Origin of the sequence: Cohnella sp. GCM10020058, from assembly GCF_042683485.1 — a bacterium.
Lineage (GTDB): Bacteria > Bacillota > Bacilli > Paenibacillales > Paenibacillaceae > Cohnella.
In genome coordinates this window covers 229524-344866 of sequence record NZ_JBHUJV010000008.1, presented here as the reverse complement: position 1 = coordinate 344866, position 115343 = coordinate 229524, and the positions used below count along the sequence as shown (strand labels likewise).

Sequence of the window (115343 nt, the reverse complement as noted above, 5' to 3'; positions counted from 1 at the left end):
GTACATAGAGCGACGTGTTGACGACGAACTCGGCGTCGGACGTCGTGCCCTGACCGACGTTGGTATAGAAGTTGTTGAAGTAGAAATCGCCGGCTGCAAGCTTGTTGATGTTAGGCGTAATCTCTTGACCGTCGATCGTAAGGCCGATCAGGAAGTTCTGGAACGATTCCATTTGAACGACGATCAGGTTCTTGCCCTTGGCCGCAGCCCAAAGTGCAGGATTCGAAGGCTGTTCTCCGCCCTTGAGCGCGTCGATCGACGGTTGATTGATCTCCTTCATGTCGATAACTTCTTCATGCACCGTGCTGTCCGCGAAAATCGTATAAACCTCGTAGTTGAGAATGCCCATGCCCTCTGCCTTTTTATTCTCGTTCATGCTGGCGTGGTTCGGCCAGATGTTGAAGATACAGAGCGCGGCCGATACGATGAACGTCGCAAGCAGCGCAGTGCGGTTCACCTTGCGCATGCCGATGTTCGTGAACCGGGCGATATACTTGGGCCGGACCATATAGAAAGCGAAAATGATGATGTCGATAAAGATCAGCAGGTAGTACGGATCCAGCAGCGAGTAGGTGCTCTCCCCGACCTTGGTCACCTTGTCGGCCTGCTCGAGCGCATGGTACGTGACGATAACGCCGTAGTATTTGTAATACATAAGAACGGCGAAGTAGAGCAAGGTAATCGACAGGTTGGCGATCATGTAATAGAGGACCTTGCGCTTGGACGCGAACCACTCGATCAGACAGAAAACGATCAAAATGAACGGAATCTCGGTCAGCACCGTCGCCCAGGACGGGCCGTCGTCGAAAATGACGAACCAAGCCAAAGCGCCCTTTAAGAGCAATATCATTGAAAACCATAGGATCGGCTTGGATTTAATTGCATTCCATAGTCGCATCTTCAGCACTCTCCCTCTTGCAGCATAGCCGTATTTTCAGACAGTATCCATGCGCGCACCTAGTGTATTTTTGTAATCGGTCTGTAAACAACGTTTCTAATTATGCCTCGAATGCGGCGGCATGTCAAAAGACATAAGCCGCGAAAAAAGCTTAAAATCCGGCTTCTTGAGCGTTCTTCCCGGCCAAATCGAGCCGAAATGCCCCCATTGAATGGGAATAAATTGAAAAGGTCCGAAATAAATAGGTCCTTCCCCTTACTTCTACTTAACATTACCCGTTCTTGCGCTTCCCTACCTTAAACGAAATAAGGATGGACATGGTTCCGTCCCCCTTCCTTAAATGTAGCTAAAATTGCATTTAAAGACGGGCATCGCACGCGAAAAGGCTTCACGGAAGGTTTCCCTCCCATGAAGCCCCGATCTTCGCAGACAACCTGTTTCTACTATAATAATAGAAGCTTTATTTGCTCACGATATCTTTGACGGCCTTGTCGAACTTGTCGAACAGCTGATCCTTGTTAATGGAGCCGCCTTGATACTCCTGCATCGCCGCGCCCCAGCCCTGGATGACGCCGTCCGGGTACCGGCCCCAGTTCCAGCCGCCGGCTTCCTTCGCCTGCTCGGATACGGCCGCGCCGAGCTGTCCGATATCCTCCTGCGTCGCGGGGATCGTGACGAGCGCGGGGATGAACTTGAACTCCTTGGTGATGTAGCTCTTGCCCGTCTCGGAGGTGACCATCCACGCCAGGAATTTCTTCGCTTCTTCGGCGTTTTTGGACTTGCTGTTGACGATCCAGAAATTCGCGGGGCCGGTATAAATGTGCGCCTTGCCGCTGTCGTCGATCGGGATCGGCAGCATGCCCAGGTTCAGCTTGGCGACCTTGTCGATATCGCCCTGGATCCAGTTGCCTTGCTGGATCATTGCGGCTTTGCCGCTGGCGAACGTGGCGACTTGGGTGGCGTAGTCGGTCGTCAGCTTATCCTTCTGGGAGTACTTGAAGACGAGGTCGACGTAGTTGATCCACTTCTCGAACACGGCGTTGCCTTTAAAGGAAGCGGTGCCCTTCTTGTTGTCGTCGATGAACTGGATCGGGTCCGGCTGCTCGGAGAGACCGACGTTAATCGTGTGATGGCCGATCGACCACCATTCGTTCGTCGTGGAGAACGGCGTGATGCCGGCATCCTGCAGCTTCTTGGCCACTGCCTCGAGCGCCGTCAGCGTCTTCGGCAGCTCGGTGATGCCTGCCTTGGCGAACAGGTCCTTGTTGTAGACGATGCCATATCCCTCGATATTCATCGGCATGCCCAGCAGCTTGCCGTCGACACGGGCCGGCGCCGCAGCGGAGTTGACGACGTCGCTTGCCCAGGATTCGCCCGACAGGTCCGTCGCGCGGTCGTAGTAGGGCTCAAGCGCCGCATAGCCTTCGGAGTTGAAAATCTCGGGCTCGGAGCCAGACGCGATCTCCGCCTTGAGCAGCGCATTGTAATCTTCGCCGCCGCCGTGCGTTTCCACGTCGACCTTGACGCCCGTCTCCTTCTCGTACTGCTCGGCCATTTTGTTCAGCGCGTCCGCGATCTCGACCTTGAACTGGAACACCTTGATTGTGACGTCCTTCTTGGGCGCGTCCGAGGATGCAGCGGCGGACGAGGCCGGTGCGGAAGACGCGTTGCTAGGCGCAGCGCTTGAAGAGGCCGGCGAAGCGTTGTTGTTGTTATTGCCGCAGCCTGCGGCGACCGTCAGGAGCGAGGCGATTAAAATGCCTGCGGAGATGCGTTTCATGTAATGACCTCCCATGTATTCAATGATCTGGCTACAGGTCGAGTATAGTGGAGAAAACGTTTGCACAAAACCGACGATGTTGATGTCAAAAGTGTAACATATTGACCCTGGGCCCTAACCTAGCCCTTGACCGAGCCTGAGGTGATCCCTTCGACGATGTGCTTCTGCAGCAGCAGGAAGAGCACGACGATCGGCGTGACGCTCATGGCGAGACCGGCGAGCGCCAGATCCCACTGCTTGGTATATTGTCCAAAAAACCGCGTGACTGCGAGCGGAATCGTCGTCAGGTCTTTGTTCGAGCCGATGATGAGCACCGGCAGCAGGTAGTCGTTCCAGATCCAGAGCGTATTCAAGATGACGACCGTGACGGCGATCGGCTTGAGCAGCGGAAAGACGATCCGCCAGAATACGCCGTACGGCGAGCAGCCGTCCATGACCGCGGCCTCCTCGATCTCGAGCGGCACGCCCTTGATGAAGCCATGGAACAAAAACACCGACAGCGCGAGTCCGAAGCCGAGGTAGCATACAACGATGCCGAGCAAGTCGCCGCGCAGCTCCAGGATGCTCGTCACACGCACGAGCTGCAGCATGACCGACTGGAACGGGATAATCATCGACGAGATGAACGCAAGGAACAGCAGGTTGTTGAAGCGCGTCGGCCTGCGGACAAGCCGGTAGGCGGTCATCGAGCTGATCGTCACGATGCCGGCGACGCTGATCGCCGTGATGACGACGGAATTGCGAAGCGCGGTAGGAAAGCGGATCATGTCCCATACCCGCGAGTAGTTCGTGAACTTGTAGACCTCCGGCAGCGATGCCGCGTCGACGAGAATCTCGCCGAGCGTCTTGAGCGAATTCACGAGAACGAAGTAAAAAGGAGCGAGAAACAGCAGCGCCAGCAAGATCGCCAAGACCTCGATGCCGGCGAGCCTGTAGCGCAGCGAGCGGTCGCGGTTCATCAGGCTTCCACCTCCTTGCGCTTGGTGAGCCATACCTGCGTCACCGCGATGAGCGAGACAGCCAGGAAGAACAGCATCGCCTTCGCCGTGCCGAGGCCGTAGCGGTTGTTGACCAGCGCTTCCGCATAGATGTTGTAGGCAAGCGACTGCGTCGAGGTGCCGGGACCGCCCTTGGTGAGCGACAGGTTTAGGTCGAACATCTTGAAGGCATTGGAGATGGTGAGGAACAAGCATACCGTGACGGCCGACATGATGAGCGGAAGCGTAACCTTGCGGATGCTCTGCCAGTAGCCCGCGCCGTCGATGGTCGCCGCCTCGAGCATATCCTTGGGCACGCCGGTCAGCGCCGCGATGTAGATGACCATCATGTAGCCCGCCGATTGCCAGACGAATACGATGACGAGCCCCCAGAACCCGGTGCCCGCCGTCCCGAGCCAGGGCTGCTCGAAGAAGGACCAGCCGGTCATTTCCCCGATCGTCTTGAAGCCCTTGGTGAAAATGAACTGCCAGATGTAGCCGAGCAGGATGCCGCCGATTACGTTCGGTACGAAAAAGACCGTCCGCAGCAAGTTGCGGGTCTTCAGCGCCCGCGTCAGCATCAGCGCAAGCATAAACGCCAGCAGGTTCGACGCCAGCACCGTGACCGCCGTGAAGCGAAGCGTGAAGCCGAAGGCCGCCCAGAATTTGTCGTCGCGCATGAAGATGCGATTCAGATTGTCCATGCCCGTCCAATGCGCCTTGTTCAGGTCGAGCCCGTTCCACTCGGTGAACGAGTAATAGAAGCCGAGCAGAAACGGCACGAGCACGATGATCGAGAACGCGATCAGGCCCGGTCCCACAAATACGAGCTGCTGCAGCCACTCTCCGGATTTACCGCCGCGTTTGGTCATGAGGCACACTCCCTTTCCGTTATGTAAAATATAAAGCGATATTGCGGCATGGACCACCGATAGATATGATGGGTTTGGTGTAATATATTGACCTCGGGGGAACCGTCTTGAAAAAAAGCATCCGCACGAAGCTGATGGCGCTGCTCCTCGCGGCCACCATCGTTCCGATGGCACTGTCCATGGTCATCTCGGATTTTTATATCAAAAACCAGGTGACAAGCAAGGCGATCGCGGAAAACCGCAGCTTGCTCGAGGTCGGTAAAGACAACATCCTGAACTATATGAACACGCTCAACCGGAACTCGTTAAGCGTTTACAACTCGATCAACGCGCCGACCTCCCTCTATGCCATCATCGAGCGCTTCACGGCGCCCGGCGCGGATGCGGAGGCTGCGGATCTCCTCTATCGCACGACGATCTACCAGCACCTGCTGAACATGTACCAGTCGAACAAGGAGATCCATCAGATCCACCTGCAAATCGGACGCGGCGAGGACAGCTGGTCTTATCTGCTGGCCCGCGGCCTGTTCCGGAGCGGACGGGAAGCGGACGGCGGCTGGCCCGCCGGGCGGGCGGATGACCCGGTACCGTTCATGGAGCCGGCTCACAAGAGCGCGAGCTACGCGCTCGATTCCCGGCGATCCGTGTCCGCTCAGGACGTGATCACGCTCCGGCGGCCGATCATCCGCACGCCGAGCGACAAGGTCATCGGCTATTTGTCGATCGACGTGCTGCTGAGCGAGCTGAGCGATATCTGCGGACGGCTCGCGCTGTCGAAGGAGGAGCAGCTGTACGTGCTCGACCGGGGCGGCCATGTCGTATGCGGGGCGGAGCCCGGAAACGGCAGCCTGCTCCAAGACGAAGGCTGGGCGCGCAGGCTGCTGTCGGAAGCTGGCGGCAGCGGCGACTTCAAGTGGTCGGATTCCGCCTTTGCGGGTTACGTCGTCTACGATACGCTGCAGACGCAATTCATGGACTGGATCGTGGTGAAGCAGCTGCCCTACTCGTACTTGTACCAGAACGCCCAGGGCATCCGCCTGATCAATTCACTGATTATCGCGCTGTCCCTCATCGTGGCCGTCATCGCGACCTTGATTGTGTCCGTCCAATTCACCAGCTCGATCAAGAAGCTGATCGCGCGTATGAATCTGGTGCAGGCGGGCAAATGGAGCGCGGGCGCCGAGGCGGGCTTCGCCCACCGCAGCGACGAGTTCGGCGTGCTGGAACGGCGCTTCGGCACGATGGTGTCGACGATCGAGGAGCTGATCAATCGGGAGTACAAGCTCGCGCTCGCGAACAAGACGAACCAGCTGAAGGCGATGCAGGCCCAGATCAATCCTCATTTTCTGAACAATGCGCTGCAGTCCATCGGGACCCTCGCGCTGCAGTCGAACGCGCCCAAAGTTTATGGGCTCGTCGCCGCCATGGCCCGGATGATGCGCTACAGCATGAACACCGAGGAGACCGTCGTGTCCCTGTCCGCCGAGCTCGCTCACGCCAAGGCCTACCTGGAGCTGCAGAAGCAGCGGTTCGGCGAGGATCTGGACGTGTACTACGAGATCGATCCCGAGACGATGGATATTGCCGTGCCGAAGATGCTGCTCCAGCCGCTCGTCGAAAATTACTTCAAGCACGGCTATGAACCCGCCGCGGTTGGCGGATCGGGAGACGCCAGGGCAGGCGGCGAAACGGGCGACGGCGGCGCGGCAACCCGAACAGGAGGAGCCGGAAAAAGCGGAGGAACTGGAGGAACCGGCGGTAACGGGGGCATGAGCGCCGATGGCGCCAAGCTGTTTATTCGCGCTTGGCTGGAGGGAGAGCGCGAGTGGCTGCGCGTCGAGACCGCGGACAACGGCAGAGGCATGGAAGCGGGACCGCTCGAAGGTTTAAGGGCCCGCTTGAACCGCGACAGCGCGGAGGACGGCACGGGCGGGCAGATCGGTCTGGCCAACGTCCATATGCGTCTTCGCTTGTATTTCGGCGAAGAGGCGGGGATGACGGTGGACGCAGCGCCCGGTGGTGGATTCAAGGCTACGCTCCGGATTCCGCTGCTGCGGACGCCGATCGCGGAAGAGCTGCCGGCCGAAACGAAAGAGCTCCGGACAGACGAGGAGGAACCAAGATGAAAGTTGTCATCGTAGACGACGAACGCCACGTACGGGAAGCCGTCCGGCTGCTTGTCGATTGGGAAGCGCTCGGCGTTTCCGAGATACACGAAGCCGCCAACGGCGAGGAAGCGGCGTCGCTCATCGAGTGCGTGCGTCCGGGCATTGTCGTCACCGACATGATGATGCCGGTGCAGGGCGGGCTCGACCTGCTGGCCTGGCTTCAGGCACAGCGACCCGAGATTCAGAAGATCGTCATCAGCGGCCACGACGACTTCCACCTCGTGCGCGGCACGATGCAGCACGGCGGGCAAGATTATCTGCTTAAGCCGATCGATCCCGAGCAATTGACCGGCGCGCTCGAACGCGCGACCGCCCGTTGGCATGCCCAGGATCGCTCCCGCAAGGACGAGTTGGCGCGCAGCATGGAGATCAACCAGATGCGTCCGGTCATGCGTGACCGCATCTTCTCCGACTTGCTCGGCGGCGGCGATTCCAACGGACATGCGCAGCTCGCGCTACAGGGCGAGACGGTGTTCCGTCAGGCCTCAGCCTGCCTCGTCGCCGTTCTCGACCTGGACTCGGCTTCCTCCGAGGTTGTGGAGCGGTACGCCCGCAACCGGGATCTGCTGTACTTCACGCTGACCAACATCGCGGACGAAGTGCTGCGGCGCGGAGATTGCGGCATCGCCTGCCGGAATCTCCGGTCGGAGAACGAGATTCTCCTTTTCTTCTGGATCGAACCCGGCGCGTCATCCCGCCTCGACACGGCGGTAAAGACGCTGCTGTCCGAGATCAACGAATGCTGCTTTCTCACGCTCAAGTGCCGTTTCGACTTCGGTATCGGCACGGAGCAGCCATTCCCCAAGGGAGCGGCGAATTCGTACCAGACGGCCAAGGCCGCCCTGCGGGATCGCGATCTGCTGGCGGAGCGGGCCTATTATTACCGCAGCGAAGCGGCTGCAGCCCGCGGCTCCGCTGCGACGCCCCGTTTCGAAGAATACGAGGAGAGTCTGCGTCTCGCCGTTCTGAGCGGATCGGACAAGCAAATCCGGGATGCCGTCGGCCGCTGCATCGCCGAGATGCGCCGCATGCCCCGGATCAGCAGCGAGCAGTTCGAGCGTTGGCGGGCGGCCTTCACCGAGATGCTGCAGCGATGGCGCGAAGCGGATGCCGGGCAAGCAGACAGCCGGCCGGGAGAGCGCTCACTCGCCGAGGGCACGGAAAAGCTCCCGCTTCCGACCGGCGCACTGCCGTTGGACTCGCGCGGCCGGCTCGATCTGGACGGCCTGGAGGCCGCCTTTCGCGAATTCCTGACCGCTTGGTCGCACGGCCGATCGACCGCGAGCCAACAGACGCAGAGCGCGATTCCCGCCGTCGTCCGCTATATCGAGCAGCATTACAACAAGGAGCTCACCCTTCAGGATATCGCCAGCCAGTTCTACTTAAGCCGGGAGTACATCTCCCGCAGGTTCAAACAGGAGACCGGGGAAAATCTCATCGACTTCCTCTGCCGCATCCGCATCGACAAAGCCAAGCTGCTGCTGGAGAGCCCAAGCTTCAAGATCTCCCAAGTCGCCGAGATGGTCGGCTATCAGGACGAAAAATACTTCAGCAAGGTGTTCAAAAAACTCACGGGGCTGTCGCCGAATCAGTATCGTAAAAATAATGCCTAACTCGCAGCAAGCGATCGGGGCGCAAGCACAGGCTTGTTCCCCGCCGCCCGGCACGACAATCACCTGCGCTCACCGCATCTCGTCCCTCGCCGACTATTGATCTACGTGCACACTTTGCCGCTCTATCGCGCCGTGCACTCCCGACTGTTGATCTAAGTGCACACTTTTCCGCCCGATCCCCCGCTCCTCGCCGACTGTTGATCTACGTGCACACTTTGCCGTCCAATCCCCGCGCTCCATGCCGACTGTTGATCTACGTGCATACTTTTCCACCCAATCCCCCCGCTCCCCGCCGACTGTCGATCTACGTGCATACTTTGCCGTCCTCGCCCCTTCGCGAATCCGCCTCCATCCTCCGCTGCCAACCCTCAGTGTGCCGCATTTGAACGATATCCCCTTGAGTCAGGGACGCATGAAAAGAGAGCCCCACCATCGTATTGCTCCACATTCCTGAGGGAAGGGGATATCGTTCAAACCGGAAAAAAGCCCTATGCGCATCGGGACGTCTCCCGGCACGCATAGGGCTTGCATTCAAAATCTCACTTACAGGCCGAGCAGTCTGAAGAGCGCTTGCGCGCTCTCGGCGCGGGTCAGGCCCGACTTCGCGGCGAAGACGTGGCCATCGCGGCCGGACAGCAGGCCCAGTCCGGCTGCGCGGCCGATCGCCTCGCTGGCCCAGGCGCTGAAGCCGGATGCGTCCGCGAACGGTTCCGCGGCTGCAGCGGACACCCGATCCGCGCCGGCATCGTCTGCATAGTCATAGGCTCGCATGAGCATGACGGCCATCTCCTCTCGCGTAATGCCTTCGTTCGGCGCGAACGCGCTCGCGCTCCGGCCGCTCACGATGCCGGCTTCGGCTGCCGCCGATACGGCGTCTTCATACCAGGCGCCCGATGCGACATCGGCGAACGGCGCCTTCTGCTGCGGCGCGGCGAGTCCGAGCGCACGGCTCAGCATCGCGGCAAACTCGGCGCGCGTGACGCCTCTCGCCGGTTCGTAGCGCGATGCGTCCGTGCCGTTCACGATCTGCTTCGCCGCGAGCGACCTGACGGCCGTCCAAGCCCAGTGCCCCGTCGGGACGTCCGCGAATGCCGCGTCGATCTGCAGCAACGCGTACTTGCTGAAATGCGTGACGTATGCCGTCAGCACGTCGTCGTCGGACCACGTCCCGCGTACGTATTCCAGCTTGCCGTCGTCATCGACATAATACAAGCCCGCTACGGCGCGGTCCGCATTCGCGTCTGCACGGATCGATAGCTTCACCGGTGGCGAGAGCTCGTGCACGACACGGCTCTTCCCGTCCTCTCCGATGACGGAGAGGGCAAAATTATATACCTCGCCGACGATTCGAACATGACGTCCCTCCCGCTCCGCCTTCGCGATCAGCGCGTCGGCTTGCGAAGCGCCCAGCGGCGCGATGTCGAGCGCCAGCTGCGCCGCCTTGTCGCCTGAGCCGGCCGCTTGCGACAGCAATCCGGCCGGTACTGACAACGACAGACCTTCCTTTACAAGCGTCAGAACGCCCGACTTCAGCAGCTCGCCGGCGCTGGCCGGGAGCAGAATGCGCGTCGCGCCTGCCGGAATCTCGAGCTTCACAACGCCTCCGGCATCCGGCACAAGCTTGTCGGCCGCGATCCGCAGCTCCGCAGGCGCGGAAGTCGGCGCCGGCGTTGGCGTCGGCCCATTGTTCACGGGTGTCGGCTCAGGAGACGGAGATGTTGAAGGCTCGGGCGATGGCGATTCCGTGCCGCCCCCTGTACGCGTAATCTCGAGCTTGATGGTCTTCGTCGCCTGCGAGGCTCTGCCCTTGTCCGTATAGAACGGCAGGTTCAGCGTCTCGGCCGTCGGCTCGATGTGGAGCGTGAAGACGTTCTTGCCCTGTGCGAGCGGGATATCGTTCACCAGGACATTGCCGTAAGCGTCCATCGCGCCCTCCGAAATCGGCTTGCCGTTGATTGTAAACGCCACGCCGTAAGGCACGGCCGCGCGCAGCGCGAAGCTGGCGTCCGTCGTCGAGTAGGCGATGTCTTCGCCGTAGGACTTGCGCGGCTGATAGATCGCTACCGGCATATCGACCCAACGCAGCACGTAGTCGTCGACGATCATTTTGTTGCCGCCCTGATTCGCGATCTTGAGCTGCATGTTGGTATCGGTCGAGCTGTATGCCCAGTTGCCCGGATCGGTCGTATCGTTCTGCAGCCGGCTGTGGCTCGTGAACGCCTCCTTGTTCCAATCGCCGCGGGCATACTTGTACTGGATTGCTTTGCCTGCCATCATCTTGAAGGAATACTCCACGACCTCCCGCGTCGTAGCGCCGCTCGGCACGAGCAGCTTGGTCGACGATACGTTCCAGCCGTTGAAATCGCCGGCGATCGTGATGTCGTCCGTCGTCGGAGTATAGTCCGGCAGATGCAGCCGCAGCGTCACATCGATCATGACGAGCCTTGGCGTCACGGTCTGCGGCGCCGAGTATGCACGATTGTAAGCTTGGTCGTAGGCAGCGACCCTGTAGGTGTAGGTCATATCGTTGTTAACGGTGAAGTCGGTATACGTGCGCGCTTCCTTCGCCACCGTCGCGATCTTGCGGTACACGGCGTCGGTCACGGACTGGCGATAAATCTCGAAGCCCGCAACCGATCCGTCGTCCGACGTCCAAGCCAGACTCGCGCGCCCGGACTCCTGGAGCAGCCCGCCCAGCGCCGGCGCGTCCGGCGCCTCCAGATCGTCGTCCGACTGGAGGACATTCACTTCATTCTCGCCGGAGAGCGTCCAGGTCTCTTCGTTATCCGACGAAAAAGCCGCGTAATAGCGATATAGGCCCGCCGCGGTCGGCTCGAAAGATGCACGGTATACCTTGGCTGCCCCCGCATCCTCCTTGTACTTTAACGGCACGCCGATGGCGTCCGCCGAGCCTCCGTTTTCCGGATAATAAAACAGCTTGCCCGGCAGATTCGGCGCCGCCTTGCCCGTATAGGCTCCATTGTCCGTAAGCCCCGGTACCGTCACCTCGACTGTGATGCCTTCGATTTTTTTGCCGACGCCCGCATAGACGACGCCCGCCACCGAGGACGGCACAGATACCGATTGGATCGGATAAAAAGGCGTCGCGGATACCATGGTGCCGATCAGGCTCTCCGACTGGCCGGCATAGGCGGTAACTGCGTAATAATACTTAGTCGCGTTTACGATACCGGTCCTGTCCGCAAAAGCAAGCGTGCCTGCCTCAACCTCACCGACCCGCGTCAGCGCACCGCCCTCGATGAGCGCGCGATATACGCGATATCCTGCCGCGCCCGGAACCGCCTGCCAGCTGAGATCAACCTTGCCGTTGCCGGCGGCGGCGGTCACGCCCTGAACCTCGGCGACCGTGCCCAGATCGCCTGTCGATACCATCATGACGCCGGACTGCGCCGGCAGCGTCAGTCTGAGCTTGCCGCTTTGCACCGTCGCTTCGATCGCGCCGCCCAGCTCATCCTTCAGCTTAAGTCCGTCCGGCAGGAAGCCGGTGACGTCCGCTTCGAACTCGCGTGCCGTGTCGGCGCGGTTGATCGCCGTCAAGCCGCCCTTGGAAGCCGTCTTGCGCGCATAAGCGATGACGTCGCCGTCCGCGTAGGCCGTCTTCAGGTCGCCCGTGCTGAATACGTCGTTGGCGTGGCGAACGGCTGCCGCTTGCTGATACGTGCCGAACAAATCCGAATAGCGGCCTGTGCCCGTGTACGTGCCCTCGCTTTCTTTCACGCGCTCCCACGGGAACGTCCGTCTCGAATCCGGGTCCTTGGTGCCGGTCAAGCCCACTTCGTCGCCATAATAGATCGTCGGCGCGCCGGGATAGCCCAGCTGGAACAGCGCGACGAGCGCCTGCTGCTTCAGCGCCTTGTCGGACGCCTCCGGCGCGATGATCAGATGCTCTTCCTCGTAGGAAGGGAAGTCGAGCTTCGTGATCGAGCGGGTCGTATCGTGGGAATCCATCAGGTTCAGCATGACCTGCCAGGCTTCCTTCGGGTAGTCCTCGCGGATCGACTCGAGCGTCTCGTTAAACGCCTTGGCGTCCCCGCCGATCATGAACGTCTGGAGCGCGCCGCGGAAGCGATAGTTCATAACCGAGTCGAACTGGTCGCCCAACAGATACGGCGTCGCGACGTTCCATTCCTCGCCGAGGATGATCGGCTCGTCGATCGTATCGCCGCTCGCGTCCTTCAAGCCGGCCGTGGATTTGACCGCCTCCCTGAACTTCTTCCACGTGCCTGCGGACACGTCCGGCGCCACGTCGAGCCGCCAACCGCTCGTCCCCATCCACACCCAGCGCTGGGAAACGACGTTTTGCATAGCCGCCTCCGCGTCCGCCTCGTTCTTGCCCGCGAGGTCATGGCCGATAACCTCATCGCGATAGGCGATATTGTTCCATTCGTGCGCCTCCTGCGGTCCGCCGATTGCATCTGCATCGCCCGCTTGCGGCGTCACGGCGTCCATAGCCGGCAGCGAATCGTAGCCCCACCATGCGTCGTACTTGTAGTGGGTGTTCGTGCCGTCTCGATCCGGAACCTTTTCGTTCTCGATCGTAAACCAGGTCGTGTACGCGAAGTCTTCCGGGTACTTGTAGTTCTTGCCCGTCTTCGGATTCTTTTGGCTCGTATAATACGCCTGCGCTTCGCTCTTCGCCTGATCCAGCGTCTTGCCCGGCGCGGCGTTCGCAATGTCGTATACTCTGGCCCAGTACTCGTACGCGCCGATCTCCGGATACTTCTCGTAGCGGTCGAAATAGACGGAGTCGTCGCCCACGTGATTAAACACGCCGTCGCCGATGATCCGGATGCCCTGCGCCTTCGCCGCCTTGGCAAAGTCGATGAAGACCTTGTCCGAGGCGACGCGCGTCGCTTCGTAGTTCAGGCCGGACGTCGGGTCGCCCGGCGTATTGTATACCGGCTCGCCGAACATCGGATCGAGATGCTTGTAGTCCGTCGCATCGTACTTGTGGTTGGAAGCTGCCCACGCGATCGGATTAAAGTAGATCGTGTTGACGCCGATTGACTTGAGATAACCGAGCTTTTGCTGCACGCCTTGCAGGTCTCCGCCGTAAAACTCGTTCGTCCAGACGCCGTCCGTCTTCGCGCCCGGATAATAAGGCTGATTCTCCGGCTTGACGCGGTCCGGATTTTCCGGCACGTCGCGCCAGTCGCCAGCGACCTGTCCCGGGGCGGGCTCATTGGCGACGCCACCGTCAAAGTACTGCAGCTTGTACGGCTCGATAGCGTTCGTATCGTCCGATTCGGACCGGTTGCCGCGATAGCCGTCCACAACCTTCGCGCGGTTGTTGGTCTCGTCCCCGTCGAAGAACCGGTCCGGGAAAATTTGATAGACGACCGCTTCCTTCATCCAGTCCGGCGTATGATAGTCCGCGCTGTACACGGTCAGGTCGAACGGCACTGCGCCTTCGTCCGACACGACGCCGCTGCCGCCGCGCGCGATGTTCCCGTTTTTGTCGTCTCCCAATTCGACCTTCGCCGCCCCGTCGATCAGGATGAACTTGTAGCCCCATACGCCGATCGGCGTGAACGTGCGGGCCGGAATCACGGCCTCGAAGTAGTCGCTGCCGGATACCGAGGTCGTTTTGCGCATGTCAAAAGTTCTGGCCATTCCTTCGCCGTCCGTCAGCTCCACCCGCGCGAGCTGTACATCGTCCTTGGAGGCTGCGACGCGAAGCGTCAGATCCTCCGTTCCCTCCTTGATGGCGCCGAACGGCTTCTTGAATGTCAGAGAACGGCTGTCGAACCGGATGCCCGATTTGTCGACCTTGCCGTCGAAGCCGCCGCTTTGGAGCACGCTTTTCGCGCCGAGCTGCCTGTTCTGGCCCTTGTAGTCGATGGTGAAAATCGTATAGGCTTCGTCCGGAATATCCAGCGCCAGATTGCCTCCGCCATCTCCGTAGCTCTCGTCCCAGCTCGGCCCGAACGCGACCTTCGCCTCGTACCGTCCTTGCGGGATGGTTGCCTGGTACTTGTACACGCTGCCGTCGAAATTATAATCGACGAAGCGCAGCGCCGATGTCGACGGCGACCAATCTGCCGTTTCGCCGAGCGCGGTCTGCAGACTGCCGACGAGCCGCGGCCATTTGTCGTCTCCGAGCGAAGCCGCATACTGCGGCAGCCCCGAGACGCCGGGTGCCGTAACGCGCGCCTGGCCGATCTCTTCATTGACGTAGAAGTTCACCTTCGTCTCCTCGCCAAGCGTCAACGAAAAGTTGTTGCCTCCGTTGCTGAAGCCGTCCCAGGTTCCATTCTGGGTCAGCTTGAATTCGTGCGTCCCTGCAGGCAGCACCGTCGAAAAAGCATAAAATCCGCCGACAAGGTGCTTCATTTTGCCTGCGGAGGTCGCAGGCTTCTCGTTCCAGTCGGTGAACGAGCCCGCTACGACCCATTGGCTCTCTCCCCCCGGCTGATCCGCAAATGCGTCCGCCGTAATGGCAGCGCTTGCAAGGTTGCCTGCGCCGATCCCTGAGAACAGCTGTAACGCCAACAATGCTGCGATAATGAGTGCGACCTGCCTGCGAATGCGGTTCCATGCCTTTGACATGATCTTAACGATCCCTCCTGTGCCAAGTTTTGAATTTGTCCGCAGACCCAACGCAAGACAAAGGCGAAGATCCTCCGTTTATGCGATGTATGCCGCCATTGTTGCGCAAACGTTTGCATGACTTATCATGGAAATAGCATATCATCAGGCGGAAAAGACTGTCAACGCCAAATGTAAGCGCTATACGAAGGATGCCGGAATTCATCTTTACGTGCAACAAGTTGCACAATGACCCTTTCTCATTCCCGCCGCCCTTCCCGGCCATAAATAAAGAGGCTGCCACAAAGGACAGCCTCTCCCTTTAACGGTCGTATCAAGTTTTGCGCCTAGAACGTTCTCGCCTATCCCTTTACGCTGCCAAGCTTGATCCAGCCGACATCGTCTGGAATTCGAACTTGACGACGATCGTCTGCAGGTAGCTTTGCAGCGGAAGTTCTGGCACGCAGCTTCTCCCCCGACATCGACAGCGGATAGGCGAGCAGAATGACGAGCAACACGATGAGGTGATCCTCCAGTGGAACCAGATGCAGAGCGGCACGGAACGCCGTCGCCGTCGTGACGATCCCCATCACCGCGACGAGCGGTATGCTTGCCTCCATGACCTGCGCCACCGGCAGACCGGCCGCATCCGCCGTCAACTTCGGCGCCCCCTGAATAATATAGTCTCCGGACAGCGCGATGCCGTGTCCAAACAAGTTCATCGCCATCGCGGCCCCGAGCGCCGGGAGCCCCAACCGTACGGCAACCGGCAGCAGCACCGCGCCGATCAGCGCAACGCCGGGCGATAGCCGGAAAAACCACGACGTGACCATCATGATGATCCCCATCGCGGGCGTCCGGATGAACCGCGTGAGCGGTGCGACCATCATTTCGTTGATCCCCGTCCGAATCAGGATACGGCTCTTCGAGACGATGACGGCACCATCATCGTATCGCGGCGCATGACAAGCATCGCCATAAGACGCCGCTTATGCGCATTTTAACGGTATCCCCTTCGAGCAGGTCAGGGATGCTGATGCGCTTATTTCCGAGCGTGAGGCTCGGGTGCAAACCGCGCTTTCCATCGTTTTAACGGTATCCCCTTCAATCAGGCGGGCCACAGGCACGAAGCAGCCTCGATGGGATCGCAGGAACTTTGATCCGGGATGCTCCTCGTTAACAGAACCTGAGCGAAGGGATATCATTCAAATGAGCCCACGACTACTCGTCAGCGGACCTGAGCGACGGGGATATCGTTCAAACGTCGTCAAGACACCTCCACCATCCAACCTGAGCAAAGGGGATATCGTTCAAATACGGCAAAAAGCCCTTGCGTGGGGCAAGATTCTCCACGAAAAGGCCCAGCCTTGACCTGAATACGGCAGTTCAACGCCGGATTCGGCGCCGTAAATCCAGCCACAGCAGCCAAAACATCCAAGCGAGCAACAACGCGTTGCCCGCGGCAACCCATAAATGAGAAGCGGTGAGCACGTTGCTCGGTTCTCGCGAAAAACCGAAAGCACCCGAGCCATCGCCTCGGGGTTGCCCGCCCCGGCCAGGGATACCGCCGGCGCCGAATCCCGCACCGCCGCCTCCGAATCCACCCCGGCCGCCGCCAAACCTGCCTCCCACACCGCCTTGACCAAACCCGCCGCCTCCGTGCCGCATGACGACAAGTAAATTGATCAACGTCGTGATCGTGAGCCCGACCGCTCCTGCAGCCCATCGGCGGTCGTGCAGCACGACCAGCAGCATGAAGACCAATGCCGGTATGCCGTAGCGTTCATGGATCTCGGTCGGCAGCATGAAAAAAGCAAAATTAACCGCTGCCCCCGCACGAAGCAGAACCGCCTCCACCTCGTGCCGACGTCGTATCGCCGCAAGCGCCGGCACGGTGTATGCACACAAGAGTAAGACCGCCGCTGCAAACAACGCCAGGCCTGCTGCGCGGTAAGTGATCCCGCCGACAAAAGCGGTCGTATCCTGGACATCGGGTCCGACGCCAATTATACCTGACCAAATATTCATGGCATTAACGGTTACCCCCGTAAAGGACCCGACCGCATCCCCGTATGCTTGCGTCATCATCGTACCTAGCGCCCCATGCGCACTAAAGTATATGAGCGCGACCAGCAGCGGCAGGCAGCAGCCGACGAGCCACATCGCCGCCGCGCGAAACTTTTTCCAACGAATCGCAGCAACCAGCAGATACATGCCCAGAACAGGCAGCACCGTCACGGCCTGGAATTTGGTTAACAAAGCCAAGGCAAAGCAAAGACCGCTAACCCCTGGCCGACTGGCTACGAGTATCACAGCTGCCGCCATCAGCATCGCATGGAGCATGTCCGCTTGTCCCCATACGGCGCCGTCGGCGATTAATGCCGGATTCAGCGCAATGAGCGCCAATACGCCCAACCCCAGGTAAACGTCCGCTCGTTTGCGCACCCATATGGCGACGAAAACCATCGATGCCGAATCGATGGCAACGAGCACCATTTTAAACGACAACGTTCCCGGCTCCGGTGCTTGACCGAACCATTCAATCAGTCGCGTATAACCACCCAACAGGAAGAGGAACAAAGGCGGGTAATTGATATTCCCGTTCCCGAGATACGCCCCTGCCAGTCCGTCGCGGACGACAGCCTCCCCCCATTGCACGAACAGCCGCTGATCCGAGAGGAAGCCGCCGTATCGATCCGCCAGCACGATGCGCAGGACAATGCCTGCCAGCACAAGACCCGCCGCATACCAGCCGATGCGGCCCCGCCTTGCCTCAACGCTTTTCACGACCATAAACCCTCACGTCCCCGCAGTCCGTTTGGCGTCCATCATGCCATATTTTCCTGAAGAACGCGTGAACGGTTTCTGTATGTTCGCTGAATCAAGAGCGGATAACCCTGGATTTGCGCCCTCTGCAGCATTATGATGGATAGAGCGGGTCCAAGAAAGGGGTACACCTATGTCAATCAACCGCAGGCTGATTTCGGACGCAGATTTCCAAGAGGCGATGGAGCGTCAGCTTCGCATGCGCGTGTTCAAGGACGACCATATCGCGGACAGCGGCGGCGTCATTCTTCGCTTCGACGACAACACAGTGGTCATTCAATCCAGTGTCAGCGAACTGGCCTATCACAATAGGCGAGACTGCGAATTTTTCGAATTGAAGCGGAGAAGCTGAGCTCATCCAACCATATTCGCCTCCTATCGCGCATATCCATTGGGAACAGCGCAAGGAGGCGACTCAAATGAAAAAAGCTTATTTGGCATTGCTCGGTCTGTTCGTTTGCATGATCTGTCTGATTCCGCTGGGTACCGCATCCGCAGCATCCGCCAGCCAGATCAAGCTGGATGCAAAGTACAGCGGCTACGAAAACTTCATCGTCATCGACAAGTCGCTCAATAAGCTGGCTTACTTCAAGGAAGGCAAGCTCGTTAAAACCTTCCCGGTAGCTACCGGGGCCAAGCCTTCGTACACGCCCGAGGGCCTTTTCGTCATTCAGGAGAAAATTAAAAACCGCCCTTATTACAAAGAAAAAATCAAGGGCGGCGATCCTAAGAACCCGTTGGGCGATCGCTGGTTTGGCCTCAAGGTAACGCTAAAGAACGGAAATGTCTCCTACGCATACGGCATTCACGGCACGAACAATGAAAAGTCGATCGGCAAATACGTATCGTCCGGCTGTATCCGAATGCACAACAAAGACGTCCGCTGGCTGTACGAAGAGGTTCCGAGTAAAACGCTGGTACTTATCCAAAAGTAATCTGACGCTCCGCCAGAACAAGAATGTATGTTCCCGACAAGGGATTGACTTCCTCCTTCGTTTCCGTGTATATTGAACGAACAGAATATCTATCATCCGACAGGGGAAGCACCCGTGAGTCAAGGCTATAGCCTTGCTTACCAGTGCTTTTTTGCTGTCCAATCAACCTTTTTGGGGAGGAAATTCGTTATGCGATGGGGATGTAAGTTGGCGTTGGCGGCGGTACTGGCTTGGTTCGCTATGTTGCCCGGCGTATCGGAGGCAGCTTCGTTCACGTTCTCAACGGCTGCCAAGACCGCTTACGACAAGATGAATGCAGCGGCAGAGCCGGAGCTGCGCACCAAGATTGTGTCTCAATACGATGCGCTTAGATCCCTGGAGGCCAAGGGCGATCAGACGGACGAAGCGTCCGCCGCCCTGCACGAACGCAACGAACAGCAGTTGAAGACGGCCAAGCAACGAATCAAAGACATCGACGTGGCAGAGATCGCCAAATTGGACGGTCAGGTCAAGGCTGCGCAGGCTAAGTACAAACCGTTATTCGACGGCTACACCGCACTCAACAAACGGATCGAAGCGGCACGAAAACTGAAAAACAAAGATTTGAACGCAGCGCTCAAGCTTCAAGCCGATATCATGAAGGTTACGGTTCAACTCGCACGCGACGATATCCGGGCCAAGCAAGACAAGCTCAAGCTCGCTAAAAGCGCAGCAGCCGTAAAGTCCAAGCGAGCCAAGGAGCCTCTGGCATCTATCGATGGACTAAAGACGCGGATTCAAGCGGAGAAAAAAGCGGCATCGGCAGCGAAGCAGGCAGGTAAGAACTTATGGAGCAGCTTTAATGCGTCTGCGAAAAAGAATGCGCCTCGAGATGCGCTAAGCGATCTCTCGGGCCTGCTTAAGCTGGCCGGCCAGATCAACGCAGCCAAGCAGAATCAGTACGCATTGGAGCAGAAGATCGCGGATGCGATCGCACGTGCATCGTTGCTGGCTGCAGCCTGAACGTCCGAACGAATGAGCCAGGAAAACCTAATGCAATTCATAGACGCACAAAAGCCCGGCCATTGGCCGGGCTTTGCTATTTAAGGGCGTTGCCGCCGCTTAAAATTCTAGATTACAGCTTTACAACGTTTTCAGCTTGCGGACCGCGGTTGCCTTGAACAACGTTGAATTCAACGCGTTGGCCTTCGTCAAGCGTCTTGAAGCCTTCGCCGACGATTGCGGAGAAGTGAACGAATACGTCGTTGCCGCCTTCAACTTCGATGAAACCGAAGCCTTTTTCTGCGTTGAACCACTTAACTGTTCCTTGTTGAGCCATTTGGTATTACCTCCAAAAAATGTTTTTTCTACATGACCTTTATTTTGCGTAGAAAATAAAATTCACATATTGTACAAGGTTATTAAATCTTCTAAAATAATAACCCTCTACAATATGTGAACTCAGGTCAAGATTTAGATTAGATTCATCTTATCATATCTTGTCCAGGAACGCAAATGCAGAAATGGTCTGTGCAAGGCAGAACAAGAAAACGCTCTTCCTTGCCGGCTACACTACCCACGGCAGGGTAAAGCGTCGCTCGATTACATGTTAACCAAAACAGGAAGCTTCTAAACAGGGTTGCAGAACTTTTCTCAAAAAGAACTTGCAGCCTGTTCAAACAAAGATGCCGCTCCCCAAAATGAGAAACGGCATCGGGCGTGAAGCACAAGCGCCCACCGTAATTTCAGCCGGCTGCTTTAGCTGCGACTCGACATGGACAGACTGGTGTTCACGAGGGCGGGAAGCATGCGCTCGGTCTTTTCCATTGGAGATCCGCAGAGCGTGCAGGCCGGTTCGTCCGAAAACGCAAAGTTTTCGCGAATCCATCCGTTGCAGCTGTCGCTCGCACAGGACCATACGGTAGTCGGCTCAAGAGGTACCTCTTCAACCGGTTTTTTGCGGGAGTTGTACATGGAGCGCTCCTCTCCAAGGCTAAGCCTTGTTCCTTGTATTGGGCGTAACACAAGCAGCCTCGAACCGTCAAAACTAAAAAATCATATACGCGACAAGGCCTCGCTTACTGCCATGAAACCTTGACGATATATGATTCTCCACGTACATGCATTATATCCATCATAGCCCATAAAAGACCGAATGGCAAACAAAAAGGACTTTTCGGGGTCTTTCGCTTCCTGCGAAGCGTGCCTCAAGCCTTGACGAACCCTTCTTCCCTCAAGTAGTCTGCGGCTTCGTCGTAGGAGTCGAAGGCGCCGTCCAAATTAAGGCCGGCGTAGACGTACCACATCGTATCTTCCTCATCGTACTTCAATTCCAGCGTCTGCCGCTTTTCGTTGCGCCAGATCTCTTCAAGCGCCGGCTCGGATTGTCCGCCAGCTTCTCCTCTCAGGGAATCGATCGATGCCGCGACAATCGTCCGCAGCTGCTCCGCCGAGAAATCGGCGATGTTCGCAAAGCCTTTTTCATCCGTCTCGTATCCTTCAAGTCTCCCCGCATAAACGTAGCCGTTGCCGCTGCGGTGAAGGTGATAAATGACGTTTTTCTTGTCGTAGGCGCTGCCTTCGAATTGGTAATTCACGCGCCCAAGCGATACGTCTTTGCGGATTAGCTCTTTGTATTCGTCGGCGATGGCCAGCTTTTGCTCGAAGCTAAGCATGCTTGCACGCTCCTTGTCCATAATTCTTATTGTAGACGCGTTCTCGAGCCCCTCGGCGATCGCATCAGGTCCATCCCCAGAAAAATCCATCGCGATCCCAAGCGACACGGCCCCCGTGGAGCTTGCGGAACGCCTTGACCACCTCGCGGTCGAGTCCTGTATGGCCGCGTTCGTTCACGAACACGAATCGCTCGCCGAACTGCTCCCGGATATAAGCGACCGCTTCCTCCTGCTTCAACATCCCCCGATGGCGAATCTCGCTCACCATCCACGTCGCGACGTCCTGCGCCGTATGCTCCATCCCGAAGCCTCCTTGAACTGCCGGCAACTCTTCACATGCTTGGCCGTCTCTTATTGTACCAAATTGGCGGGAAATGCAGGCAACTATTAAAACCGCAATTGAAAAGAGGGACTCGCCAAGCAGTCCGCCCGGGTCGTCCCTCTTTGAATGCTTGTTATTGTTGGATCAAGCCCGCCTGCACAAGCATGCGTCTGAGCATGATTACCGTCTCCGCCCGGGTCACCGGGCCCGCCGGATCAAGTCGGCCGTCTGCCCCTTGGATTAGGCCCGCTCGTAGGGCGCCAGCAACATCTTCTTGCGCCCAGTCATGAATAGCAGCGCCATCCGCAAATGCCAGCAGGATGCCCTCCGCATCCCCCGCCACGCTAGCGTTAACGCCCGCGAGCTTTGCAGCGCGCATGACCACCGCGAACGCTTCCTCTTGAGTGATCGTGTCGCCCGGGCGGAATCGGCCGTCGCTGCCGCCAAGCAGCAGGCTGTATACCGCAGCTTGTTCGACTGCGCCGCGGTACCAAGCGCCTGCCTGAAGATCCGTGAACGCGGCCGCTCCGCTTGTCGTTTGCGGCAGGCCCAGCGCACGGATTAACATTGATGCGAATTCCGCGCGGCTGACGGCTGCGTTCGGGCGGAATTCCCCGCCGGCGTAGCCGTTCACGATTAGCCGGGCCGCCATGTCGGCGATTGCTTCCCGAGCCCAATGCCCGCTTAGATCCGTAAAGTTCTGCGCCTTCGATCTGACGAGCGCGTATGCGCTATTCGTCAGACTGCGGACGACTGCGTAGAGTTGTCCGTCTCGGACCACGATCTCCGTGGGGACCGGCCGAAGCGTGCCGTCGGGTTCTATCGCAACGGCCGTAACGCCTGCCGGATCCGTGCCCGCCGGTAACGGCAGTTCTCTTTTTACAAAAGACTTGAAGCGATTGATGACCGTCGTCCTGCCCGCTTCGTCCACAGACAATTCAAACCTCACCGACAAGCCGATGACGGTATAGCCGGCTTTCGATGCCGCCTGTGACAGCTGCAATGCCGTCCCCTCTCCCCCTAGGCTTACGGATAAGCGAAATGCAGCACCGCCAGCGACTTCGACTTGAAGGTCGGCAATCTGCAGCGTATAGCGGCCTTGGGCTGTCACGAGCTCGAGCGACGCCCGCTTCGCCTTCAAGGCGTTCATTGCCGCAGCGTCAAAACCCACAGTGAGGCTCGACGCATCGTCAGGCGCCGTAATCTCGATCATCGTACCTTCCGAAGCTGCCGCCAAGGCGGCGGTTAGCGCCGATGAAAGCAGTTGTACTTCAAGATCACGCCTGTTCATGGTCGCCTTCCCAAGTAAAGCCTTCGCCTCTCCTCCAACCGTTAGCTTGAAGGACGGTGCGGCGGACTCGCTTGTGACGCTCGGAGCGGGCGTAGGCGTTGACGCTTCCGGATCCGTTGGCGTTTCAGGGTCCGATGCCTTTTCTCTTTGAATATGCAGCGTATACGTCAATGCTTTGCCGTCTTCTGCGATGACTGCGATCTGCAAGAAGGCCGCAGAGACGCCGAGCGCGATGGATTTGGACTCGGCGCTGAGTACGACCGGGCCTCCAGTCTCCACGCCTGCCGTGTCGTAAACACTGGCTGCGACGGACTGACGCTCGTTGGCGGCTGCCGACATTATGTCGAGCGAGGCAACGTCAACGGGCAAGGTAATCGTATATTCCGTCGTGTTCGAAGAGAAGGCGGTGCTCCAAGCGCCTGTCGATAGCGTTAGCGACGTTAATTTGGGAGCAGCCACAGGCTCCGGATCTGAGCCTGAATTCCCTCCCGATTCAATCTCCCATTTTGCGTAAAGACGAATGTTGGATTGAGCGACAGCAAGCTTGTCGCCGGCCTTGTAAAGCGTGTCATTGCCGTCGGCCGCGAGGGTCCAGCCGGCAAAAATGTAGCCGGACTTAGACAAGCTCCCCGTATTACCCTGCACCGTCACTTCGGCGCCTTCTTGGTACGCGCCCGCATCCAAGGGCACGCTGCCGCTATCGGCACCGCCGGCCTCGTAAGTCACGCTGTACGTAGGTTTTTTCGTCCACTTGGCGTGCAGCGTTACATCGGACGTACCCATTGCCAGCTTGTCGCCGGCCTGGTACACCTTGCCGTCACCGTCATCCGAGAGGGTCCAGCCGACAAAAGTGTAACCCGCTTTAGCCAAGCTGCCCGTGTTGCCCTGTACCGTCACCTCGGCGTCCTCTTCGTACGCGCCCGCGTCCACCGGCACGGTGCCGCTATCGGCACCGCCGGCTTCATACGTCATGCCATACGTCGGGTTCAGCGTCCACTGCGCATACAGCGTCGCGTCGGCTGCCGCCATCGTCAGCGCTGCGCCCGCCGCAAACGGCGTACCGCTGCCGTCCGCTTGGGTATTCCAACCGGCAAAAGTGTAGCCTTTTTTTACGAAGCCGCTCTCGTTGCCCAAGACGGTCGCCGCTTCCCCAACCTCGTACTCCTCGCTGTCGCTCGGCCCAGTTCCGCCTGTTTCCCCGTTGCCGTCATACAGAACCTTGTACGTCGGGTTTTTCGTCCACTGTGCGTACAGCACCAGATCTTCCTGCCCGATCGTCGCCAGATCGTCCTCGGCATACGCGGAGCCAGACCCGTCGCCAGCCGTGTTCCAGTCCGCGAACGTGTATCCGGCCCGGACGAGCCCTCTGGAATTGCCCAAAATCTCGGCCTGCTCGCCTTCGTAGTAGTAGTAATCGTCGACCGGCACCTTGCCGCCGGTGTTTCCGTTTCCTCTATAGATGACGCTATAAGTAGGGATCGCGATCGTAACGACTTGCTGCATCGTATATGCGGTTTTCTTGCCGGCCTTGTCCTTGACGATAACGTTGAAGTAATAAGGCATGCCGTCGAGCAGACCTGTCAACTGCAGGCTGTCGATATCGGCCGTAAAGGCGTTGACGGCGATTCCTTTGGATTCGATGTCCGCGACCGTCTGGATGTTGTTCTTGAAGGAGCGATAAACGCGATATTGCAAACTCGATTGCTCGGACATATTGTCGGTCGCCTTGGACCATGTCAGCGTAGCGCTGTCCGTCGTGACGCCCGAAGCGGAGATCGTCCCGGGGGAAACGTCCGGCGTCGTGCCGTCCAGCCACCCGCCCTGGACGGGGACGGCCGAATCGGTCCCTTTTCCGTTGCCAAGCTGCCCATAGCCGCCGTAGCCCCAGCTCCAGACGGAACCGTCCTTGCGCAGCGCCGTAGCGTGGAAGGAGCCGGCCGAGACCTGCACGATATCGGATAGGCCGCTCAACTGCACGGGCGCGTTTCTTTGCGTCTTGGTGCCGTCGCCGACCTGTCCGTAATTATTGTGGCCCCAGCCCCACACCGTGCCGTCTTCCTTCAGCGCAACGCTGTGGAAGCCCCCTGCCGCAATCGCTTTTACGCCGCTGAGACCCTTCACCTGCACCGGCAAGATTCGCTTCGTCGCCGTACCGTCGCCGAGCCTCCCCTGCCCGTTGTCGCCCCACGCCCACACCGTTCCGTTTTCCTTGAGCGCGAGATTGTGATAGTTGCCGGCGGAGATTGCAATCACATGATCGAGCCCCGACACCTGCACAGGCGTCTTCTGTGCCGCAGATTCGGTACCGTTGCCCATCTCGCCTGCCGTATTAAGCCCCCAAGCCCATACCGTGCCGTCGGACTTCAAGGCGATGCTATGATAACCGCCCGCGGATACCGCGGCGATATCCGACAGTCCCGGAACGACGCCAGGCACGGAACGGCTGGCAAGCGTGCCGTCGCCGAGCTCTCCGCTTTCGTTGTCCCCCCAAGCCCACACCGTCCCGTCCTTTTTCAAAGCGAGCGTGTGATAGCCGATCCCGCCGGACAACGACGCCACGTCGTCGATCGCGATCTGCACGGGCTGCAGCCGATCCGTTGTCGTGCCGTCTCCCAGCTGTCCGTAATTGTTGGAGCCCCAGGCCCATACGGTCCCGTCCTGCTTGACCGCGAACGACTGCCTCACGCCGGCTGCGATCGAAGCGACGCCGCTCATGCCGGAAGCGGCGACGGGCGCACCGCGATTCGTCTGCGTGCCGTCCGCGAGGCCGCCGAATTCGTTGCCGCCCCAGCCCCATACCGTTCCGTCCGTCAGCAGGCCGACGGTGTGGTAATAGCCCGCAACCAACTGCGGGGCTACCTCCGGCGCAGCCGCATGGGCACTTCCCCCCTTGCCATAGAACGGAATAAGGCCGAACAATAGCGCCAGGCACATCAACAAACTCGTCTTGCGTCTCACCTTGCATTCCTCCCCGCTTGCCGGCGCGCAGTCCGGCTTCTGCCGCTATTTTAAGGGAAGCCCGCAAGAAAATACGATTATCGAAAGTTAATTCGGTTAATGGAAAACGCCCTTAATTCTTAATGCCGCTCATGCAAACAGCCCGCCCGCCAGATGGCGAACGGACTGTCGGATGGCCTTGACTTAAGGATTGACGTTGATTGTAAAGGTAGAAGTCGTATTCTTGATCGGCGTCACGACGTTGTTGAACTTCAGGTTGTTAAACGTCACCGAGCCGACTGCCGGACCCTGACCCGGTTCCGGCATCTCGTTCGCCCAAATGCCTACGCCGCTTTTCGCGTCGAATGCATCGCCGCTCTTCTGCGCGCCGGAGATCGTGATGTTGGTGAAAATCGTGTCGGTCACCGGATTCTGCGGCTGTCCGCCGGAATAGTTCGTCTGGAACATGATGCCGTGGTACGTCGGGTCGACGATATCCACGTCGCTCACGCGGATGCCCTGGAACACCTTGGATGCGGAGAACACCCAGATGGCCGGGAACGTCTGCTGGCCCCAGAAGTGGCCGCCCGCGCGCACGACAGAGATGTTTTGCAGATTCGTGGTCGGACTTGCGCCGAAGCCGTTCATCGGGTAGCCAAAGTCGAGCGAGCTGATCGTGATGCCCGAGTAACAAAGCGTATCCGCGATATAAATGTTGCGGAACGTATTGGCATATCCGCCATACACCGCGAGTCCGGCCGCGCGCCAGGTGAGGATGGACGTCAGGTTTTCGAAAATGTTGTCCTTCTCGTCCGCGCCGCCCGCGTCGATCGCAGAGAACAGCGCAAAGCTATCGTCTCCCGTCGCACGCGCTTCGTTGTTGGAGATCAGGTTGTTCGTGCTGCCGTTCGTCATGTTGATGCCGTCTGCGAACGTGTCGCGAATGCGCGAGTTTTTAATCGTCATGTAGTCCGTGTTGGCGCCCCAGTACATGCACACCATGTGCTCGGTCCAGATGTTGTCGATCGTGATGTTGGCGACGTTGGAGAAGTCGAACACCTTGCCCGGTCCGTCGATCCGGGACGTATAGTTGCCGAAGTAGGCGAAGTTGGCAAAGGTGGAGCCGTTCGCCGTGGACGTCGCCGAGAAGCCGATGTCGGTGTTGGACTGGTTCGACGGCGCGACGAAGCGCGTATACCAAGGACCGGCGCCGATTACCTTGATCGGCTTGCCGTACACCTGGAACTTGTTCGACGTCGTATACGTACCCGCCGGCAGATAGACGCCGACGTAGGTGCCGGTCGTGTCCATCCGCGCCTTGTCGAGCGCGTTTTGCACATCCTGGTGCGTGAAGCCCATCGGCACGACATACTTGGCAGGATCGGGATTCGCGATCGGCGACACCTGCTCGAGGCTGACGAAGTCGATGGCGTAGTTCGTCGTGTTGGCCGCGTCCTTCTGCAGCCGAATCGTGCTGCCCGCAGGGATCGTCGTATCAAACATGAGGTTCGCTTCGTCATAGATGTGGCGCGGCGAGCCGGAGCCCGGGCTGTTGCCCGGCGCGGTCTCGGAGCCGTACAGCCAGGCGTACCTGGACGTCAGGTCGATCGCCTTGGCGAACGTGCCGTTGACGTAGACGTTCAGCGTCGCGTTGATGCCGTCGCCGCCCGGCGCGTCCGGGATGGAGAAGCGGGCGACCAGCGTGTTGGTGCTCGCCTTGGTCGTGAACTGCACGTAGCTGCCCGTCGCGTTCAGCGTAACCGCCTTGCGGCCGGAAGCTTCGCCGGCAAGGTCGCCAATGTTGCGGTTCGGCCCGACGACGGCTGCGCCGCCGCCGATCGTGCCGTCCTCGGCCTCGTACATGTCGAACGGCATGTTCGCGCCGCGACCGACGAACAACGGCTGCGTGGAGACGTTGTTCGCTTGCTTGACGGACAATTCGTTGCCGTCGGCTGCGATCTGGAGCTTGACGTTGTACTTGCCGTTCGCCGCGGTCCAGCTGCCGAGGGCGATAGACGGACTGGATGCGCCTGCGGCGAGCGTGCCGGTGTAGCTGGCGGTCAGCGTCTTCACGACCGCGTTGGTCGTGGCGTCCGTCAGCGTCAGCGTGACGGCGTGCGCGCCGGCGGCCGAAGCGATCGAGCCCTGATTTTTAAGGATGACGGAGAAGTTCGTCGTATTGCCCGCAGCCGGATTGCTCGGGCTCCAGCTGACCGACGTGGCGACCAGATCCGAGCTCTGAACCGGGCTGACCGTCAGGTTGGAAGCGCCTGTGTAGCTGTTGTTGTTCTCGTTTTGCTCGATGACGGCGTTGTCTTCGTCGACCTTGGCCGAGACGGCGTAGCTGCCTGCATCCTTCGCTCCGATGCTGACGCTGACGTTGGCTTGAGCGCCTGCCGAGAGCGCGCCCACGTTCGCCGTGCCTACCTTGGTCGTGCCCAGGTAGAAGTTGACGGTCGTCGCCGCGGAGGCCAACGTGCCGATGTTTTTAACGGTGGCTGTCAGGCTGACGCTATCCGTCTCGACAGGCGCGGACGGCGTCCAGGATAGGCCCGTCACGGTCAGATCCGGATTCGGCGCGGGTACGCCGATAACCTGGAATTCGGCCACCTGTCCGCCCGTCGCGCCCGTGTTGGCCGTAAATTTCAGCTGCACGTCGCTGGCGGTAGCGCTCACGGGGATGGTGACCGTGTTGCCGGTTGCCGGGTTAAACGTATATTGCGCGGACGAAACCAGGTTGTTGAATGTCGTCGCGTTCTGGTCGCGGCCCAGTACCTGGAGCGTCTGCGTGCGCGTCGCCCAGGCGCTGTCCGGACTGAGCTTCAGTACAATCTGCGAGATGCTGGCGTTGGCGCCGAGCGAGACGGTCAGCGTGGCGGGATAGCTATTCGCGTTGCTTTCCCAGTAAGTCGCGGTGCTACCGTCGTTGGCGTTGGTTGCAACATATGTCCAGTTAACCGAGGAAGCGGTGATTGGCTTGCCCTGCGCCAGGTTGGAGCCGGTTGGCGGAGGCGTAGAGGTTGGCGTAGCTGTCGGCGTGGCAGTAGGCGTGGCGGTTGGGGTCGCCGTTGGCGTTGCGGTTGGCGTTGCAGTAGGCGTCGCCGTTGGCGTTGCGGTCGGGGTGGCCGTCGGCGTCGGCGTAGCGGACACCGCAGTCAGCGCGATTTGGTCCACGTTAACGTTGCCGGAGTCGGTCGCGTCGTACTTATAGGCAATCGTATTGCTGCCCGCATTGAGCGCAAACGTCTCGGATTGGGTTCCCCAAGTATCCCAGTTGGCGAGATTCGCGAGCGTCGTCTGCTTGACTTTCGTGCCGTTCACGTAGACGCTCAGCGTTCTGGCCGCGCCGTTCGCGTTGCCGTACTTGAGCGCGACCGCGTAGTTGCCGGCGGCTGCGGCATTAACGGTGAACTGCGTCTGTGCGCCCTGCGTCCAATAGCCGTCCACGAATCCCGTCCCCGTATAACCGGGATGGTCCGTGTTTACTTTGGCTCCGCCGGACAGCGCGGCTGCTTCGGCTTCATACACATTATTGGCCGGCGGCGAGACGGTTCCGTACACCTCGAACTCGGATACCTGACCGGCCGGCCAGGCGCTGTTGGCCGTGATGTTGACCTTGACGTAGCGCGTGCTGGCGGCGGCGAAGCTGATCGTCACCGCATTGCCGGTTGCCGGGTTAAACGAATACGAAGCGGACGACGCGAGCGTGCTGTACGCCGAGTCGTTCAGACTGCCCTGCACGGACAAAGTCTGCGAGCGCGTCCCCCATCCGGACGGCAGCTTCAGAACGACCTGATTAATCGTCGAGGCTGCTCCCAGGTCAACCCGGATCCATTGCGGAAAGGCGTTGTTCGCGCTCTCCCAGTAGGTGCCGGCGTTGCCGTCTACGGCATTGCCCGCTTGATACACATCCGCGTATGAGCTCGCGGTCACAGGTTTGTTCGCCGCCAGATTCGGGCCGTCCGCATAGGCCTTGGATGCTTGAAGCCCGGCCAGGTTGGCGAACAGTCCGGCCATCAGCGCGAGAGCCAGCAAAGAAGCCGTCCACGGCTTCCGTTTCCCCGTATGCAGTTGCATGAACATCATCTGCCTCCTTTTAAATGGATAACTCGAAATTCCGGTCTCTTCCGACTTGAGCGGCTGATCAGTGGCGCCTGACTAAGTTCACGGAGCTGCGAACCTCCTCCTCCCGTATATGGATGATGCTTCCTTTAAATTATAAGCGCTTACATACATGTCCGACGATGTACATTCCTATGAGATGTGTGTGCGGAACTACGATTCTTATGAGGCCGAAAACCAAAAAATCTCGCCCGCAAAATCACGGACGAGACGGATCGCATGCGCTCTTCGGACGTTAACGACGCAGATGGTAAGGCACGGTCGCGATGATGACGTCCTTTTGATTGTAAAGGTAAGCGCGAAGCAGCAGGCTCGACTGATTGTGCAAAATGTGCTGCCACCAGTGCTTGGCGATAAACTGCGGGATGAGGACGGTGATATGGTCGGTCTCGGCGGTTTTCCACTCGATCGTGTCGATGAACTTCATAATCGGGCGGATAATGCTGCGATAGCTTGATCTGAGCGTGATGAGCCGGACGCCGGGATCCCAGTCGGCCCATCTTTTTTCCATGCGCTCGATCTCCTCGTCGTCAAAGCCGACATAGACGGCGACGACGTTGTCGGTCAGCGACTTGGCGTAGCTGAGCGAATTCATGACGACGCGGGTGACCCCCGCGACCGGCACGACGATCGTGCTGCCCTTGATGCACGGCTTCTCCTTGGCCGGATCGATGCGCAGCTCGTCGGCAGTATTGCGGTAATGGCGTGCGATGGCGAAGAACGTCCACATGACGACCGGCAGGAACACGAACACCATCCACACATGCGTGAACTTGGTGAAAATAAAGATGAGCGTGATGCTCAGCGTCGTCAGCATGCCGATCGTATTGACAAGCAGGCGCGTCATCCAGCCTTGCGGGCGTAGCCGGATCCAGCGCACCATCATGCCGAGCTGCGACAGCGTGAACGGGATGAAGACGCCGACCGCGTAGAGCGGGATCAGGTTTTCGGTGTTGCCGTGGAAAATGATGACCAGCAGCGCCGAGAACACGCCGAGGAAAATGATGCCGTTGGAGTAACCGAGCCGGTCTCCGCGAACCATGAAGGCGTGCGGCATGTATTTGTCCTTGGCCAGCATGAACGCCAGCAGCGGGAACGCGGAGTACGCCGTATTCGCCGCCAGCACCAGAATCAGCGCGGTCAGCGCCTGGATGACGTAATAGATCGTACCTCGACCGAAGGTCGATTCGGCGATTTGCGAGACGACCGTCTGCTTTTCGTCCGGCGCGACGCCGTACCAATAAGCGAGCAGGCTGATGCCGATAAACATCGCGCCCAGAATCGTGCCCATCATGATCAGCGTGGCGGCGGCGTTGCGCTCGGCCGGCTTTTTGAAGTTGGGAATGGCATTGGATACGGCTTCGACGCCTGTGAGCGCGGAGCAGCCCGAGCTGAATGCCTTGAGGAGCAGGAAGAGACTGACGTTAGACACGGCGGCGCCGAATTCCGGCACGTGAGCGGGCGCGCTGCCCGTTGCGTACTTGACGATGCCGGCAGCGATGAGCACGAAGATCGCTACGACGAATAAGTAGATCGGCGTCGCGAGCACGGAGGCGGACTCGGTCAAGCCGCGAAGGTTCATGACGGTCAGAATAAGGATGATGACGAGCGCGATCAGAACGCGGTGTTCGTGCAGCGAAGGAAAAGCCGACGTGATCGCATCCGTGCCGGCGGACGAGCTGACCGCGACGGTCAATATATAATCGACCAGCAGCGAGCCGCCGGCCAGGAGTCCCGTCGAGACGCCGAGATTGTCCTTGGCCACGATGTAGGCGCCGCCGCCGGCCGGATAGGCATAAATGGTCTGGCGGTAAGACAGGATGAGAATAAATAAAAGGCCGAGCACCGCCAGCGAGATCGGCACCGAGTACCAGACGGCCGCGAAGCCCGCCGCCATGAGGACGATCAAAATCTGCTCCGTGCCGTACGCCACGGACGATAGCGCATCGGACGACAAGACGGCAAGCGCCTTGAATTTGCCCAGCTTGGCGCCCTCGATCTCCGCGCTTTTCATCGGTCTGCCGATCAGAAGCCGTTTAACTTTGCTGACCATGGGGTTATCTCCTTTGCTGTGCCGGCACCGCTGACGGGCATCAAAAAAAGCCGCAGGAAAGGATCTCCCGCAGCTTATTCTTAAGCGAATAGCGGCGCAGGCTCCTCTTCCGGACGCTTGCGAGGTTAGCTGTCGGATTCGGGCTCGGCAAGCAGCCCTACGCTTGGCAAAAGCCAAGCGATTCACCCCTGGGCGTGCATGCGCGGCACCCGGTTGGTTCCCCCGTTCCCGCATCTGCGGGATTCAGCGATTAGGATGTTAAATCACGAAATGAATCATACGTTACGTTCCATCTTCATGTAAACTGCCGCCGAAGGGGATGAAACAGCGCGGCGGCCGGTTAACCTACGAAGAGAACGGTTACATTCATGCGGCTCTTGCATTATCTCAGCCGCGCACATTCGCGCTCGATTTATTGAGGTTTCTGCTGTCTCGGATGCCCGAGTATTTGAAACGAATTAAAAAAAATAACCCCGCCTCCCGCCAAACGGGAGGACGAGGGGTGTTGTATGCATCCCTTTTAAATGAGTTGCAGATTCTCCAGCATGCGCATGAGCGATACGGTGGCTTCGGCCCTGGTAACCGGCGCGGCAGGAGCGAATGAGCCGTCCGCTCTGTTCTGCATGATGCCCGCAGCGAGCAGTGCCTGCGCGTCGGCGGCAGCCCATGCAGGAATTTTCGCCGCATCGGCAGAAGCGCCGGAGCCTGCCTGCCCCGCAATTTTCGGCAATCCGCCCGCATAAGCGATCGCTCTGCCCAGCATGACCGCCATCTCCTGGCGCTTGATGACGCCGCCCGGACCGAAACTCCCGTTGCCGTAGCCCGAGATTAGCCCCGCGCTCACTGCCGTCGTCACCGGAGCGCCATACCAGGCGCCGGCCTTCACATCGGCGAACGAGAACGCTGCCGGCAGTGTCTGCAGACCGAGCGCTCTCGCGAGGAGAGCGGCGAACTCGGCTCTCGTCACTGTTCGGTCCGGCTGGAACTGTCCCGATCCGGCGCCGAGCACGAGCTTCCTGGACGCCATTTTCTCGATCGCGGCACGATCCGTGTGGACCGCAATGTCAGCGAACGACTTGACTGCCTGCGCCAGCACATACACGCTGTTGTGCGGCGTCCGGATCGCCGCAGTCAACCGGCCCTCGGAAACGGTGATCGCCGCAGGGACGAATACGAGCTGTCCGGTGACGGTGTCCAAGGTCAGCGCAGTTACTTCCCCTGTCGTCTTGGGAGCGTCGATACTTACCCGTTTGGTGACATAAATGCCGTTAAAGTTTTTCAGCTCTTTTTTCTTCCCGCCGGAAGCCAGCTCGATCGTGAAGTCGAGGAAGTCGGACAAGGCTGCATAGCCGTCCGTTCGCAGCATTTGCCGGGACTTCGCCTGCTCTGATTGCGCAGACTTGACGACGCCGAACTCGAGCTGCAGATCGTCAGGGACTGCTGCCGTTCCCCAGGCTTGCGCCAGCAGCGAGCCGCTAAGCAGCTTGACGGGAATCTCGTACGAGACTTTGTCAGTCTGTACCACAAGCGTCAAGCCCGAGGATTGGACAGACGCGGCCGCGAGCGCCGCGGACGGCAACCGTACCTTAATGCCGTCTCCGCCTGTGCCGACAGGCAGGACGAGCTTGAGCGCCGTACCGGCAGATGCCGTCTGCCCGTCCGCCAGCTTGAGCGCTTGCTTCAGCTTGTCGGCGTCGGGCTCGACGATTGAAATCGAGCGTCCGTCGGCACCGGCTTCCTGTGAGGACTTCAGATCGTTGCCGGAGAGCTTGATCGTCCCGTCCTGAACCTTCGTCTCATCGTCGGCATCGTCGGCAGTCGCGCTTCCACCGGATGCGCCGGTACCCGGCGTGCCCGTTCCGGGAGTACTGGTTCCGGGAGTGCCGGTTCCAGGTGCACCGGTGCCTGGCGAGCCTGTGCCCGGGTTGCCGGTGTTCGTATCCACGACGATCGGGCAAACATTCAGCGGCGAGGAGACCGAGACGATCGGACTGAAGCCGACGCCTTCGTAGTCTCCGTACGTCGTAATCGTCGTCGCTTCAGTACTTGTCGCGACCAGCGTGAACACGCCTTCCTTCGCGCTCTGAGCCAGCGCCAGCGTACCGACTGCCAATCCAGAAAACATACCGGTAGAGGGAGAAGAACCGCTAGGGCCTAACTTGTATGACGCGCTTCGAATCGTGTTGCCGGACCGCACGGTCATCCGTTGCCATTGATCTTTTTCATCGAACAGGCCGAACAGAATATCGTCTACGCCGTCGCCCAGCACTCCGCCAGACTGCAGCCTGTCTCCTTCGCTGCCCGACTTGTAATAGCGTCCCGAACCGGAAAACACATAGGTCTCGTCCGGGGAAACCCAGAGCCGGTCGGGCGATCCTTCATGTACGTACGGCCCATGAAAATCCGGAACGGCCGTTTCGTCGTCCGTCTCCAACAGACGCGAAGCAATCGTCGCATAGGCGCGGAGCTTTACACCGTCCACGATCGTATAGAGCCGCTGCCGCCCCGGCGATAGCGCCAGCCCCTGCGCGCTCGTCATATCTGCACGCGCGCGGATCGTTCCCGCTTGATCGTACGCAGTCAGGTGCTGGCCGTCGGCCGCGCGACTCAGCACGTAGATCTCGCCCGGCGCCGCCACGGCCAGATCGAACGGCTCATCCGCCGTATCGAACGCAGCTGTCTGCGATAAATTGCTCGCGTCCAGCACGACAATCCGGCCCGTTCCGTCTCCTTTCTTCAGCACTGCGTACACATAGTCCGCTGTCGCGAACAGACGCACCGGCGCTGCGGACACATTTGCCGTCTCGATTCGTCCGGCCGTTGGATCAAAGGAAACGATGCTTCGAATATTCGCGCCGCTCGGGATCAAATACAGCGTGTGCGTGCCGGGATGTCCGGTCGCCTGCGCCGCCTGCCAGGGCAGACGGGCCCAGCCGACGGCCGAGGCGTAAGCCGACTGCGCTTTGGAACGGTTGACCATGACGCTCCAGCCGATCTCGGCAGCCCGGTTGCCCGCATCGTCGTAGATAGCGGTCGAGCTTGCGTCCGGCTGATAGCTGAACGTAACCGTATCTCCGGCGGCTGCGGCACGTCCCAGCCAAAGCTCGATATGCCGGCCCTTGGCGACAACGTGCGTGACGGACACCGCCTCGCCGTTCAGCTTGACCGCCAGTCCGAGGTACGATCCGGACATGATCGGAGCCTGCATGCCCACGTATTCGTCAAAGGTCAGCGTCAGCTTGGCCCCGCTTACGCTGGCTATCTTAAGCATGGGCTGCTCTGTATCGCTCGTATAGGTGTAAGCGGACCTCAGGTCCGGCCGGACGCTTCTGCCGCTCGCCGACGTTAGCTTGCTCACCGTAACTTTATAAACGGTGCTCGGCTGGAGCGTCCGGTCCAGCGTTAGATAAACGATATTCGCTTGGCTGCAGTCCTTCTGGACCGAGACGACACTCGGATTGACCGTCCCTCCGTCCTGGCGCTCGACGGTATAGTTGGCGGGGTTCCCCAGCTCAATTGCGCTCATTCCCTGATCGAATGTCAGCACGATCATTTTCTCGCGCACATTGCCGTTCGCACTCGCCACATAGGGGCTCACCGAATCCCTGACGGCCTTCACCTTCCAATTGCGCGTCTGACCGTTTTGTGCCGTCACGGCGTACGTACGTTCCGATGTCAGGTCGACGGGCGCTCCGCTCGCGGGACTGACGACCGCGCCGTCGGATACGGTAATGTAAGGTGTCAGCGCGGTCAGGTCGTCGCCCTCCTCTACATAGAGCGTGACCGTGCTGCTCGCATTGTCGATAATCGTCGAGCCGTACAGAATATCCAGGTTAAAGCCGACGATCGCATTGGCCGTCTCGGGCTTCGCGACGCTGCCGGTTACGGTCCACCGGCGTTTTTTGCCGTTCTCGGAGGTCACCTCGAACTGCACGGGGGAAGCATAATTGCGAACCTGAGCCGGGTCCGGGAAGATCGATGCGCCAGGAGACACCGAAATCCGCGCAGACAGGCTGCTTAAGTCGGTGCCCGGCGTCACTTGGAACGTAACGGCGGAAGCAGTCGCATCAATGTAAGGATTGTCCGCCAACTGATCGGCGCTTAAGGACACGATCGAATTTTCGCTGGCCGTATACCCGAGCCCTACCGCCGCCCAGGCCGCTTCGACCTTGGCGATGACAGCCGACCGGAGCTCGTCCGTGAGCGGAAGATCGCCCGCCGCCAGCACGAAGGCGTCGCGCGCATCCGTGAATTGCGCCGTCGGCGTCAGATAGGAGGTGAGCGCGCCGTAGGCCATGTCGCCCATCAGCTTCCGGCCTTGGCCGGCCAGCTGCGGGATCGTATCGATCCCGGTCGCCATCAGATAGGCGGCATGGTTCGTTATGCCGCTGTTTTTATGAACGCCGCCGTTGTCGTTGCTCTCCGGCAACTGGGCATATCCGCTCATCGTCCCGGGCTGCGGATCCAGTCCCAGCTCAGGCTGCTGCAAGCTGCGCAGATAGCCGCTGCCGCCGGCGACCCCCGTATCCTCGCCGATCGTCCAATCGTCGTCATCCATAACGGCAGCCATCATATCCGCAAAGGACTCGTTGAGCGCGCCGGATTGATCTTTGTATTCCAGGTCGGCGCTGTGCTCGATAACCCCGTGCGTCAGCTCGTGAGCCACGACGTCCGCCGCGCAGCTCAGGCATTCGAATTGCTTGGAGCCGTCGCCGTATACGATCTCGCTGCCATCCCAGAAGGCATTGTCAATCACGTTCGTATTGACCAGCGACACGATCGACATGCCTTTGCCGTCCAGGCTGTCGCGGCCGAACCGATTCAGGTAGAAGTCGTATACTTGTCCCGCAAAATAGTGGGCATCGATCGCGTCCGGGTTGCTGCTGTAGAAGTTCGACGTTTTCGCGCTCACGGGGGAGTACGGATCGTCGAGATCGTAAGTTTCGATCGTTCCCGTCTCCGCCCCCTGGTTGTACTTGTACATGGGCTTGGTCGTGTCGACCAGGTAGAAAATATTGTTACGGTTCACGGCATTCAGCGTCCTGACGTCGCCTTTATAACCTGTGCCGGTCGCCTCGGCGCTGTCCGCCGCAGCCTCCGCAAGACGACTGAACTTGCTCAGCACCCGTCCGTCCCCCGCATCGATATAGCCGAACCAGCGGCCCGGCACGGGCGCCTGCGTCGCCAGCTCGACCTTGTAGGCTAACGCGAACATCCCCGATCCGTCCGGATAATAGATCAGCTCCGCCTTGGGTATCTCCGGCTGCATCGCTGAAGGCTGGCCCTCAGCCTGCGCCGTATCAGCGGCAAGATTGGAGCTCGCGCCGACGACGACGCTGCTCCCCGCGGCGCCGACCGACACCGCCAGCGCCGCAATAGCCTGCTCTTCCGTCAGAACCGCCGATTCGCCCGCAATTAAGGATCCGATATCGGACGCGGTCTCGTTGGTCGCCGCATACAGGCGTCTCTCCGAATCCAAATGCGCGCGGATATATTGACCGTAGACTGGAATACCGTTATACGATTGCTGAATCAAATAATGCGCTTTGCGATAGACATCGGTGCTTTTGCCGACGATCTCCAGGCTTGTCGACGATCGGGCCAGGCTGCGCGACGTTCCCGAAAAGTAGTTGAGCACGTCGGCGTCCGAAGCCAGCACCGCAGCACTTTCTCCCCCCGACGCGATTGATGCGCCAACGGCAGACGCCGCTCCGACGGGCCGTATATCAGCCGCCCCTGCGCTCCAAACCGCCAAAGCCAATCCCATGACGCCCATACGCTTTATTAATTTCGAAAAGCTTCCGCTCAAATATAGCCCCTCCAAAATAACCTATAATTTCTGAATATATATCGGAAATTATTGGATCACAACGAAATTATTAATGGATGGAACTTTAATTTTGAACAAACGAAAACCGGCACCGCATTAGCGCGATGCCGGTCAATCGTAATTAACAGCTTATTCGACTATTTCGTACGGCCCCTTTTAACCCAATACGACCCGATCGTCCGCCAGCTTGTGACCGCTGATGCGCTCGAATTCGCCGAGCAGCTTCTGCACGGTCAGATCCTGCTTGCGTTCCGGCGGAATGTCGAGAATGATGCGCCCCTTGTCCATCATAATGAGACGGTTGCCAAGGCGGATGGCCTGTTCCATGTTGTGCGTAACCATCAGCGTCGTCAGCTTCATGCTGCGGACGATCTCCTCGGTCAGGCGGGTGATCAGCTCCGCGCGCGCCGGATCGAGCGCCGCCGTATGCTCGTCGAGCAGCAGGATGCCCGGCCGCGTGAACGTGGACATCAGCAAGCTGAGCGCCTGCCGTTCGCCGCCCGACAGCATTCCGACCTTGGCGCGCAGTCTTGCGTCGAGCCCGATGCCAAGACGCTGCAGCTCCTGCTTGAACAACGCGCGCTTGCGCCCTGTCACCGCCCAGCCGAAGCCCCGAGGCTTGCCGCGCGCGTAGGCCATCGACAGATTTTCCTCGATCGTCATGTTCGGCGCCGTGCCCGCCATCGGATCCTGGAACACCCGCCCGATCCACTTGCTGCGCTCGGATTCGGACTTCGCCGCGACGGATTGCCCGTCGATCCGCACGTCGCCGATATCCGGCTGCATGACGCCGGAGATGATGTTCATCAGCGTGGACTTGCCCGCCCCGTTGCTGCCGATGACCGTGACAAAGTCGCCCTCGTTCAGCTTCAGGTTAATGTCCATCAGCGCGATCTTCTCGTCCGGCGTCCCGGGGTTGAACAGCTTGGATACTTGATTGAGCTCCAGCATCAGATCGCCCCCTTGCCGCGCAGGTTCGCCGTCAACTCGGCCGTGCGGCGCTTGGCCTGCTGCTTCTGCTTGGCCGAGCGGCTCATCGTAGGTATGACGAGCGCCAGGATGACGATGACCGCCGTGATCAGCTTAAGATCGGTCACCTTGAGATGCAGCCACTCGGCGCGCAGCGCGAGCGCGTAGACGATGCGGTACGCAATCGAGCCGATGACGACGGCGAGCGTCGCCCAGAAGACGCGCTTCGGCCCGAGCAGCGCTTCGCCGATGATGACGGACGCGAGACCGATGACGATCATGCCGATGCCCATGGAGATGTCGGCGGAGCCGCCGTCCTGGGCGATCAGGGCGCCCGACAGCGCGACGAGGCCGTTGGACAGACTGACGCCGAGGATCGTCGTCAGGTCCGTGTTGGAGCCGAAGCTGCGGATCATGCGCTTGTTGTCCCCCGTCGCGCGCAGCGCGAGCCCGAGGTCCGTATGCAAAAATGCGTCGAGAAGCAGCTTGACGAAGAACGCCGCAAGCAGCAGGACGACGATATAACCGAGCCGGATGTCATGCCATTCGTGCGAAGCGACGCCGGAGAACAGCGTGCGCTCGCCGAGTAGCGAGATGTTCGGCTTGCCCATAATCCGCATGTTGATCGAATAGAGCGCGATCATCATAATAATGCCCGCAAGCAGGCCATTGACCTTGCCCTTGGTATGCAGCAGGCCGGTACAGATGCCCGCCGCCAGACCGCCGCCGAAGGCAGCCAGCGTCGCGAGCCAGGGGGCTTGACCATGCGAGATCATCACCGCTGCGATGCCCGCTCCCGTCGTGAAGCTGGCGTCTACGGTCAGATCGGGGAAATCAAGGATGCGATACGTGATGTACACCCCGAGCGCCATCAAGGCATACATAAGGCCAAGCTCGACTGCGCCGGTCAGGGAATGAATCAATGACGACACCTACTCTTTATTGGATGATATTGTTGGTCGGGTCTTGCACCTTGCTCTTCATGTCGTCCGTCACCTTGATGCTCTGGGCTTGGGCAGCCTTAAGGTTCAGGATCAAGTCGAGCTTCTCCTGCATGCCGACCTTCAGATCGCCGATGTTGGCGCCGTTTTTGAGCACTTCGACCGCCATCTGGCCGGCTTGGTAGCCGTGGTCGTAGTACTTGAAGCCGTAAGTGGCGAACGCGCCCTTCTCGACCGTGTCGCGGTCGCTGGAGAAGAACGGCAGGTGGTTGTCGTTGGCAACCTTAATGATCGCGTCCACGCTACTGACGACCGTGTTGTCCAGCGTGATGAACAGCGCGTCAGCGCGTCCGACGAGCGACTCCGCAGCTTGCTTGACCTCGGAGGTGTTGGTGACCGGTGCCTTAACCAGCTCGATGTTGTGCTTTTTGAGCTGTTCCTCGGCGTTCTTTGCCATGACGACTGCGTTGGACTCGCCTTCGTTAATGACGAGGCCGACCTTCTTCACGTTCGGAAAATCGGAGGCGATGAAGTCCATTAGCTGTTGAACCGCAACCGGGTTCGTATCGGAGATGCCGGAGATGTTCGCGCCCGGCTTGTCCAGGTTCGATACGAGCTTGGCGTCCAGCGGATCGGTGACGGCCGCGAACAGGATCGGCGTGTTTTTAACGTATTGCGCCAGCGCGACCGCGGACGGCGTCGCGATGCCGAAGACGAGATCGTATTTCTCGGACGCAATCTTCTGGCCGATCGAGAGGTTCGTGTTCTGGTCGCCTTGCGCATTGTTAAAGGAAACCTTCAGGTTCTTGCCTTCTTCGATTCCCGCATCCTTGAGCGCGGCGATGAAGCCTTCGCGCGTCGCGTCGAGCGACGGATGCTCCACGATTTGCGAGATCGCGATCGAGTAGTTCTTGTCGTCGGCCGGCGCAGACGCGCTGGCGGAAGCGCTGGTCGATGGCGATGCCGACGGGCTGGCCGCTCCGCTTTCGTTGTTGCTCGTGTTCTTCGCGCCGCAGCCCGCCGTCGTCAGCATGGCGAGCGAGAGAAGCGCGGTTGCCCAGATTCTCTTCTTCATTTTTTCATGGCCCCTTGTCTAGTGAGTTTAAACTACAGTTTAAATGTCAAAGCGCGCATTCGTCAATGAAAGCGCATTCCTGTCGCATGCGCCGCTCTCGCTCGCCTCTACCGTCCAGTCCGAGCAGTCAAGCGTCAGGTATCACCTCAAAAAGCGTTGCAGTCAACCGCCCGCTTCCCCAATTACTGGCCGCCGCTCCGCCGCCGCAGCGATTCCCTGTACACGGGGCTGCGAAACCGAAGGATCGGATCTTCCGTAGGCTCGATTCCCGCCCCCGTCACCGTCGGGTCCATGACGAGCCCGTCGGGCTCCGCGATCACATCCGTGACGCTTAAGACGCCCGCCTCGATGCGCTGCCGGTCTTCGGGCCACGGCAGCGTGGGGTCGTCCGTCGGGTCCCCTTCCTGTCCCAGCACGATATCCAAGCGGAAGCGAAGCGGCGCTTCCTGTATACGCGCTGCCGCATCAAGCGCCAGATAATCCTCCGGCAGCGACTTGAGCTCGGTAACCGACAGCGCCTCCACGCCAAGCTCGGGCATCCACTCAAACTTCGCCGGTCTACGGTTTCCTTCCACGTCAACGAGCATAAAGACATGGATCGCATAATACCGGCAAGTGCCGTAGCTCTTCGGCGGCCGCAGCTTGCCGATATGCGCCATTGCGTGGCGCGCCTCCGGAAAGTGTGTCGCCAGCTCCGCGGCGGCCGCAATCGCTTCGATGCCGCCTCCTTTCAACCGATTCGCTTCCTTTATAAGGTCAAGAAACGAGGCAGGCGTCTTGGCGAAAAAAACCGGAACCGTCACGGCTGTCAGCACCGCAACCTCGCCGTCCGCCGGCTTGAACTGCACGGCCAGTCCTTTGCCCGGCGACAGGAGGTCCGTTATCGAAGGATCGGACGAGCTGCCCGAGAAGCGGACCAACGCATCGATCTCTTTGCCCTTATCGCGCAAATGTGCCGCGGTCGTAAGCCCGGCGGCCAATCCGCTCGGCGTAAACACGGCGCGACCGCATATGCCTTTCGCATGCACCCGTCTATTCCCGGGGTGAACGCCTGAAAGTCCTTCGAGCGCGTCTACGGTCGGACGCGTCAGATCCGTACAAGCGTCTTCCGCGAAGGTTAAATCAATGTTGGTGCGATCGGCCAATGGTTTATGCATCCGGCATTTCCCTCCAAGTCTTGAGCTGCCGCCCGCATCAGCCGGCCGGCGATTGTTATATTTACCCTTTTTGCGCATCGCTAACCGATACTGGAAGGCATGACTCATGCCTTGACGATCGGTCAAATCAGGGCCGGTAACGGTCAAATTTTTTTTGAGCCGCCTTGCTATAGTGAAGGGGCAATCAACTGTATGGAAATGGAGGAACGAATCAGTGAGTCAGTCCACGCTTCTCCCCGTCTATTCGCTGCTCAAGGACAACCTTCGCACGCAGGTGTTTACGGACAGACGGCAGCTTGGCCAGGCTGCATGCGACGACTTCGTCGGTAAGCTGAAAGCGCTTCTGACAATCGGCCGCAGCCCACGCGTCGTATTCGCGGCCGCGCCCTCGCAGAACGAATTTCTCGACGCGCTCGCCGCCCAGCCCGGTATCGATTGGGGCCGCGTCACCGCGTTTCACATGGACGAATACCTGGGCTTGCCCGCTGGCGCCCCGCAGCGCTTCGCGCGATACCTGAACGAGCGGCTGTTCGACAAAGTCAAACCCGGAAGCGTCCATCTCATGAATCCCTGCGAAGACGCCGAGCAGGAAGCGCTTCGATACGAAGGGCTGCTGCGCGAGGCGCCGATCGATATCGTCTGTCTCGGGATTGGGGAAAACGGCCACTTGGCCTTCAACGATCCGCCTGTCGCCGACTTCGACGATCCGCGCTGGGTCAAAGTCGTCGAACTTGATGCGGACTGCCGGATGCAGCAGGTCAACGACGGGTGTTTCGACTCGCTCGCGCGCGTGCCGACGCATGCGCTCACGATGACCATCCCCGCATTAATGTCCGCCATGCATATCGTATGCATCGTGCCCGGACAGCGCAAGCGCGAAGCCGTACGCCGTGCGGTCCATGGCCCGATCGAGGAGGCTTGTCCCGCCAGCGCCCTGCGCCGGCACGAGAGCTGCGCCTTGTACACAGACATGGACAGCTACGGCTACAAGCGGATCGATTAAGACTAACCTGGCAAAGGAGGGAATTTACGATCGGATCGTCGACGGGAAATCCAGCACGTACGATCTGCGCCGGGCTCGCGAGCCCGATAAACGATTTCGCCGTTGTTATTTTGAATAGGAGGTCATCGAAATGAACCAACGACCGCTGTCCGCGCAAGACGACATCATGGGGGCTTACCTGACTTATATTACAGGGCTGCTCGAAGAAATCCGAAGCGAGCCTCGCGACCGCCTGCTGGAGGTAGCCGGCCTGCTGGCCGACCAGATCGCGGAGGATAAGCTCGTCTACTTGTACGGTCCCGGCGGGCACTCCAATATGAACGCCACAGAGATTTTTTTCCGGGCCGGGGGCTTGATGCATATCAGCGCCATCCTCGACGAGGGCACGATGATCTCCAACGGTGCCCTGCGCTCGATGGCCGTCGAACGCACGCCGGGTTACGGCAAGCTCGTTATCGAGGACAACCGGCTCGGACCGGGCGATATTCTGATCCTCGCCAACGCTTACGGCATCAACACCGCCTGTATCGACGCGGCGCTTGAGGCGAAGCGCAGAGGCGTCGTCACGATTGCCGTGACCTCGGTCGGCCATGCCGACGCGACCCCCAAAGACCATCCGGCGCGGCACCCTTCCCGGCTTAATCTGTACGAAGCATGCGACTATTACCTGGACAGCAAAGTGAAGCCGGGCGACTCGGCTTTGCCGATTCAAGGCCTGGAACCGCGGATGGGGTCGACATCCACGTTCGCCAACGCCTTTCTGCTGAACTCTCTTATGATGATAGCTGCGGCTCTTCTTGCCGAGAAAGGGATCGAAGTACCTGTCTGGAGAAGCGCCAATGCGCCCGGCGGGGACGAGTGGAACAACCGGTTCATCGACCGGTTCAAGGGCCGCGTTAGATGGCTGTAGCGAGCGCGGCGGCGGGGACTTCATCTCGAAGAATCGCAGGCTTGGAAAATACGTTCATTCGCTGCCTATCCCTGAATGCCCAGGAGGAATCGTCATGAAGCTCGATCTGATCCCGCAACCGCAATACGTCCGGCTGTTGCCCGAAGACGGAGACGATATTCAGGCGCCGCTGCCCGCCCATCTCGCCGGCATGCGCGTCAAGCTGCTGTTGCCCCGGCCCGACGACAGGCTGTCTCGTTTGGCGCGCGAACTGTTCGGCGATGCGCAGGTCGCCGTGGAAACGTCGCCCGATGCGTACGCCCTTCTGTCTGAGGGCCAGCCTATGCGGCGCGAAGCGGCCGAGCGCCTCGCCGGTCGCCATGACGGCTATGTGCTGCGCATCGGCGACGGCGGCTTGTCGCTGCATGCCCGGGATGCGTCCGGCCTTTATTACGCATTGAAAACGCTGCTTCAATTGATGCGGAGGTACGACCCGCTGCCTGCAGTCGAGATTGCCGATTGGGCTGACTTGCCGCTGCGCAGCGACTATTTGGACCTCCGCACCGTTTATCCTACGTTTCCTAATCTGTTGACTTATATCGCCGAAATGTCCGACTATAAGATTAACACGCTCGTCGTCGAATACGAGGACAAGCTGCCGTTCAGACGCCACGCTTTTCTGCGCCACCCGGAGCTGGCCATGTCGGAAGCCGAGCATGCCCTTCTGCTCCGGACGTGCCGCGATCACTTTATCGAGGTTATACCGAAGCAGCAGTCGTTCGGCCATCTGGAGTTCATTCTCAAGCACCCACCATATATCGCGCTGCGCGAAACGCCTGACAGCGTCGGCGAGCTGTGCCCGCACCGGCCCGGCGCGTTCGACATGATGGCGGGCATTCTCGAAGACGTCGCCGCCCTCCATCCGGACAGCCGTTATCTCCACATGGGCTGCGACGAGGTGTGGAGTCTCGGCGAGTGCGCGGACTGCCGCGCCTCCGGCCTGACGCGCGAGGCCTCCTTCATCGCTTTTGTCAATCGGCTCGCCGTACGCGTCCGCGAGCTCGGCAAGACGCCGATGATCTGGCACGACATGCTGATGCATGCCACGCATGAAGAACTGTCCGCGCTCGATCCCGAAGTGACCGTCGTCGTCTGGATCTACGGCGGCCATCGCATGAAGCGGGATGCGCTAGACATGATCGGCAAGCTTAGACGCGCAGGCTTATCCGTAATCGGCGCTTCCTCGGTTCGCTGTTGGGATGACGAAGGGGACCAGAATTATCCGGTCATCCGCAACCGCGTCGCCAACGTCTTGCGCTGGACCGAGCTCGCCGAGACCGAGCAGCTGACGGGCGTCATCGGCACGAACTGGTCTGCGCCCTTCGCGCTCGGCAGCCCGTACGGCCTGTTCGAGACATCTCGCTACCCGGCCTTTTTCTCGGCCGACCAGTGCTGGAACCGCCGAGCGGACCCGGATACCTATCTCGCGCGATTCCTTTCGCAATATCATGGCATGGACGATGCGGCCGCTATCGCCGACGGCTACGAGATCGCGGACTACTACCAACTCGTGCCCGAGCTGCTGCCCGGTATCGCCCTTAATCGCCCGGTCGCCGAGCTGATCGCGGCGATGATCCAATACGAAATTCCGGCCAAGCGCAGGTTGCCGCTCTATACATTTCTATTCAGAGGCGAGCTGTATCCCGGCGAAGAGGTCATGACGAGCCTCAGAGACAAGCACCGCACCGGCTACGCCGCACTGGAAGCGGCCAAGACCGCCATGCGGATCGCGATCGAGCCGCTGCTGAAGTCGGCCATGGCGGAACTGTTCATCGCTTCGAGGTTTTACCGGTTCGGACTGTACGAGGCGAAGCTGCGGGCGATGGCGTCCGCCGCGGAAGCCTTTGCAGGCGAACAACTCGATTTCGACAAAGAGGAGGGCGAGCGACATGCCTGATATGCTGGTCAAATTGTACGACCTGCCCGACGGCCGGGCAGAGCTCGCCGCGCTTGAGGAACAAGGCATTCGCATCGTGCGCGCCATGACCGCGGACAAGGGACGTCTATCGGAATTCGTCGGAAAGCATTTCACCGAAAACTGGCGCAGCGAGTGCGAATGCGCCTTCGGCAGGCTGCCCTCCTTTGCCTTCATCGCCGTGCGGAACAAAGAGATCGTCGGCTTCGCGCTATATGACGCAATCGTCCGCAACTTCTTCGGCCCGACCGGCGTGGCGCCGGCGTGCCGCGGCCTTGGCATCGGCAAAGCGCTGCTGCTCGAGACGCTGCGAGCCATGCACGAAGAAGGTTACGCCTACGCCATCATCGGCTGGGTAGAAGAAGCGATCGGCTTCTACGCCAAAACCGTAGGGGCGACCGTTATTCCCGACTCGTTCCCGGGCGCTTACCGGAACCTGGTCGCCTTGAACTAATCGCACGAGACCCAAGTGGAACGCCTTGCATAGGCGCATGTCTGCTTGGGTCCATTTTTTTCCATGTAGTTGCTTATTCTCGTTCGTTTTTCCCGTTTTAACGATATCCCCTTCGATCAGGATTGGCCGCTAAGCACGCTGTTTTTGCACTACAATAGAGCAGCCAGCAATGCCTCTTCCAGGAGTACACCGCATACAGCAACTCTACCTCCTTTACCTCCGGATTCACTTCTCCTCCCCTCCGCCCCACACCAGTATCCCCTTCGGCAAGGTCTCAGGTCCGCTCCACTCTTCATCGATATTCGACTTGACCGAGCACCCATAATTTGCTACCTTAAAATAAGAACATTTGTTCCATTCGGAGGGATGAACGTGCCCAACCGCTTCTCGATTCAGGATTATGTTCCAGCCTATAACGAAGAAGACTGCGCGGGCGCCCTGTTCGCCGCCAAGTGGCCTGACGGTTTCCGCTGCCCACGCTGTGCCCATCCGCATTACTACAAGGTGACGTCCCGCGGACGTCATCTGTTCGAATGCAGATCGTGCGCTCACCAGACTTCGCTTACGGCGGGCACAGTGCTCGAGGGTACGCGCACGCCCCTGACCAAGTGGTTTCAGGCGATGTTCTTGATGCAGCTCGGCATCAGCGCCAAACTGCTGGCAGAGTTGATCAGTGTGACCTACAAGACTGCCTGGCTCATCAATCACAAGCTGCGCCATGCCATTGGCGAATGGGATCGCGGCCGGCCGCTCGCAGGCGACCTTCAGTTGTTAGGCGAATATTACGGCTATGAGTACCATCGGTACTTCAGCAGCCAGTTCGTGCAGGGCGAGTTGCGTCCGCAGCCGGTCGTGGTCGGCGTCTCGCTCGATGATACAGGGGATGTCGCTCATGTAAAAATGAAGGCCGTCGACGGTCCAGAGGGCGACCATTCGGCTGTTCGTGGTGGGACGGGCGGCGAGGGGTCTGTGGAATGCTTTGTGCAAAATCATGTCGCCGGCGGCGAAGCCGCCGGACATGCGGAGCAGCTCCAGCGTGGCCACCATGGGCGGTCCCCCGCTCATCATGCATGGCGAGAGGCCGTGCGCTGGCTGGCCCGCACCTTTGGCGGCATCGGTCCGAAACACCTGCAGGCCTACCTTAACGAGTTCTGCTTTCGGCGCATTTGCCGCAACGACATATTGACCGAGCTGATCAGCAGCTGTGGCATCACCAAGACAATCACCTACCGCAGACTCGTCGACGCCCGCTCCGGCGTTCGGCCGATTAAATGGGTATTCCGCCCACCTGCGCGCGTTCAGAAGCGTACGGGATAGCATAGAAACGCTTGTTTAATGACGTGCCACACCAAGGTGCAAAGCTTGCAGTCGCTCTCCCCGCTGCAAGGTGAACGTTTTACGGCGTTTGTTGCACCTTGATGAATTCCCCTTTCGCATGCTGCAGTTCCTGACCGAAGGGGATATCGTTCAAATTAGCAGAAGATGCGCAGTACTCCTGACCGAAGGGGATATTGTTCAAACGACCTAGACCCTCTCACGCCATACTTCCTGACTGAAGGGGATACCGTTTAAACGGCGCAGACCCTCTCACGCCATACTTCCTGACTGAAGGGGATACCGTTTAAACGGCGCAAACCCTCTCTCGCCATACTTCCTGACTGGAGGGGATACCGTTTAAACGGCGCAAACTAGGGTAGTTGCCGCGACAAGGCTCAGTCTCCCCTGTATTCGCCTGGCGTACCGCCGATATGCTTTTTGAACAGCTTAGCAAAGTAGCTTTTGTTCTCGTAACCAAGGCGCGCCGCGACTTCTTCTACGCTCATGTTGCTGCGGGCGAGCATTTCTTTGGCACGTTCCATCTTGGAGGTGGTGACGTATTGAATGAAGTTGTAGCCCGTCTCTCGCTTGAACAGCCGGCTGAAGTAGCTGGAGTTGATGTGCAGCATGTCCGCGACTTCTTCGAGCGTAATTTTGGAGCCGATGTTGTGGCTGACATATTGCTGGGCCCGCAAGATTTCGGAACGTCTGGACTGTTTGTAGATGAGAGCGAGCAGCGGCATTCTTTCTTTGAAAAACTGCAGCATCCAATCTCCAAGCTCATGGATCGTGGAAAGGTCGCCCAACGTTCGGTGCAGTACCTCCATCGAGAATACACTCTGATAATGCTGCAGCGCCAAAAAGCGCGTCTGATTGTCATACAGGATTTTGAGCGTCCATTCTTTGACCAATTCGGGATGGCAACGCCTCTCTCTGGCTTGGTCAAGCCACTTGCCGATGGAAGACTCGAGCTGCGCCGTGTCTTCTTCGAGGAAGGCGTCGCGGATGCGCTGAAGCGCCTCGGGATATACGTCGTGCAGATCTCCCTCCCCAAGCACGGGCAGCTCGGCTAGCGTGAAGATGCCTTCGTCGGGGAGATAGAATCTTCCGCCGCCGGAAGACAGGAGCCGCTCGGCTTCCCTTCCGAGCGCCGCCGGCGCCGCTGCCGATGTACCGATCAAGAAGGTCGCCGCGAGACCGCTGTCCCGGGACAGCCGCTCGCCGAGCGCCCGCAGCGAGGGTCGGACGGATTCGATCTTCATCTCGGTGAGGCTTCGCCGAAATGGAAACAGCAGCACCGCCTCTCGCCGTCCATGCGGCAGCAGCAAGGTGCCGGGCAGCTCGCCCGTTAGCCCGGCAGCCGCTTGACCGACGGCTAGCTGCACGGCCCGCTCGTCCGGCAGCCGCCGCGATAGTTCGGACAGGCGGTTTAGGGCGACCAGTACGGGCAGCCATACTTTGCCCTCGAAGTCGATGCCCGCCTCCGCTGCCCCATCCGCCCATGAGAGATCGCGGCCGCCGTCTCTCGTCATCCTATCCAGCAGCCCCTGGCGCAGCAGGAGCGCGTTCTCTTCTTTTTTAGACTGCATGCGGGCCAGTTCCCGAGATTGTTCCTTCTCCGCTGCGATCTGCGCAGACAGCTTGCGCAGCAGCGCCGCGATCTGCTCCGGCCGCATCGTCTCCTTGAGCACGTAATCGTCCACCTGCAGACGGACGGCTTGCTGAGCGTAGGAAAAGTCGCCCATGCACGACAAGATGATGCACCGAACGTCGGGCTTCAGCCGCTTGAGCTCGCCGATGAGTTCGATGCCGTCCATCTGAGGCATGCCGATGTCGGTGATGACGATGTCGGGCGGAGCGGCCTGTGCTTGCTCGAGCGCGACGGCTCCGTTTTTGCAAGCCGAATGGAGCTCCAGGCGCAGCTCCTTCCAGGGGATGGACGCGCTTAAATATTCCAGCACCGGATAATCATCGTCTACGAGCATGACGGAGTACATACGATTTCCTCCCGCAATTTGCATCTCGGCGTCCGCCGGCGTTCCTAAGTTCCGCTAATTTAATATCCCAGCATGTCCTATCCTGCTCTTATTCGGATGACGGCGCCTCTGCCGGGATCTCGATGACGACCATCGTGCCCTGGCCCTCCTCGCTATCCAGCGTCAGGGAACACCGTTCCCCGTAAATAAGCTGCAGTCGCTCGTAGACGTTCGCGATGCCGATGCCGGACAGTCTTCCCGCCGCGCCCTCGAACGACGCGCCGCGCTGCGACCGCAGCTCGGCACGCAACCGCTCCAGCGTCTTCTGCGACATGCCGACGCCATCGTCGCGAACGACGAGGCGCAGCAAGCCCGCCTCGGCTGCGGTGTCCGGACCTGCGCGCGGCTCTGCCTTGTCGCAGCGGACGACCTTGACGACGATCGTTCCCGACTCCTGGCGAAGGCCGTGAATATAGGCGTTTTCGATCACGGGCTGAAGCAGGAACCGTGGCAACCGAAACGCCAGGGTATCCGAGGCGGCCTCGATGATCAGCGAGACCTTCTCTTGCTGGCGGAAATTCAGCAGCTCCATATACCGCCGCAGCACTTCAAGTTCCTCGTGCAGCGAGGTGAATTCTCCGTCCCGGCGAATCGTCTGCCGCAGCAAACCGGACAGCGAGGCCAGCAGCTCGCCGTTTTCTTCGTCTCCCTTGAGCAATATCCGCAACCTGATGGAATTCAGGATGTTGAACAGAAAATGCGGATTGATCTGCGCCTGCAGCATCGCCAGTTCCGCCTTGCGCTTCTGCATCTGCTCGGCCCGGATTTCCCCGATCATGTCTTCGATGCGTTCGAGCATCTGGTCGAATTGCTTGCCCAACCTGCCGATCTCGTCGCTGCCCCGCACGCCCGAGCGGACCGCGAGCTCGCCGCTTTCGACCGCGCCGGCCGCTTTGCCGAGCGCCACGACCGGCTTCGTGAACTGGCGCAGCATGTAGATGAACAGCGCGAGAAACACGAGCGTCGCCGCGATCTGTACCGCGAAGCTGAGACGCGACACCGAGTGAAGCTGGCTGACCGCTTCCTTGTACGGTCTCAGACTGACGACGCGGTAGCCGCCGTAAGCAAGGTCATGCCGGCTAAGCAGAAACTGTTCGCCCTCGTACTTGACGGTCAGCGGCGCATCCGCCCGGCGCACCTCCTCGGGAAACGGAAACATCTGCCCGATCCGCTGCCGGTTGCGACTCGCAAGAATGCGCCCGTCAGCGTCGAGCAGCATCGTTTCCTGCCTGCCGAGGTCATGCTTGAAAATTTCCCCGAGCTTGCTCTCGCCGATGCTAATGACAATGTAGGCATAGGGATCGGTCGCGTAAGGCAATCGCAAATTGCGCGCCATCGTGAGCAGATAGGGCTCGTTGCCTTTGCCGTCCATCGTATATTGATTCACGAGACCGACCCAGCCGATTTCGTATACCGGCAACGCATCGACGCTTTTGAGCCAGGACGTCCGCAAAAAGTTGGCAGGCGTCAGCCCGCCGTAAAGATCGAATTGGTAGTTGGTAAAATAATGCCCGTCTACGGTCAAAACCGTGACGTATACGTTGTCGATGGTTGACGCGATACTGTTAAGAAATTGCCCGATTTCCTTCGCAGCCAAGGCTTCTTGGGCGGGATCGGCTTGTCCCAGCCTGTAGCGCTGCCAGTTCTCCTTCAGCGCGACTTTGGTGTTATTGTCGAACATGATGCCGTTGGAAACGCGGATCATATTGTCGAAAAGGCTCGACAAGTACACCTCGGTCAGATCGAGCGACTTGTTCTCGTTGTCGACGACCTGCGCCTTGACGATCCGCTGCGTAAGGTAATCCCCCGCGATCAACGTGAAGCTCGCCGGCAGCAGGAGGCACAACAGGGCGGCCATGATCAGTTTGCCGCGCAGGCTGTGAAAAAATCTGCGCCCGATGAACACCTTATCGCCCTCCCGCCGTCAGGCCTTTTCTGCATTTTAACACATGTCCGCTCCCTGACCGCGTCGTCTCTCCGAAAGACCAAGAACGCTCCGCAGGGTACGATCCCTGCGAAGCGCCTATTGTGCCCGGTTCGGGCCTTTTACTTGTTCGCGTCGACGATCTTTTGAAGCGCTTCTGAAGCCTTCGCGACGGTCGTCTCCATATCCTGCTGACCGAGCACGAACTTCTCGGCTTCCTTGACGTATGCATCTTCAAGCTCCGACTGGTAAGCCGGCGGCAGGTTGAGCGGGGTCGTCGGGCTGTTCTTCATGACGTAGGTCAGCGAGTCCGTATCGATCATGTCGGGGCTCTTAAGCTTCGTCTTCAAGCCGGTGATGAACTGATCGACGTCCTGCTTTTTCCACGCCGAGTAGACGTTGCTCCACTGCTCGCCCTTCGTCGTATACCAGCGAATAAAGTCATAGGAGGCTTGCTGGTTTACCGACTTTTTCAGCACGCCCATGAAGTTGCCGTTGGCCGGGCTCACGCCCGACGGTTCGCCTTGGCTGTTGGACGGCATCGGCGCGAATGCGCTGACGAACGTGGCCGGGAATTCGTCCGAGCCGCCCGCCTCCGTGATCATCCAGTTGCCCGTGACGATCATCGCCGCCTTCTTGGCGAAGTACACCGAACGGTAGGCCAGCTTTTGCGAGATGGTTTCGCTGTAAGGAATGGCGCTCTTGTCCACGTTCTCCGTCTGATTGCGGATTTCCAGCGACTTGCGGATCTCGGGCCCGTCCACTTTGAGCACGCCGTTGTTCACCAGGTTGTTGTCCTTGCTCTGGTTCAGCAGCCCCAGCTCCATGTACATCGGCCAGGAATGGAAGTACGTGCCGTAAATCTTGTTGGCGCCTTCGCCGCTGGTCAGCTTGCGCGAGTAGTCGTAAAAGTCGTCCCACGTCCAGCTCGTCGGTACCGCCAGACCCGCTTGGTCCAGCATCTCTTTGTTCAGCAGCACGAAGTAGTTCTCGTACGTGTCCGGCAGCGCGTACACTTTGCCGTTAAGCGAAGGATCGACCGTATATTCATCCGTCACCTTGATGCCTTCGGCGCCTAGCAGATCGTCGAGCGGCGCCAGCAGATCGAGTCCGACGCGCTTCGAATACTCGGCGGCGCTCGGGAACATGACGACGTCCAGATCGGAGCCGGATGCGATTAGCAGGTCCAGCTTCTTGAGACCTTCGACCGAGTCGTTGTTCTCGACCAGTTCTTCGTATTCGACGGTTACGTTCGGCTTCTCTTTTTTATACTCTGCGAGCATGCCTTCCATTTGCGCCTTCGGAATCCAGGAAGCGAGCTTGATCGTAGCAGGTGCATCCGACGGCGCCGCCGCGGACGAGCTCGAGGCGGACCCGGAAGCGGACGGTGCGGCGGACGATGCGGCATTGTCATTGTTGTTGCCGCCGCAGCCGGCAAGCAGCGAGATCGAGAGCGCAGAAGCCATGGCAGCGGAAAGCACCTTTTTGTTTAACATGATTAACCTCCCCAGGATCTGGTCGTACCGCTTGATGACGAACGGTTCGTAACACAATCGTAACATTGGGGTTTTCTTGTCGATAAGATACCAAATTTGACTGAATCGGAAAATAATTGACCGTTTTCTGTCTAATAAGGAAACATCTGTTCCCTCAGCCTTTGACGCCGCCAAGGCTAATGCCCTCGATGACCTGCTTCTGACCGAGGATAAATACGACGAGCAGCGGCACGATCGCCGAGACGGAACCGGCCATGACGAGCGAATAGAACTGGCCGTTGCGGTCCGCGAACGCGTTCATGCCAAGTTGGAGCGTGTACAGCGCCTTGTTGCTCAAGAAGATGAACGGCGTCTGGTAGTCGTTCCACGTCCAGATGAAACGCAGAATCGCGTAGGTGGCGATCCCCGGCTTCACGAGCGGCAGCAGGATGCGGACAAATATGGAATAGTGACCCGCGCCGTCGATCTGCGCCGACTCGATATACTCGTCGGAAATGCCGGCGAAAAACTGGCGGAGCAAAAAGGTGCCAAGCACGCTGAATCCGCCGAGCAGCACCAGTCCCGTATGCGTGTCGTACAGGCCGATGGAGCGGTAGATGACGAATAAGGGTACGAGCGTCGCCTCCACCGGGATCATATATGTCGCAAGCACGACCAGGAAAAGCGCGTTGCGGCCCGGAAACCTCACCTTCGTGAAGCCGTAGGCCGCCATCGCCGACACGACGACGGACAACAGCGTCGTCAGCACGGATACTTTGATCGAGTTCCAGTAATATAAGGAAAAGTCGGCTTTGCCGTTCCATACCTTCTTGTAGTTCTCGATGACCTGCCAGTGCTTGGGGATCCACTCGACCGGATAGTTAAATACGTCGACTTCCGGCTTAAACGAAGTGGATAGCATCCAGATAAACGGAAGCAGGAAGATAACGCCGAACAGCACCAGCAGCACCGTGATGAGCAGGCGGGATACGGGCAACCCCTTCCGCCCTGCGGCTTGCGTCTTCATCCTTGATGCACCCACTTTCTTTGCCCGGCCCATTGGAGGAACGTGATCGTCAGAATAATGATGAACAGCACGACCGACATGGCCGAAGCGTATCCCGTCTTCAGATTCACGAAGCCCTGCTGGTAAATGTCGTACACGATGACCGACGTGGAATGCGCGGGTCCGCCGTCCGTCAGCACTTGGATGAGCGCAAACGACTTGAAGTTGGAGATCAGGCCGGTGATCAGCAGGAAAAAGCTCGTCGGCGTCAGCAGCGGAAAGGTGATCCGGAAAAACTTCACGCGCGCCGAAGCCCCGTCGATGTCGGCGGCCTCGTACAGGTCGCGCGGGATGTTTTTCATGCCTGCGATATAAATGATCAGGGACACGCCGAGGTCGATCCAGATCATCAGCAGCATGACCGAAGGCAGCGCGTAATGCGGATCGGCCAGCCACTTGGGCGGCGAATCGACGCCGATGGCGGATAGAAAGCCGTTGACGGGTCCGTACGACGGATGGAACAGCACCTGCCAGACGACGGCGACGGCGACGATGCTGGAGATCTGCGGCATGAAGAAGATGACTTTGAAAAAGGAAGACATATACGCCCGCTCGGAGATCAGCACCGCCAGCAGCAGCGCGGCCGCCATGCCGATCGGCACGGCCAGCAGCATGATCAGATTATGAAGCAGCGACTCGCCGAAGTCCGGGTCCTTCAGCAGCTTGGCGAAGTTGCCGAAGCCCGACAAGTGAAGCTTATCGTAACCCGTCAGAAACGACCAGTCGGTCAGGCTGAAAACGAGCAGCATAATCATCGGAACGAGCGTAAAAACGATAACGCCGAGCAGCATCGGGCCGATAAAAACGTAGCCGGCCGCGATCTCACGCAGACGTCTGGATCTGCGGGTCGCAGGCGGCCTCGGCATCGGGGTCTTTGCGGTCTCATTGGTAGCCATCTAAATCTAAGCCTCCTTGCATAGGCGGTTTTCTACAGTATAGAAAACGCTTTAGTCAGCCATAAGGCTTTAATATGACTCATTTCAAATTTTTTTGACCGAGTCGCACCGTTTCCAAAAAAAGCCTGGATTTCTGCATGAGAACGGCTTGTTTGGGGTATTAAATAGTGAACCAAATCGGTAAGGAATGGCTATAACAAAAGAAATCACCAACCACCCAATTTAGGAGGGATTCGTCATGGCACAGGAACGCGACACCCAGGAGCGCAGAATCGTCGGCGTATTCGATACGGAGCAAGGCGCGGTAAAAGCAATCGAGGATTTAAAGCGTCAGGGATATACCTCTGACGATATCTCGGTCATCAGCAAAAACCGGGACGACCTGGACTACGTCACCGACGAGACGGGCACCAAAGCGCCTGAAGGCGCGGCGGCCGGCGCGGCGACGGGCGGCGTGGTCGGCGGCCTGACCGGCCTGCTCGCAGGCTTGGGGCTGCTCATCGTGCCAGGCATCGGGCCGATCCTCGCGGCGGGCCCGATCGCGGCGACCTTGACGGGCCTCGCGATCGGCGCCGGCACGGGCGGCATCGTCGGCGGCCTCATCGGCCTCGGCATTCCGGAGGACGAAGCGCACCGTTACGACGCGGACCTGAACGCGGGTCGCATTCTGGTGCTCGTCGACACGGATCCCGACCGCCGGGCGCCTATCTACGACACGTTCCGGACGAACAATACGCTGAACTCGGATACGTATATCGTCTGATCGGCTGCGGGTAGATAGGAAAACAATGTAGACAGCGAATACAATGTAAACAGCGTTACAGCAAGCCCTCTTCCCGACGCGGGAGGAGGGCTTGCTTGTGCGGGCTTATTTATGTGACTGTGGGGTGCTACTTGCCGTACATAGTTGAGCACCGAGGCCATAATGCAATAGGGGAAATTTGTTCCGCTATGGGTGCTCTTGGGACCGAGACTTGCCGTGATAGAGGAACTACGTTCCGCTATGGGTGCTCTTGGGACCGAGACTTGCCGTGATAGAGGAACTACGTTCCGCTATGGGTGCTCTTGGGGCCGAGGTTTGATGGATAGAGAAACTACGTTCCGCTATTGGCGCTCTTGGTACCGAGGCTTGCCGTGATAGAGGAACTATGGTTGCTATGGGTGTTCTTAGGTCGAGGCTTGGTGCGATAGCTGCACAAGCAAACACCCCCGCGCAGTCCCGAGGGACCGAACGAGGGTGCCGAAGATGATCCAGTGACTATAAGTCCAAATCAGCGAGACTCGATGCCGTTGCTGCTGTAGGAGTCCGAGTAGCGGCTGGCGTCTCCTTCGGCCCATACGTCGGAGAGCGACGGATCGGCCTGGAATTGTTGGAGCGCGTAGGAGCAGGAAGGAATGATCTTGCGCCCCTTCTCTCTCGCGTCCTCGACGACGAAGTTCAACAGTTGGCGCGCGAGGCCGCGTCCGCGGTATTCGCCGTCCACCGAAGTGTGATCGATGATCCAGGTGTCCGCGTCCGCCATCGTATAGGAGATCTGGCCGATCCTGCCTTTGACGCCGCGCAGGATGTAGCCGTTGCCTTCCCGTTCCGCGACGATCTCTTCTTCGGGCCGTACCTCGGGCGTTCCGTTATTGTACAATGCGCTCATGTCCGTGCACCTCCATCGTCATTCTCGTTTTTTCGTACTCTCTATCCCTTACCCCGATCAGCAACTTTCGAGCGCCCGCAGTCAAGCATCTAGGGCTTGTGATAATAGGAAACCGGCTTCGCGATGGCCTGGTCAAAGGAGCGCTTCACGGAGTGGTAGCCGATCGCGAGCTGCCCGCGGGTCGGGTCCCAGCGCTTGTACTCTTGCAGGGAAGCGACGACCTTGTGCGAGTGGTCCCGCGACCGCTCGACGAGCAGCTCCAGCCGCCGGGTCTCCCGCTTCGCGTTGCGAAGATTGTACGGCTCGACGTACAGGCGCAGGTCCGCGATCGTGCCCGTATGCGCCAGCCGGCGCGCGGCCCGGCCCATGTTGGCGTGATCGGCGTGATTGCCGCCGAGATCCGTGAAGGCTTTGACCCGGGCGTCCGGATACCTGCGCAGGTATTCTCGAAGCACATCTTCGCAGCCCTCCACTGTCGTCGATCCGTCCCGCATCTGCCCGTCCGCGAAGTGGATATGCGTCTCGGGCACGCCCAGCGCCAGGCAGGAACGGAGAAACTCGTCATTGCGCAGCCTTACCATATCGTCTTCCTCAAGGCGACCGTAGCCCTCGGCGGCCGGATCGTAATAACGTCTCGCGAGCGCGCTCCTCGTCTCGCCGTTCAGCTGCCGGCGTACGCTCGACGAGCGTCCGTCCGTATATAAGATGACGTGGCATTCGTCGCCGACGTCGAGATGGTTGCGGATGCCCGCGCCGAAGGTAAGCGCCTCGTCGTCCTGATGAGGCACGAAAAATAAATTGATCGCCATGCTGCGCATGCCCTCCCCGATTCATAAGATGGAATATAAAAAGCCCGCCTCGCGCCGGCACGAAGGCCATGCGCTAAGCGAGCTTCCGGTTAGACTCCGTCGTCCGCAATCTGCGAAGCGAGCTTGTCGTGCATGCGCGTCCGCTCCTGCTCGCTGACCATATAATAGTAGATGCCGCCGATGCGCTGCCCGCCGCCGTTAACCTGGTCCTTGCTGACCGTGTCGATTTCCTTGCGGTAGTTGTTGAACAGCGCCTTCATGTCGTCCAGCGTCAGGTTCGTCTTGGCATTCGCCCGGATCTCGTCGAGAATCTCCGGCAACTTGGTTACGGTCTTGATCCGCTTCGCCTTATTGATCAACTCGCCCATGACCGTCTGCTGCCGCTCGATGCGTCCGATATCTCCCTTGGGATCGTCGTAGCGCATTCGGGAGTAAAGCAGCGCATTCTCGCCGTCGAGATCGAGCCGTCCCTGCGGGTAATTGACGCCGTCAATCGTGAAGTCGAACGGATTGTTCACCGATACGCCGCCAAGAATGTCGATGATCCGCTCGAAGCCTTCCATATTGACTTTTACGTAGTAATCGATGGGCACGTTCATGAAGCGCTCGACCGTACGGATCGACATGTCGACGCCGCCGAAGGCATAGGCGTGATTGATCTTGTCCGTCGTGCCTTTGCCGACGATCTCGGTGCGGGTGTCGCGAGGGATGTTGTAGAGTAGGACGGAATGCTTGGTCGGATTGACCCCGACGACCATGATCGTGTCCGACCGACCGACGTCGCCGGACCGCTCGTCGACGCCGAGCAGCAGCACCGTGAACGGATCCTTGGCGTTCAGATCGACGATACGGCGCGCCGTATCGGTCGGATCGGCGTCGCTCGATGCCGCCAGCTGAACGGTCCCCGCGCCCGTGCCGCCCGCGCCGCCGGCAACGGCCTGCGTTCCGTCCCCCGCAGGGGGGACAGTGCCGATGGGCTGGTAGATGTCGCTAATCGTATCCGTGGCGTCATGGTAAAGGTACCAGGCATACCCGCCCGCGCCGAGGACGAGCAGCAGTACCGCAGCGGACGCGATGATGAGTACTCTTTTTACGAGGGGATTCCTCTTGACAGACAATGGAACTCCATCTCCTCCCAAGTACCGTAGAGATCGATCTCGTCGTCTTCCTTCACCGATTCTCCCTGCTGAATCTCGATGAATTCCATATCTGTCGCCGCGCGAAGCGCGTGGTAGGAACCGGCTGGGATTCGGAATACGTCTCCCGGCTTCAGAATATATAATTCTTCGCCGAGTACGAGTTCTCCTTCACCCGATACGACCGTCATCGTATCCGTCCGCTCGGAATGATAGTGATAGTTCAGATGCTTGCCCGACTTGAGGCAGATGCGCTTGGTCAGCACCTCCGCATCGCGGCTCTTGGAGTAGTCGAGCACGCGATACCAGCCCCACGTCCGCTCCTCGTACATCGGACGCTGATTCGGCACGACCATGTCCTTGATCCGCGGGCTCGCGTTCTTTTCGGATACGAGGATGCCGTCCGGGCTGACCGCGACGATCGCGTTCTGGATGCCGATGATCGTGACCGGAATATCGAGTTCGTTGACCAGGTGCGTATTGGCGCTGTCCTCGCTGAGGATGCCGTTGCCGATAACTCTCGCGCCCATGTTGTCCGTCAGCGTGTTCCAGGTGCCCAGGTCCTTCCAGTAGCCGTCGTAAGGGATGACGACGATGTCGGATTCCTTCTCGACGACCTCGTAGTCGAAGCTGATCTTGGCGAGCTTGTCGTAGCTTTTCTGCAGCTCCTCGTACTGGATCGGCACCCCTCGCTCCAGCAGCAGGCCGATCAGATAGCCGAGCTTAAACGCGAACACGCCGCAGTTCCACAGGGCGCCGTCCGCAATCAGCGACTTGGCCTTCTCCTCGGATGGCTTCTCCGTGAACCGCGCCACGCGGCTGTACGAATCGTCTCCGGCGTCCTGCTCCGGCACGATGTAGCCGTACTTGGAGGAAGGCAGCGTCGGCGTCACGCCCATGAGCGCGATCTTCGCATCCGTGCGGTTCAGCACGTCCTCGAGATCCTGGATCCGCTCGAAGAAACGGTCTTCGACGTACGGGTCGACCGGCAAAATGCACACCGTCTCGTTCAGGTCGACCTGCTTGAGCGAATATAGATACGCGGCCGCCAGCGCGATCGCCGGGAACGTATCCCGCCGCTCGGGCTCGACGATGATCGGCACCTGGCCGAGCTGGCTCTGCAGGATGTCGAGCTGCTGCTTGCCCGTCGCGATCACGGTCGATTGGTCAAGACCGACGGCGCAGATCTGTCCCCATACCCGCTGGACCATCGATTCCATTTGCTTGTTTTCGTTTTCGAGCACCTTGAGGAATTGCTTGCTTCTCGCGTCATTGGACAACGGCCACAGCCTTTTGCCGGAACCCCCGGACAGCAATACCAATTTCATGATGTTTTCCCCTCCAGATGTTCTTTCGTCTTTCTCTCTTGCCGGCACGCTTAAACTTGACCGGCTATGCTCGCCTGCTATGCGAGCTCTGAAATGCAAACTCTGCTATGCCCGCTCTGTCAAGCTCGCCCGCTTAGCCGATTCTGCGTTCTGCCTGCACTTCTGCGGCTTCCGAAGAGCCCGTCAATTCGTACAGGTGCTCCCACAAGCCCAGGCCGAGTTCTTCGCGCTTCAGCGCAAAGTCGATGTTCGCCTTCAGGAAACCCAGCTTGCTGCCGACGTCGTACAGCTTGCCGTCGTAGCGGTAGCTGTACATGTTCTGGCGCGACGCGAGCTGCTTCATCGCGTCCGTCAGCTGAATCTCGCCGCCCACGCCGGGCTGCTGATGCGCCAGAATATCCATGATGGCCGGGTCGAGGATGTAGCGTCCGATCATCGCCAGGTTCGACGGCGGATTGACCTTCGGCTTTTCCACCAGATTCGTGATCCGGTTCAGCCGCTTGTTGATCATGTCGCCCTGGATGACGCCGTAGCTGGACACGCTCTCCCACGGCACTTCTTCTACAGCTATAATACTGCCGGCCCGCTCGTCATAGACGTCGATCATCTGCTTCAGGCAAGGTACCTCGCTCTCGATGATCATGTCCCCGAGCAGTACCGCGAACGGTTCGCCGGCCACGAATTTACGTGCGCACCAAATGGCATGTCCGAGCCCGAGCGGCTCCTTCTGTCGGACGCAGTGGATTTCGACGAGATTCGTGACGCTGCGGACGATTTCCAGCAGCTCGTTTTTCTGCTTGCATTCGAGGTCCGCTTCAAGCTCGTGGTTTTTGTCGAAGTGATCCTCGATCGCGCGTTTGCTGCGGCCGGTGACGATGATGATATCCTCAATGCCCGAGCAGATCGCTTCTTCGACGATGTATTGGATCGTCGGCTTGTCGACGATGGGAAGCATCTCCTTGGGCATCGCCTTCGTGGCGGGAAGAAATCTCGTGCCGAGACCGGCTGCGGGGATGATCGCTTTTTTAACTTTAGTCATGCGTGTAGTACCCTCCTATCTGCTGTGGAAAATGCGACGGCGAACGTTCGCGGGACAGAGCGACGGGGATAAGCGGGGACGGCGGCGGTATGTTTTCAAGGGGGAGCCGCGTGGGCTTCACCCCGGCTTCACGGACTTATGTCTCCTATATACCTTATCGCGTACCGCATGAATCAGGTTTCGATTGAAATAGAATATGACGGCGAAGTAGAGCAGCGCACCGCAAATGACCTGCAGGATAAAGCCCGTATTAAGCTCGAACAGCGCCTGGGACAGCCAATCGAAGGCCAAAACGCCGATTACCATGACCAATCCGCATAGCAATCCGGGCGAGATGCTGCGCAGCAGCGGGGACAGGCATGGCCCCAGCACGCGCTTGACGGCATAGCTGTACTGGATGCAGAAGATGACGATCTGTACGACGACGAACGCGTAGCACAGTCCGATCATGCCGCCCAGATAAGCGCCGATGAACAAGCCGGGCACCTGTACTGCCATGCAGAGCAGCGTGTAGCGGAAATACATATCCATCCGCCCTTTGGATTGCAGCAGCGGCTGGACGGTGACGACGAGCGAACGGATCAGGAACATGACGCACAGGATCTGGATGAGCGGCACGCTGGGCAGCCATTTCTCGCTGAAGGCGAACGTGACGAGCATCGGCGCCGTGACCAGCAGGCCCAGGTAGATCGGCGCGTTCAGGTAGCTGACGCCTTCGGCGATCTTGATATAGCCCTTGCGCAGCTGCGTCAGATCGTCCTGGATCTTGGCGAAAATAGGCAGCGTGACCGAGTTGATGAGCGGCGTCAGCTTCTGCACCGGCATGATGCACAGCTGGTAGGCCCAGGAATAGTAGCCGAGCGTCTGCGCGCCGTACATGCGGCCCAGAATCAGATAATCCAGGTTCGAAATGAAGGATTGGAGAAGATTCGAGGACATCTGATAGACGCCGAAGCTGAGATAGCCCTTGAGGTCGCCGCGCGTGAAATGCATGGCCGGCGTCCATCTGCGCCAGCCCATGATCATGAGTCCCGCAGAGCGGACGAGCGCATTCCCGAGATAAGAGCCGACCAGCGCGTAGACGCCGTAGCCGTAGTAGGCGCCCGCGACCGCGATGAGGAAGCCCGCGAAGTAGGCGGCGATCTGAATCTTCGAGATCGCGTCGAACTGCAGCTCCTTGCGCGACAGCACCTCGAACTGCTGGCCGAAGGCCGGGATCAGGCACAGCAGCGACATCCACCGGACCGGATTCACAAGGTCAGGCTCATGATAGAAGGCCGCTATGAGCGGCGCAGACAGGAAAATCGCCAGACTGATGACGAAGCTCGTCGCCAGGTTCAATATGTAGAGGCTGGAGAGGTGGTCCCTGGTAACGTCCTGGCGGTGAATGATCGCGTTGGATATGCCCATGTCGGTCAGGTTGACGGCTGCCGCGACGATGACCATGACCATCCCCATGAGACCGTAATCCTTGGGCGTCAGCAAATGGGAGACGGCGAGGAGCTGCAGCACCTGCACGACGATGGAGATGATGGTCGCGAGCGTGGACCATTTGGCCGCCGCGATCCCTTTTTTCTTGAGCGAGCTCATGATTGTCGGGTCACTTCCTTGGATGAGGCTGTACGCCGCAGACCGTCGGCGAACGCAAGCAGCGTCCTGGCCTTCGCATCCCAGGCATGGCGTTCGGCCATTGCCCGGATGCGGTCGCGGCCAAGCTTCGCGGCGATTGCCTTGCCGACCTGGGCCGGGAATTCGTCCGCGTCCCGGTAGAAAAACAGGAACGGCTCCTCGCGCCGCAGCAGCTCGGGCGTCTCGGTGACGACGACCGGCAGTCCGGCGGCCGCGTATTCGTACAGCTTCATCGGGCTGCGCCCTTTGTTGGCCGCATGGCCGCTCAGCGGCAATAGCGCGACGTCGGCGTGATGAAGGTAGCTCGGCACGTCCTTGTACTTCTTCGGACCGAGCAGATGCACGTTGGGCCGACCGGCGAACACGGCGGCCGTCGCGTCGTCGTAGGGTCCGATGACGACAAGGCTAAGGTCGGGCCGCGCGTCCGCCAGCTTGCGCAACGCGCCCAGGTCGAGCCGCTCGTCGAGCGCGCCGACGTAGACGGCCCGGGGGCCGGGGATCGCCCGCATGTCCGCGGGCTCTTCGCCGCCTCGCGCGAAGTGCTCGTACTCGACGCCGTTCTCGAGCAAAAGGCATGGCAGCGCGGGATTGTACGGCAGCAGCTCCTCGAGCACCGGCTCCGACGTGGAGACGAGACCGTGCGCCCGTGCCATGATCGCGGCCTCGGCGGCCTGGATCGAGCGGTCGCCCGTCATTTGGGCGTACAGGTCCGTCGGCCGGTACACGGTGACGTCGGGCCTTACGATCTCGTCCAGCCCGGCGAACCGGGGCTGGTCGATGAGCAGCAGGTCCACGCGATCCATGCCTTGCTCGCGAAGCAGCCGTTTCATGCGCGGCAGCGTCCAATTTTTGCCCGTACGGGCGTAGATCGGGCCGGCCACCTCCCACGGCAGCAGCGCCATGGGCACGCTGTTCACCGCCTGATCCGGCTCCGCTTCGGGCTGGCCCCGGTAGATCTTGATACGCGCGCGGATATCCCGGTCCTTGTATTTGAGCAAGTGCATGGGACTCAGCGGCGTGCTCATATGAAGAACGCGGTGGCCGAGCCGCTTCATCTCGCGGGCGAGATGGTGGGAGCCGACGACAAACGGCCCGCCCATGTACGTGTGGCTCGCGAATACGATGTTCACCGGCTCCACCCCCTCTCTCGCTCCGGCACATATGCCGGCGCAGCCGCAGCCAGATGCGGCCGGACCGCGTCCAGCGTTTCCCTGGCGCACTTGTCCCAGGAGAAGGTAGCGGCCCGCGCGAGTCCGCGCTCGCGCAGCTGCGTCCGCAGCCCGTCATCCTCCATGAGGCGCCTGATCTTGGCCGCGATGTCCGCAGGATCGTGCGGATCGCAGTAGAGCACGGCATCCCTGCACACCTCGGGGATCGAAGCCGCGTCGGAAGCGACCACGGGGCAGCCGCAGGACATCGCCTCGAGCGCCGGGAAGCCGAACCCTTCGTAGAAGGAAGGGAAGACGAAGCAGGAAGCCCTGTCGTACAAGGCTCTCAGCTCTTCGTCCGTCACATAGCCGAGCGTTTTGACTTCGCCGCCGATCCGGCCGCCGGCCGGCTTGAATATCTTGCTGCTGCCGCCGGCGATGACGATGTCGAAGCCGACGTCGCCCATCAGCTCGATCGCCTTCGCGACGGACGCGAAGTTTTTGTTCGGGCTCATGCTGCTGACCGCCAGCACGTAAGGCCGCGCCAGCCCGTGACGCTCAAACACCGTCTCGTCGGCCTTGATCCGCAGGATATGCTCCCGGCCATGGTAGATCGTCTTGATCTTGCGCTCGGCGATGCCGAAGTGCTCGGTCAACTGCGCGCGGGAGAACGCGGAGCAGGTCAGCACGCCCTTCGCGTTCATGCCGAGCACGCGCTGCAGCACCTTGTACCAGGCGCGGAAGGCGAAGGAGTACGTGTCCGGCGCCGCGTAAACGGCTGCGTCGTGCATCGTGACAGCCTGGCGGCGCTTGGTCATCGGTCCCGTGTTGCACAGGCTGAGCAGAAATCCGTCCGCGCAAAGCGCCGGCAGACTGAGCTGCTCCCAGGCGTGGCCGGAGCCGCGTCCCGCCTGCTTGGTCGGGATATGACGCAGGCCGATCGGCTTCAGCTCGCCCTTCGGCGCCAGCACGACGAATTCGTATCCCTCGACCGCCGCGTCGCGTTCCCCGACCATGACGTCGAGCGAGCGGAGCACCTCGATCGCGTACCGCTGCACGCCCGTGACGGGATGTGTCAGGAAGCGCCCGTTGATATAGATCTTTTCCAGCTTCATGTCCGATTCACCCCCGAGAGCCGCCAGCTCTTGATTTTGCGCTTATTGTAATGAAGCACGAGCGTGAACAGGACCAGCACCACCCAGCACGGGAAAAACCGGCCGCTCGTGAAGTACAGATAACGCGGAAATTCCAGGATGCCCACCATCCAGATCGGGTACATCAGCATGCCGAACGTGTGGTTGTTGCGGAAGTGCGTGTACAGCACGCCGCTGATATAACCGAGGAGCGCCATATAAACCAGTGCCCCGCCGAATCCGTAATCGTGATAAGGAAGCATGAGCCCGGACGGATTGTTAAACTCCGGATTGCCCATCGTTTCGAGTATGTTGTCCAGCAGGCCCATGGGCCGCACGCCGTATACGTTGGCATACGCCTCGCCGCCAGGCGGTATTTTCCACAGCCACTCCCAGGTATAGTAGGGGAACGGAATCGACGGAAAGCCCAGCTCTCTTATGTACAGCGTGCCGGTATTGAGAGCCGTGACGTAGTAGCCGAAAAAGCGGGTGACGACGAACTCCCAGAATGAAGGATAGATGTGGACGTAGTAGCTCAGCCACGAACGGAAGTACTCGCTGATTCCGAAAAATCCGATGACGAACACGATCCCGATGAGCGGATACAGCTTCACGAACGGCACCCGCTTGCCCTGCTTCAGCCGCATCGAGATCCAGATAATGATCGCCGGCACCATGATCTCCATCAGGGCGAGCCGCTCGGAGAAGAAGATCGAGCGCATGAGCGTCAGCAGGAAGACGACCGTAAACGCGGGCATGAACGTCTTGCTTCCCTTCAGGCATTGGTAGTAGGTCGCAAGGATCGTGAAGGCGATGCCGAAGTTCGTGAACGAGGTGACGCCCGTGATCTTGTCGAAATTCTGCTTGATCGAGTAGATGGCGCCCGGCTCTCCCTTGATGACGGACAAGAACAGCGACACCGTGAAGCCGCTGCGGACCATAATCAGCAAGTAAACCGCGTAGCCGAACAGCGTCATGGCGAACAGGGCGTAGATGACGAACTTGATAAAGGTGTCGCGCTTCAGCACCGCATCGGGGAAAACGGATACGGGCTTTACCTTTTTGTACAGCATCGACGACAGCAAGCCGCCCAGGACGAAGGCGGCTGCCGGGTAGACGGCGAGCCAGATGTTGTCGCTGTCGATGAATTTCTCGACGCGATAGAACATCAGGTAGTTCTCGGCGGGGATCATATAGGCGCCCGCGATGACGACCCCCATCACGATGGCGAACAGGATGGTCGGGTTCATCCACCAGACCGAAGCATTCTTTCTCATCACACGGGCACTCCCTCGTCTTGATTGCGCCGGCGCGGCGCGTTCACCTGCCATAAAAAGCTGCGGGCTCCGCCTCGAACTGCGACAGGCTGCCTACATGCGGCCGTCCGACCGAGTAGTAACGCAGGTCCGCCTCGTTCACCTGCTCGCTCGAGTACACGTTGCGTCCGTCGATCAGGATGTTCTGGCGCATAACGCCTTGCACTTCGGGCAGCGACAACGATTTGAAGGCCGGCCAGTCGGTCAGGAGGCATAATGCGTCGCAGTCCCGGGCCGTTTCGATCGGATCTTCTTTCCAGACCACCTCGTCCGCCTGCCCGAAGATCGCCTTGAAGTTGGCCGTCGCCACCGGGTCGTAGGCTTGCACCTCCGCGCCCTCCGCCAGCAGCGCGCCGATGATGTCCAGCGCCGGCGATTCGCGTACGTCGTCGGTATCCGGCTTGAACGCCAGTCCCCAGACGCCGATCCGCTTGCCGCCGAGCTCGCCGAGCGAATGCCGCAGCTTCGTCATGACGTTGAAGCGCTGGCCCTGGTTGACCTCGACGACCGACTTCAGCAGCTTGAACTCGTAGTCCACGTTGCCCGCGATCTGGATGAGCGCGTTCGTATCCTTCGGGAAGCAGGAGCCGCCGTAGCCGATTCCCGCCTGGAGGAACGACGGACCGATCCGCCGGTCGTGACCCATGCCCTTGGCTACGTCCGTGACGTCCGCGCCGACCTTCTCGCAGATGTTGGCGATCTCGTTGATGAAGGAGATCTTGGTCGCGAGGAAGGCGTTGGACGCGTACTTGATCATCTCCGCGCTGCGCACGTCGGTCACCATGATCCGGTCGGTCAGCGGGCGGTGCAGCTCGCCGATCTTCGCCGCCGCCTCGGGACTGTCCGTGCCGATGATGATGCGGTCCGGGTGCAGCGTGTCCGCGATGGCCGAGCCTTCCCGCAGGAACTCGGGAATCGAGACCACGTCGAACGGATGGGGCGTGAGCCGCGAGACGATGTCGCGGATGCGGTCGTTCGTGCCGACCGGCACCGTGCTCTTGGTCGCGATGATCTTGTAGCCGTTCATCGCGAGCGCGATCTCTTGCGCGGCCTGCTCGATGAAGGCCAGGTTCGCTTCCCCGTTCGGCAGGGGTGGCGTGCCGACACAGAGGAAGATCGCTTCGGCGCCCTCGACGGCGGGCGTCAGCTCGCCGGTGAAGCGCAGGCGCCCGAGCTCGCGGTTTTTGGCGATCAGCTCCTGGAGACCCGGCTCGTAGATCGGCACCTCGCCGCGATTGAGCCGCTCGATCTTGCCCAGATCCTTGTCCAGGCAAGTGACGTCGTTGCCGATCTCCGAGAAGCAGACGCCGGATACGAGCCCGACGTACCCGGTGCCGATGAAGGTCAGTTTCATAGTTGTCTTTTCCCCCTATAGAACGGCCTGGGCGCTTCCCGCCTGGCGCGTATTCTGATGCAATTTGTTGTCGACGTGCTGCTGCAGCTTCTTGCGGAACGAATCCGGCGAGAAGCGCACCGCATTTTTGCGGCAGTTGGCCGCCTGGATCGCGCCGCTCTCATTTTCGAACCGGCTTACGGCAGCCATCACCTGCGCCGGCGTCTGTTCTTCGAAGAAGACGCCGGTCGGCTGCGCGACGCCGAGGCCGCGGACGGTCTCGAGCGATCCGCCCCTGCCATACGCGATGACGGGCGTGCCGCAAGCCTGCGCCTCGACCGGCGTAATGCCGAAGTCTTCCTCGGCCGCGAACACGAACGCCTTGGCCCGCTGCATATGATCGATCAGCACGGCATCCGGCTGGTAGCCGAGCACCTGGATGTTCGGCGCCTTGGCCGCCTGGGCCTTGACCTTCTCCATGTCGGGTCCGTCGCCGATGACGACCAGCTTCTTATCCGGCATGCCGGCGAAGGCTTCGGCGATCATGTCCATCTTCTTGTAAGGAACCATACGGGAGGCCGTCAGGTAGAAGTCGTCCTTGTCCTCGCGGTACGAGAAGGCGTTCACGTTGACCGGCGGATAGATGACGCTGGACTCCCTGCGGTATACCTTCCAGATACGGCTGGCGATGAATTCGGAGTTGGCTATAAAATAATCCACGCCGTTGGCGGTCCGGTAATCCCACATGCGCATGCGGCTCAGCATCCACTTGGCGAAGGCGCCCTTCAGGCCGCGATGCAGGCCCGATTCCTTGAGATACTGATGCTGCATGTCCCAGGCATAGCGAATGGGCGAATGCACGTAGGAAATGTGGAGCTGGTTCGGACCCGTGATGACGCCTTTGGCGACGGCGTGGGAGCTCGATAAAATGAGATCGTAGGCGGACAGATCGAACTGTTCGATGGCGAGGGGCATGAGCGGCAGGTATTGCCTGTACTTCTTTTTGGCGAACGGCAAGTTTTGCAGAAACGAGGTTCGGACCTTCCGGTCTTTGAGGAAGCCCCGGTCCTTCTCCGGCAGGAAATCGACCATGGCGAACACGTCCGCTTCGGGATACACCTCGAGCATTTGTTCGACCACTTTCTCCGATCCCGCGTACGTCGTCAACCATTCGTGAACGATCGCGACCTTCATTTGGCTGTTGTCCTCCTGTCCTTACCAGGTGACATCTGGTTTGGATTTAATAGGCGCCCTTCTTGAGCAGCACGCTGCGTACGGTCGCGAACAAAATCTTGGTGTCGAGCGCGAGCGATTTGTTGTAAACGTAGTAAAGTTCGAGGTCGACGCGCTCCGGATAGCCGACGTCGCTGCGGCCGCTGACCTGCCAGTAACCGGTGATGCCGGGCTTGACCGACAGGAATTCGCGCTTTTTGTCGCGATATTCCTTGAGCTCCTGGGCGACGACCGGACGCGGGCCGACGAGGCTCATCTCGCCCTTCAGCACGTTGTACAGCTGGGGCAGCTCGTCAAGGCTGGTCTTGCGGAGAAATCGGCCAATGCGCGTGATGCGCGGGTCTTCGTGCGCTTCGAGCTTGTAGTTGCTTGCGACGTATTTGGCGTAAAGCTCCTTGTCCTCGCGCAGCAGCTGCTCGGAATTGGTGTTCATGGAGCGGAACTTGTAAATGTTGAACATGCTCGCGCCCTTGCCGATCCGGTGCTGCTTGAAGAAGACCGGACCCTTCGGATCCTGGATTTTGATGATAATCGCAATGACGGCAAATACCGGGGAAAGGAGAATCAGTCCGATGCCCGATCCGAGCAGGTCGATCACACGCTTGGCGCTTGCGAACAGGTAGTTGGTTCCGCTTGACTTGACGTTAGGCTGGACGATGGGCTTGGCGGACGTCGTGGTAGGGGCGCGGCTGGCGATCTCGAGCTCGTTGCCGACTAGACTCATTTTTTAATCTCCTCCGTATCCGTAATAATTGGCGTAGCTGGATTCGATGCGGCTGCGGTTCGTATTGTTCAAGACGGCGCCGAGAATGTGGGCGCCGACGTGTTCCAGTCCCAGGCGGGTGCGGCGGACGGCTTCCTTGGTCACCTTGCCGGAGCGAGCGACGAGGACGACGCCGTCGGACATGGCGCCGACGATCTGCGCATCTGCGAACGAGGAGGCCGGCGGCGAGTCGACGACGATGACGTCGAACTGCGTCTTCAGCTCTTCAAGCAGGTTGCGCATCGCGTCGGAGCCGAGCAGCTCCGATGGATTCGGCGGTACCGTGCCGGCCGGGAGCACGAACAATCCGGCGATGTCGGTCTGCTGGATCGCGTCCTCCGGCTTGCCGCGACGGATCAGGATGTCGCTCAGTCCCGTCCGTGTCGTGCGGAAAAAGGCTTGTCCTACCGACGGCCGTCTAAGATCGGCGTCGAGCAGCAGCACGTTTTTGTTTTCCTGCGCATAGCTCATCGCCAGATTGATCGCGGTCGTCGTGCGCCCTTCGCCGGAAACCGCGGATGCGACGAGGATCAGCTTGACCGCTTGACCCATCGAGGAAAACCGGATATTGGTGCGCAGCTTTTTGTAGGATTCGAACACCGAGGAACCCGGGCCCGCTTTGGCAATCTGGCGTTGCTTGCTGTTTTCTCTCGTCATCTGTATCCCTGCCTGTCTCTCGAATATGATTGCGACGATCTGTGTCGCGCCGTTCACGCGTCGATTCGGCTCGGTCTCAGTCGGTAGCCCGTAGCCTGGCTCGTATCGCCTGCCAATACGGAATGATAGATTTGTTCCAGCTTCTTGGTCTGCTCCGTCAAATCGAACGATTCGCAAACCCGTTCCCTGCTCCTGGCGCTCAATCGCCGCCATAGCGCATCGTCGCTCAGCAGCCGGGAGATGCAGGCGGCGAGCCCTTTGCAGTCGTGCGGGTCGGCGAGCAGTCCGGTCTCGCCGTCGCTCACCGCCTCCGGAATGCCGCCCGTGCGGAAGCTTGCTACGGGCAGCCGCATCGAGGCCGCCTCCAGGAAGGAAATCCCGAATGCCTCCTCCGCTCCCGTCTCCGTCGGCACGCTCGGCACGGAGAACACCTTGGCGCGGTTCATCCAGCGCTTCACCACATCCGGCGGCTGCGTGCCCAAAAACCGGTATTTCTTAAGCATGCGGGCCGCCATTTCTTCAAGCTCCGCCCGGAGCGGACCGTCGCCGATCAGCACCAGCTCGGCATCCGGGTCTTGCCGCTGCACCTTGCTCATCGCCTCGATGAGATAAGCCGCCCCCTTGACCTCGACCAGACGGCCGACGAACAGCACGACGTTTTCCCTCGTCGACGCTTGCTCGGGCTCCGGCTTGAACAACGCCGTGTCGACGCCGATATAGTGACGCACGACCTTGTCCGGAGGATATCCCTGCTCGATCAGCTTGCCGCGGATGAAATCCGATACGGCGATGAACAAGGCGCCGGACCGCTGGAGCTGCTCACGCTTGCGGATATAATTGCGGTGCGTGTAGTAGGACTTGCGGGCGTATTCGTCCTTGACCGTCGCATCGTAGCCGTGAAACGTGACGACGAGCGGGATGTGAAGGCGCCTTGCGATAGGCGCAGCCAGGGCGGCGTCGGGGCCGAAATGCGCATGGAGCAAACGGAAATCCATGTGCCTGAACTTGCGCTCAATCGGGAACCCGAGGCCCGTGGACTTGAACAGCAGCTCCCGCAATCTGCCGCCCGCACCGCCTTCGTTCAGCACGGTGACGCGCTCGGGATCGAGTGCGATGCCCGGATTTCGATTGGAGCCCGCATAGTGGGCGCGGTAGATGCGCATGCCCTCCGCTTGAGAGCGAATAAACGTCTCAGAGGGCGCCAACAGACAATCGCGATAGATCAGAATATTTCGTAAAGTCATGACCGGCGAGTCCCGCCTCCTTCGGTCGCCTTGGCAATTCAGCGCTGCTCTTCGGCGGGTCTAAGTTCCTGCTTGCCGCGTACGGCAGTCTCTCTGGCGAACGGAACCGCGGTGCGGAGCTTGCCTTGCGCCAGATCCTTTTGCTTAATTTTGCCGATGGTCGCGAGCATCGTGATGCCGAGCTCGCTCTCGAGGTCGTCTTCAGTCCGGATCTTGTCGTCGAGGTAGTCGACCAGGAACGCGATGCCGAGACCAAGCAAAGCCGCGAGCAGGAAGCTGAATATATACAGGACCGTGTGGCTGCTATTGATCGGGCCAGGCGAAGCCAGCGGATCCGGTTCGGTGAGCACCGTGATGTTGTTAAGCTTCATGAGCTCGGTGACGCTGCCGCGGAAGGCGTTCGATACGCCGCTCACGATCTGAACGGCCGTGCCGTAGCTGTCGGCCTTGGCGACCAGCGTGATGATCTGGGCGTCCTTCATCGTGTTGACCGCGACCTTCTCGCTGATCTGGGATGCCGTCATTCCTAGCTCGGGATGCTCGTCCGCGACGGTCTTCATGACGGAAGGAGACTTGATGATCTGCTTGTAGGTGTTGATCAGCATGAGGTTCGTATTGATAGAGTTCTGGTCGATGATCTGCTGTCCCGCGACCGTCGATTCTGTCTTGTTGACGATCAGGTCCGTCGACGCCTGATAGACGGGCTTCACGTACTTGTTGGTGTAAACGTAGGCGGCCGTGCAAATGACGACGATCAGCAAGGCAGGGATCCACCAGTATCTCTTGACGACCTTGAGGTAATGCTGCAGCTCCATTCTAGATAGCCTCCGCTTCGTTTTGTATGATTTCCTGCGCTTTGCCGGATTGGGAGATTCGGACGATCCCGATGAGCCGGGACCCTGGGAGGAAGGTGATGTTATGTAGGTGCGGGTCCCCTTTCGCCTGTTCATCCGTCTCTCTCATTCTTGACCCCAACTTAAACCTTTGACTCCGTATCTGAAACAAACATGCATAAAATGGTAACGGTTTCAAGTGGGTTCTCTCATTTTTAAAAAACGCGAAAAAGCGCGCCGTTATCGCATCGGCGCGCTTTGTCAATTAGAATTATTAAAATCCTGTATTTCCTTCCAGATGGATATTGCCGCCCTTGAAATTAGTAGGCGCTTTGCTAGAGTCGCTGAGAACGTTGTTCGAGAAATAAATGTTGCCCAGCTCCCCGTCTCCCCACACCCCGATGCCGTCGTTCACGGCGTTTTTGATCGTATTCGCATCGAAGGTGATATCGTCCAGCTTGCCCTGCGACGCGTAGACCAGAATGTTCGGGTGATCGCTGTCCTTGCGCATGCCCGTATGCTCGATCGTATTTTTCTCCACGGTGACGTTTTTCGTGTCGGCGGTCTCCCATTCCTTCTCGACGGAGATATAGATGCCGGCCATTTCCGTGCGCTGGATTTTATTTCCCTCGATCGTGACATCTTCGCCGCCGACGACGGATATGCCTCTCGCCTTCGAGTCGTAGCCGACGTCATTGCCCACGATCGTCACGTCACTCGTTACCGCCCGGTCCTTCAGGTAGCTGACGACCGCAATCGCGTCGTCTCCGGTGCCGGATACTTTGTTGTTCTCGATTCGGATGCGTGAGCTTCCGTCCGTGATGTGAATGCCGTCGGCTCCCGTATTCTCGATCAAGTTGTTCGCGATGACGCCGTCCTCGGAAGACTCCTGCACGAGAATGCCGGCCGTGCTCGCCTTATCGACATGCACGTTTTCGATGCGGAAACCGGTCGCGTCCCTGACGGTGATGCTGTTCTTCGCATTCTCGCCGTTGCCCCGCTTGACCGTCTTCTCGTAGACGTGGCTCAAGTCGCTGAGCGACGGACCGCTGCCTTCGAGGTCAATCGAGCCGCGCTTCGGATCGGTCGATACGATGACCGTCTTGTCGGCGCCCGCTCCCTGCACTTGGACGCCGTCGATAACCCAGAGGTCGTCGATGCGGTACTCCCCTTCGGACAGGCGAAGCTGAAGTCCGTCCTCCTTGGCTTTTTGCGTGCAAGCCTCGAGCGTCTCCAAGTCGTCGTCGCGATCGTCCGCACCCGCCAGGCAGAGCAGCGCGCCGTCCTCGATCGTCCAGCGTGTCTCCTCGGACGATTCCGGGGAGGGCGAAGCCTCTTGCGAAGAGGAGGGCGCAGGCGTGTCGTCCGGCTCCGCTCCCTTCTCGCCGCCGCGCGGCCACAACAAGACAACGGCCAGCACTGCCAGCAATGCGATTCCAGATCCTAGCGCATAGCGTTTTTTCCGGATTCTCTCCATCCCGACCTCCAGTTGGCTCTCTTTATAGATTTATCGGACTTACCAGAGTTTCACCCCTTATGCACCTGGGTAAAACATTCTCGCACATTAAAAATCGTTAAGATGACGCGAAAAAAGACGCTAAAATAACGCGGAAACAAACGTAAAAAAAATAAAAAGCCAACCCGAAAATCCGGATTGGCGTCGTTTTATCAGCCTATCAGCGCTATTAAAATCCCGTATTGTTGCTCAGATGAATGGTGCCCGCCTTGAACGTCGTGTTCGCTCCTACCGTATTGATCAACGTATTTTTCGTAAAGTAGATATCCTTGATCTGTCCGTCGCCCCAAACGCCGATTCCGCGGTGAGCCGCGTTCTTAATCGTGTTGCCCGTGAACGTCACATTGTCGATGACGCCCTGAGAGGCGTAAATCAGAATGTTCGGATGATTTTCCGGCTCATGAATGCCCGCATGATCGACCGTATTGTTCTTCACCGCGATCCGGTCGACATTAACCGTATTGTAATTCGCTTCGACAGCGATATAAATGCCCGCCATCTGCGTATCCTTTACCGAGTTGCCTTCGATCAGCACGTCCGTACCGCCGACGACCGCGATGCCGCGCGCCTTGGAGAGGTATCCGACGTCGTTCCCTCTGATCGTGACGTCATGCACCGCAGGACCGTCCTGCGCGTAGCTGACGACTGCGATCGTATCGTCCCCCGTCGCTTTGACCGTATTTTTCTCGATCAGGATGTCGCTGCTGCCGTCCGTAATATGAATGCCGTCCGCGCCGGTCGAATCGACGGTGCTGTTCGTGATGGTGCCGCCCTTGGCAGCGCCCTGCACGAGGATGCCGGCCGTACTCGACTTGTAAACATTGACGCCGTCGATCGCGAAGTTCGTCGCGCCGCGTACGGTGATGCTGTTTTTCTCGTTAGAGCCGTCGCCCCGCGCGACCGTCGTCTGATAGACATGTTTGACGCCGCTCAGCTTGACATTGTTGCCTTTCAGATCGATCGAACCATTCTGCGGGTCCGTCGAGACCAGCGTCGTCTTCGTCATGCCTGCGCCGATCAGCTTGACGCCATTCAGCGTCAGGATCTTGCTCAGGTGATATTCGCCGGCAGGTACGGAGACGTATTTGCCCTGCGCCTTCGCCTTGTCCAGGCAAGCCGCGAATGCGCCGTAGTCGTCCTTGCCGTCGTTCGCCACGGCCCCGCAGCTCGTGACGGACAGTGCGTAGACGTCGGCCGAAGCTGCCGTAGTGGACGGCTTCGCGGTTGCCGCGGGCTTTGCGACAGCGGAGACAGTCGGCTTCGCGGTAGGCGTCGCTGTCGGCTTGGCCGACGAGCTCGACGCCGCCGCAGCCTTCACCGCGGGCGTCGGCGTCGATGAAGGCTGTGTCATGGCCGCCGTGAAGGTTACCGCCGGATCCCACAGCGTATGATCGTTGTTCATCGAGGCCCTGCTGTTGACTTCAAAATAAATCGCCGTGCCCTTCTCCACCGCAATCGGCTTCAACTCAGGCGTCTTGCCGTCCGTCGTATTGACGACGGCGCTCCACAGCGTCGTCTTATCCTTTTTAATCGTGGCGAGGATGCCGTCGCCCTTGCTGTCGCCTTTCTTGACGGTGCCGCCGATCGTGATCGTCCCCTTGCCCGGCGATACCCATTTGCGCACGGCGTCGAAATCCTTGCTCGGATGCATCGCATCCTTGTTCACCCAGGGATAGCCGGTGTCCGCAGCCGCTTGCCAGCGAGTGCCGTCCGTATTGTATGTGAGATTGCTGTATACCGAGCCCGCGCTTTTCTGATAGAACCATTGGTTCCGTCCCTGCACGACCGAGAAATCTTGCGGAGCTGCATATAAACTGCTAACGCTGACGGCTTGCGCGTCCCTAACGGAGACAAACGAATTCGTAAGGCCAAGACCCATCGCGAGCGCCATTGCCGTCAAACCGATTTTTTTCAAATAAATAACCTCCGTATGTTTGAATATGATTGACAGGTGGTAAAGACGGAGTAATAGCCAGAACTGTATACTATCAAGCAACTATATTTGATATATCGGTTCAACATGGGTTTGCATGAATACTTTGGCAGTCAATTTGGACATGCCATTTGTTTCCTGCGACCTATTTTAGCATGCTTTTTAAGAATTTAAAGCAAAGAAATTATAATCTATTTTTAATAGAAGAAACACGAATCTGAGCGCACCGATCAAGGGGTAAATGGAGGCGTTGCGGGAAGGTAATGGACAGGTGATGCTATGGCGTTTTAAACATTCGTTTAACACAACGAACATTAATATACCATGCGAACCAAATTAAAGTACATATTGAATCTATTGTATGAGGAAAAGTTAATAATTGGCGTTTGGACAAAAAAACAGAATGTCGCTCGCCTGCGAGGCGGCGCATTCTGTTTTTTTTGCGGAATGGTGTGAGGCCAACTGCGGGCAATCGCCTGCTCTACGGCAGGCGTAGACGCATTCCTGCGATTGTTTCTACCTAATTATGTACGCAAACTTCGTTCATCCCCCGCGCCCGCGCTCCCGGCCGAAGACTCCAACGATGCGATTGAGCGGCACAGCGCCAGGTAGGCCTCGCGTGCTTCGGGCATCCAACCGTTCCGGTACCTTCTTTCCCAAGTGCGCTCGCCCTGTTGGAGGAAGCCCTCGATGGCCCGAATCGGCCTCCTATGCGCGGCGACCGTGCACATGCGCTGCGCATGACGCAAATATTCGCCGATGACCGGCATCGCCTGCTCGTAGTCGTCGATGTCCTCGGCCGGACCGCCGGCGATCAGCGCAGACAGGATCCCGCCCGCTCCCTCGAATAACGCCAGGTCGATCGTATCCGAGCTAAGCGCCTCCTCCAAATCTCCTTTAAGCGCGCAAGTATAAGCGAGCAGGCCGTCGCCGATCCGGTTGCGGAAGCCATCGCGAAGCAGCCAGTCCCGAATCTCTTGCGTCTCCGGGTCAAGACGCTCGACCAAGTAGATTCGGCCCCAGCCGTCCACGCAACGCGCCAGCTCGCAGAGCGATTTGCTGGAGTGCTCCATGCTCATGAGCGCAGAAGCCGCGTACAGCGTGAACTCCTCGTGCTTGCCCAGCGTGAACGTCAGCTCCCTGTGCCGATCGCTGCCGTATTGACTCAGCAAGGCAAGTCCGAACTTTACGACGTTGCGATGCACGCCATACCGCGCCATCCACAACGCCTCTTCGTACAGATTGCCGGCATTCAGTCCCGGCAGCGTATGTAATGCCTGTAGCGCCGGGCTGATCGTATCCAGCGATTCTTCGCGCATAAGCGCGAGATAGGCGGCTCTCCGGTTGCGTACGTTGCGGTCGCGGCTGAGCCGGAGAAGCAAGCTCGTTATCTCCTTGGCGGCGCCTTCATCCTCGAAGACGCCAATCGTTCCGATTCCCTCCAGGCCTTGTTGACGCAGCGCCTCCTTGCGTTCGGGCTTGTCCGCGTATTCATCGTCGTCGGGCAGCGCCTGGGATTTCAGCTTGCCGTCTTGACCCGTCCGGAGGACGATCATGTCGTAGACGGACGGCTTGCCTGCCCAGGGGTACAACGGAGCGACGGCAGTATTGCGAAGCATACGGATATCTTCCTTCCGACCGGCAATCGGTCTGGCCGTATCAAGCCGGATTGCCGTTACGTATGTATTACCCGCCTGGCAGATATTGCATCGGAAAACTGGGCGGCATACGTCGAAGCATGCAAAAACGAGGCGCGCGGATCTGAATCTGTCCGTCTCGCACCCGCCACGCATAAGGAGACGCACGGCCCGCGTCTAAGAATAGCGTTTAGCGAACATGTGTACGAAAGATGTTATAATAAGAGCTCAGAGCAAACCGGTTGCAAAGCGAGGTCAGGCTATGTTTATAGAAGACGATCCACTGGAAAACGAACGGCAGTGGGAAAATCTGCTGCACCGTGTCGCCGCTGAATTCGACGATCTGACGCTTAAGCGCGGCTATCAATACTACAAACAAGGGCGCATCGAGCTCAAAGATCCCGAAGAGATGCGGCTGTTGATCGCCGTGGTCGAAGGTACGAAAAAATACCGGACGCAGGTCGATGTCGAAGACTTCGGCGACAGCGAGTGCAGCTGCCCCGTCGGCCGCGCTTGCAAGCATATGGCCGCGGTGCTCATGGAATGGGCCGGGTATCACGGTTATCCCGTCCACGCCCTCGCCAACGCCAAGACGAATTTGTCGCGTCCGAGCCCCCTCCCTGCCTCGCAGAAGAGCACCGACGTCGAGCGACTCGCCCGGGACGCGTCACAGATTCCCGGCATGAGCGTCCGACAGTGGCTGGATCTGTTCGACAGATGCCTTGCGCCCATCGCCGGCCAAGTGCGCAATACGCAGTACGTCAAGCAAGCGCTGGGCCTCTTTTATAAAATAAAACCGGCGCTCCCGCCCGTCGCCGAGCGGCTGTTCGAGCTGAACGCGCTGCTGTTTCTCATGCGCCATGCGGCCGAGACCCAGAGCAACCCGGCGCTTGGTCCCAACTCGTACCTGGGCTACTTCACGCATCTGGCCGTAACGGATCTTCACGAAGCCGCGATGGGCTGCCTGGATCGCCCGCTACCCGAAGGGGACGAGCCGCTCGCTAGAGAGCGGCTGCTCCAGACGGCCGATATCCTCCGAGAGGCGATGCTGGAGCCTGGCCCGACGCAGGAGTACGAGCTGAAGCATTACGGACGCCTGTGGGAAACATGGCTCGCGCTCCCGTACGGAGGAGAAGCGCTCTATGAAGAGGAGCTTCGCAAGCTCGAGGAAGCGGAGACCGGACTGCCCGCCCAGAGCAGGAGCGCCTGGAACGCAGCCGTGCTGCGGATGCGGTTCGGCCTGGCCGACGACGACCGTGCGCTGGCCTTGCTGCGCGGCGAATCGAGCCGCCTGGGCTCCGCCCAGGTCGCCCTGCTTACGGAGATGCTCGACAAGCTCGCCGAAAAGGAAGAATGGCCGCGTCTGCTCCGGTGGCTGACCGAGCTCGGCCCCTTGATGAGCGGCCGCCGCCAGCGGGAGCTCGAGACATACGCCGGGCTGTGGGATGCCGTCGTCGCCAAGCTGCCCGAGGCGGAGCCCCGGATGTGGGAGGCGTTCGAGGCAATGATGCCGTCCTCCCAGGCGATCTACGAGGAAAGGCTGCTCGGCGCCGGAAGGTACGAAGAGTGGATCGACATTCAACTGTCGTTTGGCCGCGATCCGCTCGACTACCGTGCGACCGAGCTGGCACCCATAGAGAAGGAAGCGCCGCATGCGCTGCTCCCCTTTTACCATCAGGCGGTCGAACGTTATGTTTCAATGAAAAACAGAGCCAGCTACAAATCGGCGGTCAAGCTGCTCAAGCGGCTGGCCAAGCTGTACAAGAAAATGAAGCGCGAGGAGCGCTGGATCGAATTTTACGAGCTGTTCGAGCTGCGCCACAGCAGGCTGCGCGCGCTGCAGGAAGAGCTGCGGAAAGGGAAGCTGTCATGAAAGCGTACCAGGATACGATCGACGTCGACGTGCGGCTGAGCGAGCACGGCGACGCGCTGATTTACGGCGTCCTGGACGGGTACGGTTACGTACCGGGCATGCTGCTTAAGCACAGGCTTTTTGCCTGGCACGAGGCCTCGTTCTACGGAACGAACTTGGACGTGAGAGAGGTGATCATGCCGACGGTCGGCGAGCCGATTCCGGACACGGCGGAGATTGTCATTCTCCCGGTGGAGCACGTGCTGGCGTTCTTCGCGGAGCCGCGGCTGCTCAAGCACGTGGAGTGGGAGATGACCGGCGATGGCCGTCTGCTCTCGGCGTTGGCCCCGGCTCTTGCGGCATGGGTCGAGGAGCGCCGGTTCGTTCCCCATCTGGACGCCTATCGACGCGGCCTGCTGCAGTGGACCTGGGAAGACGAGCTGCCGCCGGTTGACGGAGAAGCTGCGGACAACGAATTTATGGAAGGCCTGCGCGCAGCTTTTTCAGCGGCCGTCCGGGAACGTCACTACGGCACGGACGAGGATTATGCCGAGCTGCGGCGGGCGTATCCGCTGCTGTTCGACAAGAGCGCCGCGTCCGCGGCCGGCATGGACGCGCGCGGCTGGCTCGAGGCGATCGGCTGGCGGCAGGACATGGCGCCGTTCCGGCCGATCCTGCGGCTGCTCGAGCCCTATGCGGCGGGCAACGCGCCGGAAGATTGGCGGCTGCAGCTTGCGCTGCAGAGCAAGCGGGACGAGACGATCGTGCATCCCGCGAAGCTTGGCGCGGACGGCTCGGTCTCCGGGCGCTGGCCTGCCGCCTGGAACGAAGAAGCCGGCGAGCGGGCCCCCGGCTGGCTGGAGCGGCTGCGCGCGGCGCTGCCGCCCGAGCGTCTCGCCGGCGGGCCGAAGGACGTGCTCGCCGCGCCGCTCGACGACGAAGCGGCCTGGCGATTCCTCTCGGCAGACAGCAATCGGCTGCTCGAGGCCGGATGGCGGGTACTGCTGCCCGCCTGGTGGGAGGCGGCGACCCGCAAGAAGCCGCGGCTGCGCGCTAAGATCGCGCCGGAGTCCGGCGGCAAGGGCAGCTCGCTGTTCGGACTGGACGCGATCATCGACTTCGATTGGCGCGTCGCCATCGGGGACGTTGATCTCAGCGAGGAGGAATTCGCCGCGCTCGTCGCGCGCAATCAGCGGCTCGTCCGCCATCGCGGCCAATGGATCGCGCTCGATCCGGCGCTGCTGACGCAGATCCGGCGCATGATGACGGGCATGGACAAGACGGCCGGCCTCTCGTTCCAGGACGTGCTGCAGCTCCATCTGCTCGGCGAGGGCGAAGACGCTGACGCGGACGACGCCGAGACCGAGGAATCCGCGGAGGCTTCCGCCGCGCGCGTACGGCTGGAGGTCGAGCTGAACGAGCATCTCGCCTCGTTCTTCGCGCAGCTCGGGCGCCCGTCGGAGTGGCCGCTGCCCGAGCCGCCGGCCGATCTGCAAGCGACGCTTCGGACGTACCAGCGGGAAGGCTTCGGCTGGCTCACTTCGTTGCGGCGCTTTGGCCTCGGCGCGGTGCTCGCGGACGACATGGGCCTCGGCAAGACGGTCCAGCTCATCGCTTATCTGCTGCAGCTGCGGCACGATACGCCGCCGGAGCGACGGCGAGCGACGCTGATCGTCTGCCCCACCTCGGTGCTGGGCAACTGGCAAAAGGAAATCGCGCGCTTCGCGCCGAGCCTTTCGGTCAGCCTGCACTACGGCAGCGGCCGGATTACAGATGAAGCGGCTTTTGCCGCCCAAGCGGCGAATCTGGATGTCCTGCTCACCTCGTTCGCCACGGCATCGCTCGATCAGGAGCTGCTGCAGACCTATGTATGGGCGGCCATCTGCCTTGACGAGGCGCAAAATATCAAAAACGCGCAGACCAAGCAGTCCGTCGCCGTGCGCAGCTTGTCCGCAGGACAGCGCATCGCGCTCACCGGCACGCCGATCGAGAATCGCCTGGCAGAGCTGTGGTCGATCTACGACTTCATCGCGCCTGGCTACCTTGGGACGCAGCGCGCCTTCCAGGAGCGGTTCGCGACGCCCATCGAGCGCAACCGCGACGAACGGAGGACGGCCGAGCTCAAGCGCCTCGTCGGACCGTTTATGCTGCGCCGCAAGAAGAAGGATCCGAACATCCAGCTCGACCTGCCGGACAAAAACGAAATGAAGACGTACGTCCCGCTGACGCCCGAGCAGAGCGCGCTTTACGAGCAGACCGTTAACGAGCTGCTGGAGCGGATGAAGACGCTCGAAGGCATCGAGCGCAAGGGCGCGATCCTCGCGGCGCTGACCCGCCTCAAGCAGGTATGCGACCATCCGGCGCTGCTGAACAAGGAGCAGGCGGCGGCATCCGACGCTTCGGAGGATAAAAAGGGGCTCGCAGGCGGGGCGGAGCCCGCGCCCCCAGCCAAGCCGCCAGGCAAGCCCAAATCCAAGCCGGCTGGTGAGGCATCGGCGCCGTCCGAAGCGGAGCTGGCAGAGCTGGTCTCCGGTTCGGCCAAGCTCGAGCGGCTGCTCGCCATGGTCAAGGAGCTCCGGGAAGAGGGCGACCGCTGCCTCATTTTCACCCAATACGTCGGCATGGGAGAGATGCTCCGCCTCGTACTGTCGCAGGAGCTCGGCGAGCCGGTGCTCTACCTGAACGGCAGCACGTCCAAGACGGCGCGCGACCGGATGATCGAGCGGTTCCAGTCGCGGACGCTGCCGCAGGACGAGCAGCCTAACGTGTTCATCCTCTCCCTCAAGGCGGGAGGCGTCGGCCTCAACCTGACTGCGGCCAACCACGTGTTCCACTTCGACCGCTGGTGGAATCCCGCCGTGGAGAACCAGGCGACCGACCGCGCCTACCGGATGGGGCAAACCAAGGACGTGCAGGTGCACAAGTTTATCTCGCTCGGTACGCTCGAGGAGCGTATCGACGAGATGCTGGAGAGCAAGCAGCAGCTCAGCGACAACGTCATCTCCTCCTCCGAGGGCTGGATTACCGAGCTGTCGACCGACGACCTGCGCGATTTAATCACCCTTCGACGCGGCATGAACGGCTAATGCAAAAACGCCTCCGATTGAGAGGCGTTTTTTGCATGCGAATAGCGCTTTCCCGTGCATCGCCGCCCGTCGCAAGCCTGCCATTCGCCGAAATTACCGCGAACGCAGTCAGATCAGCGGATAATGGCCTTCATAGCGCGGATGCGCATAATACGGCGGTCGCGGACCGATCAGCGGCAGATTCAGCGTAAAAAAGTCTCCGTAGGCGATCCGCACCATGCCGTCCGATTCATTGATCAGCAGCGCGTTCGCTTTTTTGCTGAACGAGTATGGCACCTTCATATCGATCATCCTCCATCGGGCTATTCGCCGTCATAGCCTATGCCGGATTCGATTCGGGAGAGCAGGTCCCCATTGAAATAGAATCGCCTGCCGGCACTCCTCGCTCTGCGAGCCGCAGACAAGCGTTGGCGTAAATGCAGCGGTCGATGATAGACTTAAGAGCAAAGCGGCAATCGCCGCACAACTAACGAGCGGGCAGCTCGCGGATAAGGGGCACTGAACGTGATCAAAGAATTGATCCACGAACAACAATGGATCGAAGCGTATCCGGTCATGAACGAATTGCGGACAGAATTGGACCAGGATGCTTATCTGGCCCTTTTGCGCGAGATGAATGCCGAAGGCTACAAAATGCTCGCGCTGTACGACGAAGACCGGATCGTGGCGTTGGCCGGCATCATCATGCTGACGAACTTCTATTTTGGCAAGCATGTATTCGTATACGACCTTGTTACTAAAGCCTCCGAGCGCTCCAAGGGTCATGGCGAGACCCTGCTTGCATACGTTCACCAGTACGCTAAGGATAACGGATGCAAAACGGTGGCTTTGGAGTCGGGATTCCAGCGTGTGGATGCCCACCGGTTTTACGAGACGAGAATGGGCTACAGCAAGCCGGGCTTCTCCTTTTCAAAAACGCTTTGACCGCGTTCTCATCTTGGCGATGTCCTCATGGAACGATTTAAATCGCATGCGCGAAGCCTCCTGCAGAGGCGCTCCCCATCGACCCGCAACGAAGCGGCTAGGCACCTGTCTAGCCGTTTTGACATACGGTGAGAAATAACGATATCGAGGAAGGCCCGCCCATTCACAGTCAGGCGTGCGGGTCGCCGATTCACGGGAGGCCGACATGACCAACAAGCGCGAAGGCGACAACGAGCTGGAGCAAATCAGAAGCATGCAGCTCAAATTCGAAGAGGCGAAGATTGAAGACCCATATCCCCTCTATCCCAGCTACGGCACGGTCACCCGGTACGAGGACATCGCGATCAGCGTGCCCGAGCAGCGTCAATACCGTCAGCCAGGCATCGAGAATCTGATGGTGCCGAAACCCATCGTCGACAATCCGCATTATAAAGGAAGCGGCAAGCTTGAAGGCAAAGCCGCGCTGATTACCGGCGGCGACAGCGGCATCGGCGCGGCGGCCGCCATCGCTTTTGCCAAGGAAGGCGCCGATGTGGCCATTTCCTATCTCGACGAGCACGAAGACGCGGAGCGCACCAAGGCCTGCATCGAAGCGTACGGCCGCACCTGCCTGCTGCTGCCGGGCGATGTGCGCGACAAAGCCGTGAGCGAGTCGATCGTCCACGACACCGTCAAAGCGTTCGGCCGTCTGGACGTTCTTGTGAACAACGTCGGCATCCAGTTTCAGCAAAACGAGCTGGAGGATATCACCGACGAGCAGTTCGAGAACACGTTCAAGGTCAACTTCTTCTCACACTTCCATACGACCCGCGCGGCGCTTCCTTACCTGAAGCCCGGCGCATCGATCATCGGCACGGCCTCGGTCGTTGCTTACGTCGGTGAAAAAACGCTTCTCGATTACACCGCCACCAAAGGCGCGATCGTCGGCTGGACGCGCGCGCTGGCACGCAACCTGGCGCCCAAGGGCATTCGCGTCAATGCCGTAGCTCCCGGTCCGATCTGGACACCGCTTATCCCAAGCAGCTTCTCTCCGGATCAAGTCGCCATCTTCGGCACGGAGACGATGCTGGGACGTCCCGGGCAGCCGTTCGAGCTCGCTCCGACTTACGTCTATCTCGCGTCGGACGACTCGCGTTACGTCACCGCGCAGGTTCTTCACGTCGACGGCGGCCAATCGACGAACAGTTGAACCAAATCCCGCTGCCGCACCGACTTAACGGTCGGCGCTCGTTCTGATATCTCCCGTGTCGTTGACGGGGTCCTTGAGCGTCTTTTCCGCTGCGATATTTCCTTGCTCGTCCAGCGCCTGGACCGTATAAGGCAGCTCGGCGAAGTCGGGCAGCAGGACGAACCAAATTCTCTTGCCCGGTTCATATTCAACGACGTCCGCCGCGTAATTGCCAGGCTTCGTGCCGCTTGTCTTCACGATGACGCCAGTGACAGACGCGTCGGTCAACTCTCCGACCACCAGCGGATAGGGACCGGGCACGCCCGGATATTTGTTGGGCATGGTCATATAATTCAGCAGCGAACGAACGCCTGCCTCCCCCGGTTCGCCATAGCCGATGCCGTAACCTCCACCCATGCCCCATTTCCAGCCCAGCCAGGTGCGGCGTACAAATTCAACCTGCAGTTCCGTACCGTTCGGCTGCATATTCCGTTTGATGAACAGCAGCACGCCCCCGTCTACGGCTTCGCGGTGAACGACCCGCATCGTATCGAAGCGCCGGAACTTCTCCACCGCCTCCTCCGGCGTCCAGCCGATCGGAATGAGCAGCGTACTGCCGTTCAACCCCATCGCCTTCGACAGCCGTCGATCCGCGAAGCCGCCCGGCGCTTCGTAAGCATAACCGAGTCCCGCCGCCAGCAGCATAACCGCAAGCGCCGCGATGACCCCGATCGCCCATCTGCGCCTGAAATGCTTGGCAGCGGATCCGCGTTGACCTGCACTCGCCAGGATATCGGCCACCACTCGCTCGCCGGGCCTCCGCCGCTCGGTTAAAGGCGTCTCTCTCAGCCGGGCGAACAGCGCGTCCTGCCTTAAACTCTCATCCGTGATCCGGCTGCCCATCGATCTCCTCTCCTTTCATCCGTTCGGCCAGCATCGCCCTGCCTCTGGAGAGCCTGGACTTCACCGTACCTTCCGCAATGCCGAGCAAACCGGCGATCTCGTTGTAAGACCACTCATAGTGAGCAAACAGAACGATCGGCTCGCGATACTTTCCCGGCAAGTCCCATACCGCTGCCCACACCTCGTTTGCCAATTCGTTCCGCCAATATTCGTTCTCCGCAGAAGCGGCGCCCCTGGTGTCGGGATTCAAACCGACGAGCGTTACTTTTCGCCAAAAAGCCGACTTCCTGTAATTGAACGCCGTATTGCGCGCAATGCGGAACAGCCAATTTTTAACCGGCCCGTCTCCCCGATAAGCATCGATCGCCCGCATCGCCTGCACGAACGTATCCTGCGCAATATCCTCCGCCCAGTGCTCCCGCCTTGTCAGAAACAACGCATACTGCCACACGTCATGCCAATACTTGGCGATCAAATCGGCCATCTCATCCGCATCCAGTGCGACGCGATATTTGAGGTCGTTATCCTCGACGTCCGCCAAGCGCCTCGCCTCCCCTATGTCATAAAGACAACACAACGCCCCGATTGTTCCGTTAATCTTGCATGTGAACGATATCCCCTTCGGTCAGGGGAATCCGCACTTCTGCCCATTTTAACGGTATCCCCTTCGGTCAGGAGCATTCCGCACTTTCGCTCATTTTAACGGTATCCCCTTCAGCCAGGTAGGTAGCAACGAGACTTCCGGCCTTTTCTTACGCAAAGATCAGACTGAGGCCTCGAATTCATTTTCCACCTGACGGAAAGGGATACTGTTCAAAATAGTGACGCGTCGACTGTCGCATCCGCCCGCCGCTCCTGATCCAGGGGGATACAGTTCAAACGTGACTACGAGCCCACTGCCGCTTTTCCTGAGCGAGAGGGATACCGCTCAAACGCAGCTAAGCGGATAAACTGGCCCTCTCCTGATCGAAGGGGATATCGATTAAACGGCAAAACGAACCTCTCCGCGCCAAAAAGCCATCCCCCGTCCCGGTACGAACCCGGTTAGAGGATGGCTGTATATTAAGCATGGTCACACGGTCTGCAACTGCTCCGAGGCGGGTTCGCCCGCTTCCGGTTCGGCTTCTCCAGCCAGTCGGATCTCTACCGACAAGCTCCCGTCCGATGCGTCGACCGTCATGAGCGAGCCTTCGGGCGCCGAGCCTGCGATCAGCGCTCTCGCTACCCGCGTCTCGAGATGACGCTGGATGAACCGCTTCAGCGGACGCGCGCCGTACACGGGATCGAAGCCCTCCTTCGCGATGAACCGGACGGCTTCGTCCGTCAGCCGCAAAGCGATGCCGCGCTCGGACAGGCGATCGGCCAGGCCGCGCGCCAGCTTGCGCACGATCGATTCGATCTCGCCCAGCGACAGCGGCTTGAACAAGACGATGTCGTCGACGCGGTTCAGGAACTCCGGCCGGAAGTGTCCGGTCAGCTCCTTCATGACGCGGTCGCGCACGGCCGGCGCGATGTCGCCGTTGTCGTCCACGCCCTGCAGCAGGTGCGGAGAGCCGATGTTCGACGTCATGATAACGATCGTATTTTTAAAATCGACGACGCGTCCTTGCGAGTCGGTCAGCCGGCCGTCGTCGAGCAGCTGCAGCAGGACATTGAATACGTCCGGATGCGCCTTCTCGACTTCGTCGAGCAGCACGACGGTGTACGGCTGTCTGCGCACGGCCTCGGTAAGTTGTCCGCCTTCCTCGTAGCCCACGTATCCGGGAGGCGCGCCGACGAGACGCGACACGCTGTGTTTTTCCATATATTCCGACATGTCGATCCGGATCATGCCGTCTTCGCGGTCGAACAGCGTCGCCGCGAGCGCCTTGGCCAGCTCCGTCTTGCCGACGCCGGTCGGCCCCAGGAACAGGAACGATCCGATCGGCCGGTTCGGATCCTGAATGCCCGCGCGAGCCCGCAGCACGGCGTCGGAGACGAGACCGACGGCCTCTTCTTGGCCGACGACGCGCTCGTGCAGCGTTTCTTCCAGCCGCAGCAGCTTGTCGCGCTCGCCTTCGACCAGACGCTTGACCGGGATCCCTGTCCAGCGCGAAACGATGTCGGCGATCTCTTCCTCGGTCACGGATTCCCGCAGCAGGCGCGTCTCTCCCTCTTGCTCGGCGGCCTCCTCCGCCGCCTTGAGCTGACGCTCCAAATCGGGGATGATGCCGTAGCTCAGCTCCGCCGAGCGGTTCAGGTCGTACTCCTCCTGCGCGTCCGCCAAGTCCTTGCGTGCTTGCTCAAGCCGCTTTTGCAGATCGCGCACGCCCTGGATCGCGGCTTTTTCCTTTTCCCAACGCGCCATCATGCCCAGATGCTTTTCCTTGAGATCCGCCAGCTCCCGCTGAAGCGACTCCAGCCGGCGCTTGCTCGCGTCGTCGGACTCTTTCTTGAGCGCGGCTTCTTCAATCTCCATTTGCATCATACGGCGCATGACCTCGTCCATCTCGCCGGGCATCGAGTCGATCTCCGTGCGGATCATCGCGCAGGCTTCGTCGACCAGGTCGATCGCCTTGTCAGGCAGGAACCGGTCCGCAATATAACGGTTGGACAGGGTGCCGGCCGCCACAAGGGCGCTGTCGTGGATTTTGACCCCGTGATGGAGCTCGAAACGTTCCTTCAGGCCGCGCAAAATGGAGATCGTATCCTCGACGTTCGGCTCGCTGATGAGCACTTGCTGGAATCTGCGTTCGAGCGCAGGATCCTTTTCGATATAAGTCCGGTACTCGTCAAGCGTAGTCGCGCCGATGCAGTGAAGCTCGCCGCGCGCCAGCATCGGCTTCAGCATGTTGCCCGCGTCCATCGCGCCCTCGGACTTGCCCGCGCCGACGATCGTATGCAGCTCGTCGATGAACAGGATGATCCGGCCGTCGCTCTCCTTCACTTCCTTCAGCACGGCTTGAAGCCGCTCCTCGAATTCCCCGCGGTACTTCGCCCCGGCGACGAGCGCGCTCATGTCCAGCGAAAATACAGTCTTGTCCTTTAGCCCCTCAGGCACGTCCTTACGTACGATCCGCTGGGCCAAGCCTTCGACGATCGCCGTCTTGCCGACGCCCGGTTCGCCGATCAGCACCGGGTTGTTCTTTGTCTTGCGGGAAAGAATCCGGATGACCCGGCGGATCTCGCCGTCACGGCCGATGACCGGATCGACCTTGCCCGCACGTACTTCGGCGACGAGGTCGCGCCCGTACTTTTCCAGCACCTCGTACGTAGCTTCGGGTTCCCGGCTCGTCACGCGCTGATGGCCGCGAATTTCCTTGAGAACGGCAAGCAGCCGATCCCGCGTTAATCCGAAACCATCGAACAACTCGCGCACGTCCCGGTTGCCGTCCCTTGGCGCAGAAGCCATCGCGAGTACCGCATGCTCGACTGCAACGTACTCGTCCGTCATCGCCGCGGCTTCTCGCTCCGCCTGCTCCAGCACGGACACGAGCGCGGGCGATGCGTACCGCTTGACCGAATCCGAACCGCCGACGCGCGGGCGCTTCATCAAGCGTCCCATCGCTTGCCGGTCCATCTCGGACGGCTGAATGTCGGCCCGCTGCAGCAGTCTCGGCAGCAGCCCGTCCTGCTGCTTCAGCAGCGACGCGAGCAAGTGCAGCGAATCGATCTCCGGATGCCCGCTCGCGCCGGCCAGCGATTGTGCGCCTGCGACGGCTTCCTGCAGTTTTTGCGTATATTTGTTGAAGTCCATAAGCGTGTCTCCCCTTATCGGTTAAAATGGTGTCCCGCTTGCAGCGGATTCATGCCGGGCTTGTGTACGCTCTGAGGCGTCAGTTTCTCGCGCGAGGCTTGATGCCCGCCTTGAAGCCGCTTCGCTCCGCGAGCTGGCGGTACAGCTCCCGCTCCTCCTGGCTCGGCTTCGGCGGCACGACAAGCGCGACGTCGAACAAAATGTCGCCGTATCCGCCGTCCTTGCGGCGCAGGCCCTTGGCGGGAATGCGCAACTGCTTGCCTGCGGGAAAGTCCGGCGGCATCCGAAGCTTCACCTGGCCCCCATCCGGCAGCCTGACAATCGCTTCTCCGCCAAGCACGGCCTGCCACGGCGCAGCCTCCACCGTCGCGAGCAAATCCCCGTTTTCACCGAGTTCGTACGAATCATTTGGCTCGACCGACACCTCGATCAGCAGCTCGTCGCCTTCCTGCAAGCCGTTCGCCCCGTCTCCCTTGAGCCGGATGACGGTGCCGTCGGCCATCCGTTCGGGCACGCGCAGCGCGATGTCTTTGGTCCCGACCCGCACATTGACCTTGGCGCCCTGCCAAGCCTGCTCCAAGCTGACGTTCAGCCGGGCATGCTGCGTTCGCGATCCGGCGCCGAACGGATCGAAGCCCGATGCGCCCCAAGCGGATTCGGCTCCGAATCCGGTCGAGCCGGCACCGTAAGCTCTAAAACCGTTTCTTCCGCCGGTCGCGTCGCCGTAAGCGCCGAAACCTTCTTTACCTCCGAAGCCGCCGACTCCTCCGACGCCGCCTTGGCCGAAGAGAATCTCGTACAGCTCCTCCTCGGACAGTCCAGCCGCACCTTGGCCGCCGCCGCTCCAGCTCCATGCGCCGCCGTTCTGCGCACCGCTTGGCCCGCCGCTGCCTCCCGCCCGCCCCGCATACTCGCGCCGCATCGACGCATAACGCTGTTCTTCTTCGTAAGCTTGCTTTTTATCGTCATGGCTCAGAATGTCGTAAGCCTCCGCGATCTCCTTGAACTTCGACTCCGCCTCGGGGGCTTTATTAACGTCGGGATGCCATTTCTTAGCCAGCTTCTGATAAGCCTTCTTGATCTCCTGCTTCGTAGCGTCCTTGCCGACGCCGAGCACCTCATACGGATTACCGATCGTCATGGTGCATCTCCTCCCCCGGGCAGTCTCGTCTGACCTTTTTTGACCTTAATGCTATTATAGTCCCGTCAAGCGGATATGCCAAAGGCGATTTGGGACGTTTATGGACGTTTTTCATTCATAAATGGCCATTTATCTCACTCAGAGAACCATTCTTGACCTTTACTGATCTTTGTTGATTATTCCGGCTCCTCCGTTATCCTTACCACCAGCACACTTTTCGGACTCAGAAGCCGCTATTCCTCAGAAGGCGCTCTAACGTTCGATCCGACGCCAATATCCCCCTCGCATGCGCGAAGGGGATAACGTTAAAATGTGCGTATGATGGAAGTTACCTGTGCGTGCGCACCGACGCTTCCCGGCACGAAGTCCACGCCTCGCTATTCGGCTCCGCTCGCTTGGCTCAGCTTGGCGAACAAATCCTTGAATATCGCGTCCCGCTCGACATGCGTCACGTAGCGGATGGGATGCCGGTCCTCCGCCTCTGCCCAGCGACAATCGTCCGTTACGAGCGGACTCGGCACCAGCTCGCTTGGACACCACTCGGGCCGGACCAGCCAAGCGACCGCGGACAAGTCCCAAATGACGCGCGAGCCCCCGGTATGGTCGTCCATGCATCCGAGATACGTCTCGTAAAGGTACTGTCCGAGCGGTCCTTTGTCTCGGACATGGTCCCGAAGCTCGGACAGCGTCGTCGTGAGATGCGACACGACGCCCATGCAGGGCAGCAACACCAGCGGAACGCCCGAGTTGAGCACGACGCGCGTCGCGTGCAGATCCTGCTCAAGATTGAACTCCCGCGTATTTTGCCAATGGAAGGCATGGCCCCCGAGCCAGACGAGTACGATCCGCCCCGCCAGGGCGGGTTCGAGCAGCAGCGCCGATGCGACATTGGTGATCGCGCCAATGGCGACGACGTAGAGGGGATCGTCCTCCCCGCGCTCCATCGCCCGGCGAATCAGATCCCGGGCAGCCTCGCTCTCGACCGGCACGTCGGGACCGGGCATGTAGGTCTTCGACCCCCGGTATACCGGCAGCGTCTCCCGTCCGGCGAGCGACCGGATTTTCAAAATTTCCCGGTAACTCTTCTCCATCCCGTCCTCGGGTCCGTCGGACATCGCGTTGTGAAACGGAGCGGCATAAACGGCCTCAACCTCCATCGCCTCCGGCGAGTTCAGCGCATAGATCAGCGCGAATTGATCGTCGATCTCATTGTAAGTATCGGTATCCATTACGATCGACACCTTTTTACCGGGATGCGCCAGCCGGCTGACGCGGCGATCCTCCGCTGTTGATACGAACGGGTTAACCATGGCTTCGTAGCTCCTTCTTATTCATTTTGGCTGAATGCGTTGCAGCAAGCATGTTAAAATGATAGTTAAATTATAAATAGGAAGCCGTTTGAATCGTATATGGTTTCGGCCAATTTCTATAACAATCTGGCTGATGTTCGAGAGGAGAGGAGCGTTGCCCATGCATGCACGGCTTGACTTCCTGTTCCCCGTGGCTCACGTGCCCGGGAACGACGTAACCTTGCATCGTCACGGTTGCTACGAGCTGGTTTACTATTTAAAAGGAAACGGAAAGACGCGCATCGGGGATCGCGATTACGAGTACCGCGAAGGCGATTACGCGCTGATCCGGCCGGGGACGCCTCACGACGAACGCCATGCCGCGCCGACCGAGGTGCTATGTCTCGGCTTTGCGCCGCTGCGGGAGTTTGCGCTTCCCGAGGGCGTCTTTTCCGAACAGCGATTTAAAGACGGCGACGACGATTACGCCCGCGTTCTGCCGCTGCTGCTCGGGATGGCCAGGGAGATGAGGAATAAAGACGAGGACTACGCCGGCATGCTCGACCTGCTCACCTCCCAGCTTGTCCTGATGCTGCGGCGGAGACTCGCCGGCGGCTCGTCGGCGTACGACGAGGATAAGTTCCGTTATGCGATTAATTATATGAACGAAAATTTTCATCAGCGAATCGACTTTGGCTCGCTCGCCGCCATGGCGGGCTACAGCCTCGATCGCTACCGCCATCTGTTCAAGGCGCATACCGGCGCGTCGCCCGGCCGTTATGTGCTCGACAGGCGGATCGCGCACGCCCGTACGCTGCTCCGCGAGACGAAGCGCAGCATCTCCGGGATCGCCGCGGATTGCGGCTTCGCGAGCGACTCGCAGTTCTGCAGCCTTTTCAAGCGCGAGACGGGCTCGAGCCCAGGCGCCTATCGCAAAGCCAGTCCGTAAAAGGACGCAAAAAAAAGAGCGCAGGGTCCCGGACCCATGCGCTCCTGTCGCAGACGCGATTAATTTTGGTGCCAGACGTCCCCGTACTCGGCATTCCGCTTGAACTGCACGAGCGCGTATGAGCATACCGGCACGATTTTCTTGCCCTCCGCGCGAGCCTCTTCGACGACTCTGTCCAGCATGCGCCGGGCGATGTCTCCGCCACGGTAAGCCGGGGAAACGTACGTATGGTTCAGCAGCCAGGTATTCTCCCCGTCCGGCAAGAACGTAATTTCCCCGATCTGCTCGCCGTTCTCGCGAACGACGAAGGCATTGCCGTCTTTATGAATGACGCCGATCTCGTCTTTTTTCTTCCAACCCTTAAATGTATCCTTCGCCTCGGTCACGGTATCCTTCACGCTGCCGATCGTCTCTTGAACGTCGGATTTAATGCTGTCGATATGCCCTTTCATGCTGTCCATTTCTTTCTTGATGCCCTCAATCGGACTGCTCATGGCATTCGCCTCCTCTAATCAGCCGCTATGGCATATACTACTATATACCCGCTTCGCCCCCGGTTATTCAGCAGCGGACGGTTGCAATGGCGTTCGGAGGAGAGCGGGCGACATGCCGCCGTTTCGTCATTGTGCAATTCGGATAAAGACCATATAATATGAGCAAATATTCATATGTATAGCGCTAGTTAGGACGGAAGGGCTGACGGCAATGGTTAAACGAAACGAGAAGGGGACGGACGACCTGGTCGGGGGCGCGACGCACCAAAAGGATTCGGGCAGCGCGCACGCACACTCGGACGCCTGTACGCACGCCCACGACCCCGTTCACGGCGGCCACGACGAAGGCCACGCGCATGAACATCCGAGCGATCATTCACACGCTAACGCGCACGATCATTCGCACGATCGTCCTCATGGACACTCACATGGTCATGGTGGACACGGGCATAGTCACGGCAATCACGGCCATCATCACGGGATCGGCGGGCACCATCATCACGGGCGCGAAGGCGACCGCAGAGGTCTGACGATCGCCCTCGCGATCACCGCGGGCATCATGGTGCTGGAGTTCGTCGGCGGACTGCTTACCGATAGCCTCGCACTGCTGTCGGACTCGGGCCATATGCTGAGCGATACGAGTGCGCTGGCGCTGAGCCTGGCCGCCCTCTGGTTTGCCTCGCGGCCGGCCTCGGCCAAGCGAACCTACGGCTTTCACCGGTTCGAGATTCTCGCCGCACTGTTCAACGGCGTCGCGCTGTTCGTCATCGCGGGCTTTATCGTCTATGAAGCGATCGGCAGGATGGCGTCGCCGCCGGAGGTCGCCGGCGGCCCGATGATGGCGATCGCCGTCGTCGGCCTCATCGCCAATCTGGCCAGCGCCTGGGCGCTCATGCGCCAAGGCGACGTGGAGCACAACGTCAACATGCGGAGCGCTTACCTCCACGTGCTCGGCGACGCGCTCGGTTCCGTCGGCGCGATCGCCGCGGGCATTCTCATGATGGCCTTCGGCTGGTACATCGCCGATCCGATCATCTCGATCGTCGTATCCGTCCTGATCCTGCGGAGCGCATGGCTCGTCATTACGCAGACGGTGCACGTACTGATGGAGGGCACGCCGCCCGGCATCGACCACGAAGAGGTGAAGTCCGCGCTGCTCACACTCGATGGCGTCCGCGACGTGCACGACCTCCATATTTGGACGATCACCTCGGGCCTGGATTCCTTCAGCTGTCACATCCTCGTCGAAGACGGCGTCCAATGCCAGGACGTGCTGCAGCGCGCGATCACCCTGATCGAGGGACGCTTCGGCATCAGCCACGCGACCATTCAGGTCGAGAGCGGCGCCATCCGGCACGGCGACATTCCTGTGTAGCGAGCGATGGCAATATAAAAATGGGAAGCATGCGTCGGCTCGACGCGGCCTCCCATTTTTATTTGCGCTTATTCAAGAAGCTGTTTTCCCTGCGCTTGCGCTCCTGCATCAGTCGCTCCTGCTCGTAGACATGCGCAACCTCGCTCTTGATCCGCATCGAGCAATTCTGGCACAGCTTGCCCTTGCGAATCGGCGCCTCGCACAGATCGCATGCGTCGGTCAGGTTCGGATAGTCATATACCTTCAGCCTGCCCTTGCGGATCCACGCGCGAATCAGCTCGGGGCGCTCGTCTACCCGTTCCGCCAGTTCTTCCGTGGTCAGCTTGCGGTTCGAGCGCAGCTCCTTTTCCATACGGTTCATCAGCGCATCTTCGGCGGCGGCGCAAGCGGCACACAGCTGCCTAAGATTAATTTGATAGATTCTGCCGCAACCTGGGCAATGGTCCACACGCAATTCGGAAGTGATAAGTCATCCCTCGCCCGTCTTCCTGTAGTTACATTTATCATACCACAGGGACGGCGAAATTCACTAGATTGCCGGTACGGGATACTGCTCGTCCGCCAGCGCGGCGGCCGCATCCGGCGACATCCCGGCCAGCATATCCATCAATGCTTTGGCGTTGGGCGTAGCGTCTCCCGCCGAATTGTTGTTGAACACGACGTACACGGTGTCCGTCTCCTGATCCAGTGCCATTAAGCGGTCCCGCCACTCGGCGAGCTCCTCCGCGTCATAGCGGTACAGGTAACGGAGCTTGCGCCAATCCGGATGCCCGCTCGCATGCCAGCCTCCCTCGTTGCGCCCGTGCAGCCGCACGTAGGTCATATCGTTCGTCGTGGCGACCGGCACGATCGGGATCGAACCCGTTCCCGCCTGCGGCTCGTCGACGATCGTATGGATCCAGCCTTCCTTTTTCATAAAGGCGATCGTCTTATCCTTGAACTCGGGGGAGTACCAGCTCCGGTTGCGCAGCTCCAGCGTGCATGGAACGTCCCCCATATATGCCTTCGTCTTGCGCAGCAAGTCCACGTTCTCGCGGGTGCAATCGAACCATGGCGGATATTGGAAAAGCGCGGCCGCCAGCTTGCCTGCCTCGCGCATCGGCGCGATCGCCTCGTGGAACGCCTTGTACATGGATTCTTCGTCGTCAAAGTAGTTTTTCTTGCCGCGAAGATGTCCCGTCATTCCCTGATAGGCCTTTACGACAAACTTGAAGCCTTCCGGCGTGTCGGCCGTCCATTTGACGGTGTTTTTCACGGACGGCACGGCATAGAACGAGCTGTCGATCTCCACGACGTCGAAATGCCTGCTGTATTCGCGAAGCCGTTCCCCGGCCTTGAGCTTGCCGTACAGCTCCTCGTGATCGCCGAAACCCGTCAGTCCGATTCGAATCATCGCTGCCGCCTCCTTTGCGCCAAATTTATCCTACGTCTATTTTACACGCCGGAACGCTGATTGAACGAACGACTTTGACTGGAGCTGAGTGTCCGCAAAAAATAGACCGGCTCGCAAGGCATCCTGTGGATGCCCGAACCGGTCCTCTGCAAATCGATACTGTCTACAGCTCCGTTACCACTTCTGTGCCGTATCCCCCAGATCGGCCTCGAGGTAGACGAAGGCGTCTCCTTCATAAGCCGCCAGCCTGCCATCCCTTTTTCTGGAGATGCCGACGACACGGTGACCCAGCGTCAGCAGCCGCTCTGCAAGCGCCTGGCCGACACCTCGAGAGACACCCGTAACGATAATCGTAGCCATAGCTGCCGCCTCCTATTCGACCAGCAGTACGAGCGGCTGCTTGCCCAAGTAGTGCGCCAGGTTGGCCGCATCCTTCGCGACTTCGGCCCATTCTGCACCCTCTAACGCTTTCCGCATCGCGTCCGCGCTCTCGAAGCTCATCTCCGACATGCGATAAGGCGTTCCGTAGCCCGCGGGCACATCCGGGGCCGCTACGACTTGCCCTAGCTTAATCACGGTATCCGGCAAACGCCGTGCGATCGGCAGATGTACGTTTTCATAATGGTTTTCAAATCCTTCGCGGTCGACCGGCTCCTCGAACAAGATCACGATTTTGGCCACTGTCGTCTCTCCCCTGCCCCTGATTGACGTTTCACTTCAATTATGGCTCATCTTCAGACTCTCTTTGAAGAGTCGGAAAGCCCGAATCTTGCATGACAACGTCATATACGAGCGTGACGATCGACGATGATCGGTCATTTATTAATTTTTTCTGATTATTCTAAATAGACTATCTTTTTAGCGCCGAGCTGTGATAGAATGCTGTTACAGGAAAGGAGGTGCGTCAACATTAGTTCCCATATGTTGAACGTATCCCTTACCCGGTCCAGTCTCTAATCCGGCTGGAGGCGCGGGATACGGTTCAATCAAGCAGCGCCGCTCGGGTACGAGAGACCGTCTTCGGACGGTCTCTTTGTTTTTGCGCACAATGCCTGAGAGCCTTGCCTTTATCCGCGCGCGGGCCGGCGATACGGCGCTTGGACGCTGCCCGGCACGATCTCGGCGTTCAGATAGGCGCCCAGGCCTTTGATGCCCGCCTCTATCATCCGCCTGTGGTTGCGGACGAAGACGGATCGCAGGAGCGGCGAGAGCGCGGACATCCAGCGCCGCCTGGCCGCAAGCTCCATCAGGACATGCACCTCCGTCGCACAGCCCGCGCCGTGCAGCCGTACAACAACGCGCCCCTCCAAGTCGCCCGTGACGCGCAGTGCGATCGCGGTCGGCGGCCGGCTCTCTACGACGGACACGCGAAGATTGAGCGTGTACAGCAGGCCGGAACGGAATTCGGAATCATAATCGTTCCCCACGCCGTCGCCCGATGCGCCTGTCGCAACCCGTTCGATTCTGACGTTCGGCCACCAGTCGTCGTACCGGAAATCGGCGATAAACGACCACAGCCTCTCTTTCTCCAGATCCACGCGCCAGACATGCTCGAACCGATAGATGGAATCGTCCATATGCACCTCCGGATTGCGGTTTATATCATTGATATTTAACCACTTTAACCGAAGGTGACAGCCGCTTGACGCTGCGCAAACGTCTAAAAGGCTCGCCGCGCGGCGAGCCTTTTAAGCGTCGGGATCTTTAAACGATGCCGCCTCCAGCGGCAGCTCGAAGACGAAGCACGTGCCTTCCCCGGCCGCCGATGTCACGGATATCGTGCCGTCCATCATCTCCACGAGATCCTTGCAGATCGCGAGGCCGAGGCCCGTGCCTTCGTGCCGCTTGGCGCGGCCGTTCTTCGCCTGGTAGAAAGGCTGGAACAAATGCTCCAGCTCTTCGCCCGGAATGCCGATGCCCGTATCCCGGACCTCGAAACGAACGTGCCGCCCGGCCTCCGCTCCCTCGCCGCCGGCAGGATGCACCGCGACCTCGATCCCGCCTTGGGCAGTGAACTTTACCGCGTTGCCGACCAGGTTGATCAGCACCTGGCAGATGCGCTGCTCGTCTCCCAGCACCGCGTCGGTCAAGTTGTCGTCAACCACGCATGCGAGCTCCAGCCCCTTTTGCTTGCACTGGGTTTGAAATAGCATCGCCGTATCCCGCACGAGCCCCTTCAAGCTGAATGGCGCGATCGACAGCTGCATCTTGCCGGCTTCGAGCTTGGAGTAATCCAGCACGTCGTTGATCGTCGACAGCAGCAGCGCGCCGCTGCCATGGATGACCTGCACGAATTCACGCTGTTCCTCGCCAAGCTCGGTCTCGAGCAAAATCGCGCTCATGCCGATCACGCCGTTTAACGGCGTGCGGATCTCATGGCTCATCACGGCCAGGAAGTCGCTCTTGACCCGCAGGGCTTCCTCTGCGTCCCGCTTGGCAGCGAGGAGCTCGCGCTCCGTTATGACGCTGTTCGTGATGTCCTTGGCTATCGTATAAACGTCCTGCACGCGGCCGTTCTCCACCCAGGGCACCATCGTGCAGCTCAGATGAAGCAGATGTCCCGCCTTATGGCGAACCGTCACCTGTACCGTGCCCGATTCGCCCCGAAGCGCTGCCATGAAGCAAGCCTTGAGCTGCCCGAGCTCGTCAGGGTTCACCATCTCGTTGTGGAACCTGCTCGGAAGCTCGGAAGCCGCGTATCCCATAACCCGCTCTGCCGCGGGATTGGCCCTGAGGATGCGTCCGCCCGAATCATAAAGGCAGACCATATCCGGATGATGCTCGAAAATCGAATCGTATCTGCGTTTATTGGAGTCGGCGATCCGAAGCGCAAGCCGCTTGTCCAGAATCTGGCTCGCCATGACGAGCCCGAGGATGAAGAGCATCGAGCCGCCGATGATGGCGGCCAGCAAGGCGTTCCCCGTCTGCATCCGCTCCGCCGTCTCGTGCGCATGCGCCGCTTCGGCTGCCGTTCCCGCGAACGAGACGGCCGCCATCGCGGTGTAATGCATGCCTGCGATCGCCGCGCCGAGCAAGAGGGCGAGCAGCATCTTGGCGCTCTGGCTGGCGGCCTGGCCTTTCCGCTGGTTCGCATGGGACAGCTTGAGCGCGGCAAAGGATACGGCGAACGCGATGCCGACGGATGCCGCGACCAGCAGCCAATCGTAGCGCTGGTCATAGGGCATGCGAATCGCGGCCATGCCGCTGTAATGCATGCCGACGATCGCCACGCAGAGCCAGAAGCTGCCGATCGCCATGGAGAGATTGCTCGCCAGATTGCGGGACATCATCCGGAAAGCCGCGTACACCGCCAATACGGGCAGTAGGATGGAGACAGCGAGCCATCCCGGGTGGTAATGAATATGAACGGGAAGATGATACGCCAGCATGCCGATAAAATGCATCGACCATATGCCGAACCCCATGGCCGTCGAACCGAGCAGCAGCCATAAATCGCGGTAAGCTCCCCGCAGCATCAGCACGCGCTCGTAGACAAGCAGCGAACAATAGGAGGACAATACTGAAATGAGCACCGATAAAACGACCAGGGGCGTATAATAGGTGCCATGGAGCTCTGTCATCGGATGTCCTTCCCGGGCTGCGTGCCTTCATTGGCCCATTTATGGTAGATTAACTTGTAGATAGAGCCTAATATTGCTATTTTCAGTCTAGCATACGACAGCGTTTTCAAAAGGAATGGCAAATCCTATTTTTCCGACCTCCGTCGACATTCTTTTTCTAAGTATATAGGAATATACTCACCTGCGAAAAGACCTACTTTTGCGTCGGCCGGATTGCTGCGGCAAGCTGTCCGCCTATGCTACAATACTGAAATGAACAAAAGCCCATCAATCGGGGCAAGCGGGAAGGTTGATCGCATTATGCTGATTATCGGCATCGCCGGAGGCACGGGCTCCGGCAAGACGACGGTCGCGCGTTCCGTCATCGAGCGTCTGGGCGCCGGCAAAGTCACGTTTATTTCACAGGACAGTTACTATATGGACTATCCGCACTTGAGCATGGAAGAGCGCGCCAGGATGAATTACGATCATCCGCTCATGTTCGACAACGACCTGCTCGTCGAGCACCTGGGCATGCTGAAGGCGGGACGGACCGCGTATGCGCCGGTGTACGACTTCGGCATCTATGGCAGATCCGCCGACGAACGGGAGGCGCTGTTCCCCAATCCCATCGTCATTCTCGAAGGGCTTCATGTGCTGTACGAGGAAAAGCTGCGCCAGCTGCTCGACATCAAAGTATTCGTCGACACCGATCCCGACGTGCGGATCCTGCGCCGGGTCGTGCGCGACATCGAGGAGCGCGGGCGGACGATCCAGTCGGTGTACCGCCAATATATGGAGACGGTCAAGCCGATGCACGAGGCGTTCATCGAGCCGTCCAAGAAGTATGCCGATCTGATCCTGCCCGAAGGCGGGCACAATCAGGTCGGCATCGAATTGCTTACGGTGTTGACGGAGAAATATTTGGACGGCGCTCCGCGCCGGTCCTGAACCTTGCGGGGCGCACGGCCCCATCGCCTGAATTCGCGCAAAGCGAAAACAGCCCTCCTTCTTAAGTCGCGCCAGAGCGAACGGAACTCGTTCGCCCTGGCGCGCTTAGGCAGAAAGGCTGTTTTTTTGCCGTATCCGGGGAAGGCGCTACTGCGCGCCGAACAAGACGATCGCCGCGGAGGACGAGGAGAATTCGGCCTCGATGACCGCGCGGCCGGACGCGTCCCACACGACGCGCACCCGCTCGGAGTGCCAGACGGGCCGCGCCGGCTTGCCCTTGGTGGCGTAAGTATAGCTTCCCGGCGTGGCGGTAAAAAGCGCGACGAGGCCGCGGCCGTTCATGGCGGACAGCTTTTCGTGCACTTCCGCCGCCCCGCCGATCTCCCCCTCGCGGACCGGATCGCTGTCCGCAATATCGTCGCGTACTTGCTTGTAGCGGTCCAGCGTCTCGCGTATAAAATCGCGGTCCGCTCGCGACAGCGCAGGCAGATCGCCCCACAGGCCGTTATGGCCGAGCATGAGCGAGGCAAGGGAGATCAGCTGGTTGTCTCGCGGCGCATCCGGCAAATAATGCGCGAGGAAAAGCGTCGACGGCAGCCAGCGATCGTAGGCGAGCGGACGACGGCAGATCCAGCCTCGCGCGGGACCGGGATGAAAAAACAGGTTCCAGTTGTCCCGCTCCCGGTCGATCGGCACATCGTAATTAAAGTAATACGGACCGTTGTTCACCAGAAAATACTTGCCGGAGCCCAGGAATGCCAGCCCCATCGCGCGCCCGCCCTCGGTCACGTCGAAGTCCACGATCGCCTGCGGGCATGCCGCGCACAGCCGATCGACAATGCGCGCCATCGCCTGCACCTGCTGGAACGCGTAGCTCTCCCGCCGTTCCAGGCGGGTATGTCCCGCGTCGCCGTGATCGTGCCCGGGCGCGTCGCAGCCGTACTGCGCGATCGCGTCCCACTTGAAATACCGGACGCCGTAATCCCGGGCCAGTCGGATCAGCTCTCCGGCGAACGCGTCCGCATACCGGCTCGCGAGGCAAAGCGGCACGCTCGCCTCCGTCTCCCACACTTCGGCCGGCTCCGCCTCACGGCCTTCCTCCGACATGACGCAGTCCCGGTGGGCGGCGAGCATCTCGCTGCCGAGCGCGGCCACCGTCGGGTTGAACCACAGCCCGAGCTTCATGCCGTAGCCGTCAAGCCGCGCCCTGACCTCGCGCAGATCGTCGGGAAAGCGCTGCGAATCCGCTCGCCAGTCGCCGGTCCGGCCGTACCAGCCCGTATCGAGGACGTATACTTCCACGCCCAGCTCGTGCGCGGCGTCGATATCGAGCAGCGTCCGCTGGAGGCGCATCGGGTCCAGATACTTGCCGCCCCGCTCGTTGCGGACTCGCTCTTGATAGTTCCACGTGTTGTAGAAAATATAGGGCCGGCGGCTCTCCGCGTTTTCCGACCAGTGGCGCAGGGCGAAGTGCCGGTAATGTGAGGCGAGCGCGTCGTCGTCTCCTTCGATCGCAGCCGCTTGCATCCATACCGTGCGATAGGGCCGCTCCGGCGTCGGGGCGCTGCCGTCCAGATAATTGCCCTTGACCGCCTCCAGCTCGACCGTCCGATCCGGCCGGAGCCGGTAATGAATGAAGGCGTCCGGGTACTGGGAACCGTGCTCGTAAGCGAGCAGCAGCTGACGGCTCCCGGCCCCCGCGGTCAGCAGCGGCCCCATCAACGTCTCTCCCCTTCTGAAATGCAGCTCGTCCGCCACGCGCTCGGTCGGGCAATAGCTGTGCACCGGTTCCACGAATTCGGACAGCCGCCGCTCGACCGTAAGGTCGCAGCCGTCGAGCGAGGCCGAGACGTAGCGCAGCCGGTCGCTCCCTGTCCGTTTCGTTAAACGCGCGCCGTCCCGCGACGCCAGCTCATAACGGAAGCGGACGACGGGATTGCCGCCGTCCGCCACGCGCACGATCCAATGCAGCTCGGTCCCCGGCGCGTCGCGCAGCGGTCCGCCCACCCGGTATTCGGTGACGCCGCATGTCAGCGTCCGGCTCGGCACAGTCTCCGAGACAGAGGCGAGCGCGCCGGACACCATCCGCCCTTCCAGCTCGAACGCCGGACTGCCGAATGCCCAGCCTGTTTCCATGCTGTCCGTATATTCGATCGCCCAGAAGCGTTTTTCCCCGCCATAGCAGACGACTTGCATGCCGAACCGCTCCGGACTGCGCCATGCTTGCTCCTCCGTCATCTCGGCCGCTCCTTCCGTTTCCATGCGTAAGGCCCGTCGATCTCTAGCGCGACCTCATAATCGTCCGGGATGTCCGTCTCGATGTGCAGCTTCCCGTCGGCATAGCGCCAGGACAACGCCAGCAGGTCGCCGCCGACAGGCAGCACGCCCGCGCAGGACGACAGCCCCGACGCGCCGGGACGAAGCACGACCGTCCGGCGCAGCGGGTCGACGCGGCGGAAGCCGAGCAGGTCGCGATACGCGACATGGACGACGTGGCTGACGAAGCCGTGGCTGCAGCTGGCGATCGGCTCGTCCTGCTCCCACAGCGTGCCGGTGGCGCTCGCCATCTCGCCCAGCAGGGCGGGCAGGTCGGCCGCGATGACGTCGGCCCGACCCGCGGCGGACAGCGCCTCGAGGCGCAGCATGTTGCCGATAAGCTGGTTCGTCGGCGCGACGCCCGGCGCGCGGCCGCTCCCGATGCCGCGGCGGCGCGGTCCAAGACGGTTCACTAGCTTGCGCCACAGCTCCGGGTAGGTATCAGGCTCCGCGATGCCGAAGCAAAAGGCGTAGTACTGGCACGCTTCCGACACGTGGCCGGTCTCGATCCGCAAGCCTTCCGCGGTACGCACGGCATGATCCGCGAAGAATTCGCCCGTAAAAGATTGGGACCGCACCGCGATCCTCACCGCTTCGGCCTGCCGCAGCCAGTCGTCGGAGCCGTACAGCCGGCCCGCCGCCTCGAGCGCCGCCGCATACAGCATGTTGGTCGGATAGCTCACGTCCTGCACCCACTCGCGCGCCGGCGACCAGTCGACGAAGATCCAGCCGTCCAGCCGCTCCAGCAGTCCGTCCCCGTTGCGGAAAGGCTCGAAGTAGCGCATCAGCGACTCGACGCGCGGCCTCAGGCGCGCCAGCATGTCCGCATCGCCGCTGCGGGCGGCGTATTCGTCCAGCTGAAGGACGAACCATAGCCCCCAGTTCGGAATAAAATTGCCGTCGAAGTGGTCTGCCGGATAACACATCGGCACCATGCCTTCGGGGAGATGGGCGAAGCGTTCGGGCAGCGCGTAATTTTCAAGAAACAACCGTTCGTATAGGGTTTTGCCGCTCAGCGCCGCCGCCGTGCGCGCCATAAAAAAGCTGTCGCACAGCCAGCCCGCGCGCTCGCGCGACGGGCAGTCCATGAAGATGTCGACCGCATTCTGCCTGTAGGTCTCGATGCCTGCCGCGACGATCGCGTCGAGCGCCGGGTCGCCGCTCGCGAACGAGCCCCGGACGACATCGCCGCACACGTATTCCCGGACGGCGATGCCGCGGATATCGGCCGCCCCCTCCCATACGAGCAGCTTCAGATAACGGAGCGAGTACGGCTCCATCGTCTCGAGCCGGTGGATGCCCGGTCCCAGCTCATAGGCGACGGCATTGACGGCATCGAGCCGCAGGAAGTCGACCTCGCCGCCGCTCAGCACCTCGTCGAACAGCAGATACAATCGCGCCGATGCCGGGCAGACGACCTCGGCCCGAATGAAGCCTGCGGCGACGCGGCCGAAGTCCACGATGCGGTAGCTCCGCGCTTCGATCGACAGCGCGGAGCCTGGCAAATAGGGCTCATCGATGGCGCGCCTGTCGGTCGTGACGGCCTCCTGCAGCAGCAACGACGGGACGGTCTCCAGCTCGGTCTCGGGATAGCCGAGGTAGAGCGGGCCGACGCCCGTCAGCGACCGGTCCTTGCGGTAGCCGTCGGGCGGCAGGCGATGCGCCACGGCGCCGAATTCGCAAACGCGGAGCGGCCGCAGCGTTGGAAAAGCCGGCAGCGGTACGCCCCTTGTCAGCGCCAGTCGGCCTGATACGCGCGCCCAGTCCGCCCTTGCACCCGGGACGGCGGCCGCCGAGAATCGCCAGTCCGCCGCGTCTGCCTCCAGCCGGTATGCCTCCGTGAAGGCCCGCTGGAAGCTGTACCGCTGCGTCCGGCGCAGCCGCTCCCGCAGCTCGCCGGCCTCGAAGCCCCGCTCGCCGTCCGCTCCCGTCCAGCAGAGCGGGCGGCCGGCCGATGTCAGCAGCTCCGCCTGCAGGAAAGAAGTCTCCGCCAGCGTATAGAAGCTGTTTACGTTATAGCCGGCGACCTCGATCGCCACGATCGTCTCTTCCTCCGTCCCGTCTCCCGGAAGCTCCCATTCGTCGACGCGGCAGTACCCGTGAGGCGCAGCCGCCGGACCGTGACCGACGAACCGTCCGTTCGCGTAGCAGCGGTAGATCGACGCGGCGGCGATCCGCAGCCGCGCTCCCCGCCCGACAGGCGCGACGACGCGGGCTCTGAAGCCTGCCGTCACATTCATCGTGTCTTCGAGCCCCGACAGCCAGACGGGCTCGGCGCGTTCAAAAGCGAACGTTTCCATTGTCGTCTTCCCTTCTTCCCGGTCACGAACCGCCATTCCTCGCCAGTCTCGCAGCCCTTTTCTCGCAGTTTCCGATCCTCACCCTTTAATCGCGCCGGCTGTCATCTCTTCGATGATAAACCGCTGACCGACGGCGTACACGAGCAGTACGGGAGCCATCGCGATCAGCAGGTCGGCGAAGACGTAATTCCAGTCCGTGCCGAACTTCGACTTGAACATGTAGACGGACATCGGGATCGTCCACATGTCGGAGCTGCCGAGCAGGTAGAGCGGCCATTGAAAGTCGTTCCAGACGCCTAGAAAAACGAATACGGTCGCCGTCGTGATCGAGGGCAGCAGCAAAGGCAGTATGATCCGGATGAAAAGGCCGAAACCCCTCGCCCCGTCGACGAAGGCGGACTCGTCGATCTCTCGCGGGATCGCCTTGACGAAGCCGGTCATCATGAGCAGAATGAACGGCGTCTGCAGCGCCGCGTACAGCAGGATGACGCCCAGAAATTGATTGTTCAGCTGCAACGACTGCATCAGCTTGACCGTCGGGATGATCGACGGCGGCGCGATCAGTCCTGCCAAAAACAGCGTATAGATTACCGTAATCAGCCTCCCGGGCCGCCGGGCCGCGATGAACGCGCCCATGACGCCGAGGGAGACCGACAATACGACGGAGCCGGTCGTGACGATCGCGCTGTTGGTCAGTCCCCGCAGCATCCGGCCCTGCTCGAATACGATCTTGAAGTTGCTCCAATGCCAGGTGTCGGGCAGTTCGAGCCGCATGAGCGCCGCCTGCTGCGCGTCCTTGACCGCGCTGAGCAAGATGAACAGCAGCGGCACGACGACAATGAGGCTGAGCGCCGACAACAGGACCAGCCTGAGCGCGGTCAGCGCGCCGCTCATCCTCATAGCTGAACCTCCCTTCGGCGCAGCAGGTGCAGCGCGTAGAAGGAGATGACAGCGATGACGAGGAACAGACAGACGTTGGCCGCCGTACCGTAAGCGTACAAGCCGTCCGAGAACCGGTCGAAGATATACGTGTTGACGACCTCCGTGGCATCGCCCGGACCGCCGCTTGTCAGCGCGAACACGATCTCGAATACTTTAAGCGAGCCGATCAGGCTCAGAATGACGTTAATGGTGAACGAAGGCGCGAGCAGCGGAAAAATCACGTAGCGCACGCGCTTCAGGTAGCCGCTGCCGTCGATGATCGACGCTTCGATCAGCTCCTTGGGAATGACCAGGATGCCGGCGATGTAGATCGCCATCGCGAAGCCGGCATACTGCCAGACGTTGGCGACGGAGATGGCGTACAGCGCCACGTCGGCGTTGCCCAGCCAGTCCGTCGTCGCGAACCCGAGACCGACGAAGCGCAGCAGCTCGTTCAGAATCCCCTCCGGCCGATAAATGGCGGAGAAGACATACCCGATGACGAGCGTGCTGAGCACGCAGGGCAGGAAAAAGACCGTCCGGAACGCGTTGCGGCCCGGCACCCTGGTCGTCAGGATCAGAGCCAGGCCGAGGCCCAGCCCGTTCTGGAAGACGGTGACGATGGCGGCGTAGACGAGCGTGTGCCGGACGGCGTGGACGAGGTCCCCGGCCGCCAGCAGATCGCGGTATTGCTGCAGGCCGACGAAGCGGATGCTTTCTTTATAGATGTTCCAGTCCGTCAGCGAATAATAGAAGCCCGACAGCGTCGGATAAATGTAGAGCGCTCCGTATACGGCCAGCACGGGCAGCAGCAGCCACAAGGGGTACATTTTTTTGATGTGCATGTTGCGTCAGCTCCCTCCTGCCCGGCCGGCGCACCCGGCCGGGCCCAACCGCTTACCAGCCCGCGAGACCCGCCGCTTTGGCGGCGGTGTCGATGTTTTTCTGCAGCGCCTTGGCGACTTCGGCCGCCGTCTTGTCGCCGCCGTAGAGCGCCTGCAGTTCCTTCGTATAGTCGCCGACCGACACGGCCGTCAGTCCGTTGAAGAACGGCGCGGCGCGCCCGGCTTCGACGACCGGCTGCAGATCGGCCGTGCCCCCGTTCAACGCGGCATCCACGCCGAGCCAGCTCGGCATTGTCTTGGCGGCGTCATAATACATTTTGAGCGTTTCCGGCTCCGCGATATAGGCAAGCAGGTCTTTGGCCTGCTCGACGTTCTTGGAGTTTTTGAATGCAAAAGCCGCCTGCGGATCGCTGATGCCGACGTAGCTGTCCGCCTCGAACGGCTGCGGGAACATGCCGACCGGCGCGTCCGGGTACTTGGCCAGCAGCGTGGGCAGCGCCCAGTCCGCGTTGATGACCATGGCCGACTTGCCGGTGGCCAGCTCGTCGAGCGACAGGTCGTACGTGCCGGAGAACAGATTTTTGTTGGCATAGCCCTTTTTCACGAGATCCGCCTGCTTCTGCAGCATATCCACGAACTCGGGAATCTGGTCGAACGTCGTCTGGTGCGCGTTGATCTTGTCCATCAGGTCGGGCTGCTTGGCGAGCAAATTGGCGAACCCGCTGAAGGTGAATACCTGGAGCGGCCAGCCGTCCTTCCCCGCCTCGTAGAAGGGTGTGATGCCCGCAGCTTTGATCTTCTCGGCGTCGGCGAGCAGCTCGTCGTACGTCCGGGGCACGGACAGGCCGAGGTCGGAAAATACCTTTTTGTTGTAGAGGACGCCCGACACGTTCATCCCGCTCGTCGGAATGCCGTACACCTTGCCGCCGTCCTGCAGGTAATATTTCAAAATGGTCGGATTGATCCGCGAAATATAAGATTCACCCGACAAATCGACGAGGTTTTTTTCCGGATTGAGCTTTTTGATTGCGCTGCTCTGGCTGAAGAAAAAGAGGACGTCGGGGATGTCCTCGGTCGCGATCTTGGTCAACACCATCTGCTCGAAGTTGTCGGATACGATCTGCAGATCGACCTTGTTGCCGCTTTTCTCCTCGTAGCCTTTCATGATTTTTTCCCAAGGTCCGCCTTTGGCCCAGTCGGCGTGCATAATGACGGACAGCGTCACCGGCTTGGCGGCGGAGGCCGTCTCCGACGGCTTCGCGGAAGCGCTTGCCGAAGCGGACGGCGAAGGGGAAGACGACGAGGAAGGCGACGAGGAAGGCGAGGCGCCGCTGCCGCTCTCGCCTCCTCCGCAGGCTGCGAGCGCTGCAGCCGTCAGTACGGACATTGCCGCGGCGAGGCCGGACTTGATCTGTTTTGCATGCATAGGTTGACCCTCCAGAATGGAATGATGGCAGCGAGTATGCCGTATGCCTAACGATAATGAAGCCGCCTCGTCATGGAAATGGAAAATGTGCAGGTAGCGGCCTGTAAAATTCCTAGATCGGCGCCGCCGCGCGATCGTCGGTGCTATACTGCTAGCAAGAGGTGGGAGTCATGCTAAGCCGGCTGAGCATACGGGTCAAGCTGTTTCTGGCGTTTACGCTATGCGTCAACATCATCATCGGATTGCTCAGCTACTTATACTATCGGCAGACGGCGGACGTCATCTACCTGCGCAACCGGGAGGCGACCCAGCAGATGCTGTACAGGTTCGTCACGTCCATCGACCGGATGTACAAGGACCTTGACCGGATTTCCGCGCAGATTTTGTACAACAACGATATCGCCGCCTATTTTTCGCCCCCCGAGCCGGACTTCGACAGCTCTTACGCCGCCTTCGTCAAAGTGCAGAAGCTGACGAATCTGCTCGAGTACTTCAACGGACCGCAGATGACGGCCAAGCGCATTCTCGTGTTCAACCTGAACGGCGACTATATCGATTACGGTTTGAACTGGGACACGTATCCAAGTTTACGGGAGCGCTTCCACCAGGCGTCGTGGATCGATGATACGCTGGCGCTCGGCGGCGAAAAGCTGCTCGTGCCGCCCCGGCCGACCGAATGGCAGACGACGGCGGAGGTGGTCTTCTCGGTCGCCCGGCGCCTGAACGCGCATACGCTGATCGAAGTTCAGCAGCCCTATGCGCTGCTCGAGCAGACGCTGACCGAGGGGCGAGACGCCGCCGTAGCCAGCCTTTTTATTTACGATGACGACGGGCGCATCTTCTATCCCTATGGCGCCGCGCGCATCCCGTTCGACGGCCGGGCGTTCGCAGCCGGTGCGGACGGCAGCGAGATCCGGCGGCTCGATACCGGAGAGACGAACGTCGCCAATCTGACCCGTTCCTCGTATACCGGCCTCAATGTCGCCCTGCTGCAGCCAAAGGAAGCGCTGCTGAGGCCCATCCAGCGGCTCCATCAGCTCAGCATCGTCATCATCGGCGCGGCGGAGCTGCTCGCGCTGGCGCTCTCCTACGCGATCGCGCGCACGATCACGTCGCCGATCTTCCGTCTGCAGCGGTACGTGCGAAGCGTAGAGCTGGACTCCCATCCCGCGACGCCGGCGCCTCGCGCGTTCGCGTACTCCCGCGAGGTGAACGACTTGTACGAGACCTTCGTGAAGATGACGCAACGGCTGCACCGGTCCATGAACGAGCTCATCGACCTTCGCAGTCGCGAGAGCACGGCGCAGATTCAGGCGCTCTATGCGCAGACGAACCCGCATTTTCTCTACAACACGCTCACTTCGATCGGCCGGCATGCAGAAGAGGCGGACGATCGCGAGGTCGCGGAGATGTGCTATGCGCTCACGCAGATGCTGCGCTACAGCAGCGTCGCGCCGGCGGCCCCCGTCGCCGTGCGCGAGGAGCTGGCCAACGCCCGCGCCTACTTGGAGCTCATGAAGCTTCGCTACGAATTCCAGCTGCAGTTCGATATCGCGCTTGACCCGCTTCTGGCCGAAGAGCCGATACCCAAGCTGATCGTGCAGCCGTTTCTGGAAAATTGCTTCGCCCACGCATTCAGGCAGGTCGAGCCCCCGTGGCATATATCCGTCGCGGTCCGCGCGAGGCAGGACGAGCCCGGCTGCTGGGAGCTGTCGATCGCGGACAACGGCGCCGGCATCGGCGACGAGACGCTGGCGGCCGTGCGAAGGCGGATCGAGACGCTTCGCGCGGACGGGGACGGCGAGCTCTCGCAGATCACCTCGCGCGGTCTCGGCCATGTCGGCATCGAGAATACGCTGGCGCGCTGCCGGCTGTTCTGGGGCGACCGGGTCCGCTTCAACGTCGGCCGACTGCCCGAGGGCACCGAGATTGTCATCATCGTCCGCAAGGAGGAATGCGACTGATGTTCCGCGTCGTGATCGTCGAAGACGAGCCGCCCATTTTGCGCAGCATCAAGGAGAAAATCGTCGCCATCGACCCCGGCTTCAAGGTCGTCGGCGAGTACTACAACGGCGCGGCGGCGCTGCTGGAGATGGATATCGTGCAGCCGCACGTGCTGATCACCGACCTGCACATGCCCGTCATGGACGGAGAAGCGCTGCTCGAACGCGTGCGCGAGCGGTACCCGGACATGCTCTGCGTCATCCTCACCGGCTACCAGCAGTTCGAGTACGCGCGCATGGCGGTCCGCATGGGCGTCGTCGACTACTTGCTGAAGCCGCCTACCGGGGCTACGATCGGCGAGCTGCTGGTCTCGCTCCGCAGGCGGCTGCTGCAAAACCAGACGCTGGTCGAGTCGTTTATTTTGCAGCGACTGCTGCTGCCGCATTCGTCCGTCGCCCATGCGGGCGCGGAGCTGGAGCGGTATGCACGGGAGTACTTTTACCACGCCAGCTATATGCTGCTGTACGCATGGCTGCCTCCCGAACTGGAGCGGGACTTCCCGGCAGCGCAGCTGCGGAACGCCGCGGAGGCATGGTTGCAGGACGGCGAGCGATGCTACGCGCTCGCCGCTCCGTCGCACGAGTGCATCCTGCTGCTCGGCGTGCACGAGCTTGGCGGGACGCGGCTCGGCGCCTGGGCGGCGGCTGGCGGCCCGGGCGGCCCCGACTCGGCCGCCGTGCTGGCGATCCCGCTCCGCAGCGGCGGCATCGCCGGCGTGCCCGGCGCGCTCCAGCTCGCCCGGCGGGCGGCGCCGCAGCTCAGCCGCATGGCAGGCGCGGCATTCGCCGTCCTCTCCCCGGGCGAGGGGGTGGGCGAGCCGCTGCGGGCGGAGCTCCCGGCCGCCGCCGTGTCGCACTTGGCCGCCTTTGTGCGCAAGCGCAGGAAACCGGAGTTTATGCAGGCGCTGACGGCGGCCATAGGCGACATCGGGCTCGGCAGTCTGACGCGGTCGACATGGATCAGGACGCTGCAGCGCCTCGCGCGCGAGCTTGCGCCTCATACGGGCGCCGCGGGGACCGATGGCGTCCCGGAGCGGATGGAGAATGAGATCGCCCAGGCGATATGGGGGGCGGCGCAGCCGGAGATCGCGCTTGCGCATCTGACGCGGATATTCGGGCGGCTGTGCGAAGAGGAAGGCTCGGACGAGGAGAGTGCCGGATGGCCCGATGAGGTCGAGGCATACCTGAAAGCGAACTTCACCTCCTATCTGTCGCTCGCGGACCTCGCGGAGCGCTTCGGCCTGAATCCCTCTTATCTGAGCTTCGTGTTCAAAAGCAAACGGGGCAAGTCGCCGGGCGATTACCTGATCGAGCTGCGCATCGAAGAAGCGAAGCGGCTCATTCGCGAGTTTCCGCGGCTGCTGTTCAAGGACATCGCGGAGCAGGTCGGTTACCCCGATCCGTATTATTTCAGCAAGCTGTTCAAGCAATGGGTCGGCTTGACGCCTACGGAGTACAAGCGGGGGCAGCGCTTCGACTAGCTGCGTCTCGGCCTTGGTATGCCCGGGCCCGCTAAGTGTGCCGCTAAGCGTGACGCAGAGGGTGACGCGCCGGGCAAGCCTGCGAATTTTACAAGCCGCATGCTGAGATTCGTCCATTTCGTTCTCCCTCCCTCGGGTGTAAGCTTTTCGTGGTAACGCTTACAACAATTTCGAGGAGGCAATGACGTGCGAAAAAAGCTATGGTACGGCTTGATGGCATGGCTATTGACGGCGGGGCTGGCGCTGTCGGCAGGACCGCAAGCGGCGGATGCCGCCGGCAACGGGCTCAAGGATACGTTCTCCGGCGGCGCAGGCGGCTGGAGAGCCGCGTCGGGGTCCTGGTCCGCCGCAGGAGACGAGTACGTGCAGAGCGCGACGGCGAACGGCACCTACTGGACCACGATCGCCGGCAAGCGTTGGGGCGACGCCACCTACGAGCTGGATCTGAAGCTGCTCGACAACGGCGGCAGCAATCTGAGCTGGGCGGGCCTGCAGTTCAAAAAAATGGGCCAGGACGACGGTCCGTTCGATAGCGGAATGCTGCTGTACGTGCGGGCGAACGGCACCATCGAGCTGTACAAGGTGAACAAGGTGCTCGTGTCGGCCGCCACCGGCCTCTCCTTCGGCACCTACCGCCACCTGAAGGTCGTCAACAACGCCCACAACATCAAGGTGTACGTCAACAACGAGACGACGCCGCGTATCGACTATACCGATTCGACCTTCGCCAGCGGGTATGCCGGTCTTGCGGCGAGCACGAGCAGTTGGGCGTTCGACAACGTGAGCGTGTCGGGACCCGATCTGCCTTACACGATCAACGTCGGCAGCCCGAACCTGCTTTACGCGGACGCGCAGATGCCGATCACGATGGACGCTTCATTCGCCACGCTGCGGGAGAGCGCGAGCGCGATGCATTTTTACCATGCCGAGTTCCTCCAGCATCTGAAAGGTCCGCTGGACGCTCCGTTCCAAACTTACGTGTCGGCGGGCGGCAGCAATTTAATCGATAAAAACGGCTTCGGCGCCGGCTACAGCGCCTATAAGATCTGGATTATGAACATGTACGAGATCGCACCCGGCGAGCTGCTCGGCTTTACGCACAACGAGGCATGGTCGACGCCGCAGCCGACGGGCTTGCCTACGAACTTCAGTCTCGGCATCGTCTACTCGACCGACGGCGGCGCGACATGGGAATACTGCGGCGAGATCGTACGGCCGAAAAATACGGGCGTCAACATCGGCGGCGTCCCGTATATCGTCCGCAACGGCGAGTTTTACGTGTACTTCAACGACGGCATTTACGGAGAAGGGGACGGCATGGGCTATCCGCGACATGTGGCCGTAGCCAAGGCGAACGTACAGGACGTCGTGAATGCGGCTCGCAATCTGCAGACGACGACCTGGACGAAATACGTCAACGGAAGCTGGACCGGAAACGCTGTGACGAGCGTCGGCAGCGCCGTCCTCGACAACACCTACCTGTACGAAGACGTGCACTCGGACGCTGCATACAGCACTGCGCTCGGCAAGTATCTGATGACCGTGCAGACGCATCAATCGAGCCGGCTTAACCTCTACTCCTCCTCCGACGGTGTCGTCTGGAGCATGGAGGCCGCGCTGGACGTCGCGGCTCCGGGCTCGGTCATGCAGCCGTATTCGACCTTCGTGGATTACGAAGGCGGGACCAACGACGGCCGCGAGGTCGACGGCGCGTTCTCCATTCTGTATCCGCGCAAAACCTGGGGCAACTACGAGCACGACGACCTGTATCGGCGCTCGATTACGATCTCGGCCGATCAGGCCGACCGATACTCCGCTTCCGGCGGCTACGGCCAGACGCAAGGCGCGAACGGCTGGTCCTATGAGCAATGGGACGGCTCCGCTTACAGCAATATGACATGGGACGCCGCAAACGGACGCTGGAATGGCGCGCAAACTTACGCGATCGTCGGCGGCGGCTGGCAGCATCCCGACGCCAATGATTCCGTGCGGACATGGACGGCGCCGAAGGCGGGAACGATCCATGTCTCCGGCGTCGCGCGCAAGGCGGACAACGCGCTGGGCGGGGACGGCGTGCAGGTCAAGATTATGAAAAACAATACGCAAATCTGGCCGGCGAGCGGCCGGCAGGCGATCGGCGCTTCGGACACGAACGGTTTCGCGCACAACCTGACGGTTAGCGTCGCCCAGAACGACAAGATACGCTTCGTCGTCAATAAAGGCGGTACGATATCGACGGACGCCACCTGGTGGGACCCGACGATTCGATACGATCTTTACGAAGCGTCGAGCGGCTTCAGCCAGACTCAGGGCGCGAATCAGTGGTATTACAAGCAGTGGGACGGCTCCGCCTACAGCGATATGACCTGGGACGCGGCAAACGGACGCTGGAAGGGTGCGCAAACCTATGTCCTCGTCGGCAGCGTCCTGCAGCATCCGGACGCGAACGACTCCGTACGCGCTTGGCTGGCGCCGAAGGCGGGGAAAATCCGCATCTCCGGCATCGCGAAGAAGGAGCCGGGCAGCGGAGCCGGCGACGGCGTCAACCTGAAGATCATGAAAAACGGCTCTCAAGTATGGCCTAGCGTCGGAAGCGCCGCGACGCTGGCCTACAACGACTTCTCAGGCATCACTCACGACGTCGCCGTGTCCGTCTCTGCGGGGGATTATATCTACTTCATCGTCAATAAGCGGAGCAATCTGACCTCGGACGGCACGCTCTGGAACCCCACGATCCAGTACACCGGCTTGTAGAGCGCCTGATTGCGGGACTTGGAACGTTGCGTTAAGGCGGCAAAAGGCGGGATCGCGCAGCTCCCCTGCGCAATTCCGCCTTTTTTTGGAATGCCACGTTGCGTTACTGCCGCGTATACGCCAGGATCGCGTCTCGCAAAAACGCCGTCATGCCCGGCTCTTTTTCATAATAGGCCGCGAACCGCTCGTCGTCGACGTACATCTGTGCGAGCCCGGCGTGCGCCTCCTTGGCGTAGCTGCTCCAGGAGTAAGTAAGCCATTGCTTATGCAGCTCCGCCGTACGCCTGGCGGCTTCCCCTTCGGGATCGCCGGTCTTGAACGCTTCGGCCAGCGAGACGTGGATCTCGTCCGCCAGCTTGTTCATCTCGGCGTACTCCGCCTCACTCATGCCTCTCAGCTTCGCGTTGGACCGGTCGATCGTCCCGTCGCCATATTTGGCGCGGATCTCCCCGCCGTACTTGGCCTCGTTGTCCGCGATCAGCTTATCCTTGAAACCTTCGAACTTTTCTTCGTCGCTCATATCCGTTCCTCCTTCACGGGCGCCGATGGTGCGCTCGACGTTCGCAATTAGCGCATCCAGCCGTTCCCTTCGTTCGAGAAGCTCCTCGCGATGAAGCCGCAGCGCCCGCACGCCGTCGTAGTCCGGATCGCCCATAATTTCCTTGATCCGGTCAAGCCCGACGCCGAGCTCCCGGTAAAACAAAATCTGCTGCAGCCTGTCGACCTCCGCGGCCCCGTAGATCCGGTAGCCCGACGAGCTGATTCTGGCCGGCTTCAGAATCCCGACCTCGTCGTAAAACCGCAGCGTCCGGGCGCTCACGCCCGCCAGCCTGCCCAGCTTCTGTACCGTGTATTCCATGCGACCGCCTCCCGACAACTTTACTGTAAACGTTGACGCAGCGTGAAGGTCAATCGTTATTTTGACAATTCTTTTTATACCGCTGACGCTTCTCCGCAGACGCCCGCCAGCTCCGCGAGCAGCTCGCCGAATACGCCGTCCCAATCGCGCGTCCCCGCATAGGCGTACGCCCGCTCCGAGACCGCCTCCCGCAGCGCGGGCTCCCCGTGCAGCCGGGCGAGCGCCGCTGCGAAGGCGTCCGCTTCGTCCGGCGGGCAGAGCAGGCCGGTCTCGCCGT

Annotated in this window: 82 protein-coding genes, 1 pseudogene and 1 riboswitch (2 of these 84 cut by a window edge); of the genes and pseudogenes, 21 read left to right on the top strand and 62 right to left on the bottom strand. The window is 60.2% G+C overall.

Going from position 1 to position 115343, the window contains the following annotated elements:
• From ACFSR7_RS13915 to ACFSR7_RS13900, 4 genes are all read right to left on the bottom strand, one after another.
• Window positions 1-898, bottom strand: partial view of an LTA synthase family protein gene (locus ACFSR7_RS13915; protein ID WP_378162444.1) — the 5' portion only. Its footprint begins 995 nt before the window's first position; the window shows 898 of its 1893 coding nt (coding positions 1-898); the start codon lies at window positions 896-898; the stop codon falls past the left edge of the window.
• A gap of 460 nt (window positions 899-1358) precedes the next feature.
• Window positions 1359-2678 (bottom strand): ABC transporter substrate-binding protein, encoded by a 1320-nt coding sequence (locus ACFSR7_RS13910; protein WP_378162442.1) that lies wholly within the window; start codon window positions 2676-2678, stop codon window positions 1359-1361.
• A gap of 119 nt (window positions 2679-2797) precedes the next feature.
• Window positions 2798-3637: a carbohydrate ABC transporter permease gene (locus tag ACFSR7_RS13905; RefSeq protein ID WP_378162441.1), complete on the bottom strand. Its 840-nt coding sequence runs from the start codon at window positions 3635-3637 to the stop codon at window positions 2798-2800.
• A complete protein-coding gene (locus tag ACFSR7_RS13900; RefSeq protein WP_378162439.1) occupies window positions 3637-4527 on the bottom strand; it encodes a carbohydrate ABC transporter permease in 891 nt (296 codons plus the stop codon). The genes ACFSR7_RS13905 and ACFSR7_RS13900 overlap by 1 nt, the downstream gene beginning before the upstream one ends.
• 107 nt (window positions 4528-4634) lie before the next feature.
• On the opposite strand from ACFSR7_RS13900, the gene ACFSR7_RS13895 reads away from it, so the two are divergent.
• Window positions 4635-6653, top strand: a complete 2019-nt coding sequence (locus tag ACFSR7_RS13895) for a cache domain-containing sensor histidine kinase (RefSeq protein ID WP_378162437.1) — start codon at window positions 4635-4637, stop codon at window positions 6651-6653.
• Window positions 6650-8308: a response regulator gene (locus ACFSR7_RS13890; protein WP_378162436.1), complete on the top strand. Its 1659-nt coding sequence runs from the start codon at window positions 6650-6652 to the stop codon at window positions 8306-8308. The genes ACFSR7_RS13895 and ACFSR7_RS13890 overlap by 4 nt, the downstream gene beginning before the upstream one ends.
• Window positions 8309-8851: 543 nt before the next feature.
• Here the strand turns inward: ACFSR7_RS13890 and ACFSR7_RS13885 are convergent.
• The 3 genes and pseudogenes from ACFSR7_RS13885 to ACFSR7_RS13875 form a co-directional block, all read right to left on the bottom strand.
• Window positions 8852-14878 (bottom strand): alpha-amylase family glycosyl hydrolase, encoded by a 6027-nt coding sequence (locus tag ACFSR7_RS13885; protein ID WP_378162434.1) that lies wholly within the window; start codon window positions 14876-14878, stop codon window positions 8852-8854.
• Window positions 14879-15417: 539 nt separating this feature from the next.
• Window positions 15418-15798 (bottom strand): annotated as a pseudogene (locus ACFSR7_RS13880) (hypothetical protein); the annotation flags it as partial.
• A gap of 445 nt (window positions 15799-16243) precedes the next feature.
• A complete protein-coding gene (locus ACFSR7_RS13875) occupies window positions 16244-17644 on the bottom strand; it encodes a hypothetical protein (RefSeq protein ID WP_378162432.1) in 1401 nt (466 codons plus the stop codon).
• 172 nt (window positions 17645-17816) lie between these two features.
• Here ACFSR7_RS13875 and ACFSR7_RS13870 point away from each other — a divergent pair, with 172 nt between their 5' ends.
• The 3 genes from ACFSR7_RS13870 (at window position 17817) to ACFSR7_RS13860 (ending at window position 19620) form a co-directional block, all read left to right on the top strand.
• The gene (locus tag ACFSR7_RS13870) at window positions 17817-18035 is read left to right on the top strand and encodes a hypothetical protein (protein WP_378162430.1); all 219 of its coding nucleotides are present in this window, start codon (window positions 17817-17819) and stop codon (window positions 18033-18035) included.
• A gap of 67 nt (window positions 18036-18102) precedes the next feature.
• Window positions 18103-18618, top strand: coding sequence for a L,D-transpeptidase (locus ACFSR7_RS13865; protein ID WP_378162429.1), 516 nt, complete (start codon window positions 18103-18105; stop codon window positions 18616-18618).
• A 189-nt stretch (window positions 18619-18807) separates the two neighbouring features.
• Entirely contained in the window at window positions 18808-19620 is an 813-nt protein-coding gene (locus ACFSR7_RS13860; protein WP_378162427.1) for a hypothetical protein, read from the top strand.
• Between the two features lie 112 nt (window positions 19621-19732).
• Here ACFSR7_RS13860 and ACFSR7_RS13855 read toward each other — a convergent pair whose 3' ends face one another.
• From ACFSR7_RS13855 to ACFSR7_RS13800, 12 genes are all read right to left on the bottom strand, one after another.
• On the bottom strand, window positions 19733-19936 hold the full coding sequence (locus tag ACFSR7_RS13855) for a cold-shock protein (RefSeq protein ID WP_090118053.1): 204 nt from the start codon (window positions 19934-19936) through the stop codon (window positions 19733-19735).
• Between the two features lie 419 nt (window positions 19937-20355).
• Complete coding sequence (locus ACFSR7_RS13850; protein ID WP_378118876.1) at window positions 20356-20571, bottom strand: cold-shock protein; 216 nt, start codon at window positions 20569-20571, stop codon at window positions 20356-20358.
• Window positions 20572-20804: 233 nt separating this feature from the next.
• The gene (locus ACFSR7_RS13845; RefSeq protein WP_378162425.1) at window positions 20805-21272 is read right to left on the bottom strand and encodes a hypothetical protein; all 468 of its coding nucleotides are present in this window, start codon (window positions 21270-21272) and stop codon (window positions 20805-20807) included.
• Window positions 21273-21336: 64 nt separating this feature from the next.
• Window positions 21337-21573 (bottom strand): DUF6953 family protein, encoded by a 237-nt coding sequence (locus tag ACFSR7_RS13840; RefSeq protein ID WP_378162424.1) that lies wholly within the window; start codon window positions 21571-21573, stop codon window positions 21337-21339.
• Between the two features lie 154 nt (window positions 21574-21727).
• Window positions 21728-25843: an RCC1 domain-containing protein gene (locus ACFSR7_RS13835; RefSeq protein ID WP_378162422.1), complete on the bottom strand. Its 4116-nt coding sequence runs from the start codon at window positions 25841-25843 to the stop codon at window positions 21728-21730.
• A 183-nt stretch (window positions 25844-26026) separates the two neighbouring features.
• Window positions 26027-29905, bottom strand: coding sequence for a galactose-binding domain-containing protein (locus tag ACFSR7_RS13830; RefSeq protein ID WP_378162420.1), 3879 nt, complete (start codon window positions 29903-29905; stop codon window positions 26027-26029).
• Window positions 29906-30179: 274 nt separating this feature from the next.
• Window positions 30180-31997, bottom strand: a complete 1818-nt coding sequence (locus ACFSR7_RS13825) for an APC family permease (protein ID WP_378162419.1) — start codon at window positions 31995-31997, stop codon at window positions 30180-30182.
• Between the two features lie 99 nt (window positions 31998-32096).
• Window positions 32097-32256, bottom strand: a riboswitch (cyclic di-AMP (ydaO/yuaA leader).
• Window positions 32257-32517: 261 nt separating this feature from the next.
• Window positions 32518-37656 (bottom strand): M4 family metallopeptidase, encoded by a 5139-nt coding sequence (locus tag ACFSR7_RS13820; protein WP_378162417.1) that lies wholly within the window; start codon window positions 37654-37656, stop codon window positions 32518-32520.
• Window positions 37657-37983: 327 nt separating this feature from the next.
• Window positions 37984-38778 carry an ABC transporter ATP-binding protein gene (locus ACFSR7_RS13815; protein ID WP_378162415.1) on the bottom strand — a complete coding sequence of 265 codons (795 nt, stop codon included), beginning with the start codon at window positions 38776-38778 and terminating at the stop codon, window positions 37984-37986.
• The gene (locus ACFSR7_RS13810; protein ID WP_378162413.1) at window positions 38778-39719 is read right to left on the bottom strand and encodes an ABC transporter permease; all 942 of its coding nucleotides are present in this window, start codon (window positions 39717-39719) and stop codon (window positions 38778-38780) included. The genes ACFSR7_RS13815 and ACFSR7_RS13810 overlap by 1 nt, the downstream gene beginning before the upstream one ends.
• Before the next feature lie 16 nt (window positions 39720-39735).
• The gene (locus ACFSR7_RS13805) at window positions 39736-40812 is read right to left on the bottom strand and encodes an ABC transporter substrate-binding protein (RefSeq protein ID WP_378162411.1); all 1077 of its coding nucleotides are present in this window, start codon (window positions 40810-40812) and stop codon (window positions 39736-39738) included.
• Between the two features lie 182 nt (window positions 40813-40994).
• A complete protein-coding gene (locus ACFSR7_RS13800; protein ID WP_378162409.1) occupies window positions 40995-41969 on the bottom strand; it encodes a catalase family peroxidase in 975 nt (324 codons plus the stop codon).
• A gap of 214 nt (window positions 41970-42183) precedes the next feature.
• On the opposite strand from ACFSR7_RS13800, the gene ACFSR7_RS13795 reads away from it, so the two are divergent.
• The 5 genes from ACFSR7_RS13795 (at window position 42184) to ACFSR7_RS13775 (ending at window position 47607) form a co-directional block, all read left to right on the top strand.
• Entirely contained in the window at window positions 42184-42972 is a 789-nt protein-coding gene (locus tag ACFSR7_RS13795; protein ID WP_378162408.1) for a glucosamine-6-phosphate deaminase, read from the top strand.
• A 130-nt stretch (window positions 42973-43102) separates the two neighbouring features.
• Complete coding sequence (locus tag ACFSR7_RS13790) at window positions 43103-43882, top strand: sugar isomerase domain-containing protein (RefSeq protein ID WP_378162406.1); 780 nt, start codon at window positions 43103-43105, stop codon at window positions 43880-43882.
• A 94-nt stretch (window positions 43883-43976) separates the two neighbouring features.
• On the top strand, window positions 43977-45818 hold the full coding sequence (locus tag ACFSR7_RS13785) for a family 20 glycosylhydrolase (protein ID WP_378162404.1): 1842 nt from the start codon (window positions 43977-43979) through the stop codon (window positions 45816-45818).
• The gene (locus ACFSR7_RS13780) at window positions 45811-46290 is read left to right on the top strand and encodes a GNAT family N-acetyltransferase (protein WP_378162402.1); all 480 of its coding nucleotides are present in this window, start codon (window positions 45811-45813) and stop codon (window positions 46288-46290) included. Before ACFSR7_RS13785 ends, ACFSR7_RS13780 begins: the two co-directional genes overlap by 8 nt.
• 366 nt (window positions 46291-46656) lie before the next feature.
• Entirely contained in the window at window positions 46657-47607 is a 951-nt protein-coding gene (locus tag ACFSR7_RS13775) for a transposase (protein ID WP_378162400.1), read from the top strand.
• 395 nt (window positions 47608-48002) lie between these two features.
• On the opposite strand, the gene ACFSR7_RS13770 is transcribed toward ACFSR7_RS13775, so the two are convergent.
• The 5 genes from ACFSR7_RS13770 to ACFSR7_RS13750 form a co-directional block, all read right to left on the bottom strand.
• On the bottom strand, window positions 48003-49604 hold the full coding sequence (locus ACFSR7_RS13770; RefSeq protein WP_378162398.1) for a helix-turn-helix domain-containing protein: 1602 nt from the start codon (window positions 49602-49604) through the stop codon (window positions 48003-48005).
• Window positions 49605-49692: 88 nt separating this feature from the next.
• Entirely contained in the window at window positions 49693-51549 is a 1857-nt protein-coding gene (locus ACFSR7_RS13765; RefSeq protein WP_378162396.1) for a cache domain-containing sensor histidine kinase, read from the bottom strand.
• Window positions 51550-51689: 140 nt separating this feature from the next.
• Window positions 51690-53063 carry an ABC transporter substrate-binding protein gene (locus ACFSR7_RS13760; RefSeq protein ID WP_378162395.1) on the bottom strand — a complete coding sequence of 458 codons (1374 nt, stop codon included), beginning with the start codon at window positions 53061-53063 and terminating at the stop codon, window positions 51690-51692.
• Window positions 53064-53217: 154 nt separating this feature from the next.
• Window positions 53218-54069 carry a carbohydrate ABC transporter permease gene (locus tag ACFSR7_RS13755; RefSeq protein WP_378162393.1) on the bottom strand — a complete coding sequence of 284 codons (852 nt, stop codon included), beginning with the start codon at window positions 54067-54069 and terminating at the stop codon, window positions 53218-53220.
• Entirely contained in the window at window positions 54066-55004 is a 939-nt protein-coding gene (locus ACFSR7_RS13750) for a carbohydrate ABC transporter permease (protein ID WP_378162391.1), read from the bottom strand. Before ACFSR7_RS13750 ends, ACFSR7_RS13755 begins: the two co-directional genes overlap by 4 nt.
• A gap of 238 nt (window positions 55005-55242) precedes the next feature.
• Here ACFSR7_RS13750 and ACFSR7_RS13745 point away from each other — a divergent pair, with 238 nt between their 5' ends.
• Window positions 55243-55767 (top strand): general stress protein, encoded by a 525-nt coding sequence (locus ACFSR7_RS13745; protein WP_378162389.1) that lies wholly within the window; start codon window positions 55243-55245, stop codon window positions 55765-55767.
• 508 nt (window positions 55768-56275) lie between these two features.
• Here the strand turns inward: ACFSR7_RS13745 and ACFSR7_RS13740 are convergent.
• The 18 genes from ACFSR7_RS13740 to ACFSR7_RS13655 all read right to left on the bottom strand — a co-directional run bounded on the left by ACFSR7_RS13740 (window position 56276) and on the right by ACFSR7_RS13655 (window position 77322).
• Window positions 56276-56653 carry a GNAT family N-acetyltransferase gene (locus ACFSR7_RS13740; protein ID WP_378162387.1) on the bottom strand — a complete coding sequence of 126 codons (378 nt, stop codon included), beginning with the start codon at window positions 56651-56653 and terminating at the stop codon, window positions 56276-56278.
• Between the two features lie 89 nt (window positions 56654-56742).
• Window positions 56743-57462, bottom strand: coding sequence for a PIG-L family deacetylase (locus tag ACFSR7_RS13735; protein WP_378162385.1), 720 nt, complete (start codon window positions 57460-57462; stop codon window positions 56743-56745).
• An 89-nt stretch (window positions 57463-57551) separates the two neighbouring features.
• Window positions 57552-58580 carry an LCP family glycopolymer transferase gene (locus ACFSR7_RS13730; protein ID WP_378162383.1) on the bottom strand — a complete coding sequence of 343 codons (1029 nt, stop codon included), beginning with the start codon at window positions 58578-58580 and terminating at the stop codon, window positions 57552-57554.
• The gene (locus tag ACFSR7_RS13725; RefSeq protein WP_378162381.1) at window positions 58553-59926 is read right to left on the bottom strand and encodes a sugar phosphate nucleotidyltransferase; all 1374 of its coding nucleotides are present in this window, start codon (window positions 59924-59926) and stop codon (window positions 58553-58555) included. Before ACFSR7_RS13725 ends, ACFSR7_RS13730 begins: the two co-directional genes overlap by 28 nt.
• A 133-nt stretch (window positions 59927-60059) precedes the next feature.
• Entirely contained in the window at window positions 60060-60965 is a 906-nt protein-coding gene (gene galU / locus ACFSR7_RS13720) for a UTP--glucose-1-phosphate uridylyltransferase GalU (protein ID WP_378162379.1), read from the bottom strand.
• 117 nt (window positions 60966-61082) lie between these two features.
• Window positions 61083-62555, bottom strand: coding sequence for an MOP flippase family protein (locus ACFSR7_RS13715; protein ID WP_378162377.1), 1473 nt, complete (start codon window positions 62553-62555; stop codon window positions 61083-61085).
• Complete coding sequence (locus ACFSR7_RS13710; protein ID WP_378162375.1) at window positions 62552-63724, bottom strand: glycosyltransferase; 1173 nt, start codon at window positions 63722-63724, stop codon at window positions 62552-62554. The genes ACFSR7_RS13715 and ACFSR7_RS13710 overlap by 4 nt, the downstream gene beginning before the upstream one ends.
• Window positions 63721-64857 (bottom strand): glycosyltransferase family 4 protein, encoded by a 1137-nt coding sequence (locus ACFSR7_RS13705; protein ID WP_378162373.1) that lies wholly within the window; start codon window positions 64855-64857, stop codon window positions 63721-63723. The genes ACFSR7_RS13710 and ACFSR7_RS13705 overlap by 4 nt, the downstream gene beginning before the upstream one ends.
• Window positions 64854-66152, bottom strand: coding sequence for an O-antigen polymerase (locus ACFSR7_RS13700; protein WP_378162372.1), 1299 nt, complete (start codon window positions 66150-66152; stop codon window positions 64854-64856). Before ACFSR7_RS13700 ends, ACFSR7_RS13705 begins: the two co-directional genes overlap by 4 nt.
• Before the next feature lie 43 nt (window positions 66153-66195).
• Entirely contained in the window at window positions 66196-67545 is a 1350-nt protein-coding gene (locus ACFSR7_RS13695; protein ID WP_378162370.1) for a UDP-glucose dehydrogenase family protein, read from the bottom strand.
• Window positions 67546-67560: 15 nt separating this feature from the next.
• Window positions 67561-68718 carry a glycosyltransferase family 4 protein gene (locus tag ACFSR7_RS13690; protein WP_378162368.1) on the bottom strand — a complete coding sequence of 386 codons (1158 nt, stop codon included), beginning with the start codon at window positions 68716-68718 and terminating at the stop codon, window positions 67561-67563.
• A gap of 46 nt (window positions 68719-68764) precedes the next feature.
• Entirely contained in the window at window positions 68765-69481 is a 717-nt protein-coding gene (locus ACFSR7_RS13685) for a sugar transferase (protein ID WP_378117979.1), read from the bottom strand.
• A 3-nt stretch (window positions 69482-69484) separates the two neighbouring features.
• Window positions 69485-70177: a CpsD/CapB family tyrosine-protein kinase gene (locus tag ACFSR7_RS13680; protein ID WP_378162367.1), complete on the bottom strand. Its 693-nt coding sequence runs from the start codon at window positions 70175-70177 to the stop codon at window positions 69485-69487.
• Between the two features lie 53 nt (window positions 70178-70230).
• Window positions 70231-71421, bottom strand: coding sequence for a glycosyltransferase (locus ACFSR7_RS13675; RefSeq protein WP_378162365.1), 1191 nt, complete (start codon window positions 71419-71421; stop codon window positions 70231-70233).
• A 38-nt stretch (window positions 71422-71459) separates the two neighbouring features.
• Window positions 71460-72236, bottom strand: a complete 777-nt coding sequence (locus ACFSR7_RS13670; RefSeq protein WP_378162363.1) for a YveK family protein — start codon at window positions 72234-72236, stop codon at window positions 71460-71462.
• 292 nt (window positions 72237-72528) lie between these two features.
• The gene (locus tag ACFSR7_RS13665) at window positions 72529-73731 is read right to left on the bottom strand and encodes a right-handed parallel beta-helix repeat-containing protein (protein WP_378162361.1); all 1203 of its coding nucleotides are present in this window, start codon (window positions 73729-73731) and stop codon (window positions 72529-72531) included.
• Between the two features lie 208 nt (window positions 73732-73939).
• On the bottom strand, window positions 73940-75685 hold the full coding sequence (locus ACFSR7_RS13660) for a right-handed parallel beta-helix repeat-containing protein (RefSeq protein ID WP_378162359.1): 1746 nt from the start codon (window positions 75683-75685) through the stop codon (window positions 73940-73942).
• A gap of 542 nt (window positions 75686-76227) precedes the next feature.
• Window positions 76228-77322 (bottom strand): hypothetical protein, encoded by a 1095-nt coding sequence (locus ACFSR7_RS13655; protein ID WP_378162357.1) that lies wholly within the window; start codon window positions 77320-77322, stop codon window positions 76228-76230.
• Window positions 77323-77602: 280 nt separating this feature from the next.
• Between ACFSR7_RS13655 and ACFSR7_RS13650 the strand changes: the two genes are divergently transcribed.
• Both ACFSR7_RS13650 and ACFSR7_RS13645 read left to right on the top strand, forming a co-directional pair.
• Window positions 77603-79213 carry an SWIM zinc finger family protein gene (locus ACFSR7_RS13650; RefSeq protein ID WP_378162356.1) on the top strand — a complete coding sequence of 537 codons (1611 nt, stop codon included), beginning with the start codon at window positions 77603-77605 and terminating at the stop codon, window positions 79211-79213.
• Complete coding sequence (locus tag ACFSR7_RS13645) at window positions 79210-82278, top strand: DEAD/DEAH box helicase (RefSeq protein WP_378162354.1); 3069 nt, start codon at window positions 79210-79212, stop codon at window positions 82276-82278. The genes ACFSR7_RS13650 and ACFSR7_RS13645 overlap by 4 nt, the downstream gene beginning before the upstream one ends.
• Window positions 82279-82386: 108 nt before the next feature.
• On the opposite strand, the gene ACFSR7_RS13640 is transcribed toward ACFSR7_RS13645, so the two are convergent.
• Window positions 82387-82560 carry a hypothetical protein gene (locus ACFSR7_RS13640; protein WP_378162352.1) on the bottom strand — a complete coding sequence of 58 codons (174 nt, stop codon included), beginning with the start codon at window positions 82558-82560 and terminating at the stop codon, window positions 82387-82389.
• A 222-nt stretch (window positions 82561-82782) separates the two neighbouring features.
• Here ACFSR7_RS13640 and ACFSR7_RS13635 point away from each other — a divergent pair, with 222 nt between their 5' ends.
• The gene (locus ACFSR7_RS13635) at window positions 82783-83202 is read left to right on the top strand and encodes a GNAT family N-acetyltransferase (protein WP_378162350.1); all 420 of its coding nucleotides are present in this window, start codon (window positions 82783-82785) and stop codon (window positions 83200-83202) included.
• Between the two features lie 205 nt (window positions 83203-83407).
• Window positions 83408-84391, top strand: coding sequence for an SDR family oxidoreductase (locus tag ACFSR7_RS13630; RefSeq protein WP_378162348.1), 984 nt, complete (start codon window positions 83408-83410; stop codon window positions 84389-84391).
• Between the two features lie 24 nt (window positions 84392-84415).
• Here ACFSR7_RS13630 and ACFSR7_RS13625 read toward each other — a convergent pair whose 3' ends face one another.
• The 5 genes from ACFSR7_RS13625 to ACFSR7_RS13605 all read right to left on the bottom strand — a co-directional run bounded on the left by ACFSR7_RS13625 (window position 84416) and on the right by ACFSR7_RS13605 (window position 91460).
• A complete protein-coding gene (locus ACFSR7_RS13625; RefSeq protein ID WP_378162347.1) occupies window positions 84416-85273 on the bottom strand; it encodes a hypothetical protein in 858 nt (285 codons plus the stop codon).
• The gene (locus ACFSR7_RS13620) at window positions 85251-85814 is read right to left on the bottom strand and encodes an RNA polymerase sigma factor (protein WP_378162345.1); all 564 of its coding nucleotides are present in this window, start codon (window positions 85812-85814) and stop codon (window positions 85251-85253) included. The genes ACFSR7_RS13625 and ACFSR7_RS13620 overlap by 23 nt, the downstream gene beginning before the upstream one ends.
• A gap of 531 nt (window positions 85815-86345) precedes the next feature.
• Window positions 86346-89009, bottom strand: coding sequence for an ATP-dependent chaperone ClpB (gene clpB, locus ACFSR7_RS13615; protein ID WP_378162343.1), 2664 nt, complete (start codon window positions 89007-89009; stop codon window positions 86346-86348).
• Between the two features lie 79 nt (window positions 89010-89088).
• A complete protein-coding gene (locus ACFSR7_RS13610) occupies window positions 89089-90150 on the bottom strand; it encodes a DnaJ domain-containing protein (RefSeq protein WP_378162341.1) in 1062 nt (353 codons plus the stop codon).
• Between the two features lie 377 nt (window positions 90151-90527).
• Complete coding sequence (locus tag ACFSR7_RS13605) at window positions 90528-91460, bottom strand: nucleoside hydrolase (RefSeq protein WP_378162340.1); 933 nt, start codon at window positions 91458-91460, stop codon at window positions 90528-90530.
• 160 nt (window positions 91461-91620) lie between these two features.
• On the opposite strand from ACFSR7_RS13605, the gene ACFSR7_RS13600 reads away from it, so the two are divergent.
• Complete coding sequence (locus tag ACFSR7_RS13600; RefSeq protein WP_378162338.1) at window positions 91621-92388, top strand: helix-turn-helix domain-containing protein; 768 nt, start codon at window positions 91621-91623, stop codon at window positions 92386-92388.
• A gap of 59 nt (window positions 92389-92447) precedes the next feature.
• Here ACFSR7_RS13600 and ACFSR7_RS13595 read toward each other — a convergent pair whose 3' ends face one another.
• Window positions 92448-92882, bottom strand: a complete 435-nt coding sequence (locus tag ACFSR7_RS13595; protein WP_378162336.1) for a GNAT family N-acetyltransferase — start codon at window positions 92880-92882, stop codon at window positions 92448-92450.
• 481 nt (window positions 92883-93363) lie between these two features.
• Here ACFSR7_RS13595 and ACFSR7_RS13590 point away from each other — a divergent pair, with 481 nt between their 5' ends.
• Window positions 93364-94257: a cation diffusion facilitator family transporter gene (locus tag ACFSR7_RS13590; RefSeq protein ID WP_378163046.1), complete on the top strand. Its 894-nt coding sequence runs from the start codon at window positions 93364-93366 to the stop codon at window positions 94255-94257.
• A gap of 58 nt (window positions 94258-94315) precedes the next feature.
• Here the strand turns inward: ACFSR7_RS13590 and ACFSR7_RS13585 are convergent, their stop codons facing one another.
• From ACFSR7_RS13585 to ACFSR7_RS13560, 6 genes are all read right to left on the bottom strand, one after another.
• On the bottom strand, window positions 94316-94618 hold the full coding sequence (locus ACFSR7_RS13585; protein WP_378162334.1) for a hypothetical protein: 303 nt from the start codon (window positions 94616-94618) through the stop codon (window positions 94316-94318).
• A 168-nt stretch (window positions 94619-94786) separates the two neighbouring features.
• Window positions 94787-95650 carry a DUF72 domain-containing protein gene (locus tag ACFSR7_RS13580; RefSeq protein ID WP_378162332.1) on the bottom strand — a complete coding sequence of 288 codons (864 nt, stop codon included), beginning with the start codon at window positions 95648-95650 and terminating at the stop codon, window positions 94787-94789.
• A gap of 174 nt (window positions 95651-95824) precedes the next feature.
• Complete coding sequence (locus ACFSR7_RS13575) at window positions 95825-96010, bottom strand: SDR family NAD(P)-dependent oxidoreductase (protein ID WP_378162330.1); 186 nt, start codon at window positions 96008-96010, stop codon at window positions 95825-95827.
• 12 nt (window positions 96011-96022) lie between these two features.
• Window positions 96023-96331, bottom strand: coding sequence for an EthD family reductase (locus ACFSR7_RS13570; RefSeq protein WP_378162328.1), 309 nt, complete (start codon window positions 96329-96331; stop codon window positions 96023-96025).
• Window positions 96332-96717: 386 nt separating this feature from the next.
• Window positions 96718-97227, bottom strand: a complete 510-nt coding sequence (locus ACFSR7_RS13565) for an SRPBCC family protein (protein WP_378162327.1) — start codon at window positions 97225-97227, stop codon at window positions 96718-96720.
• A gap of 111 nt (window positions 97228-97338) precedes the next feature.
• Complete coding sequence (locus ACFSR7_RS13560) at window positions 97339-99231, bottom strand: sensor histidine kinase (RefSeq protein ID WP_378162325.1); 1893 nt, start codon at window positions 99229-99231, stop codon at window positions 97339-97341.
• A 300-nt stretch (window positions 99232-99531) separates the two neighbouring features.
• On the opposite strand from ACFSR7_RS13560, the gene udk reads away from it, so the two are divergent.
• On the top strand, window positions 99532-100161 hold the full coding sequence (gene udk / locus ACFSR7_RS13555; RefSeq protein WP_378162323.1) for a uridine kinase: 630 nt from the start codon (window positions 99532-99534) through the stop codon (window positions 100159-100161).
• A 147-nt stretch (window positions 100162-100308) separates the two neighbouring features.
• Here udk and ACFSR7_RS13550 read toward each other — a convergent pair whose 3' ends face one another.
• The 5 genes from ACFSR7_RS13550 to ACFSR7_RS13530 form a co-directional block, all read right to left on the bottom strand.
• Window positions 100309-102423: an alpha-galactosidase gene (locus tag ACFSR7_RS13550; protein WP_378162321.1), complete on the bottom strand. Its 2115-nt coding sequence runs from the start codon at window positions 102421-102423 to the stop codon at window positions 100309-100311.
• Window positions 102396-104777, bottom strand: coding sequence for an alpha-L-rhamnosidase-related protein (locus ACFSR7_RS13545; protein ID WP_378162319.1), 2382 nt, complete (start codon window positions 104775-104777; stop codon window positions 102396-102398). Before ACFSR7_RS13545 ends, ACFSR7_RS13550 begins: the two co-directional genes overlap by 28 nt.
• Before the next feature lie 78 nt (window positions 104778-104855).
• Window positions 104856-105677 (bottom strand): carbohydrate ABC transporter permease, encoded by an 822-nt coding sequence (locus tag ACFSR7_RS13540; protein WP_378162317.1) that lies wholly within the window; start codon window positions 105675-105677, stop codon window positions 104856-104858.
• Window positions 105674-106543, bottom strand: a complete 870-nt coding sequence (locus ACFSR7_RS13535) for a carbohydrate ABC transporter permease (protein WP_282911342.1) — start codon at window positions 106541-106543, stop codon at window positions 105674-105676. The genes ACFSR7_RS13540 and ACFSR7_RS13535 overlap by 4 nt, the downstream gene beginning before the upstream one ends.
• Window positions 106544-106595: 52 nt before the next feature.
• Window positions 106596-107969 carry an ABC transporter substrate-binding protein gene (locus ACFSR7_RS13530; protein WP_378162315.1) on the bottom strand — a complete coding sequence of 458 codons (1374 nt, stop codon included), beginning with the start codon at window positions 107967-107969 and terminating at the stop codon, window positions 106596-106598.
• Window positions 107970-108139: 170 nt separating this feature from the next.
• On the opposite strand from ACFSR7_RS13530, the gene ACFSR7_RS13525 reads away from it, so the two are divergent.
• The 3 genes from ACFSR7_RS13525 (at window position 108140) to ACFSR7_RS13515 (ending at window position 114207) form a co-directional block, all read left to right on the top strand.
• The gene (locus tag ACFSR7_RS13525) at window positions 108140-109933 is read left to right on the top strand and encodes a sensor histidine kinase (protein WP_378162313.1); all 1794 of its coding nucleotides are present in this window, start codon (window positions 108140-108142) and stop codon (window positions 109931-109933) included.
• Window positions 109933-111453 (top strand): response regulator transcription factor, encoded by a 1521-nt coding sequence (locus tag ACFSR7_RS13520; protein ID WP_378162311.1) that lies wholly within the window; start codon window positions 109933-109935, stop codon window positions 111451-111453. Before ACFSR7_RS13525 ends, ACFSR7_RS13520 begins: the two co-directional genes overlap by 1 nt.
• 186 nt (window positions 111454-111639) lie before the next feature.
• Window positions 111640-114207, top strand: coding sequence for a glycoside hydrolase family 183 protein (locus tag ACFSR7_RS13515; protein WP_378162309.1), 2568 nt, complete (start codon window positions 111640-111642; stop codon window positions 114205-114207).
• A 103-nt stretch (window positions 114208-114310) separates the two neighbouring features.
• Here the strand turns inward: ACFSR7_RS13515 and ACFSR7_RS13510 are convergent, their stop codons facing one another.
• Both ACFSR7_RS13510 and ACFSR7_RS13505 read right to left on the bottom strand, forming a co-directional pair.
• Window positions 114311-115066 carry a MerR family transcriptional regulator gene (locus tag ACFSR7_RS13510; RefSeq protein ID WP_378162307.1) on the bottom strand — a complete coding sequence of 252 codons (756 nt, stop codon included), beginning with the start codon at window positions 115064-115066 and terminating at the stop codon, window positions 114311-114313.
• A gap of 74 nt (window positions 115067-115140) precedes the next feature.
• A protein-coding gene (locus ACFSR7_RS13505; protein ID WP_378162305.1) for a glycosyltransferase family 4 protein crosses the window boundary here: on the bottom strand, window positions 115141-115343 show its final stretch. Its footprint extends 955 nt past the window's final position; only the last 203 of its 1158 coding nucleotides appear in the window; its start codon lies off the right edge, out of view; its stop codon occupies window positions 115141-115143.

What these genes read in the sequence shown, in the direction of transcription:
- ACFSR7_RS13910 (WP_378162442.1), bottom strand. Translation starts at nt 2,678, where the DNA reads ATGAAACGCATCTCCGCAGGCATTTTAATCGCCTCGCTCCTGACGGTC.
- ACFSR7_RS13905 (WP_378162441.1), bottom strand. Translation starts at nt 3,637, where the DNA reads ATGAACCGCGACCGCTCGCTGCGCTACAGGCTCGCCGGCATCGAGGTC.
- ACFSR7_RS13900 (WP_378162439.1), bottom strand. Translation starts at nt 4,527, where the DNA reads ATGACCAAACGCGGCGGTAAATCCGGAGAGTGGCTGCAGCAGCTCGTA.
- ACFSR7_RS13890 (WP_378162436.1), top strand. Translation starts at nt 6,650, where the DNA reads ATGAAAGTTGTCATCGTAGACGACGAACGCCACGTACGGGAAGCCGTC.
- ACFSR7_RS13885 (WP_378162434.1), bottom strand. Translation starts at nt 14,878, where the DNA reads ATGTCAAAGGCATGGAACCGCATTCGCAGGCAGGTCGCACTCATTATC.
- ACFSR7_RS13870 (WP_378162430.1), top strand. Translation starts at nt 17,817, where the DNA reads ATGTCAATCAACCGCAGGCTGATTTCGGACGCAGATTTCCAAGAGGCG.
- ACFSR7_RS13865 (WP_378162429.1), top strand. Translation starts at nt 18,103, where the DNA reads ATGAAAAAAGCTTATTTGGCATTGCTCGGTCTGTTCGTTTGCATGATC.
- ACFSR7_RS13860 (WP_378162427.1), top strand. Translation starts at nt 18,808, where the DNA reads ATGCGATGGGGATGTAAGTTGGCGTTGGCGGCGGTACTGGCTTGGTTC.
- ACFSR7_RS13855 (WP_090118053.1), bottom strand. Translation starts at nt 19,936, where the DNA reads ATGGCTCAACAAGGAACAGTTAAGTGGTTCAACGCAGAAAAAGGCTTC.
- ACFSR7_RS13850 (WP_378118876.1), bottom strand. Translation starts at nt 20,571, where the DNA reads ATGTACAACTCCCGCAAAAAACCGGTTGAAGAGGTACCTCTTGAGCCG.
- ACFSR7_RS13845 (WP_378162425.1), bottom strand. Translation starts at nt 21,272, where the DNA reads ATGCTTAGCTTCGAGCAAAAGCTGGCCATCGCCGACGAATACAAAGAG.
- ACFSR7_RS13840 (WP_378162424.1), bottom strand. Translation starts at nt 21,573, where the DNA reads ATGGAGCATACGGCGCAGGACGTCGCGACGTGGATGGTGAGCGAGATT.
- ACFSR7_RS13830 (WP_378162420.1), bottom strand. Translation starts at nt 29,905, where the DNA reads ATGTTCATGCAACTGCATACGGGGAAACGGAAGCCGTGGACGGCTTCT.
- ACFSR7_RS13825 (WP_378162419.1), bottom strand. Translation starts at nt 31,997, where the DNA reads ATGGTCAGCAAAGTTAAACGGCTTCTGATCGGCAGACCGATGAAAAGC.
- ACFSR7_RS13815 (WP_378162415.1), bottom strand. Translation starts at nt 38,778, where the DNA reads ATGCTGGAGCTCAATCAAGTATCCAAGCTGTTCAACCCCGGGACGCCG.
- ACFSR7_RS13805 (WP_378162411.1), bottom strand. Translation starts at nt 40,812, where the DNA reads ATGAAGAAGAGAATCTGGGCAACCGCGCTTCTCTCGCTCGCCATGCTG.
- ACFSR7_RS13800 (WP_378162409.1), bottom strand. Translation starts at nt 41,969, where the DNA reads ATGCATAAACCATTGGCCGATCGCACCAACATTGATTTAACCTTCGCG.
- ACFSR7_RS13790 (WP_378162406.1), top strand. Translation starts at nt 43,103, where the DNA reads ATGAACCAACGACCGCTGTCCGCGCAAGACGACATCATGGGGGCTTAC.
- ACFSR7_RS13785 (WP_378162404.1), top strand. Translation starts at nt 43,977, where the DNA reads ATGAAGCTCGATCTGATCCCGCAACCGCAATACGTCCGGCTGTTGCCC.
- ACFSR7_RS13780 (WP_378162402.1), top strand. Translation starts at nt 45,811, where the DNA reads ATGCCTGATATGCTGGTCAAATTGTACGACCTGCCCGACGGCCGGGCA.
- ACFSR7_RS13775 (WP_378162400.1), top strand. Translation starts at nt 46,657, where the DNA reads ATGAACGTGCCCAACCGCTTCTCGATTCAGGATTATGTTCCAGCCTAT.
- ACFSR7_RS13770 (WP_378162398.1), bottom strand. Translation starts at nt 49,604, where the DNA reads ATGTACTCCGTCATGCTCGTAGACGATGATTATCCGGTGCTGGAATAT.
- ACFSR7_RS13760 (WP_378162395.1), bottom strand. Translation starts at nt 53,063, where the DNA reads ATGTTAAACAAAAAGGTGCTTTCCGCTGCCATGGCTTCTGCGCTCTCG.
- ACFSR7_RS13755 (WP_378162393.1), bottom strand. Translation starts at nt 54,069, where the DNA reads ATGAAGACGCAAGCCGCAGGGCGGAAGGGGTTGCCCGTATCCCGCCTG.
- ACFSR7_RS13750 (WP_378162391.1), bottom strand. Translation starts at nt 55,004, where the DNA reads ATGGCTACCAATGAGACCGCAAAGACCCCGATGCCGAGGCCGCCTGCG.
- ACFSR7_RS13745 (WP_378162389.1), top strand. Translation starts at nt 55,243, where the DNA reads ATGGCACAGGAACGCGACACCCAGGAGCGCAGAATCGTCGGCGTATTC.
- ACFSR7_RS13740 (WP_378162387.1), bottom strand. Translation starts at nt 56,653, where the DNA reads ATGAGCGCATTGTACAATAACGGAACGCCCGAGGTACGGCCCGAAGAA.
- ACFSR7_RS13735 (WP_378162385.1), bottom strand. Translation starts at nt 57,462, where the DNA reads ATGGCGATCAATTTATTTTTCGTGCCTCATCAGGACGACGAGGCGCTT.
- ACFSR7_RS13725 (WP_378162381.1), bottom strand. Translation starts at nt 59,926, where the DNA reads ATGAAATTGGTATTGCTGTCCGGGGGTTCCGGCAAAAGGCTGTGGCCG.
- galU (WP_378162379.1), bottom strand. Translation starts at nt 60,965, where the DNA reads ATGACTAAAGTTAAAAAAGCGATCATCCCCGCAGCCGGTCTCGGCACG.
- ACFSR7_RS13715 (WP_378162377.1), bottom strand. Translation starts at nt 62,555, where the DNA reads ATGAGCTCGCTCAAGAAAAAAGGGATCGCGGCGGCCAAATGGTCCACG.
- ACFSR7_RS13705 (WP_378162373.1), bottom strand. Translation starts at nt 64,857, where the DNA reads ATGAAGCTGGAAAAGATCTATATCAACGGGCGCTTCCTGACACATCCC.
- ACFSR7_RS13700 (WP_378162372.1), bottom strand. Translation starts at nt 66,152, where the DNA reads ATGAGAAAGAATGCTTCGGTCTGGTGGATGAACCCGACCATCCTGTTC.
- ACFSR7_RS13695 (WP_378162370.1), bottom strand. Translation starts at nt 67,545, where the DNA reads ATGAAACTGACCTTCATCGGCACCGGGTACGTCGGGCTCGTATCCGGC.
- ACFSR7_RS13690 (WP_378162368.1), bottom strand. Translation starts at nt 68,718, where the DNA reads ATGAAGGTCGCGATCGTTCACGAATGGTTGACGACGTACGCGGGATCG.
- ACFSR7_RS13685 (WP_378117979.1), bottom strand. Translation starts at nt 69,481, where the DNA reads ATGAGTCTAGTCGGCAACGAGCTCGAGATCGCCAGCCGCGCCCCTACC.
- ACFSR7_RS13680 (WP_378162367.1), bottom strand. Translation starts at nt 70,177, where the DNA reads ATGACGAGAGAAAACAGCAAGCAACGCCAGATTGCCAAAGCGGGCCCG.
- ACFSR7_RS13675 (WP_378162365.1), bottom strand. Translation starts at nt 71,421, where the DNA reads ATGACTTTACGAAATATTCTGATCTATCGCGATTGTCTGTTGGCGCCC.
- ACFSR7_RS13670 (WP_378162363.1), bottom strand. Translation starts at nt 72,236, where the DNA reads ATGGAGCTGCAGCATTACCTCAAGGTCGTCAAGAGATACTGGTGGATC.
- ACFSR7_RS13665 (WP_378162361.1), bottom strand. Translation starts at nt 73,731, where the DNA reads ATGGAGAGAATCCGGAAAAAACGCTATGCGCTAGGATCTGGAATCGCA.
- ACFSR7_RS13655 (WP_378162357.1), bottom strand. Translation starts at nt 77,322, where the DNA reads ATGCTTCGCAATACTGCCGTCGCTCCGTTGTACCCCTGGGCAGGCAAG.
- ACFSR7_RS13650 (WP_378162356.1), top strand. Translation starts at nt 77,603, where the DNA reads ATGTTTATAGAAGACGATCCACTGGAAAACGAACGGCAGTGGGAAAAT.
- ACFSR7_RS13645 (WP_378162354.1), top strand. Translation starts at nt 79,210, where the DNA reads ATGAAAGCGTACCAGGATACGATCGACGTCGACGTGCGGCTGAGCGAG.
- ACFSR7_RS13640 (WP_378162352.1), bottom strand. Translation starts at nt 82,560, where the DNA reads ATGAAGGTGCCATACTCGTTCAGCAAAAAAGCGAACGCGCTGCTGATC.
- ACFSR7_RS13630 (WP_378162348.1), top strand. Translation starts at nt 83,408, where the DNA reads ATGACCAACAAGCGCGAAGGCGACAACGAGCTGGAGCAAATCAGAAGC.
- ACFSR7_RS13625 (WP_378162347.1), bottom strand. Translation starts at nt 85,273, where the DNA reads ATGGGCAGCCGGATCACGGATGAGAGTTTAAGGCAGGACGCGCTGTTC.
- clpB (WP_378162343.1), bottom strand. Translation starts at nt 89,009, where the DNA reads ATGGACTTCAACAAATATACGCAAAAACTGCAGGAAGCCGTCGCAGGC.
- ACFSR7_RS13610 (WP_378162341.1), bottom strand. Translation starts at nt 90,150, where the DNA reads ATGACGATCGGTAATCCGTATGAGGTGCTCGGCGTCGGCAAGGACGCT.
- ACFSR7_RS13605 (WP_378162340.1), bottom strand. Translation starts at nt 91,460, where the DNA reads ATGGTTAACCCGTTCGTATCAACAGCGGAGGATCGCCGCGTCAGCCGG.
- ACFSR7_RS13600 (WP_378162338.1), top strand. Translation starts at nt 91,621, where the DNA reads ATGCATGCACGGCTTGACTTCCTGTTCCCCGTGGCTCACGTGCCCGGG.
- ACFSR7_RS13595 (WP_378162336.1), bottom strand. Translation starts at nt 92,882, where the DNA reads ATGAGCAGTCCGATTGAGGGCATCAAGAAAGAAATGGACAGCATGAAA.
- ACFSR7_RS13585 (WP_378162334.1), bottom strand. Translation starts at nt 94,618, where the DNA reads ATGAACCGTATGGAAAAGGAGCTGCGCTCGAACCGCAAGCTGACCACG.
- ACFSR7_RS13580 (WP_378162332.1), bottom strand. Translation starts at nt 95,650, where the DNA reads ATGATTCGAATCGGACTGACGGGTTTCGGCGATCACGAGGAGCTGTAC.
- ACFSR7_RS13575 (WP_378162330.1), bottom strand. Translation starts at nt 96,010, where the DNA reads ATGGCTACGATTATCGTTACGGGTGTCTCTCGAGGTGTCGGCCAGGCG.
- ACFSR7_RS13565 (WP_378162327.1), bottom strand. Translation starts at nt 97,227, where the DNA reads ATGGACGATTCCATCTATCGGTTCGAGCATGTCTGGCGCGTGGATCTG.
- ACFSR7_RS13560 (WP_378162325.1), bottom strand. Translation starts at nt 99,231, where the DNA reads ATGACAGAGCTCCATGGCACCTATTATACGCCCCTGGTCGTTTTATCG.
- udk (WP_378162323.1), top strand. Translation starts at nt 99,532, where the DNA reads ATGCTGATTATCGGCATCGCCGGAGGCACGGGCTCCGGCAAGACGACG.
- ACFSR7_RS13550 (WP_378162321.1), bottom strand. Translation starts at nt 102,423, where the DNA reads ATGGAAACGGAAGGAGCGGCCGAGATGACGGAGGAGCAAGCATGGCGC.
- ACFSR7_RS13545 (WP_378162319.1), bottom strand. Translation starts at nt 104,777, where the DNA reads ATGGAAACGTTCGCTTTTGAACGCGCCGAGCCCGTCTGGCTGTCGGGG.
- ACFSR7_RS13540 (WP_378162317.1), bottom strand. Translation starts at nt 105,677, where the DNA reads ATGAGGATGAGCGGCGCGCTGACCGCGCTCAGGCTGGTCCTGTTGTCG.
- ACFSR7_RS13535 (WP_282911342.1), bottom strand. Translation starts at nt 106,543, where the DNA reads ATGCACATCAAAAAAATGTACCCCTTGTGGCTGCTGCTGCCCGTGCTG.
- ACFSR7_RS13530 (WP_378162315.1), bottom strand. Translation starts at nt 107,969, where the DNA reads ATGCATGCAAAACAGATCAAGTCCGGCCTCGCCGCGGCAATGTCCGTA.
- ACFSR7_RS13525 (WP_378162313.1), top strand. Translation starts at nt 108,140, where the DNA reads ATGCTAAGCCGGCTGAGCATACGGGTCAAGCTGTTTCTGGCGTTTACG.
- ACFSR7_RS13520 (WP_378162311.1), top strand. Translation starts at nt 109,933, where the DNA reads ATGTTCCGCGTCGTGATCGTCGAAGACGAGCCGCCCATTTTGCGCAGC.
- ACFSR7_RS13510 (WP_378162307.1), bottom strand. Translation starts at nt 115,066, where the DNA reads ATGGAATACACGGTACAGAAGCTGGGCAGGCTGGCGGGCGTGAGCGCC.